Here is a 115,343-nt window from a genome sequence, read left to right as displayed (position 1 = left end):
GCATTTTTCTTGGTGATTGGATTGAGTTTATATGCAATATATTTATTAAAACAGTTAAAAATCCAAAATGAATTGATTACTAAAGCCAAGCATTCGCGCACTATACGATTAAAAGAAAGCATTGATGTTATTGCTCGAGCAATGCAATCTGGGGAATGTAATACTTCAGAAGGAGTAATCCGTCTTACAATGCTATTAAGGCCTTTTGGTAAGAATTTATCTACTTATCCTGCGATGGCTAACTTATATGAAGTTGTGCGTGATATGCCTACACATGATGCCCGTAAATTGCTTGATAAAAGAGAGAGAATTCGTCTAGATTTAGATCGAGAAAGTGCAGAAGTACAATTTGAACAAGATATTAAAAAAGAATTGTATGTATTATTAGAAGATATTAAATCTATTGAATTAATGTAAATAGTGTGACTGTAAAGAAAAATGCGCTAAGTTTATCTTAGCGCATTTTTTATGATTATTTTTGTTAACGATTTTGTTCAAAAAATAATACTGTTGCGGCAACGCGAGAATGTACATTTAATTTGCGCAATAAATTACGGATATGTACTTTCACGGTTTCTTCTGAAATAAACAGTTGTGCTGCGATTTGTTTATTTGATAGACCTGTCGCAATTTGACGAAGTACGCCCATTTCACGATCTGTTAGGCTGTCTAATGGATTTTCTTCATGAGTACGTTCTAACAGTAAATTTTTAATAGAATCGCTCAGAATGACTTCACCTTGTGCAATACGCTTTATTTGGTCTAGCAACGTATCTGGTTCCGTATCTTTTAGCAAGTAACCATCTGCACCTGCATCAATTAGAGTATAAATATCATTTTTTGCATCAGACACTGTTAAAATTAAGATTCGTGCATCGACGCCTTCTGCGCGTAATCCTTTGAGCGTATCTAACCCAGAAAGTCCTTTCATGTTGAGATCTAAAATGATCACATCAGGTGATGTTTGTAATGCCACAGAAATCCCTTCTGTGCCGCTGCCTACGTCAGCCACCACTTCAAAGTTATCGTCTAATTCTACAAGTTGTTTAATGCCACGACGCATTAACGGATGATCGTCAATCAATAAAACCTTTAGTTTTTCTTGCATAATTTCCCCTTTAGTGGCAAAAGTCCACTTTAAAAAGCACAATATTCTATAAAGAATTCAATTCTATGCCAATCTAGAATAGAAAAAAATTTGATTTATCTCACAAACTTACTGTTTGAGGTAGGCTGATTTATGGACAGAAAAAGAGCGGTAGAAAAATAGATAATTTTTTACCGCTCTTTTAGGATAAGAAAGATTAAATGGTCGACTCTAATGCCCAAAGTTCCTGTAAGGTTTCTCGACGACGGATTAAATAGGATTTATCTCCATCTACTAAAACTTCTGCAGTACGGGGTCTTGAGTTATAGTTTGATGACATGCTTGCTCCATAGGCGCCTGCTGAGCATTGAGCTATATAATCACCTTCAGCAATAGAAAGTTCTCGTTGTTTGCCTAAGAAATCTGACGTTTCACAAACTGGCCCCACAACATCATAAATGGCTTTTTCTCTTTCTAAAGTGCGGTCAATTTCTACGATATTCATATAAGCCTCATACAATGCAGGGCGGATCATATCGTTCATTCCCGTGTCGGTAATCGCGAAATTACGATTTTCATTATTTTTTAGGTATTGCACTTTTGCTACTAAAATTCCCGCATTTGCAGAAATTGCTCTACCTGGTTCAAGAATAATTTCAAGTTCGGGATAATCTTTTAGTTTTTCTAATAACGCATTTGCGTAATCGCTTGGGTGAGGTGGTATTTCATTCGTATAAGTCACGCCTAAACCACCGCCTAGATCGAGATGTTTTAATGTAATTCCATCTTCTTTTAATTGTTCCATTAGGACAATTAAGCGATCTGTTGCATCTAAAAATGGTTGTAATTCAGTGAGCTGCGAGCCTATGTGGCAATCCATCCCTGTTATTTTTATGTTTGGCAGCGTTGAGGCTAATTTATACACTTCTCGGGCTTCATCTACACTTACACCAAATTTATTTTCTTTTAATCCTGTTGAGATATAAGGGTGTGTATGCGCATCAACATCTGGATTCACACGCAAAGAAATTGGCGCTATTTTCCCCATCTCGCCTGCGATCTGGTTAATGTATTTGAGTTCAGAAACGGATTCCACATTAAAGCAACGGATTCCAACTTCTAGTGCACGAATAATTTCTTCTCGGGATTTAGCAACGCCCGAAAAGACTACTTTTGATGCATCGCCACCCGCTGCAAGTACACGCTCAAGTTCGCCTTGTGAGACAATATCAAAACCTGAACCTAGTTTTGCCATGATGTTTAATACGCCGATATTCGAGCAAGATTTTACGGCAAAGCAAATTAAGTGAGGATGCTTACCAAAGGCGGAGTCAAAAGCATGCCAATGGCGTTCAAGTGTTGCACGAGAATATACATAAAGAGGTGTACCGAATTGTTCAGCAAGTTGTTGAACTGGCATATCTTCGGCATAAAGCTTATTATTTTTATATTGGAAGAAATTCATGTTGTGTTCCTATTTTTTATTTTGGGATTGTAATTGGATAATCGCTTATTTGGTTTGTTGTGCTTGTTCTTTTTCTGGGAAATATAAAGGACCTTTTACGCCGCATCCTGTTGCCCAAATGCAGATTGCACTAAGCATTAAAATTGATAGTAGTTTTTTCATTTTTCTCTCTCTCTTACTTATCGGTAAATCCGCCTTTCACAAGCTTAAGAAAGGCTTTATAATTTGCCGCATTCTATCAGATTTAAACAGGAACATTTTATGAATATTGCAGAATTTCACCAAAATATTGAACAAGTTTGGCAAAAAATTGAAGAAGAATTAGAAGAGCAAGGTGCGGATGTAGATTGTGAAACGCAAGGTTCAGTATTTACAATCACCTTTGATAATCGCACACAAATAGTGATTAACAAGCAAGAACCATTACTTGAGCTTTGGATTGCGAGTAAATTAGGTGGTTTTCATTTTGCTTTTAAAAATGGCGACTGGGTTTCTAATGACGGAAAACGTTTTTGGGATTGTTTAGTCGAAGCTTGTACTGCACATGGCGAGAACGTGCAGTTCTAAGATGCTTGATTCTCATTTATCACCAAAAATAATAGAAAAACCGACCGCACTTTCTGTTTTGAAATCGGTTTTCGGTTATCAATCTTTCCGTAAAGGGCAGGAAGAAGTCATCAATGCCGCTTTAAACGGACAAGATGCTTTGGTGGTAATGGCAACGGGGAATGGCAAATCGCTTTGTTACCAAATTCCCGCACTTTGTTTTGAGGGTTTAACTTTAGTGATTTCTCCGCTGATTTCCTTGATGAAAGATCAAGTGGATCAGCTTCAAGCTAATGGAATTGAGGCGGATTTTCTTAATTCTAGTCAGACTTTAGAACAGCAGCAACGAGTACAAAATAAGCTTATTTCTGGGCAACTTAAACTGCTTTATGTGTCGCCAGAAAAAGTGATAACGAACAGTTTCTTTCAACTTATTTCTTATAGTAAAGTTAGCTTTATTGCGATTGATGAAGCACATTGCATTTCTCAATGGGGGCATGATTTTCGCCCTGAATATACTCAGCTTGGCGGTTTAAAAGCTAGTTTCCCTCATGCACCGATTATGGCGCTCACTGCGACAGCCGATTATACGACTCGCCAAGATATTTTGACTCACCTCAATCTGGAAAATCCACATAGATATATTGGTAGTTTTGATCGACCAAACATTCGTTATACCTTGGAAGAAAAATATAAACCAATGGAGCAACTGACACGTTTTGTGTTGGCTCAAAAGGGCAAGAGTGGGATTATTTATTGCAACAGCCGAAATAAGGTTGAGCGAATTGCGGAAAGTTTACGCAATAAAGGTGTCTCTGCTGCTGCTTATCATGCGGGAATGGAAACGGCACTGCGTGAGCGTGTGCAACAGGATTTTCAGCGTGATAATGTTCAAGTAGTCGTCGCAACCATTGCTTTTGGAATGGGTATTAATAAATCCAATGTGCGGTTTGTTGCCCATTTTGATTTACCTCGCAGCATTGAATCTTACTATCAGGAAACGGGGCGAGCAGGACGTGATGATTTGCCTGCAGAGGCTGTTTTGTTTTATGAGCCGGCGGATTACGCTTGGTTACAAAAAATTCTCTTAGAAAAGCCAGAAACGCCACAGCGTCAGATTGAGCAGCATAAATTAGAAGCTATAGGTGAATTTGCAGAAAGCCAGACTTGTCGTCGTTTAGTTCTTCTCAATTATTTTGGTGAGCATAGACAAACACCATGCAATAACTGTGATATTTGCCTTGATCCTCCTAAAAAATATGATGGATTAGTCGATGCGCAAAAAGTAATGTCCACCATTTATCGAGTGGGGCAATGTTTCGGTGCACATTATGTGATTGCGGTGCTGCGTGGAATGCACAATCAGAAAATTATTGAACGCCAACATGATAAACTTTCAGTGTATGGCATTGGAAAAGATAAAAGCAAAGAGCATTGGCAGTCTGTCATTCGTCAGCTTATTCATTTGGGGTTTGTGCAACAGGTCATCAGTGAATTAAATCCAACGTTACAACTTACTGAAAGTGCGAAAGCGATTCTGAAAGGTGAAGAACCATTAGAACTGGCAATGCCTCGTATTTCTGCAATCAGTAAGATTGTCCATAATCCACAACGCCAAAGTGTTGCAAATTACGATAAGGATTTATTTGCACGCTTGCGTTTCTTACGCAAACAAATTGCCGATAAAGAAAATATTCCGCCGTACATTGTCTTTAATGATGCGACTTTGCAAGAAATGGCACAATATATGCCAACAAGCAATATTGAAATGCTGCAAATTAATGGTGTGGGCTCAATCAAATTAGAGCGGTTTGGCCAGCCTTTTATGGCATTGATTCAGGAACATAAGGCTATTTTGGCAAAGGGATAAAATAATAGAGGTAAATTTATTTATCCGAGAAAAAGATAACAGACCAGATAACAACTTAAAATGACCACTTAAAAGCAAAAAGCGAGCAGCCCCTCTATAACTATTTTAATAGATCCTCACTCTTTTTGTAAATCCACTTACTACGTGGCTTGTCGATATATTGGAAGTATTCGTTGGTAAATGTTCCTTGAGTGCAGGTGACTTTGTCCTGACGAGTATTTATCATTTTAGGGTTAATTACTGCATTTAATGTTTCAGGGCCTGTCATTGCAAAAACGCCTCCGTCTATACGGCGGTTTTCGATATTCTCTACAATTAAATCTAGTGTAGCTTTCATAATAGGATGTCCTGTTTCGCACGCAAGGAAGAAGTTGGTGTATTTATCACGGCGTTTGATCAGCACTTCTGAATCTTGCTCACGAATAATTTGAGATAGCGGAAAAACCAAATGCCCGTCGATGTCGATGTAAATTCCACCTTCACGCCAAAGAATAAATACACGCCAGAAATCCGCTTGAGCAGCACCGTCAGTAAGTTGGCTGTAAGCGTTAAAAACGTGCGGCTCAGCGTAGGCTTTAATGTATTCCTCACGGTTTTCGGTGCTGATATAGCGGTAATCGTAGCTCAAAGACATTAAGCGATTAAACAAATAGTTGCAATATATTGGCAGGGTTACTTTGTTTGAATAATTGGTTTGCCAAATTGTACGGTTGATTTTATCTTGGCGACCTGTACTTAACTTCGCAGCACTAAATTCGGGGATAGTGAAACGTTTTTTGGGAAAAAGGGCGTGAAATGGATAACTCAGAATTTTTACAATGTTTCCTAGCAAGCGGGAAAAACCGTTGCATAGGACAATAAAATTTTCATATTTAACTGATTGATACATAATTGCCCTTGAATTAATAAAAAAGGTATTTCATAAAGAAAATAGATATAATTTGTTTACACTTTCTAAATCATATCACTTTACGAAAATCTATATAGCTTCTAATTTAACTTATTTGAGTATGAAATCATAATGGTTTTACATTATAGCTATTACACCTCAGATAAAATAGCCCAATAACTTAATTATCATGAGCTAATGATTTCAAGAGAATTACGTCACTTAAAGTTAGGATATGAAGGATTACACTTACATAGATAAACAATTCATTGATATATTTCAAATTAATGGCGTGAGCTCTATCAAATTAGAGCGGTTTGGCCAGCCTTTTATGGCATTGATTCAGGAACATAAAGAAATTTTGGCGAAAGCGCAAAATAATGAGTAAGTATCGAAAGTGCGGTTAAAAATCACCGCACTTTTTGTTATACTTGCGCCAATTTTTTCAGTTCTTAAAATCTAAGGTTAAACAATGCGTACAAGTCAATATTTATTCTCCACCCTTAAAGAAACACCAAATGATGCGCAGGTCGTGAGCCACCAATTAATGTTGCGAGCAGGTATGATTCGCCCAATGGCATCAGGTTTATATAACTGGCTACCTACTGGTATTCGCGTATTGAAAAAAGTAGAAAAGATTATTCGCGAAGAAATGAACAAAGGTGGTGCCATTGAGGTATTAATGCCTGTGGTGCAACCTGCGGAATTATGGGAAGAGTCTGGTCGTTGGGAGCAATATGGCCCTGAGCTCCTTCGTTTTGAAGACCGCGGAAACCGTAACTTTGTACTTGGACCAACTCACGAGGAAGTGATTACAGATTTAGTCCGCCGAGAAGTTTCTTCATACAAACAACTTCCACTGAACTTATACCAAATTCAAACTAAATTCCGTGATGAAGTGCGCCCTCGTTTTGGTGTAATGCGTTCGCGTGAATTTATTATGAAAGATGCGTACTCATTTCACACTACCCAAGAAAGTTTGCAAGCAACCTATAATGTGATGTATCAAGTGTACAGTAACATTTTTAACCGTTTAGGCTTAGATTTCCGTGCAGTACAAGCGGATACGGGTTCAATCGGGGGCTCAGCTTCGCACGAATTCCAAGTGTTAGCTTCAAGCGGTGAAGATGACGTTGTATTCTCAACAGAATCGGATTTTGCCGCGAATATTGAGCTTGCTGAAGCGGTAGCTATCGGTGAGCGTCAAGCACCAACCGCTGAAATGTGTTTAGTTGATACACCAAATGCGAAAACTATTGCGGAGTTGGTGGAGCAATTCAACTTGCCAATCCAGAAAACCGTAAAAACTTTGATTGTGAAAGGTGTAGACGAAAATCAACCACTTGTTGCGTTGATTATTCGTGGTGATCATGAATTAAATGAAATTAAAGCACAAAAACACCCATTAGTAGCAGATCCTCTTGAGTTTGCAGATGAAGCTGATATTAAAGCGAAAATTGGTGCGGGTGTGGGGTCATTAGGCCCTGTGAATTTAAATATTCCTGCAATTATTGACCGCACTGTGGCGTTAATGTCTGATTTTAGTTGTGGTGCGAATATCGACGGCAAACACTACTTCAACGTGAACTGGGAACGCGATGTTGCAATGCCAGAAGTATTCGACTTGCGTAACGTGGTGGAAGGCGACCCAAGCCCAGACGGTAAAGGCACGCTTCAAATTAAACGTGGTATTGAAGTGGGACATATTTTCCAACTGGGTAAAAAATACTCTGAAGCAATGAAAGCGACTGTTCAAGGCGAAGATGGTAAACCGCTTGTGATGACAATGGGTTGCTACGGTATTGGCGTAACTCGTGTGGTGGCATCAGCCATTGAGCAACACCATGATGATCGCGGTATTATTTGGCCTTCAGATGAAATTGCCCCATTCACTGTGGCGATTGTGCCAATGAATATGCACAAATCTGAAGCCGTGCAAAAATACGCTGAAGAATTTTACCGCACTTTACAATCACAAGGCGTAGATGTGATTTTTGATGATCGTAAAGAACGCCCGGGCGTGATGTTCGCCGATATGGAACTTATCGGTGTGCCGCATATGGTTGTAATCGGTGAGAAAAACCTAGAGAACGGTGAAATTGAATATAAGAACCGTCGTACTGGTGAAAAAGAAATGATTAGTAAAGATCAGTTGCTCAGCGTTTTAAACGAAAAGTTAGGTAATCGATAATCAGTATTTTATTTTGTATATTGTGACAAAAGAGCGGCTATTTTTTAGCCGCTCTTTTTGTAGATTTAAAGTTTATATTGAACCATGTTTAATCCAAACTAAATGCTCGAATATAAGGTAGTTTTCCTTTTTCTAACATCTCTTGAATACCGCTTTGATGGTCATTGGTACCTAAACCTCTTAATTCTAAGGTTACGCCAATGCTATTATCGTAAACGACCTCATTATGCTTTTGATTTTGGTGGCTTGTGACATAGCGTCTAGCACCGACACCAACCGCCCAACAACAGCTGTTATATTGGACGCCAATATATTGTTCTACTGGTTTTTGTAAGGCGAGATCTTGATAATAGCGCCCTACTACAGCCCAATTGTTCGCAATTTCCCAACCTACAACCAATCCCACTTGTTGGATATCTTGTTGATATGCGTTAGCTGATTTACCCAAGTTTTGGTCAATATATTCTTGGTTCGCATATCGATAATTTAACTGAATTAAATTATTTTTTTCAGGATTATATTCTAGAGATGTATTTGCTAATGATGTTGAATTGGTATGAGTATCAAATTGATAACTACCACGCCAATGCCATTTATCACTCATTTTCCAATTAGATTCTAATGCCCAATCTGATGATGAAGTCGGGGTTTTATTTGCAGGGTTTTCATCAATACGAGAATTACTCAAGTAATAAATTTGACCTGCAGATAAATTAAAGCGTTCTTCACCACCAATATCATAAAAACGCGTTGTGCCACCCAAGGTAACTTGATTTGCCGATGAAATTCGGTCTAAACCACTATAACGGCGATCACGGAATAGCGAATAGTAATCTTGCTGTACTAAGGCTGAATCGTAACCAAATCCTAAATACTCATTATTAAGTTTTGAACCAATATTGCTTTGATTTCGGTAAGGACGATATAAATACTGCACGTGCGGTTCGAAGGTTTGTGTATAGTCTTTTAAGAACGTTGTATCGCGTGCTAATACGCTTTGTAAATCAACTTTAAATTGTGGAATAACTCGATTTACCGTTTTTTGCACGTCCTCTGCATTTTTTCCTGAACCTTTTTTCTGATCGTAGCGAGTCGCATAAAGTTTAGTTTCAATATTCAAACTGCCGTATTTATTTGACATTAAAGAATTTAGGCTAGGCTCTGCATGGAAACGCCATGCAGTTGGCATTAATTCACTGTCATTATCAAAACGAACAGCTTGTGAATGTAATTTGAAATTTAACCATCCATTAGCCAAATCATGTTTGTAATAATTGAAATCTAATTGTGGCATTGCACGATAAGGGCCGATGTCCACTTCATCGAAAATCTGGAACTGTCGTGCAGAAAGAGAAAAATTATAATTTGGTTGATAATAAGCTATACGAGCATATTGGTTTGCGTAGCCGTCAGTGCTGCGACCATAAACGGACTCAAAATCACTGAAATAACGTTTATCGCTTACTCGGGTATAATCAATATTTAAACGCCAATTTTGTAAAAAGCTAGAATTGTGATTCCAATAGAACAAATGACGTTTTCGATTATCACTAGAATATTCAGAGTAACGATCCTTACCTAAATATTCTCCTGCCACTTTACCTTCGCCAATAGGGGTTAAATAGCGAAATTCCCCATTTGCTTGCCAACCACGGCGAGACATATATTTCGGGGTAAAAGTAAGATCATAATTAGGTGCAATATTCCAATAAATTGGTTGTGCATACCAAAGACCATCTCGGCTAGATGTTCCCGCACTTGGAATTAATAAACCGGAGCGACGATGATCTCCAATGGGTAATTGTAAGTAAGGGGTATAAAAGACGGGAACGCCATGCACTTTGAAGCGAGCATGCCACATTTCAGCATATTCTTCTTTCACGTATTGACGAATTTCTGACGCATCTACAGCCCAAGCATTGTCACCTTGCAAACATGAAGTAAAGGTGGCGTTTTTCATTACGCGATAATTATTACTTAATGTTATATCATCAGCCTTACCGCGACCTTGACGACCGACAAATTCATATTCTGAATTTGTTAAATTACCATCGTGACTATCTAAATTAAACGCCGCATCTTTACCCAACATATTGATCTGATTATCTTTATAATCAAATCCATTGCGGACATAAGCCATGCGTAAAGGCGTTGGCTGGTTTCCAGATTGTTTGACTTGCACGGATTGTGCTAACAAATGACGATTACCTTGTTTCAAATCCACATTACCTTGATAGGTTGCATCATTTGGCTGATTAATTTCTGCGTTATCCGCTTCAATATATACAGGCAGAGAATTCACATCACCCGTCACGACTTCACCACTAAATTTTGGCACGCCCATTAAACATTGTTCATGTAAATCCGCCAAACTTTGTTGGCTATAAAGTGCGGTCAAAATAGCAAGTGAAATTAAAGTGTGTTTTTTATTCATCGTCTTGTTTTAATTTGTCAGAAAATTGGTCAGATTATACTGGAAAAAGCTCAAGGCTAGTAATATTTTTCAATAAACTGTTGGTGGAATGTATCTAGGATTTTCTATAACTTTTCTTACATAAAATTAAAAAACTCAGCAAAGGCTGAGTTTTTATTTTTCTTATTTTACTACGTTAAATGTCAACGGGTCATAAACAATCTCGCCTACTTGAACTTGGATTGTATATTGGCCTCTAGGATCCTTTTCATCAAATTTCCAGCAATTTACTACCGTTTTACCTTGGTTTAATGCATTACGAGTTGTTGTGATTGTGTGGGTCTTTTTATCTTCAGAAACTTTAACTGCATTTGGATTTTCTGATACAGCAAAGGTTGTTTTTTCAGGCGATTTAAAGACTTCGGTAACAGTAATTTGTTTCGCAAAATTACCATTAGCTACCCAGCAAAGTTGGTGTGCTTTAGCTGAACGAGAAATATCTTTTTTACCTAAATCCGTTGGAGTTTTCCCAGACATATCATAGGTTGAAAGGTAAAGTGTTGGTTGCGGTTCTTGTGGAACATCGGATGCGGCAAATACAGATGATGCTGCGCATAAAGAAAGTACAGCTAATGTTAATGATTTTTTCATTACGATTTTCCTCTTTAAATAAAGTATGAATGATTAAAATTCATGGTGTTTTTAGGATAGTTAAAACTATTGTACCACCAGTACGCCAATGCATCCCATATCTTCTAGCATTAAATTCGATACCCCAAATAAGAATGGGTAGTTGCCAGAAGATGCTTGATCAAATTTCACTAAAATTTGAGTTTTGTTTTTTACCCAAACTGTATCTTTCCAAGCTAATTCTTCAGCTTGGAATTGATGTTCTCCTTGGCTTTCCACCACAAATTTGACACCTTGAATAGTAAATCCAACAGGTAAACTTGCATTTAAAATCCAGCGTTCAATTGTTCCTTTTCGGGCTATTACATCAACTTTGCGTGGGTCAAAACGTCTTTGATTAATTAAACCGTTTGTGACATCAATATTAAATTCTCGAGTTTGTGCAACGGCTTGTTGTAATATTGCTGGCGCATCCGTTTCGAAAGTCAGATTCGGTTGTTTATTAAATGCTGACATTTCTCCTTTGGCGCGCAATTCAAGGACGGTGTTATCAGTGAGTTCATCACTTGAGAACAACATATTTTTCATTTTGTCGTACAAGCCACGTTTACTTCCGCTAATGAGAGATACGTTGTCAATTTCATTCATATTAACCAGTATTTCTGCGCGTTCTCCTGGCGAGAGAACCAAAGATTTGACCGATTTAGCTTTTGGTAAGAAACCTAAATCTTGTGCGATAAGTAGCATTTCTTGATCATTATCCAAGCGTAAATCATAAGCACGAGCTAATGAGGCATTGAGCAAACGTAAACGAATCCAGCCGCGTGCGACATCTAAATATGGTGCTTCAATACCATTCACCAACAAGCGATTGCCTACAAAGTGCGGTTGATTTTGTTTGAATAATTGGAGACCATTATTATTAAATTCCATGTCTTGTAAAATCAATGGAATGTCATCAACGCCATATTTATTGGGAAGATTCGCTTTTAGGCTTTGGTCATCTTCAATTAACCACATTCCAGCTAAGCCACGATAGGTTTGATAGGCTGAGTTGGCTAATGTCGCGGAACGATACCAACAGCTTGCTGCGGGTTGTTCAATAGGCACGATGGGCGCCCAAGACTCGCCTTTTTTTAGTATTCTAGCCGCCCCACCAAACAGTTCACCCGATGCTTGTAAGCCTTGAATAGACAAGGCAATGGATTGTGGCAAATTGTTATGATAATTAAGTTTGGCAAAGCTACCTGATTTGATTTTAATGGTTGGGCCAAGATAATTACCGTTGAATCCCCATACTGTCACATTGTGTGAGCCATCTAGGGGATAATTCATTTCCTGCATTGTTAATACAATCGGGCGACCACGGCGAACTTCAATTAGTGGCGGCACAACTAATTTTTCACGGCTTGCCGCTAACAATGGTGCGGGCACGGCGGAAAGTGCGGTAGAAATCGCAGCTGTTTTTAATAATTGACGGCGGGAAAGGCGTGGCATTTTAGTTTCCTTTTGCTATCTCTTCATCAAGTTCGGCAATGCGTTTTTCCATTAGATCATGACAATAGGCCGCAAGATCTCGAATATTATCTTTGGTATAGCCTGAAACATCGATTGGATCCATTATTTCGCAAATCACTTTGCCATTATCCCAGCGATTTAAATTAATTTTGTTATGTGTGGTTGAGCAAACCACAGGAATAATCGGTACACCTGCTGAAATCGCCGCATGGAATGCACCCGTTTTAAAGGGTAATAAACCGCGACCACGACTGCGAGTGCCTTCTGGGAACATCCAAATAGATAAATTATCTTCATTAATTCGTCGTGCGAGCTGCGACATCGTACTGTGTGCTTTTGTGCGGTTTTCTCTATCTAAGAAAATATTACCCGTTACCCAATACAGAATGCCGAAGAAGGGGATCCAAATTAAACTTTTTTTACCCACGCTTACTGTACGAGGTTGCACCATATAAGAGATTGTCACCATATCATAATTGTTTTGGTGATTACCGATATAAATGGCACGGCCAATCTGCTCTTGATTTTGAGGAACGCGATGTTCCACTTTTAAGCCAAAAAGTGGATATAAACGCCCAAACCAACGCGCAACAATGCCTACGTTGCTTGGATTTTTAAAGCGGATAAAAGAATAAATCGTACCCAGTACACAAATTAAAATACAGCAGATTAATACGAGGAAAATTCGAAGTAGTTTTAACATGAGGATGCCCTATACAAAATTTCGTTAAAGTATAGCAAATTCAATATCAATATGTGCTAATCTAAACAAAAATCGTGGAATTTTTATGAAACATAGCTATTTTATTTCTGATTTGCATTTAAGCGAAACACGGCCTGAATTGACCGCACTTTTTGTCAATTTTATGCAGAATCTTGCCCCACAGGCTGAACGGCTTTACATTTTGGGTGATCTTTTTGATTTTTGGATTGGTGATGACGAACAATCTACATTGATTCAACAAGTTAAAGATTTAATTAAATCTGTAAGCGAGCAAGGTGTGCAATGTTATTTTCAGCACGGCAACCGTGATTTCTTGATTGGTGAACGTTTTGCGAAAGATACAGGTGTTCAGCTTTTACCTGATTATCAATTGATCACACTTTATGATAAAAAAATCTTACTTTGTCATGGCGATATGCTTTGCATTGATGATGAGGCTTATCAACAATTTCGCCGTAGAGTGCATCAAAAATGGTTGCAGCATTTGTTTTTGTGCTTGCCATTAAAAGTGCGGGTGAAAATTGCGGAGAGAATTCGAGCAAAGAGTAATCAAGATAAACAAGCCAAATCACAGGAAATTATGGACGTAAATCAAGCCTTTACGAAAGAAAAAGTACAAGAATTTGGTGTGAATTTATTAATTCATGGGCATACACACCGTGAGGCGATTCATCAACAAGAAGGATTTACCCGAATTGTGTTAGGGGATTGGCGAAAAAATTACGCGTCAATTTTAAAAATGGATGAAAGCGGAGAATTTGGTTTTATTAAAGATTAGAAGTGCGGTGAAAAATCACCGCACTTTTGATGTTAAGATTTAGCTCGAGCAAAAGCCGCGGCTTCTTCTATTAATTCATCACTTGGGCGTTGATGTGTATAAAGTGCAAATTGTTCTACAGCCTGAAGTACAATCACTTCTGCGCCAGAAATGGTTTGTTTTCCTTGTGCTTGAGCATAACCAATAAAGGGCGTTTCAGCAGGAATAGCCACTACATCAAACGCGACACTAGCATTATCAATGAGCGCTTTTGGAAAGGCTAAATCCATTTCTTCCTTGCCCCCTTTCATGCCGATTGGCGTAACATTGACTAAAATGTCTGCCTGTTGGTTTCCTAAAGAATCAATGTATTCATAGCCGTAAAGTGCGGCGAGATATTGACCTGTTTTTACGTTGCGTGCGTAAATTTTTAACTTCTCAAAGCCTGAATTTTTAAAGGCCGCCACAACGGCTTTTGCCATACCACCACTGCCATGAACAATGACTTTAGCATTTTTATTTAAGTGATATTTTTCAATTAATTTTATGATGGCAATGTAATCAGTGTTATATGCACGCAAAAAGCCATTATCGTTCACGATGGTGTTTACGGATTCAATTGCTTGTGCTGACGGATGAATTTCATCTAAAAATGGCATACAAGCTTCTTTGAATGGCATTGAAACTGCACAACCACGGATGCCTAATGCGCGCACGCCTTTGATGGCGTGTTCAATATCTTGCGTGGTGAAGGCTTTATAAATGAAATCCAAGCCTAGTTTGTCGTACAAATAATTGTGAAAGGTGGTACCGAAATTGCCCGGACGACCTGATAAAGACATGCAGAGTTGGGTATCTTTGTTGATCATGGTGTCTCCTTATATGTTTAAATTCATTCCATCATCAATGCCGATAAAATATTGGTTCATATCGAAAGCAGGTTTTGCCGCTTTATCTTGACTCACTATACGAGCAGGTACACCCGCAGCTGTGGCATATTCCGGCACAGGATGAAGCACAACGGAATTTGCCCCAATTTTGGCGTATTTACCCACTTCAATATTGCCGAGAATTTTTGCTCCCGCCCCAATCATGACACCCTCTCGTACTTTAGGATGACGATCGCCTGATTCTTTTCCTGTACCGCCAAGTGTTACGCCTTGCAATATTGAGACATCATTTTCAATTACAGATGTTTCCCCTACAACAATACCTGTTGCATGGTCGAACATGATTCCGTGACCAATTTTTGCTGCGGGATGAATATCGACATCGAAAGCCACGGAAATTTGATTTTGTAAATAAAGGGCAAGGGATTTACGATTTTGACCCCATAAATAATGGGTGATTCGATAGCTTTGAATCGCATGGAAACCTTTTAAATAAAGCAATGGAGTGGACCATAATTCTACAGCAGGGTCTCGGTGGCGGACAGCTTGAATATCGCAAGCTGCACAATCAATGATCGAAGGATTAGCTTGATAGGCTTCCTCAATAATTTCTCGGAGAGAAATAGCCGGCATAATAGGATTGGCTAATTTGTTCGCCAATAAATAACTTAGCGCACTGCCAAGATTTTGATGTTTTAAAATCGTAGAATGAAAAAAACTGGCAAGCATAGGTTCGTTTTCGGCAAGTTCTTTGGCTTCTTGGCGAATATGTTGCCACACATCTAATGTCATAATTTCTCCTTTTATTCGCCTTTACATTCTCGCCCTAAAAGGCTGATTGCTACATCTTGTGCGCTTTTGCCACAAAACAGCATTTGATAAATTTGTTCTGTAATCGGCATTTCCACACCTTGTCTTTGTGCAAGCAAATAGGCTTCTTTTGTATTATAAAAACCTTCCACGACTTGCCCGATATTTTCCATAGCCGTTTTGGCATCTAATCCTTCACCTAGCATTAATCCAAAACGTCGATTGCGCGATTGATTATCGGTGCAAGTTAGCACTAAATCGCCTAATCCAGACATTCCCATAAATGTATTGGAATTTGCACCGAGCGAGGTACCTAATCGGCTGATTTCCGCAATGCCACGCGTAATCAGTGCTGTGCGAGCATTTGCGCCAAATCCCATTCCATCTGAAATTCCTGCGCCAATTGCGATCACATTTTTAATTGCACCACCAAGTTGAACGCCAATCATATCCGAATTTATATAGACTCTAAAATGTTTACTACAATGAATACGCGATTGAAATTCCTGCGCGAATTGCTCGTTATTGGAAGCGAGTGTAATGGCTGTTGGCAAGCCTTGCGCTAATTCTTTTGCAAAAGTTGGACCCGAAAGTACAGCTAGTGGATATTGCGTTCCGAGTTGTTCTTCAACTACGGTTTGTAGTAAACGCCCTGTGTTACGTTCCAGACCTTTTGTTGCCCAAATTAATCGGTGATGGGCTTTTAAGTGCGGTTTGATTTTTATAAGAATTTCACCGAAAGCATGGCTTGGCACCACGATTAAAATATCTTGAGAATATTCCATTGCTTGTGCAAGATTACTTTCTAAATGAAGTTCCTCAGGAAAGATGACATCTGGTAAAAAACGATAATTTTGTCGTTCTCTCTGCATTTGGGCGATATGGGCGGGATTGTGCCCCCATAAATAAGTGGGAGAACCATTGCGAGAAAAGGTCATTGCCAGCGCAGTTCCATAAGATCCCGCTCCTAGCACAGTGATTGGTGTTTGCGAAGTTGTCATATCCACAATTTATCTAGTGAAAGAGGAAATAAGTATAGATATCTTTCGGTGACCTATCAACCACAGGAAAATATTACTTATTCACTGGGCGGAATTTAAACGGCACAATGGATACGCCATTTTTCCCATTTTTTAGTTGATAAAATTGAGGGTAGTTAAAATTACGTTGAACGATATTGTAAGGATTTTTATCGCCTTCCTGTTTGGCGTTTTGATAAAGCTGATTAATCTCCCACACTTTTTCATCTTTTTCACCATCGCAGTGGCGATAGATTTCGAGACGATTAGATTCATCTAAAATGTAAACATTGAAGCTATGATCGGAATTATCTTCAAAAAAGAATTGTAGGAATCCTTCACTTGCGAAGGCATCCATTTCTGGTGGATAGCGACGACTTTCTTGGTTTGTCTCGCCATCTTCAATTGGTGTTTGTAAAACTTCGTCAAAATCCACCGCACTTTCAGCTTCATTGCAGACAGATTCATTTCCGATTTCTTGTAAGCTGATCCCGCGATCTTCAAAAAATAATTGCCAGTTTTTACCCGCCACACGTAAGCGTGATGTTTGGCAAGGTTGTTGAATATCACCGACTTGGATGCTAACGCATCGATTTACTAATCCCATCACTAATTGACGTAAATCTTGGCGATAACGTTCACTATAACAATAGACTTGGATGGAATCTGGGCGATTAACGCCACGATAAATTTTGTTAGAAAGCACTTTTAGTGCAAGCAAAATGGCATTTTGCCCTTCAAAATGGAGCGTTCGGATTTCGTTCCACACGTTGCGATAAGTAAAATCAATACTGCCCACAAGGCTTTGTTCGAGGGATCCAAAACTAAATAAATCTCGCGATGAAATACCCGTTAATACTTCTTCTATTTTGGATGTTGGATCGGTGGTGAGATTTATGGCAATAAACAAGCTACGAATTTCGCATTGATTCAATAAATCACTGTTTTTAGGTTGTTTGGTGATTGTGCTTGGAAAAGACTGACGTAAGTTAGTGACAAAGCGTTGCAATGTGCTTAAAGTCACATTCTTGCTAAAAATAGCAAGTCCCGTTTTTTCCGTGAGCAGATGATTAAAATATGCCCAAGAGACTAATTTATTTAGGCTTTCTCCGTATTCAATGACTCGTTCTTTGGAGAACATAATATGATGCGTTGGTTGATTGATAAGGTACCAACCATCTTTAAAATGTTTATTGCCGCGAACTTCCACAAAAGTCAGGTGTGCTTCTGATAAATTGTGAGATATCTGTGTGTTGAGTAAGGATACTTTGCCTGGAAGTTCTTCAAAAGCAGTATAAAGTTTACGAGAAAGAATGTTGATATCTTGTGGTACGACGCTAGAGTGAATATGATGCTTTCGAGCAAATTCCACTAAATTACGATAACTCAACATTAAAAATTTCACTACGTTATCATGGCTTTCTTTGACTGCTTTAATTTTCCAAAATGGACGTTTATTGAGGTGTTTCACCGTTTCAGCAGACCATCCCCATTCATGAGCAAGGATTTCCATGTAATGAACACGCCAATTATTGGCTTGGTAAAGCGCAAGATCTTCAGTTGCTTTCACATAGAAACAACGGCGCACAAAATCCAAACGTTTAAATTCAGAAAGTGCGGTTAAATATCGGGTTACTTTTGCAAGAATGGCAATATAAGGATCAAAATGGTGATCAGGATTGGTATTACCTGCAAGTAAATCTCGCTTAAAAGTGCGGGCAATTAAGCAAGTGTTTGGATATTCCTTGGAATAGGCTTCCAACAACAAAATTTTGAGCACAGATTTATAAGGCGAATCAATCCCTTTATAAAGATGCCATAAGCTGGCACCGAAATATTCGTTTGCAGAAAATTGTCCTAAACCGCCGAAATCTACCCAATCATTTGGATCAATTTCCCCTTCCGTAATTAAACGCGCCACCTCTTTTTCATAGTCTTTTTCATTTTCCACCCATAAATGCAACCAAAGTAGAGGTTTACCCGCTAAACGTACGGCGGAGCGATAGAACTCATCAAGCAATAACATATATTGCGCAGAACCGCTATTTTCAATAGTCAGTGGGTCTGCATAATGTTCATTGCGGAAACGTTGTTGATCCATCAAATAAAAATTAATTTCCACATTAAATTGCATTGCCCATTCACTAATCCGTTTAGCTTTTTGAGTAAGAAGTGCATATTCATCTGGACTCAAGCCATCACGGACACAAATCCAAGTGTCAAGATCTGAAGAGGACGTTTGGCTTATTGAACCAAAACTTCCCATTACATAAACACCTAAAATTGGAGGCAAAACCTCGTGAAAACTCACCGCACTTTTTTGTGCTGAAGATTTGTGTTCAGCATAGTGAATACTGTATTCATTGGTGAGCCATTTTTTTTGATAATCAGAAGCAAGGAAATTCGCAATGCCAGAGGGGGCGTGAATAACATAGCCAGGAAGTTGCGGATGGTTTAGGTGTAAAAGTAAAGGAACAACCGCTAAAACGTGTTGGAATGCATCGCCTGAACCTTGTAATGCACGCTCAAAACGGCGTTGATCCAAGTCGCTAACCCATTGTTTTGCTTGTGCTAGATTACATTCCACGCGGTGTCCCTACCAGAACAACAAAAATTGGCGAACAATTTACCACTTAGGGAGTATAAATGCAAAAAATTGTGATGAAAATCACAGTTTGTGAAGAATCAGAGATTTTAAATTATCAGAACGTAAAATAAATGACTAAAAATCTTATTTTTAATTCAATTTCTCATATCTGAGGTGTTTCTTATATCAACAATCAAAATGACTTTTTAACCTAAGAGTGATAGGATAGCCAACAAATTTATTGCGTAAATGGCTTAATTTCGCTGATATGAGAATCTATATTTTTACCATTGGCGACTGCTCGGTATTTTTCTTATTAAAGCGAGTACATTAACTTATTCAATCTGACTTATTAAGGAATTGATATGGCAAAAGATCAAGATAACGACATCACTGAACAAGTTGGTGATACGCTAAAAGTGGTTGAAAAAACAGAAACGATACAGCCAGTTCCACAAACTATTGTGAAAAAAACGGGCACAGCATTGAGTTTATTGGCAATTCTCATTGCGCTAGGTGTCGGTGGGGCTGGTTATTATTTGGGTCAGCAACAAGTAGCTGAAATTCAGCAAAAATTAACCGCACTTGAAAGCCAAAGTAGTGTAGCTGTTTCTGCCCCTGTGTCTGATAATAGTGGACAGGTTATACAATTAGAACAAGGCTTAAAAACCGCACAAGATAAGGTCGAGCAACTTGAGCAATTAGTTGCAGGCAAAACAGGCGAAATTGTTGCACTACAAGCCCAAGTAAAACAAGTTAGTCAACTGGCTGGTGCGCAACAACCGAGTGACTGGTTATTTTCTGAAGCAGATTTCTTGTTAAATAACGCCTTGCGTAAACTTGTTTTAGATAACGATGTTGATACAGCTATTTCTTTATTAAAATTGGCTGATGAAACTCTCGTTAAGGTAAACAATTCACAAGCGAATGCGATTCGTACTGCAATCAATCAAGATTTAAAACAACTTCTTTCACTTTCAAGCGTAGACCAAAATGCAGTAATGCAAAAACTTTCGCAGCTTGCCAATACTGTGGATGAGTTACAAGCATTGAATGTAAATTTTGATGAAACGCCAGAAAAGAGCGGTAAATTATCTGATGATATTGCAGATTGGCAGCAAAATGTAGAAAAGAGTGCAACTTCTTTCCTAAATCACTTCATTCGTATTTCGCCAAAACAAAGTGCGGATAAAAAAGAATTACTTGCGCCAAACCAAGATATTTATCTTCGTGAGAACATTCGCTTACGTTTACAACTTGCTATTATGGCCGTACCACGCCAGCAAGATGAACTTTATAAACAATCTTTAGATGCGGTTGCTTCTTGGGTTCGTAGCTATTTCGATACGAGTGCAGAAGTGACGCAAAATTTCTTAAAATCAGTGGATGAGCTGGCTGATTCTTCTATTTATGTCGATGTGCCAGGGCAATTACAAAGTTTGACCTTGCTTGATAAATATCTCAATCGTGCGCCGTTAGATGTTCAAAAGGTGGAAATTGAAGCGGATAAAGCGATTGAAACTATGCCTAAAGCTGAAGGTGTGGTAACAGAAGCATCTGCACCAGAAAAACAAGAATCTCAACCGGCAAAAGCTGAGACACAAAAATAAGGATAGCCTATGTTTAGAGTGCTTTTTTTAATGCTAGCATTGCTTGCTGGGTTGATTGCAGGGCCTTATCTTTCTGGTCAGCAAGGCTATGTTCGTATTGAAACAACAAATAATATCGTTGAAATGTCGATTACGACATTAGTAATTTTCTTCGTAATTGCTTTAGCGATTATTTATGGTTTGGAATGGATCGTCACACGTTTTTTACGTTTAAGTCGCGGTTCTTATAATTGGTTTTCTAGCCGTAAACGTGTGAGAGCACAGAAACAAACCCTTGAAGGTTTGATGAAGATGAATGAAGGGGATTACGCCAAAGCAGAAAAATTGATTGGTAAGAATGCCAAACATTCTGCTGAGCCCGTGTTAAACCTCATCAAAGCAGCTGAAGCAGCACAACAACGTGGTGATGAATTTAGTGCAAATCGCTATTTGATTGAAGCCACTGAATTAGCTGGTTCAGATAATTTGCTGGTGGAAATTGCCCGCACGCGTATTTTATTGCAACAAAACAAATTGCCGGCAGCGCGCAGCTCTGTGGATAGCTTGCTAGAAATGGCTGGTCGCAATAAAGAAGTGTTAAAACTTGCAGTAGAAATTTATCTTCGTTCTAAAGCCTATCAAGCCCTCGATAAGATTCTAGATGGGGTTGAAAATAGTGGTTTATTCAGTGCTGAAGAGTTTAAAGATCTTCGTTATCAAACAGAAAATGGTTTGCTCGATGAGAAAATGAATGAAGAAGGCGTAGATGGTTTGCTCGAATGGTGGGATGCTCAGTCTCGTAGTCGTCGTAATAATATTGATCTCAAAGTGGGTTTAATTCAGCGTTTAATTGATTGTAATGATCATGAATCAGCATCAGAATTTACTGTCGAAGTATTGAAGAAAATTGGTGATAACACCAGCATTAGCAAAGAACTTTGTACTCAAATTACACGTTTACAACCAGAAGATAATAGTAAACTTCTCAAGTTAATCGAAAAACGTGCAAAACGTGCAGATGAAAAACAAAAATGCTGTATCAATCGTGCTTTGGGTTATTTATATGTTCGTAACAATGAATTTGCTAAAGCCGCAGACGTATTCAAAAACGTGATGGCTTGTCCTGAACAGTTAGAGCCAAATGATTTGATGATGGCATCTTATGTATTTGAACAAGCGGGTGATAAAGCATTAGCTGAGCAAGTTCGCCAAGAGAGTTTGAAATCAGTGATGGCAATTCAAGATGTTGTCCCAGAAAGTACGGAAGAAAAAACAGAAGAAAATTCAACCGCACTTTTAGAAAGCAAATCTGAGTAACTCAACTTAAAAGACAAAACGCACTTCAATTGAAGTGCGTTTTTTGTTGCTTTGAATATAAAACTATATATTTTTCAGTTTATTAGAATATAACACCAAACAGAGTGCGATTACCATAATCAAAATTGCGCCTGCAAATAAGATGGTATCCACCGAGCTTTCATGATTAACAATGATTAAACGCAGCATCGCAGTGATCCCAGCATAAATAAAATAGCGCAAAGGGAAGTGATAGCCGCTTTTAAAATACTGCACAATCAAACCAATAAACCCGAAATATAAGAAAAACATCACAGCTTGTTCAGCCACGTCATAAGGCACAACGGTAGAAGTATTAAGCACCATCATCGCTAAAGTATAAGTGATTTTTCCAAGAGCAATAATGAGTACAATCGCCAACGCAATCAATGCCGTGCAAAGTACGATTTTCAATACACCAGTAATAATTCGAGGCAATTTTTCTAATTCTGGAGATTCTTCCATTTCTATTCCTTACAGCAAAAATCAAAGGCTCGTATTCTAATGCAAGATTGTAAAGTTGGTCAAAGTCATTTGGAAAAATAAAGCGTGGTGGAATTAGAAAAGTCTATTGTTTTTAGGATTTAAATTTTTTTCTTTTTCATCTTTGGCTTCACTATTTTTAGTGTTTGAAGGGTTGTATAAGGTGATTTTACGCCCCCCCCCTCTTCGCCGAAATGCTTTTAGCCAATAAATGACGAGAGCGTGGGAAATTTTATGAAGTTTCATCACCTCACGGATACCATAATCCTGTTCGGTGACGAGTTTGATAATTTTCAAACGAAATTGATAAGAGTAGGACATAATCTGCACCTCAAATTAGGTGTCCAGGTTTGGGGGGCAGATCACTTTTAGCTGAGAACATCAATGTCTAAAATAGGATCAACCGTCTGCCAATAATTTTTCGCACTGCTATATTTCCAATCCTGCGGCTCAGACACAAACTCGCTCACCACCGGATTTTGATGAATGTACTCTAGCTTTTCGTTGAAAAATTTATCGGAATAAATTTCGATGGGTTGGTTGTGGTGTTGCCAGAATTGGTATTGCTTTACATAACTATACTTTTTAGCCGCTCGCTGGAACATCCATAGCAGCCATTCTTTGCGGCTTTCTTGAGGATTTTCTGCAATTTGTTTCAGTAGCGCTTTAGCGGTAAATGTTTTTAAATCTCGAATAACATCAGAAGGATTTTTCTCTTCTATCTGAAATAATAAATGTACATGACTTGGCATAATACAGTAACCATAGATCTTCATCTCCTTATTTTCACGACAATAATTCAATGCACTCATCATCATTTCAAAGTAACAATCACGAACAAAGACATCAATCCAATATACGGTTGCAAAGCTAATAAAATAAACGCCATTCTTATCATTAAATTTATACTTTCTACTCATCTTCCTACCTTCTAAAACTCTCTGATAAGCAAAATGGTAGACATGAGTAAATTCATTTTAAATTTAACTCAGATTTTTGAAGAAGATCGCAAAAAAATAAATTACTGAAGCAAAAAATCAAAAAGCTGTTGAGTTATGATGACATTATGATGGAATTACAATTGGATTACGATGGCATTACAGATGGAACTACGATGGCGCAAGCGTCCACGCTTGTGCCTGTAACTAAAATGAAAAAAAGCACAAGCGTGGACGCTTGCGCTATCATGGGGGAAATTTTATTATTACATCTTAAATTTTGATTGTAGATATGGTCAAAGTTTTGGTACTATTACGCAAAGTTAATCATATACTCAATAACTTTATCACTCCTTTTTAAAAGTTATAATAAACAGAAGCACACCTAAATCACCAAGGATATTGTTATGTTAACTTGTTTTGATGTGGCAAATTACTTTTTGTCATTAGCAAATGAAGAAAATGGCGATCTCATCTCAAATCTGAAAATACAAAAACTTGTATATTACGCGCAGGGCTTTTCTTTAGCTATTCACAACAAACCTTTATTTAAAGAAGATATCCAAGCTTGGCCACATGGTCCGGTTATTCCTAAACTCTATTATAAGTATAAAAGCTATGGTAGTGGTGCTCTACCAACAACAAATCTGAATATAGACTTCAGTAAATATTCCAGCAATACTATTGAGTTATTGGATGAAGTTTACGATATGTATGGACAATTCTCAGCATGGAAATTAAGAAACATGACTCATGAAGAAATGCCATGGTTATCAACTTTTGAAAATGGGAAAAGTAATAAAATCAGTCATAAAAAGCTAAAAGAATACTTTTTAACACAAATTGAAGATGACTAAAAAAAAGAATATAAAAAAACCTAAGGTAAATCCTCCAACAGGGAAAATAATTCAACAGGGAGATAAGGTATCTAGCCCTAATGGAGGTAGTGATAAATTACAACCTATCTTTTCGTTTTATAACATGAAAGACGGTATGTACTGTGTTAATGCTTGTAGCAAAGATCAACGGTTAGCTCTCTTAGATAGTCTTTGTAAATTCAGCAAACTTACATGGCAACAACTCAGAAACGCATCTAGACATGGCCTTGGGTGTGAAAAAATTTCCCAAGATTCAATCAAGGGGGTAAATGTAAAGAGTTTTATTACCCCAGACGTAACACTATTAGCATTTAGAGCTTCTGGAATGTCACCTGTTGTTGGCTATAGGGAAAAGCAAATATTTCATATACTCTGGATTGACTCTGATTTCACACTGTATAAGCACTAATATTAAAAAATACCCCATCATAGTTTTGATTTATGATGGGGTATTTTTACCTAAAAGTTATACGAACATTTCTAAAAATTCGCATCCAAGCACCATCTTCAGACCAATTTTCTGGGTACCATGAGTTGCTCACCGCACGGAATACACGCTCAGGGTGTGGCATCATTGCAGCAATACGACCATCGACGTTAGAAATGGCAGTAATACCTAATGCCGAGCCATTCGGGTTGGCTGGATAAGTTTCAGTCACGTTTAAATGGCTGTCGATATATTGTGCCACAATCAAGTTTTGGGATTGAAGTGCGGTCAAGTTTTCTGGTGTTTTGAATTCTACGCGGCCTTCACCATGAGAAACCGCAATCGGCATATGTGAGCCAGCCATGCCTTTAAACCACAATGAGTTGGTGTCGTTGATTTTCACCATCGCAGCACGCGCTTCAAAACGTTCTGATTTATTCCGTACGAAACGTGGCCAATTTTCTGCACCAGGGATAATTTCCGCAAGAGTGGAGATAAATTGACAGCCGTTACATACACCTAATGAAAGGGTGTTTTCATTGGCGAAGAATTGACTGAATTGATCGCGTAATTGTGGATTAAATAAAATGGATTTCGCCCAGCCGCCACCTGCGCCCAATACGTCACCGTAAGAGAAACCACCACAGGCCACCATCGCGTTGAAGTCGTTTAAGTTGTAACGACCTGTCATTAAATCGCTCATGTGAACATCAATCGCCGCAAAGCCTGCACGATCAAAAGCCGCTGCCATTTCAACGTGGCTGTTTACGCCTTGTTCACGCAATACGGCTACTTTTGGTTTCACGCCTTTGCTGATGTAAGGCGCAGCAATATCTTCATTCACATCATAGGTTAAGTGAGCAGATAAACCTTTGTTATCTGTTGCTTTTTTCGCTGCAAATTCTTGGTCAGCACATTCTGGGTTATCGCGTAAGCGTTGCATTTGGTGAGTGAGTTCAGCCCAAATACCGCGTAATTCAGAGCGTTTTTCGCTTAATAGTTTTTTGCTACCACGCGTGATTTCAAAACGATCTTCTGAGCTTACAGAACCTAATTCATAAGTTAAGCCAAGCAAGTCATGGGCTTTTAATACCTCACGCACGGCGCTTAATTCGCATTCTGACACTTGGATTACCGCGCCTAATTCTTCATTGAATAACACGGCTAAATTATTGTCGCCTAAGGCTGAAATATCCACATCGACACCACAGTTACCCGCAAATGCCATTTCTGCAAGGGTGGTAATTAAACCACCGTCTGAACGGTCGTGGTAAGCCAATAATTTACGCTCTGCTACTAATGCTTGCATTGCATCAAAGAAGTTTTTCAGTTTGGCGACATTCACCACATCAGCTGGTTTGTCACCTAATTGTTTATACACTTGCGCAAGTGCGGTCGCGCCTAAGCGATTTTTTCTTTCGCCTAAATCAATCAATAATAAGCGGCTTGCGCCTTTGTCTGTGCGTAATTGAGGTGTCACGGTTTTGCGTACATCTTCCACGCGCGCAAAAGATGAAATCACTAAAGAAAGCGGAGCTGTTACTGATTTTTTCTCGCCATTTTCTTCCCAAGTGGTTTTCATCGACATCGAGTCTTTACCCACTGGAATGGTAATGCCTAATGCTGGGCAAAGTTCTTCGCCCACCGCTTTCACCGCTTTATATAAGCCGGCATCTTCACCACCATGACCCGCAGCAGACATCCAGTTTGCAGAAAGTTTGATGCGTTTAATATCGCCAATGTTAGTGCCCGCAATGTTGGTAATGGATTCAGCCACCGCTAAACGTGCAGAAGCACCAAAGTCTAATAATGCCACGGGTGCACGTTCGCCCATTGCCATGGCTTCACCGTGATAGCTATCTAATGATGCAGTTGTGACGGCCACATCAGACACGGGAATTTGCCATGGGCCGACCATTTGATCGCGCGCCACCATACCAGTTACCGAACGGTCGCCAATGGTGATTAAGAAAGTTTTTTCTGCCACCACCGGTAAGCGTAATACGCGATGGAACGCTTCTTTTAATTGAATATTTTCTGTTGCAAGCGGTCGATTTTCGACAGTTTTTGACGAAACCTCACGCGTCATTTTCGGGGTTTTGCCCAATAACACATTCATTGGTAAATCAATTGGGTTATTGTCGAAATGACTATCGTGTAAGGTTAAATGTTTCTCTTCCGTTGCCTCACCAATGACCGCAAACGGCGCACGCTCACGTTCACAAAGTGCGGTAAATAATTCGAGTTTTTCTGGCGCAACGGCTAAAACATAACGTTCTTGCGATTCGTTACACCAAATTTCCAATGGTGACATGCCTTTTTCATCACAAAGGATAGAGCGTAAATCAAATTTACCGCCACGTTCGCCATCGTGTACCAATTCAGGCATCGCATTAGACAAACCACCTGCGCCCACATCATGGATAAAGAGAATTGGGTTTTCTTCACCTAATTGCCAGCAGCGGTCAATCACCTCTTGGCAGCGGCGTTCCATTTCTGGGTTTTCACGTTGAACAGAGGCAAAATCTAGATCTTCTTTTGATTTACCGCTATCCATCGAAGACGCTGCGCCACCGCCTAAACCGATATTCATTGCAGGGCCACCTAATACGATCAATTTCGCACCGACCGGAATTTCGCCTTTTTGAACGTGTTCGCCACGAATATTACCGATACCGCCCGCTAACATAATCGGTTTGTGATAACCACGGACTTCTTCACCATTGAAGCTGTTGACTTTCTCTTCATAGGTACGGAAATAGCCTAATAACGCAGGACGACCAAATTCATTGTTAAATGCTGCGCCACCTAATGGGCCTTCAATCATAATATCTAAGGCTGAAGCAATACGGTTTGGTTTGGAAAGTGGATTTTCCCAAGGTTGCTCAAAGTTTGGAATAACTAAGTTTGATACGGAGAACCCGGTTAAACCTGCTTTTGGTTTTGCACCACGACCGGTTGCACCCTCATCACGAATTTCACCGCCTGAACCTGTTGCGGCACCCGGGAATGGCGAAATTGCGGTTGGATGGTTGTGGGTTTCCACTTTCATTAAGATATGCGCATCTTCATTGTGATAACGATATTGCCCATCTTGATCCGCAAAGAAACGGCCGACTTTTGAGCCTTCCATTACCGCAGCATTATCTTTATAGGCTGAAAGCACGAAATCAGGGGTTTTCTCAAAGGTATTTTTAATCATTTTAAACAGGGATTTATCCTGTTTTTTGCCGTCGATAATCCAATCTGCATTAAAGATTTTATGGCGGCAGTGCTCAGAGTTAGCTTGTGCGAACATATAAAGTTCAATATCGTGCGGATTGCGCCCTAATTGGGTGAAGTTTTCCACCAAATAATCAATTTCATCTTCTGCCAGCGCTAAACCTAATTCTACGTTAGCTACCACCAAAGCTTCACGTCCACCTTTTAAAATATCCACGGTTTTAAATGGTTTCGGATCTTGATGACGGAATAAGATCTCTGCATCTTCAGGACGACGCACCACAGTTTCCATCATTCTGTCGTGTAAAAGTGCGGTCAATTTTTCTGTTGTTTTCTCATCAAGCGGTTGGCTTAACTCAAAATAATATGCCAAACCACGCTCAATACGCTCCACTTCACTTAAACCACAGTTATGCGCAATATCGGTCGCTTTAGAAGACCAAGAAGAAATCGTGCCAACGCGTGGAATCACGATAAAAGTTTCGCCTTTGGCATCGTGTTCTGCCAAAGTTGGACCGTAATGTAACAATGCTTTTAGTTTTGCTTCCTGCTCGCTAACAAGCGGTCGATTTAATTCCACAAAATGCAAATATTCCGCATAAACCGATTTCACCGGTAATTTATTTTGTTGGAATTTTTGCATTAAGCCTTGAATACGGAATTCAGAAAGGGCGGGTGAGCCACGAAAAGTTTGAAACATACGGGTACCTTTGAGTTGTGTTTGAGGTAAAAATCGCGGTCTATTATAAAGGAAAAACACCAAAACGAAAACGTTTGCGTGAGCTGAAAATAAAATCCCCATCTTTAAGAATTTGATGGGAATAAGAAGATTAAAGGGTTATAAAACCGTCATATACATGAGTCGCTTCGCCAGTCATATAAAGTGGATGACCAACGCCATTCCATTCAATGATTAATGAACCGCCTGGCAAATCGACTTGAACTCGATTATTTAATAAACCTTGCATAATACCAACTGCAACAGCTGCACAAGCTCCACTTCCACAGGCTTGCGTTTCTCCTGCACCACGTTCATAAACTCTAAGTTTAATATGCTCTTTATTGATGATTTGCATAAAACCAGCATTGACACGCTCAGGAAAACGCTCGTGACTTTCTAGCAAAGGACCGAGCTGTTCAACATTTGCTGTTTTAATATCATCTACTTGTACAACGCAATGAGGATTGCCCATTGAAACTGCACCACATAAGACGGTTTGAATGTCTGTGCGTAGGATGTAATTTTTCTCGAATTTATTTGCGGTAAATGGAATTTTTGCTGGCTCCCAAATCGGTTCACCCATATTCACACGAACTTGGTTATCGTCTTTTACCGTTAGAACCATATTGCCTTTTTGCGTGCTAACTGCGATGTCTTTTTTGTTAGTTAGCCCTTTTAATGTCACAAAACGAGCAAAACAGCGGGCACCATTTCCGCATTGCGAAACTTCACTTCCATCGGCATTGAAAATGCGATAATGAAAGTCGAGTTCAGGATCATAAGGTGGTTCAACAAGCAAAAGTTGATCAAAACCAATTCCACGGTGGCGATCAGCTAAGCGTTGAATGGTTTCTGACGTGAAAAAAACATTTTGAGTAACCCCATCAACCACAACAAAATCGTTGCCTAATCCGTGCATTTTGGAAAACTGCATTTTTCCATCCTTTATTTAAATTCAAGATTGATTGCATTATAGAGAGCGGTAAAAAGAATGGCAAATTCAGAATTTTAGGCGAAGAAAAGTGCGGTAAAACACAGGAAATTTTTACCGCACTTTATTCGCCAATTTACTCAGATTACATCCAAGCATTATTGCGAATGATCCCTACGGCAATGCCTTCAATCTCAAAGTTTTCTTGTTCTTCAAGATTTACCACGATTGGATCAAATTCTTCATTTTCTGCGTGTAGATAAATGATAGAACCTTTTTTCTCAAGGCGTTTTACCGTCACTTCATCTTCAATACGGGCAACGACAATTTGTCCATTACGTACATCCTTGGTGCTATGTACAGCTAATAAATCACCATCTAAGATACCTATGTCTTTCATGGATTGACCATAAACTTTGAGTAAGAAATCTGCTTGTGGTTTAAACATATCGGCATCTACGCGATAAGTTGCTTCGATATGTTGTTCTGCAAGAATCGGTTCTCCAGCAGCTACGCGACCCACGAGCGGTAAACCATCAAATTCTTCATTTGCGCTATTGTCTAAAATGCGGATACCGCGAGATGCGCCTGGAATAATTTCAATCGCACCTTTGCGTGAAAGCGCTTTTAAATGTTCTTCTGCAGCATTGGGTGATTTAAAGCCTAATTCTCGAGAGATTTCAGCTCGTGTTGGTGGCATACCTGTTGTTTCTAAATGACGTTTTAATAAATCCAACACTTCTTGTTGGCGTGCTGTTAATGGTCTCATATACACTCCTGTTTTTAAATACAGATAACTGGTATTGTATACAGATTGTGTGAAGTTGCAATAGTTATTTTTTAAATCTGTGTATTAGATCACATTCTGCCACTAAATTTTTTAAAGCGGTTGAGATCGGATGTGTTAAAATATTTCAAATTTACAACAAAGAGAAAATTTATCATGGCAAATTTTGTAAATATGTATCGTCAATTATTGAGCTTGCCTCTGTCAGTATTAGTGAAAAATAATCCAATTCCAGCCAATCCGATAGAAGAGCTTTCCCTCAATATTCACCAACCTGTTGTTTATGTTTTGCCTTATACCTCTCAAACCGATTTCGTTATTTTCCGTCGAAATTGTTTGGCGTTAGGTTTGCCTGATCCTGCTGAGAAAAATGAAATTGATGGTGTGAAGTTGCCTCGTTATGTGTATTTAGATGAGGGACGCCGCATTTTTAAATCGAAAGGTGCGAAAGATGAAACCACCACGATTTTCAATAAATACCTAGAATTACACCGCACTTCTGAGAGTTTAGATGTGCAACTTATTCCAGTTTCCGTTCTTTGGGGGCGTTCTCCTGGGCATGAAGATAAATCCGGTTTGCCTAACTTGCGTTTGTTAAATGGCATGCAAAAAACTTTTGCTGCTATTTGGTTTGGACGTGATACTTTTGTACGTTTTTCTCAAGCCGTTTCATTACGTTATATGGTAAATGAGCATGGCTCCGATGAAAAAATTGCGCAAAAGCTGGCTCGAGTGGCAAAAATGCATTTTGCTAAACAGCGCATTTCTGCCACAGGTCCGCGTTTACCAAATCGCCAAGCTATGTTTAATAAATTATTGCAATCAGAAGCAATTCAACGTGCGATTGAAGATGAAGCAAAATCGAAAAATATCAGTATTGAAAAAGCGCAAAAAGAAGCACATAAGATTTTGGATGAAATCGCTGCAGATGTAAGTCATTCAAGTTTACGAGCCGCTGATCGTTTTTTGCGTTGGCTTTGGAATAAACTTTATTCTGGTATTGATGTGCAAAATGCGGATCGCGTACGTAAATTAGCACTTGAAGGTCATGAGATTGTTTATGTTCCTTGTCACCGTAGTCATATCGACTATTTATTGCTTTCTTACGTGCTTTATCATCAAGGGCTTGTTCCTCCGCATATCGCAGCAGGAATTAATTTAAATTTCTGGCCTGTGGGTAGAATGTTCCGTAGTTGGGGCGCATTCTTTATTCGCCGTACTTTTAAAGGAAACAGATTATATTCCGCCATTTTCCGCGAATATTTATCAGAGTTATTCCATCGTGGTTATTCAGTAGAATATTTTATTGAGGGCGGACGTTCGCGCACTGGTCGTTTACTTGCGCCAAAAACAGGCATGATGTCGATGACACTTCAAGCGTTGCAACATAATCAAACTCGTCCAATTTCTGTTGTGCCAGTTTATGTAGGCTATGAGCACGTATTAGAGGTGGATACTTATGCAAAAGAATTACGTGGTGCGGCGAAAGAAAAAGAAAATGCAGGTTTGGTTCTTCGAGTAATAAAAAAATTACGTAATCTTGGTCAAGGTTTTGTGAATTTTGGTGAGCCAATTACACTTTCCAACTACTTGAATCAACATTTCCCTGATTGGAAAGAGCAAAACCACGAAGAAAAACCACAATGGTTTGCTCCTGCAGTTGATTCTATATCAAAACAAGTGATGGTGAACATTAATAAAGCTGCCGCGGTGAATGCAATGAATTTAGTTGGGACTGCATTACTATCTTCTCGTCAGCGTGCACTTTCTCGTGAGCAACTTTTAGAACAACTGGCAAGTTACCAACAATTACTACAAAACGTGCCTTATTCCGCAGATGTTGTATTGCCAACTGCTACGCCTGAAATGATGCTAAATCATGTATTAACGCTTGATCGTGTTGGCGTGTTAGTCGAAAAAGATAACTTTGGGGAAATTGTGCGTTTGGAACGCGCATCAGCCGTGTTGATGACTTACTATCGCAATAATATTCAACACTTATTTGTATTGCCATCTTTAGTTGCAAGCATCATTTTGCATTATGAGGCGATTCAAAAAGATTTATTAGTCGAATCTGTCGGCAAGATTTATCCGTTCTTAAAAGGCGAGTTATTCTTGCACTTTAGTGAAGAAGAGTTAAAAACTCAAATTCACCAAATTATTGATGAATTTGCGCGCCAACAGGTGATTAACTCTAATGATAATTTCTTATCTATCAATAAATCGAAAGTACGTATTTTACAACTTTGGTCTGCGGGAATGCGTGAAATCTTGCAACGTTATTACATCACAGTGACAATTTTGCAAAAACAACCAGATATTTCACGTGCAGAACTGGAAAAAGAAAGTCAACTTGTCGCACAGCGTTTATCTGTATTGCATGGTATTAACGCGCCAGAGTTCTTTGATAAAGCCGTCTTCTCTATGTTCATTGCGAATTTGAAAGAGCAAGGTTATTTTGATGAATCAGGCAATGGCAATCTTGAAAAAATAGAATATTTGGCTTCAACACTTTCTCATTTGATTTCAACGGAAATTTGTCTGACTGTCAAAGGAACGGTTGAAAAAGCGGAAGAGCACGCTTAAGTTAGATTTAAATTTTAGGAGCATCATTTGATGCTCCTTTTTTATATTAGCTATATAAAAAAGTGCGGTGAATTTAAGAGTTCCAAAGAAACTTTCTATATGTCATATATCTAAGAAATTCCTTTTTCTTGACATACTTTGAATACCGCCATTTTCAGTAATGAAATCGACAATATGCCTCCATCTGATAGAAAATGATACTATTAGCTTTGTTTATTATAAATACTAGTGGCTTCTTAATACTCATTTTTCTATTAAGAATATATTGAAGAACCTGTAATTTAAATTCGATTGTGTAATGTTTACCCATAAAAAATCTGCACCTCAATTGTTGGTCTGGTTAGTCCAACTTTTGGGGGGCAGATCAAATTTCACCGCACTTTTTCGTTTTTTAAATTGAGAAATTAATTGGTTTTTAATTTGCCCCAATATTTTTCATAAATATCGACCGCTTCACCAACATCTCCTTGCATAATCCCTTTTTCTACTTCTTCAGCTGGTGGGAATAATTTTGGATCGTTGGCTAACTCAGGACTTAATAAGTTTTTTACGCCTTCATTTGGCATGGAAAAGCCCATCCGTTCTACCACAACTTTAGCATTTTCTGGACGAAGTAAGAAGTCAATGAACTTATGTGCGCCTTCAACATTTTTTGCTGTAGTTGGAATCGCATAGTTATCCATCCAGAAAATTGCGCCTTCTTTTGGATAGACAAATTGAAGAGATGGATTTTCTTTCTGTGCTAAATAAGCAGAACCATTCCAAATCATACCAATTGCTGCTTCACCTTGTACGTAAGGTACTTCTGGCGAGTCAGAGTTAAAGGTCGCTATATTTGGTAAAAGTTTTTCTAAACGTTCATAAGCTGTTTTGATGTCTTCTTCATTGGTGGTATTAGGAGATTTACCATCAAGTAGTAATGCTACGTGGAATACTTCACGCGCATCACTGGTCATGAGAACTTTACCTTTAAATTCAGGTTTCCATAAATCCGCCCAGCTGGTGATGGTTTTAGGATCAATCTCATCCGCATTAACTTCAATACCAGTAAGTCCGTAAACGTAAGGTAATGAATATTTATTTTCTGGGTCGAATTCTTTATTTAATAAATGTTTAGGGATTTGATGAATATTGGTCAATTTACTTTGATCAATCGGTTGAAGCATCTTTTCCCTAATCATTTTATTTACGTAGTAACTTGATGGAAACACCAAATCATAGCCAGAGCCAGTATTTTGAGTAAGTTTGAGTTTCGCGTACATTTCTTCGTTGCTTTCAAAGGTAGAATAAATTACCTCGATGCCAGTTTCTTTAGAGAACTGTGCGACTAAATCAGAAGGCACGTAGTCTGTCCAGTTATAGACGTAAAGTTTGTTATTGGCAAAAGCAGAAGCCGCGAAAAGTGCGGTGGTGGAAAGGAAAAGATTTTTGAGTGAGTGAGCAAAGAATTTTTTCAATTTATTGACCTCCGAGGGTTATCGTTCATCATAAAACGCACAAATTTTGCGCGTGCTCAGTATAGCATTTTTTTCGTAAAAGGTTTGACATATTTCCCTTTCGGGGTAAGATTTTGCCAGTTTTTTCCTAAGGGATTTTTTATGCTTAATTTTGCCTATCAAGAACATGTTCGCTCTTATTATTTCGACTCTCGTAACCAAGATTTTCAATTCCCACCGCTCACTCAAATTGAACACGCTGATGTATGTGTGATCGGGGCTGGTTTTTTTGGTTTATCTGCGGCATTAGAACTGGCGGAGAAAGGAAAAAAAGTTATTGTATTAGAGGGGGCTCGAGTAGGATTTGGTGCTTCTGGTCGTAGTGGTGGGCAAGCAATTAATGGCTTTGAAGAAGGCATTGATGAATACGTTAAACAAGTTGGCGAAGATAAAGCATATAAACTTTGGAATATGTCATTAGAGGCCATTGATATTATTGATGAGCGTATTGAAAAATATGGCATTCAGTGCGACTGGAAAAAAGGCTATGCCACATTGGCATTAAATGAACGCCGAATGGATGACTTAATTGAAATTGAAAAAGAAAGTCATGAGAATTTTGGCTATCAAAATATGCAGCTTTGGGATAAGGCTAAATTAAAACAGCACTTAGGCAGTGATATTTATGTGGGCGGCTTATTTGATAGTAACTCAGGGCATTTGCATCCACTTAATTATTGCTTAGGTTTAGCGAAGGCTTGTGTCGATCTGGGTGTTCAAATTTTTGAACAATCTCCTGTAGTGGATATGGTTGAGAAAAATGGTTGCGTTGAGGTTAAAACAGCTAAAAGTGCGGTTATTTCTCAAGACGTTATTTTAGCCACCAATGCTTATATTGATGCTCTCCCGAAATCTATTCACCACGGCATTAATCGTAAAATATTACCTGTAGAAAGTTTTATTATCGCCACAGAGCCGTTAAGCCAAGCCGTTGCTGATTCTGTCATTAATAATGGCATGTCGGTGTGCGATAACAATTTATTATTAGACTATTATCGTTTAAGTGCGGACAATCGCTTGCTCTTTGGTAGTGATTCTAGCTCAGAAAAAGATATGGTCACGATTATGCGGAAAAATATGTTGCGCGTATTCCCGCAACTTGAAAATGTAAAAATCGATTATGGCTGGGCTGGCCCGATTGATATGACCTTAAATTCAACGCCACATTTTGGTCGTATTTCTCCGCATATTTATTTTGCTCACGGTTATTCTGGTCACGGTGTTGCTTTGACTGGTCTTGCGGGGCGAATTGTAGCGGAAGCGATTTTGGGTGACGATGAACGTTTATCTATTTTTGAAGGCCTGAAAGTCCCTTCTGTTTATGGTGGTCGAATAATCAAAGATCTTGCGACAAAGATTGGTGTGCAGTATTACAAGTTTTTAGATAAATATCGTTAAGATATAAAAAATGACCTAGTTTAAAAACTAGGTCATTTTTTATGAGTGGGCTTATTTATTACCACATGCTTTAATTGTTTCTGTTCAAGGACCAAAGAATGAATGTTCGCTAAAAAATAAGTTTGTTCTGCTTCAGGAATGGAAAACGGCATCAAGTTGAGTAAATCTTGATGGATGGCTAAAACTTGTGGAAAAATAACCGCACTTCGAATTTCTTCGAGCATTTCTGGATAAAGTGGAGAAACGCAACCTCCTCGTTCTATTCGACCTAAGCTACAAGCAATGTGCAGCAACATAAAATCCACTTGAGGCGTATTTACCTCAGCTTGCCAGTAATGAGCTAATCGATCTCGTAAACGAAATACCACATCAATAATAGATTGATTTATTTGCCTGCGAATTTTCCAACGTTCTAGTTGCTTAAATAACCGCATTTGTTTTAATTAGTGCAAAATTTGTTCACTAATTTACCGCACTTTACTGAAATAAAACAGTGCACAGATCACTGTTTTGTAGCAAAATGGTAAAAAATTTGTAAGGATGTAAAAATGTTAGATTATGAGATGTTCAATCCATATGAAGGATTGATTTTTGATATGGATGGAACTTTAATCGATACCATGCCCGTGCATGCGCAGGCTTGGACGATGGTGGGAGAGCGATTTGGCTATGACTTTGATTGCCAAATTATGTATAACTTTGGCGGGGCGACGGTTCGAACCATCGCGGGGGAAATGATGAAAGCGGCGAATATGCCACTAGATCGAATTGAGGATGTGCTGGCTGCAAAACGTGAGTTGTCTTATCAACTTATTCCGACTCAATCAAAGTTATTGCCAACCTTTGAGATTGTGAAATCCTTCCATCAGAAAAAGCCGATTGCTCTGGGATCTGGCTCACACCGTAAAATTATTGATATGTTGATGGATAAACTGGCTATCGCACCTTACTTTAATGCCATTGTCAGTGCAGATGATGTAAAAGAACATAAACCACACCCAGAAACTTTTTTACGTTGTGCGGAATTAATTCAAGCAAATCCAAGTCGTTGTATCGTATTTGAAGATGCTGATTTAGGTGTGCAAGCGGGATTAAATGCGGGAATGGACGTGTTTGATGTGCGTACACGAGAAATCATTTCGCCAAGATAATGGATATTTTTTCATTTTTTAGTGCTGATTTTTGGCAAACTCATGCGTTATGCCTTATGTTTGTCAGCGCATTCTTGAGTGCAACGGTATTACCAGGTAATTCAGAGGTTGTATTTGTTGCTCTTGCTGCACCTAAATTAGTGTTGGGATCTTTATTTAGTACAGATATATTGGCACTTGTTTTTTTCGCCACACTTGGCAATGGATTGGGGAGTTTAACCACTTACGGGATTGGGCGATGGATGCCAAAATTTGATCCAAAAAATCACCGCACTTTATGGGTCACGAATCAGATAAAGCGTTATGGGGCGATTACTTTACTTTTAAGCTGGCTGCCTGTCGTTGGTGATTTATTTTGTGCCATAGCAGGTTGGTTAAGATTAAATTTTGTGGTAAGTAGCGTCTTTATCTTTCTTGGAAAACTGGTTCGTTATGTTGCATTATTGTTTTTTAGTGCACCATTCTTGTTATAAAATGCGCAAGAAAAGGCCCCACAATGAAGGCGGGGCAAATAACCTAAGGAACCAATTTTATTAAAACAACTGCAAGTCGCTTGTTCTATGAGACTAGCACTTTATAAGAAAGTTCAAAATTTTCTGAAAATTTTTTAAATAAAAATTTGGGATAAAAAAAAGCCCCACAATGAAGGCGGGGCAAATAACCTAAGGAACCAATTTTATTAAAACAACTGCAAGTTGCTTGTTACATAAGACAATGAGCCTTGCCATAAAGTTCATTAGAATTTGCAAAAAAATGAACATTTATTCAAATTTATTTTTAATTTACTGATTTATAAGGAAAACTTTATGCCATTACTTGATAGTTTTAAAGTGGATCATACCAAAATGAATGCACCAGCAGTACGTGTTGCAAAAACGATGCGCACGCCAAAAGGTGATGACATTACCATTTTTGATTTACGTTTCTGTATTCCAAATAAAGAAATTCTTCCTCCAAAAGGTATTCATACGCTTGAACATTTGTTTGCGGGTTTTATGCGTGATCATTTAAATAGCGATAGCGTTGAAATTATTGATATTTCTCCGATGGGATGTCGCACGGGATTCTATATGTCCTTGATTGGTACACCAAATGAACAGCAAGTAGCACAAGCTTGGTTAGCTTCAATGAAGGATATTTTAGGTGTGCAAGATCAAACAACTATCCCCGAATTAAATATCTATCAATGCGGTACTTATACCGAACATTCTTTGGAAGAAGCACACGAAATTGCAAAAAATGTTATCGCTCGTGGTGTGGGCGTGAATAAAAATGAAGATTTGGCACTCGATGATTCGTTATTAAAATAGGAGAAATCATGACAACACTTGGCACAGCATTAACCCCTAATGCAACCAAAGTAATGATGTTGGGTTCTGGTGAACTAGGTAAAGAAGTAGTGATTGAATTGCAACGTTTAGGCGTTGAAGTTATTGCAGTTGATCGCTATGAAAATGCTCCAGCACAACAAGTAGCACATCGTGCATACACCATTTCTATGTTAGATGGTAATGCATTGAAAACGCTTGTGGAGAAAGAAAAGCCTGACTACATTGTTCCCGAAGTTGAAGCTATTTCGACAGCCACTTTGGTTGAATTAGAACAAGCAGGCTTTAATGTTGTGCCGACTGCAAAAGCAACTCAACTTACGATGAATCGTGAAGGGATTCGTCGTCTAGCTTCAGAAGAGTTAGGGTTACCAACATCGCCTTACCAATTTGTGGATAATTTTTCAGACTTTCAAAGTGCGGTCGAAAAAATTGGTATTCCTTGCGTGGTGAAACCGATAATGTCTTCTTCTGGACATGGGCAAAGTATTTTAAAGTCTAAAGATGATATTCAAAAAGCTTGGGATTACGCGCAAGAAGGTGGGCGAGCGGGAGCTGGTCGAGTAATTGTTGAAGGTTTTGTCAAATTTGATTATGAAATTACGTTACTGACAGTTCGCCATATCAATGGTACAAGTTTCCTTGCGCCAATAGGTCATCGTCAAGAAGATGGTGATTATCGGGAATCTTGGCAGCCTCAAGCTATGTCGGATATTGCATTATCAAAAGCGCAATCGATTGCTGAGAAGATTACCGGTGCATTGGGTGGATTCGGTATTTTTGGTGTAGAGATGTTTGTGTGTGGTGATGAGGTGATTTTTAATGAAGTATCACCGCGTCCTCATGATACAGGAATGGTAACGTTGATTTCTCAAGAGCTTTCCGAATTCGCTTTACATGCTCGTGCGATCTTAGGTTTACCAATCCCCGATATTACGTTGATTAGCCCATCGGCGTCTAAAGCTATTGTTGTGGAAGGCAAATCAAAAAATGTGCAATTTGGTGGAATCGAAAAAGCACTGGCGCAACCTCATACTAATATCCGATTATTTGGTAAAGGTGAAGTGAATGGTCATCGACGCTTAGGCGTTTTACTTGCGCGTGATGTATCCGTTGAAAAAGCGTTGGAAAAAGTAAAACAAGCTTATGAACAGCTAGAAATTAGTTTATAAAAATCGAAAGTGCGGTAAAAATTGATCTGACTCCAAAAAGTTAGACTGTGATTTAAAGGATTGTTTTTGATATTGTATCGGACTCAGTCCTTTTAATTTTAGTTGAATCCATCGATGACTATAGTAATCCAAATGATCTCTAACTGTATCAACTACCTCCCCCTCTAGTGTTGAATTTCTGACTATAAAAATATTCCATTTTTAATCGCCCAAAGAAACTTCCCATTGCGGTATTGTTCGAGTAATTCCCTTTTCTAGACATACTTTGAATGATGCTATTTTCTGCCAAGATTCGACGATAGGTTTAAGCTGTAAAATTATCAAACGTAAGCGGTTTTCTTCCGTTTTAGGTGGAGGATGCATTTTAGCATAGTGAGGTTTCATAAATGGTTGTCTTGATAGTTTATGAGGAATTAGCCCATTTATGCTATTGCGATGTAAACGATGCAATTCGTAACCACCCTGTTGAATTAATCGGTCAAGAATTACGTGGTTATATGACGGATATGAAACGTATCTCTGTTGCAGGTTAATTATTAAACCAGTAAAATTCAAGCCAACTTTTTCAATAAGTTGGCTTTTTTTATAATACAAAGGAATTAATATGAAAAATAATAAAGTTCTTAACCGCACTTTTAAAGTGAGTCTGGTGGCTGTGGCGTTAGGATTAGTTAATTCGGCATGGGCAACAGATCTTACTTGCTCAAACCCGACAGGATGTCAGTATTCTTGGGGATCATTACCTAATTTTTGGACTTTCAACAAAAGCCAACAAACATCAATTAGTGATGCAATTAATGTAACTATTACATCAGGAAACTACCAAAATATCGCTAAAACCGATGTTGGAACTAGCACACATGGAGGAAAACCACTAGCCTCTAGCGATTCATTATTTAGTATTTTTGACCTTACTGATAGAAATAATCATATTACTGTTAAATCTGGTGTAAATGCCACACTCAAAGAAGACTATCCATCAAGCTCACTTTTAAGTATATGGGGTGGAACTGCCACGTTAGAAACAGGCTCAAAACTCATTGTTGAGAAAAATTACGCACAAATTCACAATATAACTGATGCTTATGGTGATTCAAGTGGCAACTCAGCGATTGAATCTCGTGGTGGCAAAATTAATACACAAGCTGATATTGAAATAAATAACGATGGTTCTAGTGCAATTGAATCTCAAAAGACCTCAGTTATCAATTCATCCAATCATAGTATCAAGATGAATGGAAAGAGTGATATTGCCTACGTATTATATGGTGCAAAAGATAGAGCAAATATCAGTAATGTACAAATTACTGGAAATCAAGATATGCAATTTGCTTTTGACATCGGTACAAATGATGAGAATGCGGCTCAGACGGTTATAGCTAATGGTTTAAATGTAACTCTTAACAATAAAAGTGGTTTATTCACCACATCAGATAGCGGATCGCAAACAATAACACTAACAAATTCAGAAAGTAATACAGGTTATGGGTTGCTAGCATTCCCATTAGGCGATGAACAGTTAGTTAAAATTAATTTAGAAAATACAACATTAAATGCTACTCAAGCATTAATCTCGCTTAATGATAAAAACTTCCCTCTTGAAGCAGAAGATGATGATGCATCCAATTCTACACCAGCTGGAGTCTATCATCTAAACCTTACTGCAAGTAAAAACTCCAAACTAACTGGCGCAATTCTTGAAAACCCAGATCGGCCAGTAAAAAATGAAATCAACTTATCTATGTCTAATAGTCAATGGCGCTTCAATAAATCAAGCACATTAAATAACTTAGATGCTAACAGTTCTGAGATTACATTTACTCCAACTTCTGAATATAAAATATTAACAATTAAAGATAACCTCACAGGTTCTAGCACATTTAACCTCAATACCAATATTGCTGAAAATAAAAGCGATAAAATTGTTGTTAAAGGTACTGCTGAAGGTAATCATAAAATTGGGGTAACAAACCAAGGTGAAGATGTTGCTAACGGAAAAGTGACACTTGTAGAAACCAATGGCGGCAATGCAGCATTTAGCTTAACCAATGCCAACAATCGTGTAGATTTAGGTGCTTACCAATACTTCCTAACAAAAGAGGGAAATAATTGGGTATTAGCGAACTCTAAAAATGTAGTTACACCAAGTAATTCTGTGGTGACTCCAAGCAACCCTGTGGTGACTCCAAGCAACCCTGTGGTGACTCCAAGCAACCCTGTGGTGACGCCAAGTAATCCTGTGGTGACGCCAAGTAATCCTGTGGTGACGCCAAGTAATCCTGTGGTGACGCCAAGCAATCCTGTGGCAACTCCAAGCAATCCGGTGATGACTCCAAGCAATCCTGTAGCGACGCCAAGCAATCCTGTAGTGACACCAACTGCCCCAGTTCTACCAAGTACACCACTGCTTTCAGACTTAGCAAATGCACAAGTTTCTCTTCGCCAAGCACAATTGCTTTTAGTGGAAGATGATTTAAGTGGCATTCATCAACGTCTAGGCGAAGTGGAAAACGGTGAAAAAGGTAATGTATGGGTTCGTAATGTGAATTCTCGCCAAAAATTAGCCGCACTTTCTACTGGTGAGAGTGAAACTTCTGGCTTTAAACAAAACGTACATCGCGTACAAGTGGGTGCTGATGCTGCTGTAACTGATAACCTCCGTGTTGGTGGATTTGTTGGCCGTAGCCAAGCTAACGTCGATTTCAATGGTTATTACGGTGATGGCAAAGTAAGAAGCAACAGCGTGGGCTTATATGCAGCTTACCTTGCAGATAACGGTATTTATGTAGATAACATCGTGAAATACAGCCGTTTACACGCTAATTCAGATCACACTGAAAAACGTCATTACAATGCTTATACTATCTCAAGTGAGTTAGGCAAACGCTTTAGCCTTGTGAACGATTGGACAATCACTCCTCAAGCACAATTAGCGTGGACACGTATTTCATCACAAGAGAATGAAGATAGCTTATCTTCTATTTATTCTCGAATTGGTTTACGTGTAGCCAAAGGCTTTGCATTAAGTAATGGTTGGAATTTACAGCCTTATGCAGAAGTCAATGCGATTACTAGCAAAAACCGTAGCAGCAAAATTCATTACACAAACAGTGCACTTGATGTCGCAAGCAGCCGTGGACGTTTTGAAAGTGCGGTCGGTTTAAATGCTGGATTTGCAAATCATCGTTTTGGTTTAGAAGTAAGCCGTGAAGATGGTAAAAACTTCGATAAACCTTATGCAATTCAAGCGATTTATCATTATAGTTGGTAGTATCTTGCTAAATATACCTCTTAAAAGTGCGGTGAAAATTCACCGTACTTTTGTTTGTCCAAACTAAATATTCAAAATCTTATAAATTTCAGAATCTTTACGATCTAGGTAATGGATGGATTGGATTTTACGAATTGTGCGAGATTTTCCACGAATTAAAATTGTTTCAGTGCTGGCTAAATTGCCCTTTCTAGAGATACCTTTAAGCAAATCGCCATTGGTGATACCCGTTGCGGTAAATACTAGATTGTCATCACGCACAAGATCTTCAAGTTTTAACACTTCATTGATTTTTATGCCTAATGCTTCACAACGCTGAATTTCATCGGCAGCAATTTTTTTATTTTCTTCGGTATCACCTTTTACTTCGTTACGAGGAAGTAAACGAGCTTGCATATCGCCACCTAATGCACGAATTGCAGCTGCAGCAGCCACACCTTCTGGTGCGCCACCGATTCCGTAAAGAAGATCGACTTCAGCATCAGGCAAACAACACAATACGGAACCTGCCACATCACCATCAGGGATCGCCATCACTCTCACGCCTAAGTTATGCATTTGTTTAATTACTGCATCATGACGTGGTTTTGCCAATACCATTACGGTGAGATCAGAAAGGGATTTTCCTAGCTTAGATGCAACTCGGCGAAGATTTTGTTCTAGTGGTAAAGTTAAATCAATCATGCCTTTAACATCGGGGCCAACCACCAATTTTTCCATATACATATCTGGTGCTTTTAAAAAGGTATTTCTGCCGCCAGCAGCCAAGACAGAAATAGCATTAGACTGACCCATTGCAGTCATACGCGTGCCATCAATAGGATCAACGGCGATAGAAACCAATTCTCCCATGCCAGAACCGACTTTTTCACCAATATAAAGCATTGGTGCTTCATCAATTTCCCCTTCACCAATAACAATTTCAGCATCCATATGAATTAAGTTCAGCATATAACGCATGGCTTTCACAGCTGCATCGTCAGCTGCATTTTTATCCCCTCGACCAAGCCACATATGAGCCGCTAACGCAGCTGCCTCAGTCACTCGTGAAAATTCAATAGCCAATGCACGATTCATCATTATTCTCCTTCTGCTTACTTTTCTAGATCATGGCAAAATGGCGTTATTTTATCACTGCGTAATCGTTTGCATAATAATTTTTTCTCCAACGCTTTAAAAAGGCAAATTTACTGGGTAAAATACTCTCAAACTTACCCATATTTAAAAGGAAATCATTATGTCTTTAGAAATTTTAGACCAGCTTGAAGAAAAAATTAAACAAGCGGTAGAAACTATCCAATTACTTCAATTAGAAGTTGAAGAATTAAAAGAGAAAAACGCAGAATCTCACAGAAATATCGAAAGTTTACAAACTGAAAACGAACAACTGAAAAACGAACACCGCAACTGGCAAGAACATATTCGTTCATTGCTTGGCAAATTTGATAACGTTTAATTGTAATAAAAGGCTTAGAAAATCTAAGCCTTTTTATTTTTAATTATTTCAAAAATATTCTTTTTACTTTTCCCTGTGTTAGGGAAGAAAAATAAATACAGGATAATCAAATGCACATTTGCATTCTCTCTGGCAGCACTTTAGGTGGTGCAGAATATGTTGCCGAACATTTAAACGATATTTTAGAAACTCAAGGTTTTTCCACCGCTCTTTTTCATGGACCAAGTTTATCCGACATCGAAAATGAAAAAATTTGGCTTGTTGTGACTTCAACTCATGGTGCGGGCGAGTTGCCGGATAATTTAAAACCTCTATTTGATGAATTAGCTAAAAGTCAAAGCGATTTTTCAGATGTTCGTTTTGCCGTCGTTGGATTAGGTAATTCTGATTATGATACTTTTTGCTATGCAGCGGACAAAGTGGAGCAAACTCTCCAAGAAAAAAGTGCGGTCAAAATTTGCGAAACTTTAAAAATTGACGTTTTAAACGTAGATGATCAAGAAGGCTATGCTGAAACATGGTTACCGAGCTTTATCGAGGGATTAAAATGATTGCCTTAATCCAGCGTGTAACCCAAGCGAAAGTTGATGTAAACGGTGAAACAATAGGACAAATTGGCAAAGGTTTACTGGTTTTGCTTGGTGTAGAAAAAGAAGATAACCGAGAAAAAGCGGATAAACTTGCTGAAAAAGTGCTTAATTATCGAATTTTCAGTGATGAAAATGACAAAATGAACTTAAATGTTCAACAAGCACAAGGTGAATTACTTATTGTTTCTCAATTTACATTAGCGGCGGATACACAAAAAGGTTTGCGTCCAAGTTTTTCAAAAGGTGCGCCCCCTGCATTGGCTAATGAATTATATGAATACTTTATTCAAAAGTGCGGCGAGAAATTACCTGTTTCAACAGGGCAATTTGCAGCGGATATGCAAGTGAGTTTAACAAACGATGGCCCTGTTACGTTTTGGTTAAACGTATAAATAAGAACGGTTGATTTAGTTATAAGATTCTTAAGACTTTTAGAAAATTAAGCACGCCAAATAGCTTAACTAATGGAATATCTGCGTTGAACGTACATATTCCATTAGTCAACGTCAACTAACAACATAGTACCTAACAACAAGGTTGGTGAGCAAAAAGGCGAACTGAAGCCCTCCATTGCTCCCTCGTCCATAAATGGACGTTTCCTCTCACCAATGGCCACTTTAATAACAAAGGTGAATTATCACCCACTGCCATTATCACTGATTAGGGACAATCGGGAATGTCAGACAACAGCCCGCCAAACCCAATAGGCAAAGTGCACAGCGCAATGCCAAATGGCACAAACATCCATTCTTGCGCCTAAATCCTTTCATTTATAGTCTGTGTTATCAGCTACAAACTCACTGTACAAGAATATGGTATGCCTTTTCCTAGGTTAAAACCGTGATCTGGATCACAAAAATAAAAATGCGGTGAAATTCTTTTAAAAAATTCACCGCACTTTTAAGAATAAACAATTATTGTCGGATTAAAAGGGCAACGGCTTCACAAGCAATTCCTTCTTGTCTTCCTGTAAAGCCTAGTTTTTCAGTAGTCGTTGCTTTCACATTGACTTGCTCAATATCGCATTGTAGGTCTTCAGCTATTTTGGCACGCATAGCATCAATATGTGGACGCATTTTAGGTGTTTGTGCAATGATGGTGACATCGACATTGCCTATTTTATATCCCTTTTCTTGCACTTGACGAAATGCTTCACGCAATAGCCCACGACTATCCGCATTTTTATATTGCATATCGGTATCAGGGAAAAGCTTTCCAATATCACCTAGAGCGGCGGCTCCCAAGATTGCATCGGTTAAGGCATGTAATGCCACATCACCATCTGAGTGCGCAATAAACCCAGTATGATAAGGCACTTCTACGCCGCCAATAATTAATGGGCGATCTTCACCAAACGCATGAACATCAAAACCGTGTCCAATTCTGATCATAATTTATTCCTTGTTAAATAAAATTCTGCTAATGCTAAATCTTCTGGACGAGTCACTTTTAAATTATCACTACGCCCAGCCACCAAGTGCGGTCGAAATCCTGCCAGTTCCATTGCCGATGCTTCATCCGTTATATTTGCACCTTGTTGAATCCCTGTGGAAAGCGCATTTCTTAATATATCTACTGGGAAAAACTGTGGTGTCATCGCTTGCCAAAGTTGACGACGATCTTCTGTTTTCACGATACATTGCTGATTATCCGCTCGTTTAATCGTATCCGTCGCTGGAATTGCCAAAATAGCACCATGTTCATCTTCAATGGCCAGCAATTTATCAATGTCGGCGTGTTGTAAACAAGGACGAGCAGCATCATGAACAAGCACCCACGCATTTTTTTCCTCAATCGCGTTTAAACCATTTAATACAGATTCAGCTCGTGTTGCGCCACCTTCTACTAACTGAATTTTACTAGGGAGAGATAGCTTAGCAATATAAGGATCATCTTTGTTCACCGCCAAAAGAATTTTAGATATAGCAGGATGAGAGAGCATAACATCAAGCGTGTGTTCGAGCAGTGTTTTGCCAAGTAGCGTTAAATATTGTTTAGGTTTATCCGCTTGCATTCGCGAGCCCACACCAGCTGCTGGCAATACCGCAATAATTGAACGAGCCATTATTTATTCTCTTTCACAATGTGATAAAACACTTCGTTTTCTTTTACCATGCCATGCTGCATTCGCGCGCGTTCTTCAATGGCCTCAAAGCCTTTAGTTAGCCCTTGAATCTCCGCATTAATACGCTGGTTGCGCTGAGACAGTTTTTCATTTTCCGCTTGGTTTTCTACAATCTTTGCGGCAGTTTCACGGTAATCAAAGAAACCATTACGGCCAAACCATAAGTCATATTGGAACAAAGCTAATACGGCAAAAAGAATGAGAATAAGAAGTCGCATAAAAATGTTAGTGATGAATAAAATTACGGCTAGTTTACCGTGAAAAGGGGGGAAAGGCGATAGGATAAAAAGAAAGTGCGGTAAGTTTTACATCTAAATCTCTCGTTAAAAATGTGACGAATATCACAAATTTAATAGAATTACCAAGAAATCGCCCCAAAAAATAAAAAGGCTTGCTATACTCTCCCCGTTTTTACTAACCCTAAAGTTAAAAGGAATATAACATGAAAACAACGTTAAAAATGACCGCACTTGCTGCACTTTCTGCTCTTGTTTTATCTGGCTGTGGCGCACACAAAATGAAGTCAGAAGAACACGCAAATATGCAATTACAACAACAAGCTGTTCTTGGCTTAAACTGGATGCAAGATTCTGGCGAATATAAAGCATTAGCTTATCAAGCCTACAATGCGGCAAAAGTAGCTTTTGATCACGCCAAAGTGGCAAAAGGTAAGAAAAAAGCGGTTGTGGTTGATTTAGATGAAACTATGTTAGACAACAGTCCTTATGCTGGCTGGCAAGTTCAAAATAATAAACCATTCGATAGTAAAGACTGGACGCGTTGGGTAGACGCGCGTCAATCTCGTGCCGTTCCGGGTGCGGTAGAATTTAATAATTACGTAAACAGCCACAAAGGTAAAATGTTCTATGTAACAAACCGCAAAGATAGCTCTGAAAAAGCAGGCACTATCGATGATATGAAACGCTTAGGTTTCAATGGTGTGGAAGAATCTGCATTTTATTTGAAAAAAGACAAATCAGCTAAAGCGGCTCGTTTTGCAGAAATTGAAAAACAAGGCTATGAAATCGTGCTTTATGTAGGCGATAACTTAGATGACTTCGGTGATACCGTATATGGCAAATTAAACGCGGACCGCCGTGCATTCGTTGATCAAAACCAAGGAAAATTTGGTAAAACTTTCATCATGTTACCTAACGCAAACTACGGTGGCTGGGAAGGCGGTTTAGCTGACGGGTATTTCAAAAAAGATACACAAGGCAAAATTAAAGCTCGTTTAGATGCAGTACAAGCTTGGGATGGTAAATAATTTTCCATTAAAAAATCGATTATGAAAATTTAGTTTGGGGGCTAAGCTCAGTTTTACTGGCTTAGCCTTTTTAGTTTTTCAGGTTCACTCAAATAATCATCATTACTACCGCTTGAAGTTTTGCTATGATGTTGCAAGCCTTTCAAAATAGAAATCATAAGTTAATGAAGAAAAATTTTTCGGCAGGAAAATTGCCGTCTAAAGGAAAAAGTGCGGTTAATTTTCACCGCACTTTTAAGCCAAAATCAAAACCTAAAACGCTGTTGTTGGATGAAACCAAGGTCGTGTTATTCAATAAACCTTTTGATGTACTCACGCAATTTACCGACGAACAAGGGCGTGCCACCTTAAAAGATTTTATCTCAATTTCAAATGTTTATGCGGCAGGTCGATTAGATAGAGACAGTGAAGGATTATTGATTCTAACCAATAATGGCGAATTACAACATCGTTTGGCAGATCCCAAATTTAAAACAGAAAAAACTTATTGGGTGCAAGTGGAAGGTATCCCTGAAGAAACCGATTTAGCACAACTCAGAAAGGGTGTAGAACTCAAAGATGGTATGACTAAACAGGCTCAAGTGCGGTTAATTTCAGAGCCAGATTTATGGGAACGCAATCCGCCTATCCGAGAGAGAAAAAATATTCCCACAAGCTGGTTAGAAATTAAAATTATTGAAGGGCGCAACCGTCAAGTGCGTAGAATGACCGCGCATATTGGTTTCCCCACTTTACGATTAGTGAGAGTGAGTATGGGCTCATTATCTATTAATGGATTAGCAAATGGCTCATTTAGATTATTATCATTGGATGAAATAAAAGCGTTATTTCAGACCGTCAAATTATAAAAATAGGGCAAGTATTTCGCTTGCCCTAAATTTTTCTCCCATAAATATTGAGCAGAAAGATAATTAATAAAAAACTAAACTGCTTTCAAACTCTTTCAGAAGATTACTTTCAGCTCGCAGTTCATTCCAAATTAATGGGTTACGGTCTAAGTATCCGCTTTCAAAATTCAATGTCCAATCATTCAAAGTGCGGTGCATTTCAAGGGTGAAACTTTTTGCAGTTTCTGTTGCTTGACGGGATTTATTGAGAATAACTGCAAGACGAAGCAATCGCATTAAAGCCATCACATCTTGCTCGCTATAACGTGCAAATTTAAAAAATTCAGCAGGTTTAAGCGTGCCAATATGCCAACGCACTAACGCAGTAAGCAAACGTTGCTGTTCACGATCAAACCCGGGTAATTCCATATTTTGTAAGATATAAGCCGAATGTTTTTGTAAACCTTTGTGATTAATCACAATGCCTACTTCATGCAAGCGAGCAGCCCAAAGCAGGATTTCGCGCATTTCTTCAATAAATTCTGTCGATTGCCAATTTTGATATTGCGCACTGAGTAAATTAGCACTATCCGCAATACGGTGGGCTTGGGCTTGGTCAATATTGAATTGTTCGCTTAATCCCCAAGCTGTACGCGCTCGAATATCTGCAACTTGGAAGTTTTTCTCTAGGCTATAAATGACGCCTTCGCGCAATGCGCCGTCAGAATAGCGCATTTGTTGAATATGAAAGACTTCAAATACTGCACTTAAAATCGCTAAACCGGGAACAAAAACATCCACGCGGTCTTGGTTTAAACCGTTAATATTTAGCTCGGTAAAATGTTTAGCTTGTAGCGTTTGCTCAATTAAAGCATGTAATCGCTCGGCTGTAATGGTTCCATTTGGATCAAGATTAGTCGCAATGACTTGCGCTACAGTTTTAATCGTCCCCGATGAGCCGAGCACAGATTGCCAACCTAATTTGCGATATTCAAATCCTAAATCTTCGATTTTATTGACCGCACTTTGACGCGCGCGTTGAAAGTTTTCTGGGGAAATGACGCCATCGGTAAAAAATTGAGTCGCAAAACTCACACACCCCATGTGGCGGCTTTCAGCCATAAGCGGCGTGAAATCATCACCGATGATCATTTCCGTAGAGCCACCACCAATATCTATAACAAGCTTTCTGCCTTTTTCTGGCTGAGTATGGCATACGCCAGCGTAGATGGTTTTAGCTTCCGTTTGCCCACTAATAATATTAATGGGATAGGGGAAAACCTTGGCTGCTTGACGTAAAAATTCGTCATTATTGATGGCTCTGCGTAATGTGTAAGTGCCAACTACATTGACGTTTTCCATAGGAAAACCTTGTAAACGTTCAGCAAATAAGGCTAAGCAATTCACGCCACGTGTGATGGCCTCTTGATTAAGCACCGCATTTTCATCTAAGCCTTCCGCAAGTTTCACTTTTTGTTTTAAGCGAGAAAGCACTTGGATTGAGCCGTTTACAATGCGTGCAACAATCATATGAAAGCTGTTTGAGCCAAGATCAATCGCGGCAATTTCACGTACATTGCCACGATGCTTGGGTTCTAAAATAGCGTTATTCATAACATTCCTAAAATTCAAATTTATAAAGCAAATCAAACACTTGGTTGGTGCTAGAGACGGATTGAAAATAAAGCTGTGGCATTAGGCGATAACGTAAGGTTACTTCTGCTAAGCCATCAAATAAACCTACACCATATTTTATTTGTAAGCGATTGGTAATATTTCCACTTACTGTAACCTTAGATTTATCGCCCACGCCAGATGTACCAAGGTTTAAATCTTGAATACCAAAAGCCTCGCCAATACTTCCCACTAATTTACCGCTCTTTGAAAGCCCTAGGCCAAGCAACGCTGCTCCCACGGAACCACTAGAACCTGCCTCACCACTATTTTCTAATGAACGACCGGTTAACAAATAGGAAAGTGCTTGATCTTGTGGTTTGCTTGGTTCACTGAAAATAGTGACTTCTGGGCTATCGGCTATGCCAATCACTCTCACTCCAGCAGTAATTTTGCTATCTTCCATTGCTTCAGGATTACGAATAGCCTCAATATTCAATGTAGGTTGTGTCGCTTGACCAGAAAAGCTAATAAGCCCTTTCCGAATCAGTAAATCCTGTCCGAAAGAAGCATAGCGACCTTTAGTTAAATTAATCTGACCAAATAAACCTAAATTGCCTTTATCTTGTTTCACAGAAAGTAAACCATCAAGATTGGTTTTCAAACCATAGGCATCAAGGCTAACGTCTTTACCAATATTGATGCGTAAATCAGAGCGAATATCCATGCCTGATTTTGTTTTTGCCGCAAATTCACGTTTAATCAGTTCTTCTTTGCTCTTATGAGGGCCATTTAAAATAACTTCATCTTCGCTCACTGGCTCAGCTGTGTCTGGTAAGCTATCAATTCTAATTCGAGCCCAAGGAATATCCACCGTTCCGCTTAAATTCAATTCTTTCGGATTCGCTTTTACCGTGATATTTGGACTGAAACGTAGTTTCGCCATAGAAGGAATATCCACGTTGAAATTATTTGCCTGAGCATTTAATTCTGTTGTCCAATGTTCAATATTCGCCCAGTTTGCTCGGCCAGTTAAATTTAAACGACTATCGCTAGTTTCAATTTTTCCCTGTAAAGTGGAATTATTACCGTGGAAACGTACGGCAATATCACCATCAGTAATATTGATTGGCATAGATTTTAATTTGGTACGAATATTGCGAATATTGAAGTCACCATTTAATAATGGTTTCTCTAAATTCCCACCGAAACTCAACTTCGAGAGTACCTCACCATTCACAGATTCACCGCTAGTAAGTAGCTGATTTGCGATCGACAAGTTTAGTCGTTCTATTGCAAGGGTTCCGCCAAGTTGGCGATTTTTAGCCAGATCATTTAAATGAATATCACCTACAATCCTGCCTTGGTTATGCACATTGATATCTGTTTTTAAAACCAAATTGTTATTTTGAATGTCGGCGTTAAGGGTTAATTTTGAAATATCCAATTTAAACGTACGGTAATCCAATTTTTGAGAGAAGGCTAAATGATTGCCATCTACTTTTGCGCTAAATTGGAATGGTTTGTCCGTAAACCAAGCAACATTACCTTGCGTTTGTAAATTGCCTTTGAGGCTATCTTGTTCGATAAGTTTATTCACTAAATCCAAATTAACACGTTTAAATTGGAAAGGAATATTCCCTTGCTTGCCTACATTGAATGCTTGGGGGAAACATAATTCTACATCTGTGTTTTGCCAACAATGTGCGGCAATATTGGCTTGTGTTTGTTTGTGATCGTAAGACACCGTAATAGCTTGGTTAGATTTTACATCACCAATAGGTGTATCAAATTTTGCTTGGGAAAGTGTGCCTTTCCACTGCTCCAAAGTGCGGTCAAAATGACCGTTAATTTGTAAATTTGCAGCAACAGGCTCACCTTGGGATTTAAGTGTTAACAGATGATTTTGTTCATCGCCAGATAAGGCGAGATCAAGTAAACGGAGTTTAACACTTTCACCATAATGAAGTTGCTCTGCCTTAACATTGAATTGTCCTTTAGCTAAAGGATCGCTTTTGATATTCCCTTTCGCGCTCGCTTTAGATAATTGGAAACCTTGCAAGTGTAAATTAGACGAGACTAAATCAAGATCAAGGTTTGGATTGGTGAACTGACCAGAAATAGCAGCATGCCCTTTCACATTACCGCTTAAATCAGACCATAAACCACGCAAATTCGGTGCATCGACATCTAATACAAAATCAGAATGGTCATCTAATACACCTCTTGCGTTAAGATGATTTTCACCATATCTAACCTGTAAATCAGGTACTGTTAGAAGTACATTTTGATTAAGCGTTGCGGAGCCTTTTAAGCTGATGGGTTTTGAAGATAGTGTCCCATTTACATCGGCCACTGGCACTTCAACTTGCCAGCCTTGAGATCCAGCAAAACCACGTGAATGCAATTTGCCAGATAGTGTTGCAGGCATTACAGGCACATAAAAACCGATATTCATTTTTTCTAAATCGGCTTGTACATCCCAGTTTGCGCCCTCTTTCCAGCTTACCGCCCCCGCAAATTCACTTTTACCGTCTAACGAAGCTATCCCCAATTTATTGACGGTTACTTCATAAAGTTTGCCATCGGCATTAAGGTCCACTTGAGATGCGGGAATATAATCCATTCCATCTACGCCACCCTTAAGTTCAGCGTGATAATTCAGTAAATCCCCCGTGAGCTTAAGTGTCACATCATTAATTTTGAGTGGCGCCATTGTGTTTACAAAAGCGTATTGTCCTTTTGCCACATTTAATGTGAGGTTTAAGGGCATTTTGTCTTGCGCTAATTGCACTTCTCCATTCAGTTCAGCATCTAATACGCCTTTTGTTTTTAAAGAAAGTGCGGTGGATTTTTTCAATGATCCCGACAGCGTAAGATCGACATCACTCGCTGGCAGAATTTCTTTTCCAGAGGATTTCAACGGCTCCAAATGGGATTTTAAAGTTAAATCTAGTGGCATATCGCCATCAAGTTGTAATTTACCTTGTGAATAAAGATTACCCAACGAGCTTTCTACCGCTAATTTTTGTAATTGCAGTTGGTTATCGACAGTATCCGCCTGTGCAATCAGGCTTGGGATTTCAATAGATTGAAGTGTTTCGCCTTTTTCATTCACCGCTTGATAATGCCAGTTTTTGCCTTTAATCGCGGGGACATGTAAATCAAAAGGAAGAATTATTTCTGATACATTGCCTAAAAAAGCAGGTGTTAGAGATTGCTCAATCGCATCCCAATCTACAGGCTTATTCGGCTGTTCGGCTTGCGGCTCAGGTTTAACTTCGGGCAATTTTTTTGAAATAACTGAAATATCGTTAATTTCAGTCGGCGCAATAGTTAAGCCTTTTTCATTATTTAAACTTACCGCACTTTTAAAATGACTGAGAGTAAGATGAGTCTGATCAATATTTACAGATAAATCTTGTACTGCCAAATTTTCTGCATTGATACTAATTGGCAAGGAAATACGCTTCATCGGGCTAGACTTTGAATCATCAGGCGTAGATGGAGGCAGTAATGCTGTATTAATCGCAATCGTCGGTTTATTAAGGGTGAAATCGCGTAAACAAACCTCACGTGAAAGCAAACAACCGAAATCAAGCTGTAAACGTGCTTGTGCAACATGAGTATCAATCCCAGCGGTTTGATAACGAACATTATTTAACACCAAGCCATTTTGTAGTCCGCCTTCAATTTGCTCAACGGAAAAACTATCAAGCATTTTATCGGCAAGTTGAATTAAACCTCTTTGCCCCGCATCGAAAGAAAGTGCCCCAGCAACACCTAAAACAGGCACCAAAATGACCGCACTTCCGATACAAACAGCCTTGCGCACCCAATGTTTTTTATTAGGCTGCTCAGGTGATTTTGGTGAAGTTTCTGATGGTTGTATTTGTTCTGTCATAAATTCACCTTAAATTTCTGTACCAAGTCCGATGTAAAATTGAATATTTTTGCTGTTATCTTTATCACGAATCGGGGTGGCAATATCAAATTTAATTGCGCCCACTGGTGATGCCCAACGGACACCAATGCCTGCGCCATAACGCAATTCTTTAGTCGTGTAATCATTAGCTGCTAATCCGCTATCTGCGAAGGTCGCCGCCCACCAATTCGGATAAACTTGATATTGATATTCTAAAGAACCCGCAAGTAATCGCGAGCCACCAACCAATTTTCCGTTTTTATTTTTAGGCGCAATTTTTTTATAGCCGTAACCGCGCACACTGCGATCGCCACCAGCAAAGAAACGAAGTGCGGGCGGAATTTTTTCAATATCCTTTGTATGTAAATACCCAACTTCAGCACGAGCAACGATACGGTGATTTTCCGCATAAGTACGAATCCATGCACTAGAAGCTTGCACTTTTACGAAAGACGCTTCCGATAACCAAACTTTGTTACCCACATCAAAAGTGATTTTTTGTACGTCGCCCCAAGTTGCAAAAGAACCGCCACGTAATCGGGTGCGAGTAAATCCGACCGTTGGATAAAGGAGGAAAGTTTTATCGGTTATATCGGCTTGTGTAAAACTATCATATCGCGCACGAAGTCCGCCAAAATATTGCCAGCCATGCGCGTTGTTCCAATAACGTAACGCGGACAACGTAAGCGCTCTTGTATTGGTATCATTCTCTTTTTCACCTTCCCAACCGACAGAGTAATCATAGTAATAATTTAATGGATTTTTAAGTAGAGGCATTCGATAAGTTGCCTCTAAAGTTTGTTTTGGGGCAGAGAGATAAAGATTAGTGCGGAAACTATGTCCACGGCTATTAATCCAAGGCTTTGTCCAACCAATTTGGGTGTGCACGCCACCATCAGTTGCAAAGCCCACACCGAGTTCCATCGCATTTTTTTTACGTGGATAAAGAATAATCTCCACATCCACAGTTTTGTTTTTATGATTAACATTAGGTTGAACTAATACTGAGCTAAACCAATTTGAAGATGAAAAATCGCTGGTTAAATCCGATAAGTTATTCATTAAATACGGATCACCAGATTTGATGTTAAGAATATTATTTAAGTAATCATCCCGAATTTGTGAATGGCTAAAAGTAATATTGCCATAATGATAACGAACGCCGCTATCAAATAACATTCGCCACCATGCTTGATGGGTTTCAGGGCTGATTTCTAAACGTGAAATTTTAAATTCCCCATCAAAATATCCACGATTTAATGCTAAACGTGAGATCGCTGTTTTGTAATCATCATAAGTCTGGTGTTCAACCAAAACGCCTTCTTTCGGCAAGTTTTTACGTAACGCATCAAAATTTTCATCTTGTGCGGCTTCTCCTTCAATTTGCACATCAGTGCCTGCAATTTTTGTTGGCTCGCCTGGTGTAACGTACGCAATCAACAAATCGCGTTTGCCTTGACGCTGTTTTCGTTCAAAACGCACGGAAGATTCATAATAACCAAATACACGCAAACCACGATCCACAGCTTGAGTGACTAAATGTTGATAGCGTTCGGAGCCATCCATTTCTTCTTTATTAATCAGATGAACATTGAGATCCGTATTACGAACAGCACGGAAACCACGGATACCTTGAACTTCAATATCAACGGTTTGTTCAGCAAATGCGGGAAAGCAACTTAATGCCAAAAAAAGTGCGGTGAGTTTTAGCGATATTTTTTTCATTTTGAGGGCTAAAATTTTTTGAGTGAATTGCGCTATAGTCTACCGAGAAGTTCGTTAGGATCCAATATTTACAGCGTATTTTGTCAGGTTTTTAATAAAAAAATACCGCACTTCATTGCTAAAATGCGGTAATGTTTTTGGCTGTTTTAATTAATGACCACCGCAGCCACAGCTGCCGTGACCATGTCCGTGCCCGTGACCACCGCCGCAGCATCCGCTGTGTTCGTGCTCATGGTCGTGATGGTGGTGATGACCACCACAGCCACAACCGTGACCTTCTTCGTCATCATCGTGGTGGTGGCTATGCGCACCATGAACATGGCCGTGTGCGATTTCTTCTAACGTTGCTTCACGCGTTGCAACAACTTCAACCGTGAAATGTAATTCTTGACCAGCTAACATGTGATTTCCATCAACTACAACTTCATCGCCATCGATTTCAGTAATCACCACTGGAACTGGACCAATGTCAGTATCCGCTAAGAAACGCATGCCGACTTCAAGCTCATCAACACCTTGGAATACATCTTTTGGTACACGTTGAACCATATTTTCACTGTATGCGCCATAACCTTCTTCAGGTTGTACACGTACTTCAAATTTGTCGCCTACTTCTTTACCTTCAAGCGCTTTTTCAAGACCGATCACTAAATTATTGTGGCCCTGTAAATATTCTAGAGGTTGATTCGCTGGAGCTTCATCGACCAATACGCCATCTTGTGTGCGAACTTGGTAAGCAATGCTCACCACTACATTTTTTGCTACTTTCATTATGTTTTCCTTATAAAAATCCGTTAAAAAAGCCGTATCATTGTAACGAAAATTATTCCGCGCGCAATGCTAAAATTTAATAGCCTTTCATTATTTAACTTTAACAAATTTTAAATTAATGTGGCTTTGTTTTTAAATTTAGGCTGTGTTATCAATGCCAACACTTGCAAAGCTGGCCTGTTATACGGCAAAATCAAATAATTATATTAACAAGCAAGCAGAAAAATTATGGCCGAAATCACCAAAGAAACCTTGTTTTCATCAAACACCCAAGCTGAAAACGAACAGCTAAGCATATTAAAACGCCATTTCCCAAATTGTTTTGATAAACAAGGTGCATTTTTGCCTGAAAAAATGGCGGAAGCGTTGCAATCAAACGGCATTAAAACAGAAAAAGAAAGCTACAGCCTCAATTGGCTGGGCAAATCCTATGCCAAAATTTTAAAAGACAGGCAGCCTGAAACGCTTTTAGCGGAAGATATTGAACACAACCAAAAACCGGAAAATCAAAATAGCGAAAACATACTGATTCAAGGCGATAATTTGGAAGTATTAAAACACCTAAAACACGCCTATAAAAATCAGATCAAGATGATTTACATCGATCCGCCGTACAACACAGGTTCAGACGGTTTTGTTTATCAAGATGACCGAAAATTTACGCCGCAGCAGTTGGTTGATTTGGGGATGGATTTGGAAGAAGCCAAGCGTGTGCTGGAATTTGCTGCTAAAAAATCCAATTCACACAGTGCGTGGCTGACGTTTATGTATCCGCGTTTGTATATTGCGCGTGAATTGTTGCGTGATGACGGCGTGATTTTTATTTCTATTGATGATAATGAACAAGCACAATTAAAACTACTTTGTGATGAAGTGTTTGGGGAAGAGAATTTTGTAGCCCTTTTATCTGTTGAAAATAACCCAAAGGGACGAAAAAATTCAAAATTTATTTCAGTTTGTAATGATTATTGTCTAATTTATGCTTTAAATTATGATAAAAGTTATTTTGTTGAAAATGTTCCAAAAAATATAAATGATTTAGCTTTAGACGAATTTGGTAATTATGTTCATAACAGTGGAAAACGAGTTTTAGTTGGAGAGAATGACTTTAATAGTTTAGTAAGTGGCTTTAATTCTGAGAAACATTATAGTGTCTATTTTAACACTAGCACTAAAGATTTCATTATAAAAAAAGAATATAAACTAGATGAGATAGACTTAAATCTAACTTCAAACGGATATACCAGATATATATCATATCAAGGAAATAATTTTGCTGAAAATACTTATACTGCCGAAAAAATCAATCAATTATTTTTAGAAAACGCACTAGAGTTTAAAGAAAATAAAATATATGAAAAAAATTTTAGTACAACAATCCGATTAAAAAGCATCTTATTTAATAAAAAATATAAAGGTGTTATTCAAAATAAAAAAATGGATGTTGAGTTTGATTTTAAAACGACATCAGCAGGTACAATGTTAAAAAACATATTTAAAATAAAAAATGATATTTTTTCAGCTCCTAAAAATATAAATTTTATTCAAACATTAATGACGTTAATTGATGATAAAGATTTAACTATCCTAGACTTTTTCGCTGGTTCAGGCACAACCGCTCACTCTGTGATGCAATTAAATGCTGAAGACAAAGGCAATCGTAAATTTATTTGCGTGCAACTACCCGAACCGACAGACGAAAAATCCGAAGCCTATAAAGCGGGCTATAAAACCATTTTTGACATCACAAAAGCTAGAATTGAAAAAAGTGCGGTTAAAATTCGTCAAGATTTTAAAGAAACAACCACAGATTTAGGTTTTAAAATTTTCAAAACCGAACCGCACTTTCAGACGGCATTGAATACTGATTTTGACCCACAAATTGATTTCTTGCCGAAAAACAACTTAACCGATGAACAACTCCACCAGCTTTTAACCACTTGGCGAGTGTTTGACGGTTGCAGACTGACTGAAAAAGTTGAAACCGTTGATTTAGTAGGTTATACCGCTTATTACTGCCGTCAACATTTATATTTATTGGCAAGCGGTTTTACATCAGAAAGCGTAAAAGCCCTGATTGAACACTTGGATAACGATAAGGATTTTGTGCCTGAACGCATTGTGTTATTTGGCGAAAATATAGATAGCGCGATGCAAAAAGAATTGGCGCAAGCGGTAAAAACCTATGCCAATAAAAAAGGCTTGAACAATTTAAGCGTATTGGCGAGGTATTAAAATGGCAGGTTTTACTTACGAAAAAAATTTGCCCCATCAAGAGCGAGCGATTGAATCCGTTTTGGCAGTGTTTGACCGTGTACATTTAAATAAAAATGTGCAAACAGATGAAAATCCCTTAATTGAATTTGCAGGCGACCTGAAAACGGATAATTTGCAAAAAATCCAACAAGCCAATAACGTGGGCGATATAGCGTTATCTCATAGCAATGTGCTTGATATTTCAATGGAAACGGGGACAGGCAAAACTTATACCTACACAAAAACGATGTTTGAGCTCAATCGTGTGCTGGGTGTGTTTAAATTTATCGTGGTTGTACCCACTATTTCCATTAAAGCTGGAACGAAAAACTTTTTGCAAAGCGCGTCGCTTGCAGAACATTTTCGCAAGGATTTTGCAGGGCAATATGGCGAAACAGAAATTGAATTGTATGTAGTAGAAAGCCAAAAAAACAAAGCAAAAAAAGCCTTTATGCCCTCTGAAATTGTGCGTTTTGTGGGGGCGGAAGATAAGCAGAAAATCCACGTCTTATTGATTAATGCAGGTATGATCAACTCTGATACAATGGCGGGAAAAGATAAGGGCAATGACGGCAGCCGTTTGATTAAAGATAAGTTTTCTGTGCCCTTTGAGGCCTTGGCTTCAACTAATCCCTTTGTGATTATTGATGAACCGCATAAGTTTGATAAAAATGGCGTTACTTGGCAAAACATACAAAAATTTAATGCTCAATTTATCTTGCGATATGGGGCAACATTCCCTAGTGTTGAAGTAAATAAAAAAGATGAAAACGGCAAAAATGTTAAAAATGAACAAGGAAAAATTGTTAAATTAACCATACAAAAATATGAAAACTTACTTTATCGATTAAGTGCGATTGATGCGTTTAATGATGATTTAGTAAAAGGCATTCGTGCGTTTACTGAACAAATTGACGGCGATAATGGCGAGCGGATTAAACTGATTGATTTAGACGGCAAAGAAGCGACGTTTATTTTAGATAAACAAGAATTTAAGTTAAGTAAAGGCGAAAATTTAAACCATATTCATCAAGCCATTAGCGATTTGTTTGTGTCTGAAATGAATAAAAGCGTGCTGGTGTTGAGCAATGGTATTGAGTTGAAAAAAGGCGATACCATCAATCCGTATTCATACAGCGATACTGTGCGGGATAAAATGATGCGACAAGCGATTAGAGAGCATTTTGTCTTGGAAAAAGAATTGCTTACGAGAAATGGTGGACGGATTAAACCTCTCACATTATTTTTCATTGATGATATTGCAGGCTATCGTGATGAGAAAAATCAACTTTCAGGCGGTCTGAAAACCATTTTTGAGCAAATGGTAAAAGCGGAATTAGAACATCGTTTGCAAACAGAAAATGATGAATTTCTACGCCAATATTGGCAAACGGCATTAAACGATATTGCCAAAACTCACGGTGGCTATTTTTCGCAGGATAACAGCGATAAAGACGACAAAATTGAGCAAGAAGTAAATGAAATTTTGCACGATAAAGAAACCTTGTTATCGCTTGCTAATCCACGTCGTTTTGTGTTTTCCAAATGGACGTTGCGAGAGGGTTGGGACAATCCTAATGTGTTTCAAATTTGCAAATTGCGTTCTAGTGGCTCTGAAACGAGCAAATTGCAGGAAGTCGGTCGTGGCTTACGTTTACCTGTAAATGAATATATGGCAAGAGTAAAAGATCACGCCTTTTTCTTGAATTATTTTGTGGATAATAGCGAAACGGATTTCGTTAAAAAATTAACTGATGAAGTGAATAGTGCGGTGGTAAAACCGATTGTTTTTATGGCTTTAACTGATGAATTAATTAAGAAAATTCAGACGGCTTATCCTGATCTCAGTAAGAAACAGATTCGCAATCAATTGGCAGATTTAACCGATGACGATGATGTCTTTTTGGAAAATGGCTTTGCTGAAACGAAAAAATTATTCCCAAAAGCCTTTGAAAGTTCAGGCAGCCTGAAAGATGGAAAAATCAAACGTTCAGGCGAAAAAGTTGAAAAAGTCAAAATGCGTATCGCTAAATATGATGAATTAAAATCCTTATGGGAAGCGATTAACCAAAAAGCCTTGTTGCAATACAAAATCAAAGATGAAGATGAATTTTTGAGTTTGTTTATCCGTTATCTGAAAGAAAATGCGGATAAATTTACGGCAACCGGCATACGCACCGTACAAAATAAAATTCGTGTGGATAATGGTTTATTGTCTGCCACTGAAACAAGAAGCCTGAATGATGAAGTTTTTGAACCGATTAATACGCTGAATTATCGTGAGTTTTTATTGAAATTATCGCAAACGGCTTTGATTCAAATGCAGACTTTGCACAAGGCATTTTTTTCGCTTCGTGATGTGTTGGAGATTTCAAAATTCCTGAATGAACGCACGATTCACACGATAAAAGCAGGGTTTGACCGCTGGTTATTGCTCAATTCCTTTAATGCGTTTGAAGTAGGATTTAGCCGTGTGGGTGGCAGTGTTCACCCAACAAAATTTACGGATAATCAAGGCAAGGCGTTGGCAGAAGTGAATGCTTCGGATTTAGGCACACAGTTTGATTCGGGTAGTCCATTGGCTGAATTTTTGTTTGAAAGTGTGTTTTTTGATAGTGAATTGGAACACGCAAACATCACGAAAAATCAAGTAAAAGAAGTGATTGTGTTCACCAAAATTCCCAAAAATTCCATCAAAATCCCTGTGGCAGGCGGCGGTACATACTCGCCCGATTTTGCTTATATTATAAAAACAAGCTCGGGCGACACGTTGAATTTGATTGTAGAAAGCAAAAATGTACCAGACGATCAATCTTTACGTTCGGAAGAGCAGCAAAAAATTAAACACGCAGAAAAATTGTTTAATCTCGTTGCATCGGATACGAAAATTGTGTTCAAAACCCAATTTGAGAAAGATGAAATTGTGAATGTGATAAAAAATGCACAGCAACAATGATGAGTAGTTTGTTTTTCTCATACCTAAAAAATAACCGCACTTATTAAGTGCGGTTAAAAAGAATAATTAATGTACACGAGGTTCTTCTTCATCATCAAAAAATTCCCCATCGTCACCGTATTCATCGTCATCGGCATTTGGGTCTTCAAAATAAGTTCCCCAACCATCATAAATGCCTTTGTATTTTTCTAATAACGGAAGTATTTCTTTTTGTTGCGCATCAATAATCTCCGCTTTTAATTCTACTTCACTGATAATGTCAAAGCAGAAAATAGGTTTTCCGTCATCATCTTCAAATTCTTCCGCTTCGGACACTTCATAACCGGCTTTAAACGCATCTACAGCGATTTTTTCTAACAAATCAAAATCGTGATGAGCAATATGATGCTCAATAATGTAAAGCGCATCCGGGTCACTACCATCGTTAAGTAAATCAGCGATAATTTCACGGGTTTCTGCTTGTAACTCAGCCAATTTTGACATAATAAAATCCTTCAACAAGAACAAAAGTGCGGTTATTTTAGTGGATAAATCACGAAAAGTCGCATAGAATTTCGCACAATTATTTTCTATAAAAAAGAGCCCTTAACTATGCTCGAACAACTCCCTTATTTGGCATTAAAAACACCGCCAAAAACCACCGCACTTTTAAAGGCTGAATGTGCGGATTTTATTGTAAAAGAGCATTTGGGCTATGAAATATCAGGCGATGGAGAGTTTGTTGCGTTGTATGTACGCAAAACAGATTGTAACACCTTATTTGTTGGCGAAAAATTAGCTAAATTTGCGGGTGTTTCTGAACGCAATATGGGATATGCGGGGTTGAAAGATCGTCGAGCAGTGACAGAACAATGGTTTTGCTTGCAAATGCCAGGAATGGAAACGCCCGATTTCAGTCAATTTGAATTAGATGGCGTAGAGATTTTAACGGTTACTCGACATAATCGAAAAATTCGCACGGGTAGCCTTGAGGGAAATTATTTCGATATTTTATTACGCGGTGCAGAAGAATCTGATGAGCTTAAAGCGCGGTTAGATTTTGTAGCAAATTTTGGTTTCCCCAATTATTTTACGGAACAACGTTTTGGTCGGGATGGACATAACCTCACGCAAGCATTGCGTTGGGCGCAAGGGGAAATCAAGGTAAAAGATCGCAAAAAACGCAGTTTTTATCTTTCCGCCGCGCGCAGTGAAATTTTTAATCTAGTTGTGGCTGCGCGTATTGTAAAGGGCGCAACAAATCAAGTTTTGCCAAACGATATTGTGCAATTATCAGGTTCGCACAGTTGGTTTAAAGCAGATGAAAAAGAAGATTTAAATGCCTTGCAAGTGCGGTTAGAAAATCAAGATATTTTACTCACTGCTCCTTTAATTGGTGAAGATGCTTTGGTGGCAAGTGATATTGAAAATGAAATTGTGAGCCGACATTCAGCTTTCGATCCTTTAATGAAACAAGAAAGAATGAAGGCAGCACGTCGCCCATTATTGATGAAAGCAAAAGGGTTTTCTTGGGCATTTGAGCCAGAAGGCTTGAGTTTAAAATTTTATTTGCCAGCGGGCAGTTATGCCACGGCATTAGTTCGTGAGTTAGTAAATTATACAGAAGCATAAGGAAGTACAATGCGAATTTTAGTCAGTAATGATGACGGTTTTCATGCGGAAGGCATTCAAGTTTTAGCAACAGAATTAAGAAAAATTGCCGAAGTCATTGTTGTTGCCCCCGATCGTAATCGAAGTGCGGCATCAAGCTCGCTCACATTAGTGGAGCCACTGCGCCCACGCCATTTAGACAGTGGCGATTATTGTGTGAACGGCACACCAGCAGATTGTGTACATTTAGCGTTAAATGGATTTTTATCTGGTCAAGTTGATTTGGTTGTGTCAGGCATTAATGCGGGTTGTAATATGGGCGATGATACGATTTATTCTGGCACTTTGGCGGCAGCACTTGAAGGTCGTCATTTAGGTTTGCCCGCTATTGCGGTTTCGTTAGATGGTCGTCAGCATTATGAAACAGCGGCACGAGTGGTGTGTGATCTCATTCCAAAATTACATCATCAATTATTAAACCCTCGTGAAGTGATTAACATCAATGTACCAGACTTACCTTTTGAGGAATTAAAAGGCTACAAGGTATGTCGTTTGGGTTATCGTGCATCCTCAACAGAAGTGATTAAGCAAAAAGATCCTCGTGATGAAACCATTTATTGGATTGGCCCTTCAGCATTACCCGAAGATGAAAGCGAGGGAACAGATTTCCATGCGGTGAAAAATGGTTATGTGTCTATCACGCCAATTCAGGCAGATCTTACTGCACATCACTCACTTTTGGCTTTACAAGATTGGTTAGCGCAGGAATAATGGCTTGTGTTAGCAAATAGAGAATAAATATGAAAATTTTCGGCGCGATGTATGATAAGACGATGGAATGGTCAAAACATCGTTTTGCTACTTTTTGGCTCTCTTTTGTAAGTTTTATCGAGGCAATATTTTTTCCTATTCCGCCCGATGTGATGTTGATCCCAATGTCTATGTCAAAGCCGAAAAGTGCGGTGAAATTTGCATTTTATACAGCAATTGCTTCTGTCATCGGTGGAGTGATTGGTTACGCAATTGGTTATTATGCAACGGATTGGGTGGAAAACATTGTACAACAATGGGGATATGGTGCGCATTGGGTAAAAGCCATCAGTTGGTTTGAGCAATGGGGCGTATTAGTTGTGTTTGTGGCGGGTTTTAGCCCAATTCCTTACAAGGTATTTACTCTCTGCTCTGGCGTGATGCAAATGGCATTTTTCCCTTTTGCCATTACCGCATTTGTTTCACGTTTAGCTCGTTTCTTGCTGGTGGCAAAATTAGCCGCATGGGGCGGTGAAAAATTCTCAGCAAAATTGCGAAAATCTATTGAAATTATTGGTTGGTCAGTGGTGGCACTGGCTGTCATTGCTTACTTTATATTGAAAAACTAGGATAAAAAATGAATAAATTAGGTCTTATTTTAATGACTGGATTAGCATTAGTTGGATGTGCATCTGAACCAGTTAAAGATCCAGATGCATTACCAAATGGCATTATGCAACCTGTAGAAGGCACAGGTGCCGTTGCTGGCGGTAGTTTTATGCCAGAAATTCAAAAAAACACAATGCCAGCACAAATGAAATAATAAAGGAACAATAAGGAATTACTATGAAAAAATCGTTTCTCTTACTCCCTTTAAGTATTGTTGTATTATCAGCTTGTACCTCTAATTCTCCTGCGCCAATTACCAATGCAGATAACACGCTTTCACCTGGTATTATGCAACCTGTAAATGGTGAGAGCACGGGCGGTTCTTGGCAACCTGAAATTCAAAAAAACACGGTACCACCAATGGGTGGTATTCCAACAGGCGTGCAAACACCACAGCCAAATTTCCAACCAACCTATCAACAGCCTGCCATGCCAGCAGCGCCTGCTCAACCGGCATTCAAACCTGCACAGCCAGCGTTTCAGCCAGTTCAAAAACCAGCAGCGCCAACACAAGCTCCAGCGCCAGCTGTGCAAACAAAAACAATCACTAAAACAGTTTCTGATTGCGTAGGTTCGCAACATATTAATGTTCCACGCAATCCCAATACTAATGCACCAGATTATAGCCAAATTGAAAAAGGCTCTTACAAAGGCAATACCTATAAAGTAAACAAAGGCGATACCATGTTCTTAATCGCTTACTTGGCGGGGATTGATGTAAAAGAATTAGCAGCATTGAACAACATGACAGAGCCTTATAGCTTGAGCCTAGGTCAAACTTTAAAAATCTCTAATTGTGGCACAAAAACAGTGACAACAACGGTTCCTGTAAAACAACCTGCTGCGGCAGCAACGACAACAACTGCGGCTGCACCGACTGCGCCAGCAGAACCTGCAGTCACCTATACGCCAGGTGCAAATGGTACGCAAATGGGATCTGATGGCACAATCATTGGCCCAATTAAATCTGGAGCAGGTGTAGCGAATAGCACACCAGCAATGGTACCAGTTGCGACAACACCAGTTGCCCCTGCGACAACACCATCAGTACCAACAACACCAGTAGAGAACACCAATAGCACACCGATTAATGCCAATGTTGTTGCGCCAATCGCATCGAATGTTGCATGGCAATGGCCGACTTCAGGTAATATCATTCAGGGTTTCTCCAATACTGATGGCGGAAATAAAGGGATTGATATTAGTGGCTCTCGTGGACAAGCGGTAAAAGCGGCTGCATCAGGTCGCGTAGTGTATGCTGGCAATGCTTTACGTGGTTACGGTAATTTAATCATCATCAAACATAATGATGATTTCTTAAGTGCTTATGCGCATAACGACAAAATTCTTGTAACCGATCAACAAGAAGTCAAAGCTGGTCAAGAAATCGCAAAAATGGGTAGCTCTGGTACAAATACTGTGAAACTCCACTTTGAAATTCGCTATAAAGGTAAATCAGTGGATCCTGTACGTTACCTCCCAAGACATTAATCTTCCTCTAAAAAGAGCGGTGAAAAATCTCAACAAATTTTCACCGCTCTTTTTTTATTAAAAATATTCTGTGAGACATATCACAAAATAAAAAAATAATAGATGACAATGTTATATTTTATATTATTCTGATAATGCTTCGTAGTTAGAAGTTAGTGTTAAGTTTTATTAAGTTTCTCTTCTCTTAAAAGGAGTTTAATATGCTCAACTTGCTCTCTCCTAACCAAACTTGGGTTCTTGTTGATCCAAGATTATCTTTTTATTTTCCCATAATTCTTTAATCCTTTCTCATTAACCATCAAAGTGTTTTCATTTTAGAAAATAATTTTTTATTTAAACTAAGCAAATTAATTTTTGGGGATTTTGCTATGGAAAATTTTAAACATTTACCTGAACCTTTCCGCATTCGTGTTATTGAACCAGTAAAAAGAACTACTCGTGAGTATCGTGAACAAGCGATCTTAAAATCAGGCATGAATCCATTTTTATTGGATAGTGAAGATATTTTCATTGACTTGCTCACAGATAGCGGTACTGGTGCTGTTACACAAGATATGCAGGCTGCAATGTTACGTGGTGATGAAGCCTATAGTGGCAGTCGCAGTTATTATGCGCTAGCTAAAGCAGTGAAAGATATTTTTGGTTATGAATATACAATCCCTACTCACCAAGGCCGTGGTGCTGAACAAATTTATATTCCGGTATTGATTGCTAAACGTGAACGTGAGAAAGGTTTAGAACGCAGCAAAATAGTGGTTTTCTCTAACTATTTCTTTGATACCACACAAGGACATAGCCAAATTAATGGGGCAACGGTTCGTAATGTTTATATAAAAGAGGCATTTGATACAACAGCAAAACATCCATTTAAGGGTAATTTCGATTTAGAAAAATTAGAAAAAGGCATTCAAGAAGTGGGAGCACATAATGTACCTTACATTGTATGTACCATTACTTGTAACTCTGCGGGAGGTCAGCCAGTTTCTATTGCAAATTTAAAAGGCATGTATGAAATTGCGCGTAAATACGATATTCCAGTCATCATGGATTCAGCTCGTTTTGCAGAAAACGCCTATTTTGTTCAACAACGTGAAGAAGCTTATAAAGACTGGACTATTGAACAAATTACTTACGAAAGTTATCGATATGCTGATGGTTTAGCGATGTCCGCCAAAAAAGATGCGATGGTGCCAATGGGTGGTATTTTAGCGTTTAAAGATAAATCAATGGAGGAAGTCTATCACGAATGTAGAACGCTTTGTGTTGTGCAAGAAGGGTTCCCTACTTATGGTGGTTTAGAAGGGGGGGCAATGGAACGCTTGGCTGTTGGCTTACATGATGGTATGCGCCAAGAATGGCTGGCTTATCGTATCGCGCAAATTGAATATTTGGTTGCAGGCTTAGAAAAAATTGGTGTGCCTTGTCAACAACCAGGTGGCCACGCAGCGTTCGTAGATGCGGGTAAATTATTACCACATATTCCAGCCGACCAATTCCCAGCACAAGCACTTTCTTGCGAACTTTATAAAGTTGCAGGTATAAGAGCGGTAGAAATTGGCTCATTTTTATTAGGACGAGATCCGAAGACTGGTAAACAACTACCATGTCCAGCAGAGCTTTTACGCTTAACTGTACCACGTGCAACTTATACGCAAACTCATATGGATTTCATTATTGAGGCGTTCCAAAAAGTGAAAGAAAATGCAGAGAATATTAAGGGTTTAACCTTTACTTATGAACCAAAAGTTCTCCGCCACTTTACGGCACGTTTAAAAGAAGTTGAATAATATCACGAAAAATGCAGTTCATTTTGAACTGCATTTTTTTATCAACAGCTAACTCAATAATTTGTTATTGATAAGGATGTTCTATGAAAAAACAACCTTCCATTTTTGGTGGTGCCTGTATTATTGCTAGTGTTTGCGTCGGAGCTGGAATGCTTGGTTTACCAACATCTGGTGCTGGAGCTTGGACAATATGGTCAGCATTAGCAATTTGCTTAACGATGATAATCATGACATTATCAGGCTGGTTATTACTTGAGGCCTATTCTACTTATGATTTAAGAGCATCATTTAGTACCGTAACTAAAGATATGCTCGGTTCAACTATCAATTCTATTAATAATCTTGCTGTGTATTTTGTCGGGGGTATTTTACTTTATGCTTATACCACTGCATCTGGCGGTATACTAGAAAACCTTATTAAACCGTGGATTGATTTTGGTTCATCTACATTGGCAATTTGTTCCACTGTATTTGTATTAGTCTTTTCCTTCTTTGTTTGGCATTCCACTCGCATTGTAGACAGAATATCTGTTTTATTGATTGTATTCATGGGGTTTACTTTTATTTTTAGTACTTATGGATTAGCAACTAATATTAGTTTAGATACTTTATTAGATATTGGTGGAAAAGATACAAACTATGCAAAATATGCGGTAGGAATGTTTCCTGTTGCGTTAACATCTTTCGGTTACCATCATTCTGTTTGTACGATGCGAGCCTACTATGGGGAAGAGAAAAAAGCTAAATATGCCATTTTAGGTGGAACAGCAATTGCTCTTACGCTTTATTTACTTTGGATTTTTTCAATTTTTGGAAATTTACCTCGCGATCAATTTGCACCAGTAATAGCTAGTGATGGCAATCTAGATATATTACTCAATGCTTTAGGTGGGGTAATAGAATCTAACACGGTTAAACAAATGATTAATGCCTTTTCCATTGCCGCAATTTTGTCATCTTTTATTGGCGTAGGATTAGGGGTATTTGATTATTTGGCTGATTTCTTTAAATTTGATAATTGTAAAATTGGACGAACAAAGTCATGGGCTGTGACTTTTCTACCTCCACTAATTATGTCAATTTTATTTCCATTGGGTTTCTTAAAAGCCATTGGATATGCCGGCGCAGTAGCGACAATTTGGACTTGCATAATTCCCGCACTTCTTGCTTATAAATCTCGCAAAATAAATGCAGCAGCAACAACATTCCGAGTTTTTGGTGGAAATGGATTAATAATCTTCATTGCATTATTTGGTGTTTTTGTGGCTATTTTCCATTTTCTAGCAATGTTTGACTATTTGCCTGTCTTTAAAGGATAAATACCAACCTCAAGAGCGGTGAAAAATCTCAACAAATTTTCACCGTTCTTTTTTTATCTAGCTTTTTCCCCTTTCGGCACCTAAAATAGCTGCCACAAAACCTATCTTTATTCAGTTTCAAAGCAGGTAATTAGATGATTTCCGAAGAAAGTTTCCAACAACATACGCCAATGATGCAACAATATCTAAAACTCAAAGCAGAGAATCCAGATATTTTGTTATTTTATCGCATGGGGGATTTTTACGAGTTGTTTTATGACGATGCGAAAAAAGCAGCGGCATTGTTGGATATTTCTTTGACGAAACGAGGTCAATCTGCAGGGCAACCCATTCCAATGGCAGGAGTGCCTTATCATGCAGTGGAAGGCTATTTAGCAAAATTAGTGCAGTTAGGCGAATCTGTGGCGATTTGCGAACAGATTGGCGATCCTACCGCAAGCAAAGGACCAGTAGAACGCCAAATTGTGCGAATTGTTACACCCGGTACGGTAAGTGATGAGGCGCTTTTGCCAGAGCGCCAAGATAATCTGATTGCAGCAGTATATCAAGAGAAAGAAAAATTTGGATTAGCCACTTTAGATATGACCTCTGGCCGTTTTCAGCTTTGTGAACCTGCAGATAAAGAAACATTACGTGCGGAATTGCAACGTATTGCCCCCGTAGAATTGCTGTATTGTGAAGAATTTAATGAAATGGCTGCAATTGAACATTGCAAGGGATTACGCCGTCGCCCGATTTGGGAGTTTGAACTTAGCACTGCCATTACGTTACTAAATCGCCAATTTGGCACAAAAGATTTACGCGCCTTTGGTGTGGAAAAATCCCCTCTAGGCTTAAGTGCGGCAGGTTGTTTATTGCAATATGCAAAAGAAACCCAACGTACCGCATTGCCACATATTCAAAGCATTAGTTTGATTCAAAATCAAGACTGCATTCAGTTAGATGCCGCCACTCGCAGAAATCTTGAATTGACGCAAAACCTTGCGGGTGGCACAGAAAATACGCTAGCGTCTGTATTGGATAAATGCGTTACGCCAATGGGCAGTCGCTTATTGAAACGTTGGATTCATCAGCCTATTCGTGATGTGGAAAAATTAAAACAACGCCAACAAGCGATTGCGGAAATTCTGAATTTTGATTTGGTTGATGAACTCCAACCTTATTTGCAATTAGTCGGTGATATGGAGCGTATTTTAGCGCGTGTGGCGCTACGTTCAGCGCGTCCTCGCGATCTTACTCGCTTGCGCACGGCGTTAGAACAAATTCCAGAATTACGCACGATTGTGCAACAAAAAACACCGCCATTTTTAACCGCACTTTTCAGCCAAATTGCCGATTTCAGCGAGCAGTGCGATTTATTGCAGCGTGCATTGATTGAAACACCTCCGCTTTTAATTCGGGATGGTGGCGTGATTGCTGAAGGTTACCACGCCGAGTTGGACGAATGGCGTATGTTGTCTGATGGCGCAACTCAATATTTAGAAAATCTCGAAAAACGTGAGCGTGAAAGCACAGGAATTGATACGTTAAAAATCGGTTTTAATGCAGTGCATGGTTATTACATTCAAATTAGCCAAGGCCAAGCGCATAAAGCGCCAATTCATTATGTTCGCCGTCAAACCCTGAAAAATGCAGAGCGTTACATTATTCCTGAACTCAAAGAATATGAAGACAAAGTGCTGAAATCGAAAGGCGCAGCGTTAGCATTAGAAAAGCAGCTTTACGATGAATTATTTGATTTATTATTACCACACTTAGGCGCGTTACAACTGGCGAGCCTCGCACTTTCTGAATTGGATGTATTGGTTAATCTTGCCGAGTGCGCTGATACCCTTAATTACGTGATGCCAACATTCTGTGATGAAGTAAGTGTGAAAATTGAAAATGGTCGTCATCCTGTCGTGGAACAAGTATTAAAAGATCCTTTCATCGCCAACCCAGTGGAACTCAATCACAATCGTCATTTATTAGTTATCACAGGGCCAAATATGGGCGGTAAAAGTACTTATATGCGCCAAACCGCATTAATTACATTGCTGGCGTATATCGGCAGCTTTGTACCAGCAGACAGCGCGCGAATTGGGCCGATTGATCGTATTTTTACTCGAATTGGTGCGTCTGATGATTTAGCTTCAGGGCGTTCAACCTTTATGGTGGAAATGACTGAAATGGCAAATATTCTTCATCAAGCCACTGCGCAAAGTCTCGTGCTTATTGATGAAATTGGACGCGGCACATCCACTTATGATGGCTTATCCTTAGCTTGGGCTTGTGCAGAATGGTTAGCCAAAAAAATCCGCTCACTTACATTATTTGCCACCCATTATTTTGAATTAACTGCATTGCCGGAACAGCTAGAAGGCATCGCCAATATTCACTTAGATGCCCTTGAGCATAACAATACCATCGCCTTTATGCATGCCGTACAAGATGGCGCAGCAAGTAAAAGTTATGGTTTGGCAGTTGCGGCTTTAGCAGGCGTGCCACAATCTGTTATTAAACTGGCAAAACAGAAATTGACACAATTAGAAAAAACATCAGACCATTCAGCCGATCAGCAAATTCAGGCATTGCGTGAAGCCAATCACACTCAAGGTGAATTATTCTTTGAACAAGAAACGGATGCACTAAGAGAGGCTATTGAAAAACTGGATCCCGATGATTTAAGCCCTAAACAAGCCTTGGCATATTTGTATCAGTTAAAGAAAATGGTGGGATAACATCATATAAAAGTGCGGTGAAATTGATCTGACCCCAAAAAGTTAGACCTTTATTTAAAGGATTGTTTTCGATATTGTATCGGACTCAGTCCTTTTAATTTTAGTTGAATCCGTCGGTGATTATAGTAATCCAAGTAATCCTTACAGCTTTGGTCTGAATGTAAAATGTTTCGCTTTATTTAAGTTGTTTTGTTCTTTGCTGGCTCCTGTACTATCCATGTTGTCAAAAATAGGAAGGTTATATTAATCCGTTTTTTTATGATATCTGCACCATGGCATTATTGGACTAAAAATCTGATAGTTTTACGTTATGAACTCACTTCACGTGATAATACCAATTGGGAGTGGTTTATTAGTTAGAATAGTGAGTGGATAGATTACAGGAATGCTTTTCGGCTTCACTGATTTCATCACCTAATTGTTTAATTAAATCTTTCAATTTTTCAAAATCTACAGAGTCAGCTTAGTTCAATGAGTGATTTTTTTCTGCTTTTTATTAGCATGACTCAATTAAATTTTTTAACATAATTAGTCCTTTATTTAGATTTAATTAAGATTGATTATAAAAAGATATCGAATAATATATAAAGTGTGAAAATTATTTAAAATTCAAATTTTAATATTTTTTGATACATTTAGTAGATATTTGGGGCTGATGTAGATTAGCAAGTGTACCAGTCTATAAAATGAAGATAACTTATTCTAAATTAAAGAAATATATACAAAATAAGCTCCTTTAATTTTTTGTATTAGAAATTACAGCCCGAGCAGAGGCTGATTTACTCGGTATCAAAGCCAATTCAGCAATTTTGTTTTTCCGAAAAATTCCTAAAGTCATTAGCTATCATTTAGCCCTTGAAGCCGATGAGGTTTTTGATGATCAAATTGAGCTTGATGAAAGCTATTTTAGCGGTCATCGTAAAGGAAAACGAGGTCGAGGCGCAGCAGGAAAAGTTGCCGTATTCGGTTTGTTAAAGCGACAAGGAAAAGTATTTACAGTCGTGGTAGAAAATACCAAAACAGAGACATTAATGCCTGTTATTGTGAGGAAAATCAAGCCTGACAGCTGGGTTTATACCGATACTTATCGAGGCTACGATGCCCTTGATGTGAGCAAATTTCACCACGAACGAATCAATCATTCCGAACTTGCGGAGAAACAAAACCATATAAATGGAATAGAAAATTTCTGGAGTCAGGCGAAGAGAATCCTCCGAAAATATAATGGAATCGACCGAAAAAACTTTCCTTTATTCTTGAAGGAATGTGAATTTCGGTTTAACTTTGGAGTACCAAAAGAACAGCTTAAAATATTGAGAAAATGGTGTGGTATTTAGGGCTAATCTACGTCAGCCCCCTAAATCATTTCTACCAAATATTTTTTCCTTATGCAAATACCCACATAAGATAATTTCTTAATGAAAGAATATGTAGCTCCTTTTAAGTGGGAATCAAGGGCGGGGATTGTCAGTTTTCACAAGCCCCAAGAGAGGCTTGTGAAGTATAGTCCCTTATAGGGGGATAAAAACCTCTTGTTTTACGTACGAATTGTCATTTAGTAAAGTACCCGAGCACGAATTGTGCCATCGATTTCCTTCAATTTCGTCAGTAATGGCGATGCATCATTCGTTTCTACATCAACGACAACATAACCAATTTTCGGGTCAGTTTGTAAATATTGCGCGGCAATATTGAGGTTGGCTTCGACGAAAATTTGGTTCAGTTTATTCAATACACCGGGACGATTTTCGTGAATATGTAATAAGCGTTTTGTTCCCTCATGTTCTGGTAAAGATACTTCTGGGAAGTTTACCGAAGAAAGCGTTGAGCCATTGTCTGAATATTTAACAAATTTGCCAGCCACTTCAAAACCGATATTTTCCTGTGCTTCTGCTGTTGAGCCACCGATATGTGGAGTTAAAATCACATTATCAAATTCGCGTAACGGTGAGACAAATTCTTCATTAATTGACGCAGGTTCAATTGGGAATACATCAATTGCGGCACCGTGAATTTTCCCGTCTTTTAAGGCTTGAGCGAGAGCATCAATATCTACCACTGTGCCACGCGCAGCATTGATCAAAATTGCCCCTTGTTTTAATTGTGCGATACGTGCTGCGTTCATTAAGTTTTTGGTAGATGGCAGCTCTGGAACATGTAATGAAACCACATCGCAAGAACTGAGTAATTCTTCAAGGCTACGAACCTGTTTGGCATTGCCAAGCGGAAGTTTATTTTCAATATCGTAGAAATATACATCCATGCCTAATGATTCAGCAATAATACTTAACTGTGAGCCTATGTGGCCGTAGCCAATAATTCCTAGTTTTTTACCCCGCACTTCATGAGCTCCCGCCGCTGATTTATTCCAGACGCCACGATGTACTTCGGCATTAGCCTGCGGCACATTGCGCATAAGTAATAAAATCTCGCCTAATACAAGTTCTGCGACGGAACGAGTGTTTGAAAATGGGGCATTAAATACAGGAATTCCACGCGCTTTTGCCGCATTTAGATCCACTTGGTTGGTGCCAATACAGAAACATCCCACTGCGATTAATTTGGGTGCGGCTTCAATCATTTCTGCGGTTAAATGGGTGCGAGAACGCAAGCCGATAAAGTGCGCATCTTTAATGGCTTCTTTTAATTCATTACCATCTAGTGCTTTTTTATAGTAATCAATATTGGTATAGCCTGCCGCATGGAGTGTATCAAGTGCGCTTTGATGCACACCTTCAAATAATACAAATTTGATTTTTGATTTGTCTAGAGAGACTTTGTTTGCCATGTTTTCTTCCTTATGATTTTTATTATGAATTAGTCAATAATTTTGGCGCCTTCAGGCGTACCGACAATCACAACGTCTGCGCTACGTAACGCGAATATTCCGTTAGTGACGACACCCGCAACGTTGTTTAATTCTTTTTCCATTTCGACTGGATTTAAAATAGTGAAGTTGTGCACATCTAAAATCACATTGCCGTTGTCAGTTACCACTCCTTCACGATATTCAGGCGCGCCACCAAGTGCGGCTAATTTTCTGCCTACTTGTGAACGAGCCATTGGAATAACTTCAACTGGTAATGGGAAAGTCGAACCTAACACATCTATTTGTTTACTAGAATCCACAATACAAATAAATTTTTTCGCTAATGCAGCGACGATTTTTTCACGAGTGAGTGCTGCGCCGCCGCCTTTAATCATCATTTTTTGTGGATTGATTTCATCTGCTCCATCCACATAAATATCTAAGCTAGAGACATCATTTGCATTAAATACTTCGATACCTTGTTTACGTAATAATTCTTCTGATGCTTTTGAAGCCGCAACTGCGCCTTGAATTTTATCTTTGATTGTACCTAAAGCCTCAATAAAGCAGTTCACCGTGGAGCCGCTTCCCACGCCAACAATTGTGTCAGCTTTTACATATTGTAATGCGGCTTGTGCGGCGAGTTTTTTCATTTCTAATTGATTCATTTCTTTTCCTTATTTTAATAAGTAAACGATTGCGTTACTTTATTACGAGAGTATTTAATAAACAAGTGTAATTTTTCAGCAATGAGAGGTTTAACAGATGAGCTACGATTCCGTTAAAAATAATTCCAATAGTTCATTGAGAAATAATTTGCCATGCTCAGTGATTTGCCAAGAATCAGCGTTTTCCACAATATAGTTTTGTTGAATGGCAAAATCAATTTGATTTTTCACCGCACTTTGCGATAAACCTGTGTAATCTTCAAATTCTTGTTTGGGCACCGCTTCTAACAAACGAAAGCGATTCATGAAAAATTCAAAAGAGCGGTCAATTTCTGGCACGTTTTTTTCTTCGTAAAGATATTCGCCACGCAAATAACCTTTCGGGTGTTTTGTTTTAGAAAAGCGGGTAATTTCTCCATTTGGGAAGGTCAGTTTTCCATGTGCGCCACAGCCAATGGCTAAATAATCCCCAAACCGCCAATAATTCAAATTATGTTTACATTGAAAACCCGCTTTTGCGTAAGCCGAGGTTTCATATTGCTGATAGCCTGCTGCGGTTAAAAGTTGGTGACCTTGCTCAAAAATATCCCAAAGTTCATCGTCATCTGGCAATTTAGGTGGGCGGTAAGCAAACATCGTATTTGGCTCAATAGTGAGCTGATACCAAGAAAGGTGAGGAGGAGATAGCTCAATAGCTTGGTGAAGATCATCTAAGGCCTCTTCCAAAGTTTGGTTTGGCAAACCGTGCATTAAATCCAAATTGAAACTTTTTAGCCCAGAAACTTTCGCTAAATTGACCGCACTTTTTGCCTCCGCTGCATTATGAATTCGCCCAAGACGCCGTAATTTGTCATCATTAAAACTTTGTATCCCCATAGAAATTCGCGTAACGCCTGCAGATACATAACCTTTAAAACGTTCAGCTTCTACCGTGCCAGGATTCGCTTCTAATGTGATTTCAATATTATCTTCAAAATCAATCTGCGTTTTTATTTCTTTTAAGAGATACGCAATGCTTTCTGACGAGAACAAACTTGGCGTACCACCACCAATAAAAATTGAATGGAGTTTTCGCTGTTGAATAGAATCTTTAAAGCACTGTAAATCAGTTTGTAGATCTTCTAGAAGGTGATGAATATAGTCTTGTTCTGGTATATCGCCTTTTTGTGCGTGCGAATTAAAATCACAATAAGGGCATTTTTGAACGCACCATGGAATGTGAACATAAAGGGAAAGTGGAGGAAGTTTGAGCATGCTGTTATTAACAAGTTTTAAATGTGAGAACAGTTAGAAAAAGTACAAATTAACGTTGTGTAAATATGAAATTTTAGCTGACACTGTGAATGTTGATAAAAAGGGCCTGTTTTCACAAGCCCTAAAACATTCAATTAATTGACCGCTCTTGTTGTCTTACTGGTAGCTTTACGGCGTGGTGATTTCGCCACTTTAGCTTCAACTTTGACAAATTCAATGCCTTCAGGCGGATTTTCCAACGCAAGACCAAGAACTTCATCAATGGTTTCTACTGCATGAATCGCAAGATTTTGTTTTACGTTTTCTGGAATTTCTTCGAGATCTTTAATGTTCTCTTTTGGAATTAATACGGTTTTAATTCCGCCACGATGTGCGGCAAGAAGTTTTTCTTTTAATCCACCGATTGGTAATACTTTACCGCGTAAACTGATTTCACCTGTCATAGCTACATCCGCACGTACAGGATTACCTGTTAAACAAGAAACTAATGCAGTACACATTGCAATACCTGCACTCGGGCCATCTTTTGGTGTTGCACCATCTGGCACGTGAATGTGAATGTCACGTTTTTCGTGGAACTCAGCATTAATACCCAATCTATCCGCACGAGAGCGTACAACAGTCATTGCCGCTTGGATAGATTCTTTCATCACATCGCCTAATGAGCCAGTGAATGTGAGTTTTCCTTTACCGACAACGGAGGCGGTTTCAATGGTGAGTAAGTCTCCACCTACTTCAGTCCATGCAAGACCGGTCACTTCACCAATGCGGTTTTGTGTATCTGCTTTGCCAAATTCAAAGCGTTTTACACCAAGATAATTGTGCAGATTATCTGAATTTACCGTGATAGATTTAAGTTTTGGATTTACCAATAAATTTTTTACTGCTTTACGGCAGATTTTTGAAATTTCACGTTCTAATCCACGCACACCCGCTTCACGCGTGTAATAGCGGATAATATCTAAAATTGCGCTTTCTTCGACGGTAAGTTCGCCTTTCTTCAAACCATTACGTTCAATTTGTTTCGCTAACAAATGACGCATCGCAATATTAAGTTTTTCATCTTCTGTATAACCAGAAAGACGAATAACTTCCATACGATCCAATAATGGGCCTGGAATATTCATGGAGTTTGATGTCGCCACAAACATCACATCAGACAGATCATAATCCACTTCTAAATAGTGATCGTTAAACGTGGTGTTTTGCTCAGGGTCTAATACTTCAAGCAATGCTGATGCTGGGTCACCTCGCATATCGGATGCCATTTTGTCGATTTCATCAAGCAAGAATAATGGATTTTTCACCCCCACTTTTGCCATTTTTTGAATCAATTTGCCTGGCAATGCACCAATATAGGTTTTACGGTGACCACGGATTTCTGCCTCATCGCGAACACCGCCTAATGCCATGCGTACATATTTACGACCAGTGGCATTGGCAATAGACTGACCAAGAGAGGTTTTACCTACGCCTGGAGGGCCAACTAAGCAAAGAATGGGTCCTTTCACTTTGTTTAAGCGAGCTTGTACTGCAAGATATTCAAGAATACGTTCTTTCACTCGTTCTAAACCATAGTGATCGGAATCTAATACTTGTTGTGCTTTCGAAATGTCTTTTTTCACTTTAGAACGTTGATGCCAAGGCACTTGGATCATCCACTCAATGTAGCTACGAACAACGGTTGCTTCAGAAGACATGGCTGACATCATTTTGAGTTTTTGTAACTCATTTTCCACTTTGTCGCGTACTTCTGCGGGCATGCCTGCTGCTTCTACTTTTTGACGAAGTTGTTCAACTTCATCAATTGTGTCTTCATTTTCGCCACTATCCATTTCTTTACGAATAGCTTTAATTTGCTCGCTTAGATAATAGTTACGCTGGCTTTTCTCCATTTGTTTTTTTACACGACCGCGAATGCGTTTTTCAACTTGAAGAATGTCTGCTTCTGATTCCATCATACCAAGCAGATATTCTAGTCGGTCTTGTACGTTAGCAAGTTCCAAGATACTTTGTTTATGGCGAACACTTACTGGTAAATGAGCAGCCATTGTGTCAGATAAGCGATCTGCATCACCAAGACGATGAAGTGCATTTAATACATCTGCAGGGATTTTTTTATTTAAGGTGAGATAATTTTCGAATTCAGAAAGTACCGCTTTTTTCGCAACATCTAACTCTTTCTCATCACCATAAGTGGTTTCGATAGGGGTAATTTTTGCGGAAAAGCATTTTTCGCCATCTTCAAGGCTGTTAATTTTCGCGCGATTTTGACCTTCAACTAGCACTTTCACTGTGCCATCAGGTAATTTTAGTAACTGAATAATGTTAGCAATGGTACCCACATCAAATAAATCTTCAGGGGTAGGTTCTTCCAAATCTGCTTCTCTTTGAGATACCAAAAGAAGTTGTTTATCATCGTTCATCGCTTCTTCAAGGGCATTAATTGATTTTGCACGCCCTACAAAAAGTGGCATCACCATATAAGGGAAAACGACGACGTCGCGTAATGGCAATACGGGCATCGTACGTTGGGTATTCTTCGCCATAATTTATCTCTCTTAATTCTTTCCGATAATTTGGGTAAATATTGGGGTAGGGAAAAAGGAATTCAAGGAAAAGATTATAACAAAATCTGAGTTATAAAGTTGGTTTTAAACAAAAAAGAATTTTGGCAAATGCAGTGATAATCGCTAAAATGGCTGACAATTTTATTAAATTTCACAAAATATTGAGTTATGTCCACGAAAAATAATTTTATTTTCCCCACTTACGTTCAAATGTATCCTTATTCCAAGGATCGCCCTTTTCTCAAACAAGTGCGGGAAAAATTACGTTATTATGGCTATAAATGGTTGTATCAAAAGCAATGTAGCCAATTAGTGGATTATCTTAATACAGAAATTCAATGGCAGCCTTTATTTACACAAGATTATTATCGTGTAAACACCGTGTTGACAACTTTTTGCGATAAACGCTTTTCTGCGTCAGAACGTTTAACGGTGATTACGGAGAATTTACGTTTGGCAGAAGAAAAAATGGGACGTTCGCTTTGCCAACAATTATTGGATCAGCAAAATATCGTGTTAACACAATTAACAGATGATTTGCGTTTATCTTTGAGTATCAATCATATCGATCCCTTTGAAGGGTATTTTTCTATTAATATTCGTAATCAACATGATGAGCGAGTATATGATGCATCTTTCACTTTTTTAAGCCCGAATAAATTGCTTATCGCCTCGATTCAAGGCCCCTCAAGTGACAATGCTCAAGAGCTTATAAAACAAGCGACAAAAGCATTGCACGGTATGCGTCCAATGTTTCTGTTAGTCAATGCGTTCAAAATGCTTGCTGAAAAATGGCAATGTGAGTTAGTGGGCATTCCACACAAAGCGCAAGGAAAATATCGTCTTTCTGCGCGCAGTAAGATTTTGTTTAATTACGATGAATTTTGGCAAGAAAACCAAGGAGAATATCGCCATAATTATTGGCAATTACCTTTGCATATTGAACGCAAACAGTTAGAAGATATCGCAAGTAAAAAACGTTCTATGTATCGTAAACGTTATGAAATGTTAGACCAAATGGCATTGGATATTCAGCAACTTTAACGAAGAAAGTGCGGTAAAAATGAGAGAAATTTTTACCGCACTTCTCAATTAATTTTCTTGTTTTTTCACTTCATCCCACAACAAATCTAACTCAATAAGTGGCACATCATTAACTTGCTTACCTTGTTGTTGAACCGCTTGTTCTACTGCTCGAAAACGACGTTCAAATTTTAAATTCGCTTTCCGTAATGCATCTTCAGGATCACATTTTAAGTGGCGAGCAAGATTGACGGTTGAGAACAATAAATCACCCATTTCCTCTTCCACTTTATTTTGTTCAATCGAAGTGCGGTTAGTTTCAGCTTGAACTTCTTCTAATTCTTCCCGCACTTTGTCAAATACGGGTGAAATTTCTTCCCAATCAAATCCTACTTTTGAACAACGTTTTTGTAATTTTACTGCTCGCGTAAGAGAAGGTAAAGCACGGGGCACATTATCTAAAATAGAGGTTTCTTCACTTTTACCTTGTTTTTCTTTGGCTTTCATTTCGTTCCAACGGGAAAGGGCTTCTGTTTCGTCCCCCGCTTTTGCATCACCAAAAACGTGGGGATGACGGCGCACAATTTTTTCAGCAACATCTTGCAATACATCATCAAAAGTAAAGTATTTATCTTCCGTAGCAAGCTGGCTGAAGAAAACGACTTGTAACAATAAATCTCCTAATTCTTCGCGTAAATTTGGTATATCTTTTTTCTCAATCGCTTCAATTACTTCGTAAGTTTCTTCCGTTAAGCAGGGAATCATGGATTCATAATTTTGTTTTAAATCCCAAGGGCATCCGCCATTTGGATTACGAAGTTGGGCAATGAGTTGGATGAAATCTTGAATGGAGTAGCGCATAATTTTATTTCCTTTGATGGAATGTTTTGGATAGTATAACGAAGGATAAAAATGGTGCAAATACCATCGCTTTTTAGGCGTATTTTCTTTATACTTTGCGCATTAAAACATTATTGATAAAGCTGGGAAAAATGGAAAAAATTATTATCGACCATGATCGTTTTCTTCGCACGATTTCGCGTATTTCTCACGAAATTATTGAAAAGCATCAATCTTTGGATGATCTTGTTATTGTTGGGATTAAACGCCGTGGTGCGGAAATTGCCGAATTATTACAACGTCGAGTTGAAGAGTTAAGTGGTATAAATTTACCTTCAATGGAACTGGATATCACCTTTTATCGCGATGATTTAACTTTAGTTGATCAGGAAGATAAAATGCCAGTTTATAGTGGTTCATCACAATATTTGAATATTCAAGATAAAACCGTCATTTTGGTTGATGATGTGCTGTTTACTGGTCGAACCATTCGAGCGGCAATGGATGCACTTACTGATTTTGGTCGTGCTGCAAAAATTGAATTAGTGATTTTTGTTGATCGTGGCCATCGTGAATTACCCATTCGCGCTGATTACGTAGGTAAAAATGTGCCAACAAGCCGTGATGAACTTGTACAAGTTCGTACTGAAAAACAAGATGGCTGTTACGAAGTTGCTATCTTAGGGAAATAAATTTTGCCTATTGTGAACCTTCAGTAGAATTGTTACTCTAACCAACGTTATTGACTCTTTTTGGATGAGATGAAAATGAAAAAATTTGTTTTAAGATCTTTTTTATTGGTTGCTTTGGGATGTGTCGCTTTTTCTTCTATGGCACAAGCTGAGGAACGTGTCGTAGCGACAGTGGATGGTATTCCTGTATTAGAAAGTCAAGTACGTGCCAATATGGGCAAAAAAGGCAATCGCCAAAGCGCACTTGATAAAATTATTGATGATATTTTAGTGCAGAAAGCAATTCAAGAATCAGGTGTAAAAATTGATCCGCGTGAAATTGATCATATTGTGGAAGACACTGCAGCTAGAAATGGCTTAACTTATGGTCAATTTTTAGATGCACTGGATTATCAAGGCATCTCATTAAATACATTCCGTCAGCAAATTGCCAATCAAATGGTGATGGGGGCTGTACGTAACAAAGCTATTCAAGAAAGTATTGATGTGACGCGTGAAGAAGTGGTTGCACTTGGTCAAAAAATGTTGGATGAGGCAAAATCACAAGGCACCGCACAAAAAGTTACAGGTAAAGAATACGAAGTGCGTCACATTTTGTTAAAACTTAATCCATTGTTAAATGATGCTCAAGCAAAAAAACAATTAGCTAAAATTCGTTCTGATATTATTGCAGGTAAAACAACTTTCGCTGATGCCGCATTAAAGTACTCTAAAGATTATTTATCAGGTGCAAATGGTGGGAGTTTAGGTTATGCGTTCCCAGAAACTTATGCACCACAGTTTGCGCAAACCGTTGTGAAAAGTAAACAAGGTGTGATTTCTGAACCATTTAAAACCGAGTTCGGTTGGCATATTTTGGAAGTAACTGGCACACGTGATGGCGATCTTACTACAGAAGCCTACACACAAAAAGCATATGAACGTTTAGTGAACACTCAATTACAAGATGCGACAAAGGATTGGGTAAAGGCATTGCGTAAAAGAGCGAATATTCAGTATTTTAATAAATAACAAAGTATCAAAAAGAAAGGGGCTTTAATTGCCCCTTTTGTTGTTTTTTATTTTCTCTTTCTTATAGCTTATGAAGAAATTTTTAATTGCGATTTTACTTTTAATTTTGATTTTAGCGGGCGTGGCAAGTTTTGCTTATTACAAAATTACTGAATTTGTCAAAACACCAGTAAATGTGCAGGCAGATCAGCTTTTAACTATTGAACGTGGCACAACAGGTTCAAAATTAGCCGCACTTTTTGAGCAAGAAAAGTTAATTGATGATGGGAAATTATTACCTTATTTACTGAAGTTGAAACCTGAGCTAAATAAAATAAAAGCAGGAACTTATTCTCTTGAGGGTGTGAAAACGTTGCAAGATTTATTGGATATCATTAATTCCGGCAAGGAAGCGCAATTTAGTGTGAAGTTTATTGAAGGTAAAACGTTCAAGGAATGGCGTAAAAACCTTGAAAACGCACCGCACTTAAAACAAACCTTGCAAGGTAAAAGTGATAAAGAAATTATGGCGTTATTGGATATTCCAGCCATTGCAAAAGCCGTTTACGAATGGAATAACATGGATGGGTGGTTGTATCCAGATACCTATAATTACACGCCAAACTCAACAGATCTTGAATTATTAAAACGTTCAACGACTCGTCTACAAAAAGCCTTAGATAAAGCGTGGAATGAACGTGATGAAAACCTCCCATTAGCGGATCCGTATCAGATGCTGATTTTGGCTTCTATTGTGGAGAAAGAAACGGGGATTGCGGCGGAGCGCCCACAAGTGGCTTCCGTATTTATTAATCGCTTAAGAGCCAATATGAAACTACAAACTGACCCAACCGTGATTTATGGAATGGGTGAGAGTTATACCGGTAATATTCGTAAGAAAGATTTGGAAACGATAACCCCTTACAATACCTATATGATTGAGGGGCTACCACCAACACCAATTGCGATGGTGAGTGAGAGTGCTTTACAAGCTGTTGCGCATCCAGCAAAAACAGACTTTTATTATTTTGTTGCCGATGGAAATGGCGGCCATAAATTTACCCGAAATTTGAATGAACATAATAAAGCGGTACAAGAATATTTACGTTGGTATCGCAGTCAGAAAAATGCCAAATAAAAGTGCGGAAGAAAATATGAAAGGAAAGTTTATTGTCATTGAAGGTTTGGAAGGTGCGGGGAAAAGTTCCGCTCATCAGTCTGTTGTGCGAGTCTTGCATGAACTCGGTATTAAAGATGTGGTGTTTACTCGCGAACCGGGCGGAACACCATTGGCAGAGAAATTACGTCATCTCATCAAACATGAAACCGAAGAACCTGTGACAGCGAAAGCAGAGTTATTAATGCTTTATGCAGCGCGTATTCAGTTGGTGGAAAATGTGATTAAACCTGCCTTAATGCAAGGGAAATGGGTAGTGGGCGATCGTCACGATATGTCATCTCAGGCATATCAAGGGGGGGGACGTCAATTAGCCCCGCATTTTATGCTCACCTTGAAAGAAACCGTATTAGGTGATTTTGAGCCAGATCTCATAATTTATTTGGATATAGATCCGATTGTCGGTTTAGCGCGAGCTCGTGGACGTGGCGAGTTAGACCGTATTGAGCAAATGGATTTAGATTTTTTCCATCGCACTCGAGCACGCTATTTAGAATTAGTAAAAGATAATCCAAAAGCAGTGATGATTAATGCTGAGCAGAGAATTGAACTTGTGCAAGCTGATATCGAAAGCGCGGTAAAAAATTGGTGGAAATCAAACGAAAAATGACCGCACTTTTAAAATAAAAAATCGGCAGAAATTTTCCTGCCGATTTTTTTTGTTACTACTAAACTTAAAACGTCCACTTTAAATTCAACGCATCTTGTTTAGCGTGATGATGCTTGCTTGTTTGGCGATTGAATGTTGCTTGTAAGGTTAAGCCCGTAGGGTAGGCGTAAGCCCACGAAAAAAAGAATATTATTAATAATACGCGTGGGCTTACGCCCACCCTACATTGGCTACATTAGCTGGAATTGAAAGAGCGGTTAAAAATTGGTGGAAATCAAACGAAAAATGACCACACTTTTAAAATAAAAAATCGGCAGAAATTTTCCTGCCGATTTTATTTTTTACTATTTAACTTAAAACATCCACTGTAAATTCAGCGCACCTTGTTTAGCGTGATGATGCTTGCTTGTTTGATGATTGAATGTAGCGTGTAAGGTTAAGCCCGTAGGGTGGGCGTAAGCCCACGAAAAAAAGAATATTATTAATAATACGCGTGGGCTTACGCCCACCCTACATTGGCTGGAATTGAAAATTCGGTAAAAAATTGGTGGAAATTACACGAAAAATAACCGCTCTTTTAAAATAAAAAAATCGGCAGTGAATTTCCCTGCCGATTTTATTTTGTTACTACTAAACTTAAAACGTCCACTGTAAATTCAACGCACCTTGTTTAGCTTGATGATGCTTGCTTGTTTGGCGATTGAATGTTGCTTGTAAAGTTAAGTGAGATTTAATTTTTACCGCAACGCCTAATTGACTTTCAAGCGTATTTTTATTGTCTATCACTCGACGTTCACCGTCTATTTCCACGCCGAAAGGTTTTTGTTGGTAAATTGAATTGACAGCAACAAATGGTTGGAAAATGACACCATTAGTGAAAGTAAATTGCGCTTTAGCTTGTGCGCCAACTCGAGTTTGTAATTGGCGAGAGCCAAGTAAATTCATTTTACTATTGCCACTATCGGTTAAGCCGCCATTTACACCCAAATAAGTCAGTTGTGCCTGTGGTTGTAGGTAAAAACGAATTTGAGTCCCTTTCCCTGTTAAGTGTTCTGCTAATAAAGCATTGTAACCTGCTTCAATTGAGGCAGTGATACCTTTTGAAGTAAAGCGTTCTACCCCCTCTTCACTATTGATGTTATGGCGGAAACGTTGATATTGCATCCAGCTATCAACATACGCACCTGTCTGTTTGTCCTGAAGTTGATGCCAAGTGGCATAAATGCCCGCACCAAGGCCTTTCATATTTCCTGTTGTAAGATTGTCTGTATCTGGATTACGAAAAGTACTACGTTGTTCTGCTTGTCCACCCATTAAACCAAAGGAAAGTTGGTAGTCTTGATTCTGTAAGGAGAAAACATCGCCACCAAGTTGTATGCCTTTACGATTTCCTTCTACTGGTGCGGTCTTGCCTTGAACATCTTGACTTAAGTGACCGCTAATTAAACGCACCCACAAGCCTTTGCGTGGTAAAGTGCGGTCAAAAATATCGCTATTTTTGTCGTTCAAACGTAGGTTGAATAAAGTATTGGCGGCTTGAGCCTGTTGTGCATAAATCGCAATATCATCGCGTTCTTGTACTTTGGTAAAAAAGCCATCTTGGCGTTGTTGTAAAGAGAGCGTATAAATTCCCTTTTGATGTTTGCCAGAAAGACGGAATGCGTGTTTATCTGCTGTGCCGTTTACTTTGATAATTTGATGTCCATCTAGGCTTTTTAAATCGTCTATTGGCTTTTCAAAAACAATGTTAGACGTTCCTGTCACATTTTTATCAAAAGTTAAAACAGGTTTAGTTGCTTCTTTGGGATCAAATTTAATAAAAAAGTGAGAGCCGTCTCCCTGGTAATTCTCATGCACGGTTAATCTTGTGTTTGTGCTATTAAAGCGAATATTGGCATTTTGTGTCTCTAAGTTATATACATCGGAATCAAAACGCGGTTCCCAAAGAGAATCTTGTAAAACCATTTTTAATAACTGAAGGGTGGCACCGCGTACTTCACTTTGGTTTTTCACAGTGAGAGTCAATCCTCTTGTTTCACCTGGAAACTTAAATCGATAGTTGTCAATAGCAAGTACATTAAAATCATATACCCTGTTATTGATTAACGCATTTAATGGTCGGCTTGTTTTTCCTGCTTCATCGTTATCATATAGATAAGATTGATACAAAACGGGTAAATTATACCGCTTTTCACTTTCACTATAAAAAGGAATATCTTCTCGGAAGGGGTGAAGAAAATGTTTCGCATATGGTGCATTAAAATCATACCACTCCCCTTCTTGTTCTGCTCCATATTTATTCTCCACTAAATCTGTAAAGTACCCTTTTCTTTCGTAAGTATTACTGCTGAATAGTTCACAACCATCTTTAGGATTATCAGGTAAAGAGGAGAAATAACAGGCCTCAGAATTTTTTATATAATCAATAATTTGTTTAGGAATAGGACGCCAAGCTACAGAACCTCGATCGAGCATATCTTTTAATGAATAGAATACGGAAGCACCACTTCCCTCTCCAAGATACTGAATTCCCCGCTCATTCCAATATTTTCCAAGAAATTCAGGATATGCAAAGCTAAAACGAGGGATAAATAAACTAAATGTAATCAAGAAAAAAATTAAACCTTTGCTTGCTTTGAGTTCCATAATAAGCTTTCTTTTGTCAAGTAAAAATAAATAGGGCGCGGATTTTAGCATAAAACTGAACAAAAAATGCCATTTGGTTCAAATTTTCTCTATTTATTTCTTATTTATTAAAAGTAAACGTTTGCTTTTTGCTATTTTGTCAAGCCAGTTTGAAAATGTGTATAATTGCTCTCGTTATTCTCAAAAATTTTTGGAAAAATGACCGCTCTTTACCCTTGGCTAATGCCAATTTATCATCAAATTGCTCAAACCTTTGACGAAGGTTTGGGGCATCATGCTGTGCTGATTAAAGCTGATTCTGGTTTAGGTGTAGAAAGTTTATTTAATGCACTTGCACAGAAAATAATGTGTGTGGCTCAAGGCGATAAACCTTGTGGTCAATGCCATTCTTGTCATTTAATGCAAGCCCATAGCCATCCAGATTATCACGAACTAAGCCCGATTGACGGTAAAGATATTGGCGTCGATCAAGTACGCGACATTAATGAAATGGTTGCGCAGCACGCACAACAAAACGGCAATAAAGTGGTGTATGTGCAAGGAGCGGAACGTTTAACGGAAGCGGCTGCCAATGCGTTATTGAAAACATTGGAAGAGCCTCGTCCAAATACTTATTTTTTGCTTCAAACGGATAGTTCAGCAAGTTTATTAGCAACTATTTACAGTCGATGCCAAGTGTGGAATTTGTCCGTGCCTAATGAACAAATGGCTGTTGATTGGTTGAAATTAGAAAGTGCGGCTGAAAATCAGGAAATTTTGACCGCACTTGCGATGAATCTTGGGCGTCCGCTTTTTGCCTTAGAAACGTTACAACAAGGGCTGATTGAACAGCGTAAAAACTTCTTACGTCAATTTTGGGTGTTCTATCGCCGACGTTCGCCATTGGAATTGCTTCCGTTGTTTGACAAAGAACGCTATGTTCAGCAAGTGGATTGGATTTTGGCTTTTCTTTCCGATTGTTTAAAACATAGACTTGAAATTGACAGTCATCGACAAGTTGCCGATCTTGGCCGTGGCATCGAACAATTCAGCGATGAGCAAACCGCTCTTGGTTTATTACAAGCAATCAAAATTATGCAAAAAGTGCGGTCAGATTTGCTTACAATTAATGGTGTGAATGTTGAATTGATGCTATTAGATGGTTTGACGCGATTAGTCACAGAAGTATTTGAAACGCAATAAATTAAAGATATATCGCCTATGGCGTTCAAGCCTTAGGCATAAGGAAAAATAATTATGTTCATTGTTGATTCCCACTGTCATTTAGATGCGTTGGATTATGAAAATTTACATAAAAATATCGCAGATGTGGTGGAAAAAGCGCGCGCGCGCGATGTGAAACATTTGCTCGCGATTGGTGTAACCTTAAGCCGTTTTGAACAGGCTTATGAATCTTTACGCGAATTTAATAATGTCTCGCTTGCTTGCGGTGTTCACCCACTGGATTTTGAAGAGGAACCTTATGACGCAGAACGCTTATTGCGTTTGGCGCAAGATCCGAAAGTGATTGCGATTGGCGAAATTGGATTAGATTATTATTACAGCGCGGACAATAAATCGGATCAACAAGCGGTGTTTGGTAGCCAAATCGATATTGCAAACCAGTTAGATAAGCCTGTAATTATTCATACACGTTCTGCAGGTGATGATACTATTTCAATGTTACGCCAACACCATGCTGAAAAGTGCGGTGGCGTTATTCATTGTTTTACGGAAACTATGGAATTTGCGAAAAAAGCGTTGGATTTAGGCTTTTACATTTCTTGTTCTGGCATTGTCACCTTTAAAAATGCCGAAGCGATTCGTGAGGTTATTCGTTATGTACCAATGGATCGCTTATTGGTGGAAACGGACTCGCCTTATCTTGCACCAGTGCCTTATCGAGGAAAAGAAAACCAACCGGCTTATACGAGAGAAGTATGTGAATATGTGGCAACCTTAAAGGGCGTTTCTGCCGAGGCATTTGCTCGAATCACTACGCAAAATTTCGAGCGTTTATTTAAAATTCGTGTAGAATAAATGCACAGTTCTGACAAGGAAAAAGTATGCGAAAGTTTTTTAAATATTTCTTATTTATTGTTGTTTTTTTATTCCACGGTTTTATGTTTTCCGTAGTGAATTATGTATTTCCTCATTACGATGTGACGCGTGTTACTGGCGTAGAAGTTAAACGTGTTGATAAAGATGGTCCCATCACAAAATCGAATCCAGCTGATGGCCCAACACGTGATGTGTATTACATCAATACGCAAAATGACGATGGCAAAATTATGGTGTATCGCAATGAAGATACACGTTGGGGGTTCCCATTCTACTTCAAATTTGGATCAGCCAATTTACAGGCTGAAGCGCAGGCTTTGGGTAATGACAACAAACTTGTACAAATTAAATACTATGGTTGGCGTATTACGATGATGGATGAATATCGCAATGCAACCTCAATTAAAGAAATGACTGCTGATGACACGTCAAGTCATCCAATCGTTTCTTGGATTTTCTATGCATTCCTGTTAGCTACTTTATTCTTGTCTATTCAATTTGTTCGCGGCTGGTTTGACAGCGAAGAGTAATATCCTGAACGGCCGCAAAGTGCGGTCGTTTTCTTTCATATTTTTGAGTAATGATTATGGAATTATTTCATACTATTTTGGCGATTATTGCCTTAATTCTAATTAGTGCAGTTGTTTCTTCTGCAGAAATTTCACTGGCGGGTTCGCGTAAATTGAAACTACAAACTCTAGCTAATGAAGGAGATGTGCGCGCGCTTCAAGTGCTTAAATTACAAGAGCATCCTGGTCGTTTTATTACCGTGGTTCAAATTGGTTTGAATATGGTGGCGATTCTTGGCGGGGGAATTGGTGAAAGTGCACTAAGCCCTTATATCGCGGAAATTTTAAGCCGCTCTTTTGTGGGCGATTGGATTGAACCAACCGCTTCTACAATCGCGTTTGTATTGGTTACTTGTTTCTTTATCTTATTTGCTGATCTTATTCCAAAACGTATTGCCATTACTTATCCTGAAATGGTGGCGTTGCGCGTTGTCGGCATTATGAATTTCAGTATGTTTGTCTTTAAGCCACTTGTGTGGTTTTTTGATACGCTTGCTAATGTATTTTTCCGCTTACTTCGTATTTCCACTGTGCGTGAAGATGGCATGACATCTGAAGATATTTTCGCCGTAGTAGAAGCGGGCGCAGAGGCTGGTGTATTGAAAACTCAAGAGCATTATCTCATCGAAAATATTTTTGATATGCAATCCCGTACAGTGACTTCCACCATGACTACGCGTGAAAATATCGTGTATTTAGACCGCACTTTTTCTCGCCAAGAAGTCATGGATACGCTTTCTCGTGATTCTCATTCTAAAATCGTGATTTGTGACAATAGCCTCGACAAAATCTTAGGTTATGTCGAATCCCATACGTTACTAACCATGTATTTGCAGAATGAAAATGTGGTTCTCACTGATCCCAAACTACTCCGTAAAGCATTATTTGTGCCTGATACACTTTCTCTTTACGAGGTGTTGGAATTGTTTAAATCTACTGGTGAAGATTTTGCGATTATTGTAAATGAATACGCTCTTGTAGTTGGTATTGTTACGCTAAATGATGTGATGAGTATTGTTATGGGGGAATTGGTTTCTAACGAAGAAGAATATATTGTTAGTCGTGATGAAAATTCATGGCTTATTGATGGCGCAACGCCATTAGAGGATGTGACACGAGTGTTAGATATTGAATCTTTCCCTGATGAAGAAAATTACGAAACCATCAGTGGCTTTATGATGTATATGCTACGTAAAATCCCGAAAAAAACCGATTCTGTGATTTACGGAAAATACAAGTTTGAAGTGATTGATACGGAAAACTTTAAAATCGACCAGATTTTGGTGTCTTTAGTAAAAGAGGCGGAATAATTACCGCCCTTTCTTTAATCCCCTTCAGCCAGTATAATGGCAGCGTTTTATTAACTTTAATCAGGTATGACTATGTTTAAAAAAATCTCTGTTTTATTTTTTACGTTAATGTTGGCAGGTTGTTCTTCTTGGTCATCGGTTACCAACTATATTCCATTTATGGGGAACGATAAAAAAGTGATTGATTTAGATAAAGATAAAATCGATCAGAAATCCTATGCAGCAGCTTATGAAGCGACAGTGGCGACATATAAAGGTCGCGTGAATGAAAATTTCTTTGTAGATAATTTTGCAAGTGGTGCCAATGATTGGTATTTAGGTCGTATTTTAGTTCCTGTGAAACAAATTCAGGATAAACTTTATACTGGCGGCCATGATTCTGATGTATATGCTTATTATAGCGGCGTGTTACATGCGGAAGCATTGCAAGCGAACCTTAAACGTTTGAGTGCAAATTGTTGGGAAAAAGTGGATTCGCAAAGCATGACTCAAGGTATTTATGATGCGATGCGTGACTTACAAAAAGGCAAAGAGCGCGGTGAAAATGATGAATATATTGCGCAAGGTAGTGAAGCACTGCTGAAAGCCTGCACATCTAAATAATTGTTTTTCAACAAGCTGCTGGTCGATTTATTTCATCAGCAGCTTTATTTTTAAATTATTAAGGAGCAAGAATGTTAGAACTTTCGGAAAGCAACATTCATTTAAATGCTAACGCAGCTGATAAACAACAAGCGATTGAAATGGCAGCGTCCGCATTAGTTCAAGCAGACAATGTGGAAAATGGTTACTTACAAGGAATGCTAGCGCGTGAACAGCAAACCTCAACTTTTTTAGGCAATGGCATCGCTATTCCTCATGGCACCTTGGATACTCGTTCGATGGTAAAGAAAACGGGTGTGCAAGTGTTTCAATTTCCTCAAGGCATAGAATGGGGTGAGGGAAATATTGCTTATGTCGTAATTGGTATTGCGGCGCGATCTGATGAGCACTTGTCTTTATTGCGCCAACTTACTCACGTTTTGAGTGATGAAGATACCGCAGCGAGATTAGCAAAAATCACTGATATTGCTGAATTTCGTGCGATTTTAATGGGTGAAACTATCGAACCATTTGAAATTCCTGATGCTAATATCAGTTTAGATGTAGATACCCAAAGTTTATTAACTTTAGTCGCGATTAATGCGGGGCAATTGCAGGTGCAAAGTGCGGTGGAAAATCGCTTTATTTCTGAAGTGATAAATAATGTGGCATTACCGCTTGGCAAAGGGTTATGGGTAACGGATTCTGTCGTAGGAAATGTGAAAAATGCCTTAGCATTTAGTCGTGCCAAAACGATTTTTAGCCACAATGGCAAAGCGGTAAAAGGCGTGATAACTGTTGCAGCCGTCAGTGATCAAATTAATCCAACTTTGGTGCGTTTATTAGATGATGACGTTCAAACAACCTTGCTCAATGGTAATTCAACAGACATTTTGACCGCACTTTTGGGGGTATCGAGTGATGTTGAAATTCAATCTGTAGAGGGTGCCGTTGTAGGAACCTTTACAATTCGTAATGAACATGGTTTACATGCCCGTCCAAGTGCAAATTTGGTTAATGAAGTGAAAAAATTCACGTCGAAAATTACCGTGCAAAATCTTACTCGTGAAAGTGAAGTCGTCAGCGCAAAAAGCTTGATGAAGATTGTTGCGCTTGGTGTAACACAAGGTCATCGTTTACGTTTTGTGGCAGAAGGGGAAGATGCAAAACAAGCTATTGAAGCATTGGGCAAAGTGATTGCCGATGGCTTGGGCGAGAATGTTTCTGCAGTGCCACCATCTGAACCTGACACCATTGAGATTATGGGAGAACAAATTCACGCACCAGCGGTAAGCGAAGATAATAACTTGCCGGCAAATGCCATTGAGGCAGTGTTTGTGATTAAGAACGAACACGGTTTGCATGCTCGCCCAAGTGCAGTGTTGGTAAACGAAGTGAAAAAATATAATGCCTCTGTGGCGGTTCAAAATCTTGATCGTAATTCTCAATTAGTGAGCGCTAAAAGCTTAATGAAAATTGTGGCATTAGGCGTAGTGAAAGGGACTCGTTTACGTTTTGTTGCGACGGGCGATGAAGCGCAACAAGCTATTGACGGAATAGGTGCTGTGATTGAATCGGGTTTAGGGGAATAGTATGGCAAGCGTCGTAACAATTACTTTAAATGCCGCCTATGATTTAGTCGGGCGTTTAAATCGTATCCAACTTGGTGAAGTAAATACCGTAGAAACTCTAGGTTTATTTCCTGCTGGGAAAGGCATTAATGTCGCAAAAGTGCTAAAAGATTTAGGCGTTGCTGTTGCAGTAGGCGGTTTCTTGGGCAAGGATAATTCAGCTGATTTCGAGCAAATGTTTAATAAGCACGGTTTGGAAGATAAATTCCACCGTGTTGATGGCAAAACGCGTATCAATGTAAAAATTACCGAGACTGAAGCGGATGTGACAGATTTAAATTTCTTGGGATATCAAATAAGCCCACAAGTTTGGCAACAATTTGTGACGGATTCTTTGGCTTATTGTTTAAATTATGACATTGTCGCAGTGTGTGGCAGTTTACCTCGAGGTGTGTCTCCTGAATTATTTGCTGATTGGTTAAATCAGCTTCACCAAGCTGGCGTAAAAGTTGTGCTTGATAGTAGCAATGCTGCGCTCACCGCGGGATTAAAAGCGAAACCTTGGCTAGTAAAACCCAATCATCGAGAACTTGAGGCTTGGATTGGTCATCCATTAAATCGTTTTGAAGACATTATTTCCGTTGCACAGCAACTCAAAGCGGAAGGCATTGAAAACGTGATTATTTCAATGGGCGCAAAAGGTTCTTTATGGATTAATAATGAAGGTGTGCTCAAAGCCGAACCACCAAAATGTGAAAATGTAGTGAGTACCGTTGGGGCAGGGGATTCAATGGTAGCAGGCTTAATTTATGGTTTTGAAAAAGGTTTATCTAAAGCAGAAACCCTAGCTTTTGCTACGGCTGTGTCCGCTTTTGCGGTGTCTCAAAGTAATGTCGGTGTGAGTGATTTGAGTTTACTTGACTCCATTTTAGAAAAAGTACAAATAACGATGATTGAAGGATAGTATGAAGTTATTTTTAACCCAATCAGCTAATGTAGGCGATGCGAAAGCCTATTTATTACATGAAGTTTTTCGAGCAGCTGCGCAAAAAGCGAATGTTTCTATTGTAGAAACACCAGCCGAAGCAGATCTTGTTCTCGTATTTGGTTCTGTCTTACCAAATAACCCCGCTTTAGTCGGTAAAAAAGTCTTTATTATCGGCGAAGCTATCGCCATGATTTCACCTGAAGTCACGCTGGCAAATGCCTTAGCCAATGGGGCAGATTATGTTGCACCGAAAAGTGCGGTGAGTTTTACAGGTGTTTCTGGTGTAAAAAATATTGTTGCGGTAACTGCTTGTCCAACTGGCGTTGCACATACGTTTATGTCAGCCGAAGCGATTGAAGCCTATGCGAAAAAACAAGGTTGGAATATAAAAGTTGAAACCCGAGGTCAAGTTGGGGCTGGTAATGAAATTACTGCAGAAGAAGTCGCGGCGGCTGATTTGGTATTTGTTGCAGCAGATATTGATGTGCCTTTAGATAAATTTAAAGGTAAACCAATGTACCGCACTTCAACAGGATTAGCCTTAAAGAAAACCGAGCAAGAATTTGATAAAGCATTTAAAGAAGCCAAAATTTTTGATGGTGGAAATAATGCGGAATCGAAAGAAGAAAGCCGTGAGAAAAAAGGTGTGTACAAACACTTAATGACTGGTGTTTCTCATATGTTACCGTTAGTGGTTGCGGGTGGATTGTTGATTGCGATTTCCTTTATGTTCAGTTTCAATGTAATTGAAAATACTGGGATTTTGCAAGATCTTCCAAATATGTTGATGAATATCGGTAGTGGTGTGGCGTTCAAGTTAATGATTGCCGTGTTTGCCGGTTACGTTGCATTTTCTATCGCGGATCGTCCAGGACTTGCAGTTGGTTTGATTGCTGGGATGCTGGCAAGTGAAGCGGGCGCAGGGATTCTTGGCGGTATTATTGCAGGTTTCTTAGCGGGCTATGTGGTGAAAGGGCTAAATGTGATTATTCGATTGCCAGCAAGCCTGACTTCATTAAAACCGATTTTAATTTTACCGCTCTTAGGTTCAATGATCGTTGGTTTGACGATGATTTACCTCATCAATCCACCAGTTGCTGAAATTATGAAAGAGCTAAGTAATTGGCTTACTTCAATGGGCGAAGTGAATGCGATTGTGTTAGGCGCAATTATCGGTGCAATGATGTGTATCGATATGGGCGGGCCGGTAAATAAAGCAGCATACACCTTTTCTGTTGGATTGATTGCATCCCAAGTTTATACGCCAATGGCTGCGGCAATGGCCGCTGGTATGGTTCCACCAATTGGTATGACAGTGGCGACTTGGATTGCTCGCAATAAATTCACCGTTAGCCAACGCGATGCGGGGAAAGCATCATTCGTTCTTGGTTTATGTTTTATTTCCGAAGGTGCATTACCATTTGTGGCAGCAGATCCAATTCGAGTCATTATTAGTTCTGTGATTGGTGGTGCGGTGGCTGGTGCGATTTCAATGGGATTAAATATTACATTACAAGCTCCACACGGCGGGTTATTTGTAATTCCATTTGTATCTGAGCCGTTGAAATATCTTGGTGCAATTGCGATTGGTGCTTTATCAACAGGTGTGGTTTACGCCATTATTAAATCGAAAAACAATGCGGAATAATACCGCACTTTGAATGTAAAAAAGCCGATTCATTTGAATCGGCTTTTGTTTTGGACTAGATTTATTTTTCACGATCGTCGATCGTTTGTAGCAAATAATTTCCTTCAGCGTCAGCAAGACTACGGAAACCTACATTCGTGATTTTGTAGGGATACTTTGTTCGATAAGTAAAGTTTTCGTGATGATGTCCGTGGAATACTTGCTTAACCCCCATCTTCATTGCCAAATCATTAATTACTTGGAAACCCATCGGATGTGGTTTAGGGGCTTCGTGACAAATCAACACATCCGCTTGTTGGTTTTCTAAGATTTCAATGTCTGATGGAAAAATTGATGTGCGGTGACGTAAAGGCACACCGCCTCGCCAGATTTTTTCCTGTGGGCTATATTGGCAATAATGAATAGGATCAAAAAACATGGGGCGATTGGGCGGCATCCAGATTTGCCCGCGGAATACACCGCCTAATCCCGCAATGCGAGTACCTTGAATATCAACTACGCGATTGTGTAAATTCCGTGATTGCCATTCAGAGCCCCAAATCGCATCAAAAGCACTAATTGTTTTACTATCATGATTTCCATGAATAAACCAAATATCACAATGTTGCGCAAGTTTATCCAATTCATCTGTTGTCGTGAGCTGCAAATCGCCTAAAATTATGAGTGCGACATTTTCCTGTTCTCTCACAAAAGGGTAAATATGATCGTAGCTTCCGTGTGGATCACCGGCAAATAAGATCATTGATGTTTTCCTTTTATAACAAATGGACTATTTTGCAATTCACTGATTTCTTCTTCATTTAACACTTTCTCAATGACTGCTTTCACTTGGTTATAGCGATCAAGATAACTTGGCGATTCAATCTCTATATAAGGGACTTTATATTTATCTAACAGTTTTTTGAGTAGTTGTTGAAATTGTTGGCGTTGTTTTTGTGAGCCTAAGCTACGCAAGCCATCATCCACCCATTCAGTATTGTTTTTCAGCAAAATGGTGACATCGAAGGGATATTCTTTAATCATTGAGTCTAAAAATGGATGGGCTTTCCCTTCATACTGAATGCAGAACGCTTGCGTGGTGATGAAATCCGTATCAATAAATGCAATTTTATGAGCATGGCGCACGGCATAATCAATGTATCGTTGATGACCAAGAGCCATTTGTGGATAGTCAGAATATTGCATCGCTTGCTCGTTGCCACCTAGTTTTTCAAATACAAATTCACGCCCGTATTCCCACGCGGAAGTGGTATTAAATACGGCGGCTAACTTATTCACCAGCACGCTTTTACCACTGCTTTCTCCCCCTAAAATTGCCACCGTTTTGGCAAAGAAAGGACGAACTTCTTTCGGAATAAATTTCCAATATTGGAATGGTGTGGTGCGAATTTTGGTTGCGGACACATTAAAGAAAGTGCGGTCAGGATCGACTAACGAAACTTCTAAACCTAGGTATTTCTCGTAAGGTGCTTTATCTTGAGGTTCGCTACTAAATACGATTGAAGGTTCAAAATGTTTTTCATGAAATAGGGTTTTAACTGCTTCACTCCACGATTGCCAGCCATTTGGATAACTTGGAATACCGTCTTCAACCAAATGATGAATAAAAATCTGATTTTTTTGATATTTGAAAATTTGCTGCATCCAACGCAAACGATCTTGCACGGTTGGCATACGTTTCATTTTACTATCGTAAAATAATTTCAAATCGCGCTCCGTATCACTACACACGATAACGTGCAGTTCATCTACTTTACTGAACGCTTCATAAATCATATTTATATGGCCTGTGTGTACAGGATAAAATTTCCCGAAAATCACACCGACTTTTTTCTCTTTTGCTTTTGACATAATCCGCTCTTGATAGCGTAAGAATTGAGTGCGTTTATTGTAGGCTAAATGAAAATATTTTTCACGTTCTGATTTAGTGCCTAGGTATTTTGCGCTATACTTAGCGCGCATTCTCAGGGCAGGGTGAAATTCCCTACCGGTGGTAAAGCCCACGAGCGTTTAAAAGTGCGGTCAATTTTTGGCAAATTTTTCCTGCTAAATTGCCCTAACTTTCACTTTTAAAGTCAGCAGATTTGGTGAGATTCCAAAGCCGACAGTAAAGTCTGGATGAAAGAGAATAAAACGAGTTGGGTTCCCAAATCGTTCATTTTATTTGCATTTCTCAGCCCTGATTCTGGTATTTAATTGAAGTCTCAAATTAAGGAAATTACTATGAATCAGTCAATTTTATCTCCATTCGGCAATACCGCTGAAGAACGCGTACTTAATGCAATTAATGCCTTCAAAAATGGAAATGGTGTATTAGTTTTAGATGATGAAGATCGTGAAAATGAAGGCGATTTAATTTTCCCGGCAGAAACAATCACGTCAGAACAAATGGCAAAATTAATTCGTTATGGCAGTGGTATCGTTTGTTTATGCATTACCGATGAACGTTGCCAACAACTCGATTTACCGCCAATGGTAGAACACAATAATAGTGTAAATAAAACGGCTTTTACGGTGACAATTGAAGCCGCGAAAGGTGTTTCTACAGGCGTATCTGCCGCAGACCGAGTCACAACCATTCAAACGGCGATTGCTGATAATGCAGTTCCAACAGATTTACATCGTCCTGGCCATGTATTTCCACTTCGTGCAGCAAATGGTGGTGTACTTACTCGCCGCGGACATACTGAAGCTTCCGTTGATTTAGCACGTCTGGCAGGATTTAAACATGCAGGCGTGATTTGTGAAATCACGAATGATGACGGCACAATGGCTCGCGCCCCTGAGATTGTAGAATTTGCAAAGAAATTTGGTTATTTTGTGCTTACTATTGAAGATTTGGTTGAATATCGTTTAGCACATAATATTTAATTTTAGAGAGAAAAGTGCGGTTAAAATTTCTATGATTTTTCACCGCACTTTTTATATTATACTGTTCCACTTTTTTATTTATTTGGGTTACTTTTATGCACAGCACAGCACAGCACAGCACAGCACAGCACAGCACAGCACAGCACAGCACAGCACAATTATGTTATTAGTTTAACGACTGAACAAAAACGCCGAAAACATATTACAGAGGAATTCGGTAAGCAGAATATTCCGTTCGTATTTTTTGATGCTATCACGCCCAATCTTATTGAAGAAACCGCTAAAAAATTTAATATAACCTTTGATCGTTCATCAAAAGCTACTTTGTGTGATGCTGAGATAGCCTGTGCATTAAGCCATATCATTTTATGGAATTTCGTTTTAGAAAATAATTTAGATTATATTAATATTTTTGAAGATGATATTTATTTGGGCGAGAATGCAAAGGAATTGTTGAGTGTTGATTATATTGATAGTGATACAGATATTTTGAAATTAGAAACGTTATATGGAAAAATAATGCTCGGCAAAATGTATCAAATAAAATGTGAGCGCAATATTTTCCATTTAAAATTTAAACACACAGGAATGGGTGGGTATTCAATAACAGCTAAAGGCGCTAAATATTTACTCAATAAGATAAAAAATACTCGACTAGATCTCGCAATTGATACGCTAATATTTGATGACTTATTAAGTCAGAATGACTATAAAGTAATGCAACTTTTCCCAGCTGTATGTATTCAAGATTGTATTCTTCATGGTAAAAGCCATTTCGAGAGTAGTTTAGATGAGGGAAGATTAAGTGTTCATAAAAACCAAATTCCCGCTAAACCTTTAGCTAAAATAAAAAATGAATTTATTAGAATAAAAAGACGGATATTTGGAAAACAAGTTCCATTTAAATAACAAAAGTGCGGTTAAAAATCTTATTAAATTTTAACCGCACTTTTTTATTTATTTTACTTCTGGTAAATTTACCGCACCTTTATAGCCTAATTGTCGCCACGCTTCATAAATCGTTACTGCGACAGAATTAGACAAGTTCATACTGCGGCTATTGGCTGTCATTGGAATACGGATTTTTTGTTCCATCGGCATTTCATTTAAAATTGACATTGGAATGCCGCGAGTTTCGGGGCCAAACATTAAATAATCCCCTAGTTCAAATTTCACTTGGCTATGTGCTGAACTGCCTTTTGTTGTAAGTGCAAAGAGACGTTTGGGTTTTTCGCTTTCTAAAAAGGCTTCAAAAGTCTTGTGGCGTTTGATTTCCGCAAATTCATGATAATCCAAACCTGAGCGGCGTAAGCGTTTATCATCCCAAGTAAAACCTAGGGGTTCAATTAAGTGCAAGCGAAATCCTGTATTGGCACAAAGGCGGATAATGTTACCGGTATTTTGTGGGATCTCTGGTTCATATAAAACGATATCTAACATAATTTTTCTCTAATTCTGATATAAACGATAACTCACCATTCCTGTCGTTTTTTCTTTCAATAACGTCCAGTTTTCAGGAGTGATGAGCGGTTTGTCTTTCTCTGTTTCTACGTAAATTAACGCATTGGGTTTTAGCCAATTATTTTCACAAAGCAAGTTAATTGCTTGTTCTGCCAAATTAAAATGAAAGGGGGGATCTAAAAACACCACATCAAAGTGCGGTTGATTTTGTGGCTGTTTTAGAAAATCCAAACTACTTTGATTAATCACTTCAGCCTGTTCAGATGAGCATTTGAGCGTTTGTAAATTCTTTTTTAATTGATTGGCGACGGTTTTATCTAGTTCTAAAAAAGTCACTTTTTTCGCTTGGCGAGAAAGTGCTTCAAAACCTAATGAACCACTCCCCGCAAAGCCATCTAAACATTCAGATTGGTGGATATAAGGCATTAACCAATTAAAAAGCGTTTCTTTCACTCTATCGCCAGTTGGGCGTAAGCCTTCTGAATTTAATACGGGAAGTTTTCGCCCTCGCCATAGTCCAGCAATAATGCGAACCTCGCCCTTTGCATTTGGCGTTTGTATTTTTTTCATAAAGATTCGATTTTTATTGAAAATTGTGCTTAGTTTAGACGATTTTTTGCTAGAATGAACGACATTTTTATCGGATTACAGTTAAGAGAGCATTTTATGGCTGAAGAAAATAAAAAAGGCGGATTTTGGGCATCGTTATTTGGGCGTAATAAAAAGCAAGATGAACCTAAAATTGAGCCGATAATTGAAGAAGAAAAGATAAAAGATATCGAGTCGTCTATTGAAAAACTTGAAACTCATGATTTAGTCGAAGAAGAAAAAATACAGGAAATTTCAACCGCACTTGAGCCAGTCGAAGAAATCATCGAAGCGAAAAAGTTAGAAGATGATCTTCAGCCTGTTGTTGAAATTGAAACTCGCGAAAAGCCAAGTGAAGGTGGCTTTTTTAGTCGTTTAGTTAAGGGATTACTGAAAACTAAACAAAATATTGGCGCGGGGTTTCGTAGCTTTTTCTTAGGAAAGAAAATTGATGATGAGTTGTTTGAAGAATTAGAAGAGCAACTTTTGATTGCGGATATTGGTGTGCCGACAACAAGTAAAATCATCAAAAATTTGACTGAACATGCAAGCCGTAAAGAATTACAAGATGCCGAGCTTTTATATCAACAATTAAAAGTAGAAATGGCGGATATTCTTGAGCCAGTAGCACAACCGTTAGAGATTGATAGCACGAAAAAACCTTATGTGATTTTAATGGTGGGCGTAAATGGCGTGGGTAAAACAACGACAATTGGTAAGCTCGCACGTAAATTTCAGGCTGAAGGAAAATCAGTGATGCTTGCGGCGGGCGATACTTTCCGTGCAGCGGCTGTTGAGCAGCTTCAAGTTTGGGGAGAACGTAATCATATTCCAGTTGTTTCGCAAAGCACTGGCTCTGATTCTGCATCGGTAATTTTTGATGCGATGCAATCAGCGGCTGCACGCAATATTGATATTCTTATTGCGGATACGGCGGGTCGTCTTCAGAATAAAAATAACTTAATGGACGAACTGAAAAAAATTGTTCGTGTTATGAAAAAATATGACGAAACTGCACCACATGAAATTATGCTTACGCTGGATGCTGGAACGGGACAAAATGCTATTAGCCAAGCGAAGTTATTTAATGAGGCTGTCGGTTTAACAGGGATCTCTCTAACAAAATTAGATGGCACGGCAAAAGGCGGCGTGATTTTTGCCATAGCCGATCAGTTTAAGTTGCCTATTCGTTATATTGGCGTGGGCGAGAAAATTGAAGATTTACGTGAGTTTAATGCCAAAGAATTTATTGAGGCATTATTCGTTCATGAAGAAGAATAAAAAGAATAAGGAAAAATTGTGATTAAGTTCTCAAATGTTTCTAAAGCCTATCATGGTGCAACGCAGCCAGCGTTACAAGGCTTGAATTTTCATCTTCCAGTGGGAAGTATGACTTACTTAGTTGGGCATTCAGGCGCAGGGAAAAGTACATTACTCAAGCTTATTATGGGAATGGAAAAAGCCAATGCTGGTCAAATTTGGTTTAACGGACACGATATTACTCGCTTGTCGAAATATGAAATTCCATTTCTGCGTCGCCAAATTGGTATGGTTCATCAAGATTATCGTTTATTAACAGATCGTACTGTGGTGGAAAATGTGGCATTGCCGTTGATTATTGCAGGTATGCATCCAAAAGATGCGAATACTCGAGCAATGGCATCTTTAGATCGTGTAGGATTACGTAATAAAGCGCACTATTTGCCACCACAAATTTCTGGCGGGGAGCAGCAACGTGTTGATATTGCACGTGCGATTGTGCATAAACCTCAACTCTTATTGGCAGATGAACCAACGGGTAATTTAGACGATGAACTTTCTTTAGGCATTTTTAATTTGTTTGAAGAATTTAATCGCCTTGGAATGACCGTGTTAATTGCTACTCACGACATTAATTTAATTCAACAAAAACCAAAACCTTGTCTTGTGCTTGAACAAGGTTATTTACGTTATTAAGGAATAATCATGAGCCGACCGGATGCATCTGTTTTTGTTCAAACAGCCTATACTTTGCGTGCAGTATGGGCGGATTTATGGCAACGTAAATTTGGCACGCTGCTCACGATTTTGGTTATCGCTGTTTCTCTGACGATCCCAACCGTGAGCTATTTAATGTGGAAAAATTTACATTTAGCGACCACGCAATTTTATCCGGAAAGTGAATTGACGATTTATCTTCACAAAAATTTAAGTGAAGAAGACGCGAATTTAGTGGTAGAGAAAATCCGTCAACAAGAGGGGGTGGAATCACTGAATTATGTCTCTCGTCAAGAAAGTTTAAAAGAATTCAAAAGTTGGTCTGGCTTTGGTGAAGAATTAGAAATTTTAGATGATAATCCATTACCTGCGGTCGTTATGGTAAAACCAACGAGCGAATTTAATGTTTCAGAAAAACGTGATGAGTTACGTACCAATTTAAATAAAATCAAAGGGGTACAAGAAGTTCGCTTGGATAACGATTGGATGGAAAAATTAACCGCACTTTCTTGGTTAATTGCCCATGTGGCAATTTTCTGCACTGTATTAATGACGATAGCGGTATTTTTAGTTATTGGTAACAGTATTCGCTCTGATGTGTATAGTAGCCGATCAAGTATTGATGTGATGAAATTGCTTGGTGCAACAGATCAATTTATCCTTCGTCCTTATCTTTATACAGGGATGATTTATGCCGTGTTAGGTGGATTAGTTGCTGCAATTTTTAGTAGCTTTATTATCAGCTATTTTACTTCTGCCGTGAAATATGTAACGGATATTTTTGCCGTCCAATTCAGTTTGAATGGATTAGGTGTTGGGGAATTTGTATTCTTATTAGTGTGCTGTTTAATTATGGGATATGTTGGTGCGTGGATTGTAGCAAAACGACATATCACGCTATTAGATAACCATCAGTAATTTTAATATGTGAAGTGCGGTGATTTTTCTAGGTATTTTTCGATTAGAAAATATGGCGATAAATGACCGCACTTTTTATTTGCTTTGAATAAATCCCTTGCAATTTGTTTAACTTTTGTGTAGTATTTGCAGACTTTCAATATGAAAGTCGTTTAATGTAATCATTTATTAAACGAGCATGACGATATGTCACGCTAAACAATGTTTCCGATTTGGAGACTATATAACAGGTAACTTGCACCTCCTTTTCTATTTTGAAGTTAGAATTGTGATTGGTGTTGGTTTTTTTATTAGCTAAATTTTATTGGAGCTCTGGTCTAATGCAGAACCAAAGAATCCGTATCCGCTTAAAAGCTTTCGATCACCGTTTGATCGATCAATCTACTGCGGAGATCGTAGAAACAGCTAAACGTACTGGTGCACAAGTTCGTGGTCCAATTCCTTTACCAACTCGTAAAGAGCGTTTCACCGTGTTGATTTCTCCACACGTAAATAAAGACGCACGTGACCAATACGAAATTCGTACTCACAAACGTTTAGTAGATATCGTAGAGCCAACAGAAAAAACTGTTGATGCATTAATGCGTTTAGATTTGGCTGCCGGCGTGGACGTGCAGATCAGCCTAGGTTAATTAAGAGGTTATTACAATGATTGGTTTAGTCGGTCGTAAAGTTGGTATGACCCGTATCTTCAATGAAGACGGTGTTTCTGTACCAGTTACCGTTATCGAAATCGAAGCCAACCGCGTAACTCAAGTTAAAACTCTTGAAAACGATGGCTATACTGCAGTTCAAGTTACTACTGGTTCTAAAAAAGCGAATCGTGTAACTAAACCTGAAGCAGGTCATTTCGTGAAAGCAGGTGTTGAGGCTGGTCGCGGTTTATGGGAATTTCGTACTGAAGGTGAAGAATTCACTTTAGGTCAAGAAATCAATGTTGACATCTTTGCAGATGTTAAAAAAGTAGATGTTACTGGTACTTCTAAAGGTAAAGGTTTCCAAGGTGGTGTTAAACGTTGGAACTTCCGTACTCAAGATGCGACTCATGGTAACTCTTTATCACATCGTGTACTTGGTTCTATTGGTCAAAACCAAACTCCAGGTCGTGTGTTTAAAGGTAAAAAAATGGCAGGACATTTAGGTGCTGAACGTGTAACTGTTCAATCACTTGAAGTTGTTCGTGTAGATGCTGAGCGTAAATTGCTATTAGTAAAAGGTTCTGTACCTGGTGCTATCAATGGCGATGTTATCGTTAAGCCAGCAGTTAAAGCATAAGTCTAGGAGATAGAGATGGAATTACAAGTTGTAGGTGCAAACGCACTAACTGTTTCTGAAACTACCTTCGGACGTGAGTTTAACGAAGCGTTGATCCACCAAGTTGTTGTTGCTTATGCAGCAGGTGCGCGTCAAGGTACTCGTGCTCAAAAAACTCGTGCTGAAGTGTCTGGTTCAGGTAAAAAACCTTGGCGTCAAAAAGGTACAGGTCGTGCTCGTGCTGGTGATATTAAATCACCAATCTGGCGTTCTGGTGGTATAACCTTCGCGGCTAAACCACAAGATCACAGCCAAAAAGTGAACAAGAAAATGTACCGTGGTGCTATCAAAAGCATTCTTTCTGAATTAGTTCGTCAAGACCGTTTGGTTGTTGTTGAAAAATTCGAATTAGATGCACCAAAAACTAAAGTTTTAGTACAAAAATTAAAAGATTTAGCAGTTGAAGATGCATTAATTATCACAGCAAGTTTAGATGAAAATCTATTCTTAGCAGCACGTAACTTATATAAAGTTGATGTACGTGATGTTCAAGGTATCGATCCAGTTAGCTTAATCGCTTTCGATAAAGTGATTGTTACTGTTGACGCTGTGAAACAAATTGAGGAGATCCTAGCATGAGTCAAGAACGTTTGCTAAGCGTGCTACGTGCACCGCACATCTCTGAAAAAGCAACTAACAATGCTGAAAAATCTAACACTGTTGTACTTAAAGTTGCTTTAGATGCGAACAAAGCTGAAATTGCTGCTGCTGTTGCTCAATTATTTGAAGTAAAAGTTGACTCTGTTCGTACCGTGGTTGTTAAAGGTAAAACTAAACGCCGTGGTAGCAAAATGGGTCGTCGCAGCGACTGGAAAAAAGCTTATGTAACTTTAGCCGAAGGCCAAAACTTGGACTTCGTGGACAGTGCAGAGTAATCGGAGGAAATTAGAGAATGGCTATCGTTAAATGTAAGCCGACCTCCGCTGGTCGTCGTCACGTTGTTAAAATCGTGAACCCTGAATTACACAAGGGTAAACCTTACGCACCTCTTCTAGATACTAAATCTAAAACTGGTGGTCGTAACAACTATGGTCGTATTACTACTCGTCACATTGGTGGCGGTCACAAACAACACTACCGTTTAATCGATTTCAAACGTAACAAGTTAGACATCCCAGCGGTTGTTGAGCGTTTAGAATATGATCCAAACCGTTCTGCTAACATTGCTTTAGTGCTTTATAAAGATGGTGAACGCCGTTATATCTTAGCACCTAAAGGTTTGTCAGTAGGCGATCAAATCCAAGCTGGCGTAAACTCACCAATTAAAGTGGGTAACTCATTACCAATGCGTAATATCCCAGTTGGTTCAACAGTACATAACGTTGAATTAAAACCAGGTAAAGGCGGTCAAATCGCTCGTTCTGCTGGTGCTTATGTACAAATCATCGCACGTGAAGGCAACTACGTAACTTTACGTTTACGTTCAGGCGAAATGCGTAAAGTATTAGCTGAATGTGTTGCTACAATCGGTGAAGTTGGTAACTCAGAACATATGCTTCGCGTATTGGGTAAAGCTGGCGCTAACCGCTGGAGAGGTATTCGCCCTACAGTTCGTGGTACAGCAATGAACCCAGTAGATCACCCACACGGTGGTGGTGAAGGTCGTAACTTTGGTAAACACCCAGTAACTCCTTGGGGCGTTCAAACCAAAGGTAAGAAAACTCGTCACAACAAACGTACTGATAAATATATCGTACGTCGTCGTGGCAAATAATAGATTAAATTAAAGAGGATTAGCCATGCCACGTTCTCTCAAGAAGGGTCCTTTCCTTGACCTACACTTGTTGAAGAAGGTAGAGAAGGCGGTGGAAAGCGGGGATAAAAAACCAATCAAAACTTGGTCCCGTCGTTCAATGATCATTCCATCAATGATCGGATTGACCATCGCAGTCCATAATGGTCGTCAGCACGTTCCTGTTTATGTATCTGATGAAATGATCGGTCATAAGCTTGGTGAATTTGCACCGACTCGTACATACCGCGGTCACGCGGCAGATAAGAAAGCTAAGAAATAAGAGGTAAAGAGATGGAAACTATCGCAAAACATCGTTACGCTCGCACTTCTGCCCAAAAAGCTCGCTTAGTTGCCGATTTAATTCGTGGTAAAAAAGTTGCGCAAGCATTAGAAATCTTAACTTTCACTAACAAAAAAGCAGCAGCTTTAGTGAAGAAAGTTTTAGAATCAGCTATTGCAAACGCAGAGCACAATGACGGTGCAGATATCGATGATCTTAAAGTTGCTAAAATCTTCGTTGATGAAGGTCCTAGCATGAAACGTGTTATGCCACGTGCTAAAGGTCGTGCAGATCGTATTTTAAAACGTACTAGCCACATTACTGTGGTTGTGTCAGATCGTTAATAAGTAGAGGAATAGCAATGGGTCAAAAAGTACATCCACATGGTATTCGCCTAGGTATTGTTAAACCTTGGAGCTCTACTTGGTTCGCGAATACACAAGACTTCGCTGACAATCTTGAAGGCGATTTCAAAGTACGCAAATTCTTAAATAAAGAATTAGCAAATGCTTCAGTTTCACGTATTACTATTGAGCGTCCAGCTAAAAGTATTCGTGTAACTATTCACACAGCTCGTCCTGGTATCGTAATCGGTAAAAAAGGCGAAGATGTTGAAAAATTACGTAACGCAGTGTCTAAAATCGCTGGCGTTCCTGCTCAAATCAACATTGCTGAAGTGAAAAAACCTGAATTAGATGCGAAATTAGTTGCAGATAGCATCGCTTCTCAATTAGAACGTCGTGTAATGTTCCGTCGTGCAATGAAACGTGCGGTACAAAGTGCTATGCGTTTAGGTGCTAAAGGTATCAAAGTTGAGGTTAGCGGTCGTTTAGGTGGTGCAGAAATCGCACGTTCAGAATGGTATCGTGAAGGTCGCGTACCTCTACATACTCTTCGTGCGGACATCGATTATAACACTGCAGAAGCTCACACAACTTACGGCGTAATCGGCGTTAAAGTGTGGATCTTCAAAGGTGAAATTCTTGGTGGAATGGCTGCCGTTGCGCAATCAGAACAACAACCTGCCGACAAGCCTAAAAAGGCTCCACGCGGTAAAGGTCGTAAGTAAGGAGAAACGCTAAATGTTGCAACCAAAACGTACAAAATTCCGTAAAGTTCACAAAGGCCGTAACCGTGGTATCGCGGGCGGTACTGAAGTTAGTTTCGGTAGTTACGGTTTAAAAGCAGTTGGTCGTTGTCGTTTAACCGCTCGTCAAATCGAAGCGGCACGTCGTGCAATGTCACGTGCAGTAAAACGTCAAGGTAAAATCTGGATTCGTGTATTCCCAGATAAACCAATTACTGAAAAACCATTAGAAGTCCGTATGGGTAAAGGTAAAGGTAACGTTGAGTACTGGGTAGCCTTAATCCAACCGGGTAAAGTGCTTTATGAAATGGATGGTGTGTCTGAAGAAGTAGCAAGAAATGCATTTGCATTAGCAGCTGCTAAATTGCCAGTTAAGACCACTTTCGTAACTAAGACGGTGATGTAATGAAAGCTCAAGATTTACGTACAAAAAGTGTTGAAGAGCTGAATGCTGAATTAGTAAACCTTTTAGGTGAACAATTCAAGTTGCGTATGCAGACAGCCACCGGTCAGCTTCAACAAACCCATCAGGCTAAACAAGTGCGTCGTGATATTGCACGTGTAAAAACTGTATTAACCGAAAAGGCGGGTGAGTAATGACTGATAAAATTCGTAGCGTACAAGGTAAAGTTGTTAGCGACAAAATGGAAAAATCTTTCGTTGTTGCTATTGAACGTAAGGTAAAACACCCTTTATATGGTAAATTTATCCGTCGTACAACTAAATTACACGTACACGATGAGAACAATGAAGCCAAAGTTGGTGATACCGTAGAGATTCGCGAATGTCGCCCTCTATCAAAAACCAAATCTTGGACTTTAGTTCGTGTTGTTGAGAAAGCAGTTATTGCTTAATTAATAACAAAGAGTAATAAAATAAAAGCCAATAGTGTGAGTCTATTGGCTTTTTTGTTTTTAAAGTGCGGTTAAAATTCAATGAATTTTAACCGCACTTTTTCTTTTAGTAAGTCAATTTCGCAAAGAAGTATACTTCTTTTAGGTGTTATTGACATAACACCTAAACAAACACTGATAAAAATATTTTTAATAATGGTACTGGAGAAGATTATGCCAAAAATTTCATTATCGAGTAAATGGTCTTGCGATGGACGTGAGCTAAAACCTAAATCGGGTGGTAGTTCTAGTGATGTTTGGGTTTTAAGTGGTAAAGAAATTAAACCTAAATATATTGGTACTTCTAAAGATGTCTGGGTATGGGATGGGCGAGAATTAAAGCCAAAATATGTTGTTCGCCCTGGTGATATCTGGGTTGTAGATGGAGATAAAATTAAGCCTAAAGTTAGCGCATCATCTAATAATACCTATGAACTAAATGGTAACCCTATCCTAGTTGCCTTTGGTCAAGTTGTTTTAAAACTTTGGTAATCTGGGGCTAGTTATGTCTAAACAAATTAGAAGTTGTGCAATTTATAAAGATTTAATTATTGAATCTGCTGAAGATTATACCGTTACTATCAGATGTCGTGACAGAAAAACACGAAGCATGTTAAGAGAAATTTCTGAAGATCTTGGTTTTGAATATTCTGATGAGTGGAATACTCGTTATTTTGGTCATAGATTAATTAATTTCATCAACGGAATTGATACCCGTAAAGAAACGACAAAATTAGCAGAGGATAAATTCCCAGAAGAACTTATCAATGATACAGATACTACTGGGAATATTTCTAATGAAGATTGGGAGTGGTGGTGCAGTTTATCTTATGTAATGAAGTGTGTTCTATTATGGAATCTTAAAGATAAATTCCTTGAAGCTGATCGTAATTTAATTCCTGAATTGGATACTGAAAATAGAGATATTTCTATTTCAGTTGATCTTAACGATAGAAATACAACCATTAGCTACTATGTAGGTAAATATTTAACTGGTCAGTATGATTCAGAACGAAAATATAACCAAGGAACGCTTACTTCTCTTATTATTCCGCAGGTTTATGATGTAGAAGATGATTTCGACAAGTTATCACATATTAAGCAATTGTCATCATTATCACTTAGAGATAAAGATATAATTGTTCAAGGATATGTAATATCAATGATTGCTAGTATTCCTCAATTAGAAGAATTAGATCTTTCAGGTAATGATCTATTTTTATATTCATTAGACTCACTTAAGGATATTAAAAATCTTAAAAAAATCTATTTAGAGAAAGTAAAAATCCCATTTACAGAGGATTACTTGGGGGATAAAGAATTAAATGTAGTTAAAGAATTGCTGCCAAATTGCGAGATTATTGCATAGTAAAGTATTATTACGTGCATATGAATTTTATGAAACTATATAAAATAGTAAGTTAAATATTTATTCTGCATCTTGGTATAATTAATTATAGCCTATATAAACTTTAAATATTAATTATATATAGGCTATTTTTATTGTCTAATAAATTGGAGTTGGTTTATGATATAAAAATATTAGAAATTTTGCAGTTTATAATGAGTTACGTATAGAATTAGGCGACAAAGATGTTAAAGTAATATATCGTGATACAGTTAAAATATTACGTGAAATTCTTAATAGATTGGGTATTGTCTATGGGAAAATGGAAAGTCCTCAATGTTTGAGTTACCGACTTATTTCCCATATAAATGGAAACTCTAATTTTTCAAAGGACGCTGATGGCTATGCTGAGTATGATGAGTTTTTAATTGAAAAAGTCAGTGGACATGTAACGGTGATGCATCGCAATCTCAACTCTATATTAGACGAAATAGCAAAATCAGTTGGTTTTGAATTCGAAAATGAGAAAAACAGCAATGACTTTAACAAAGCTCTAATAAACTTTATTAATGGTCAAAAAATTGGAAAGATAAGCCAAATGTCAGAAGATGAGATTGCTGACAATGAGTTTATTTCTGATGCAGATTGGGATTGGTGGTGCCATTTATCTGATACAATGAAGTATATATTAATACATGATCTTCCTAATCAAGAAGAGGAGATTGGCATCATAGAGTTTTACGATGAAAATGATTTTGATACAGAAGCAGATATATATGATCGAGATACTTTTGGAATCTTATTAGGAGAATATGTAACAGGATTATATTTGTTAGATGATACTTTTATAGAGCCAGTGCTTGATAATATAAATATCCCTAACAATGTTTATGAGATTGATAATTTGGAGCCTTTACTCTACTTAAATAATTATATTTTATCTATTTCATTTAGAGATTGGAGTGGCCTAATTAGCGAGGTTATGTTTAATTCGATTGTTAGATTTAATAAGTTAGAAAGTTTAGATCTTTCCTATAATAGAATAAATATTGATGAATTGTATAAACTTAGTAAATTAAATCATTTAAAAGAACTTTATATAAGACGAGTAATGAACTTTGATGATGAACTTGTTGAATTTAATGAAACGGAATTCTCTAAATTAAAAGCTGCGTTGCCTCATTCTGAAATCATGATGTAATGACTTGATGGTATATAAAATCTATGGTTACGATTAGATTGAGTTAGACATTAGTTTTATAAAGTGGAGAAAATGTGGAAGAATATTTACCCCCTAAACCCAGTGTTTCAGAAGTTAATAAACATCTTAAAGGATGGAAAAAACTTGAAAAATATATTTCACAAGAAAAAGCGTTAAATAAACTATTTCTAAAGTTATTACCTGAGAATCTTGAGATTAGTGATATTTTATTGAAAACATCATGCTTAAATGATTTTTATAGTACAAATATATTTGCTATTCATCATCTTGCAAAGCATATTTTGGGTATTAAAGATCTAGATAAACGTTTAAAATCTGGTGATATTGAATTAGTTCGTGAATTAGGAGAAGTAACAATTGGTGGTAAGGAGAAGTATTTTTACTCTTTTGCAACTAAATATTGTAGTCATCATAATCCAATTGCTTTCCCAATTTATGATAGCTATGTGGAGCAAGTTCTCCTCTATTTTAATAAAGTAGATAAATTTTCAGCGTTTAAAAGGAAAGATTTAAAAAATTACAGAAAATTTAAAGAGGTTTTGATAGATTTTCAAAGATTTTATAAATTAGAAAGATTTAATTTAAAAGAACTCGATCGGTATCTTTGGCTTTTAGGCAAGGAGATTTTCCCAAAATCTAAAAACTGATGAATTTATCTAAGGTAAGAGAAGAGAGCATTTTATTTTTTCTGCAGTTTATTTTTCATTAGATGAGCTTTTGAGAATAATATAGGGGTATTTTACAATTCTAAAAGTGCGGTAAATTTTAACTGGATTATTTAGTAAATAGGTTAAGAAGAGAAAGGTAAATTATCATTGCCTTTCTCTTTTTCTTTTGATAGAATCCGCCACCTATCCGCCATTCTATCTGAGTAGTGCGGATGGGTTCGTCCCGAAAGGGTGTTTTTTTAATCTTAACGGAGCACTAATATGATCCAAGAACAGACTATGCTGGATGTTGCTGATAATTCAGGCGCTCGCAGCGTAATGTGTATCAAGGTTCTAGGTGGATCGCACCGTCGTTATGCTGCGATTGGTGACATCATCAAAATTACTGTAAAAGAAGCAATTCCACGCGGTAAAGTAAAAAAAGGTGATGTACTAAAAGCAGTTGTTGTGCGCACCAAGAAGGGTGTTCGTCGCCCAGATGGCTCAGTTATTCGTTTCGATGGTAACGCTTGTGTAATTTTAAATAATAACACTGAGCAACCAATCGGTACTCGTATTTTTGGACCAGTGACTCGTGAACTTCGTTCTGAGAAATTCATGAAGATCATTTCTTTAGCTCCAGAAGTACTGTAAGGGGAATGTAATGGCTGCTAAAATCCGTCAAAATGATGAAGTAATTGTTCTTACTGGTAAAGATAAGGGCAAACGTGGCAAGGTAACTAAAGTGTTACCAAACGGTAAAGTGTTTGTTGAAGGTATCAACATCATTACTAAACATGAAAAACCAGTTCCTGCATTAGGAAAAGCTGGTGGTTTAGTGAAGAAAGAAGCTGCAATCGACGCTTCAAATGTTGCGATTTTCAATCCTAAAACAAATAAAGCTGACCGTGTAGGTTTTAGATTCGAAGACGGCAAAAAAGTACGTTTCTTCAAATCTAACAATGAAATTATTTAACAAACTGGAGTAATGCGATGGCGAAACTGCATGATTACTACAGAGATCAAGTAGTAAGCGAATTAAAAAATAAATTCGGCTACAAATCTGTCATGCAAGTCCCACGAATCGAAAAGATTACCCTGAATATGGGTGTGGGTGAAGCATTGACCGACAAAAAATTGCTAGACAACGCAGTAGCGGACTTAGCAGCAATCAGCGGTCAAAAACCTTTAGTAACTAAAGCTCGTAAATCTGTTGCTGGCTTTAAAATCCGTCAGGGATATCCAATCGGTTGTAAAGTAACACTACGCGGTGAGCGTATGTGGGAGTTCTTTGAACGTTTAATTACAATTGCTGTTCCACGTATTCGTGACTTCCGCGGTTTAAGCGCTAAATCATTCGATGGTCGTGGTAACTATAGCATGGGTGTGCGTGAACAAATCATCTTCCCTGAAATCGATTACGATAAAGTAGATCGTGTACGTGGTTTAGATATCACTATCACAACTACTGCTAAGAATGATGAAGAAGGTCAAGCACTACTTGCTGCCTTTAATTTCCCATTCCGTAAATAAGGCAGGTTATAATGGCTAAACAATCAATGAAAGCACGCGATGTAAAACGCGTTAAATTGGCTGAAAAATTCTACGCAAAACGTGTTGAATTAAAGAAAATTATTTCTGATGTCAATGCCTCTGATGAAGATCGTTGGGATGCAGTGTTAAAGTTACAAACTTTACCACGTGATTCTAGCCCATCTCGTCAACGTAACCGTTGCCGCCAAACTGGACGTCCTCATGGCGTTTTACGTAAGTTTGGTTTAAGCCGAATTAAGGTTCGTGAAGCTGCAATGCGCGGTGAAATCCCAGGCCTTAAAAAAGCGAGCTGGTAATATACCACTTTATTTTGGAATCGGAGAAAAAGTACAATGAGTATGCAAGATCCAATCGCAGATATGCTGACCCGTATTCGTAACGGTCAAGCTGCGAACAAAGTTGCAATCAATATGCCTTCTTCCAAGCTAAAAGTGGCAATTGCCAACGTATTAGCTGCTGAAGGTTATATCGAAAGCGTAAAAGTTTTAGAAGGTGCTAAACCTGAATTGGAAAT

General features: G+C 38.6%; 111 protein-coding genes, 4 pseudogenes and 1 riboswitch (2 of these 116 running past the window's edge). Of the genes and pseudogenes, 74 read left to right on the top strand and 41 right to left on the bottom strand.

What is annotated here, in order from left to right:
* Positions 1-417 carry the 3' portion of a DUF2489 domain-containing protein gene (locus DV428_RS01160; protein WP_114908398.1) on the top strand. 24 nt of this gene lie to the left of the window's left edge, so the window shows 417 of its 441 coding nt (coding positions 25-441); its start codon lies beyond the left edge, outside the window; the stop codon is at positions 415-417.
* 64 nt (positions 418-481) lie between these two features.
* Here DV428_RS01160 and DV428_RS01155 read toward each other — a convergent pair whose 3' ends face one another.
* The 3 genes from DV428_RS01155 to lptM all read right to left on the bottom strand — a co-directional run bounded on the left by DV428_RS01155 (position 482) and on the right by lptM (position 2,714).
* Positions 482-1,108, bottom strand: a complete 627-nt coding sequence (locus DV428_RS01155) for a response regulator (protein ID WP_005635583.1) — start codon at positions 1,106-1,108, stop codon at positions 482-484.
* Between the two features lie 196 nt (positions 1,109-1,304).
* Complete coding sequence (gene lysA / locus DV428_RS01150) at positions 1,305-2,552, bottom strand: diaminopimelate decarboxylase (protein WP_114908397.1); 1,248 nt, start codon at positions 2,550-2,552, stop codon at positions 1,305-1,307.
* 45 nt (positions 2,553-2,597) lie between these two features.
* Positions 2,598-2,714 carry an LPS translocon maturation chaperone LptM gene (gene lptM / locus DV428_RS09690; RefSeq protein ID WP_239992763.1) on the bottom strand — a complete coding sequence of 39 codons (117 nt, stop codon included), beginning with the start codon at positions 2,712-2,714 and terminating at the stop codon, positions 2,598-2,600.
* A 99-nt stretch (positions 2,715-2,813) separates the two neighbouring features.
* Between lptM and cyaY the strand changes: the two genes are divergently transcribed.
* Complete coding sequence (gene cyaY / locus DV428_RS01145; protein WP_114908396.1) at positions 2,814-3,119, top strand: iron donor protein CyaY; 306 nt, start codon at positions 2,814-2,816, stop codon at positions 3,117-3,119.
* A 1-nt stretch (position 3,120) separates the two neighbouring features.
* Positions 3,121-4,968 carry a DNA helicase RecQ gene (gene recQ / locus DV428_RS01140; protein ID WP_114908395.1) on the top strand — a complete coding sequence of 616 codons (1,848 nt, stop codon included), beginning with the start codon at positions 3,121-3,123 and terminating at the stop codon, positions 4,966-4,968.
* Between the two features lie 100 nt (positions 4,969-5,068).
* On the opposite strand, the gene DV428_RS01135 is transcribed toward recQ, so the two are convergent.
* Positions 5,069-5,857 carry a glycosyltransferase family 32 protein gene (locus DV428_RS01135; RefSeq protein WP_114908394.1) on the bottom strand — a complete coding sequence of 263 codons (789 nt, stop codon included), beginning with the start codon at positions 5,855-5,857 and terminating at the stop codon, positions 5,069-5,071.
* A 235-nt stretch (positions 5,858-6,092) separates the two neighbouring features.
* Here DV428_RS01135 and DV428_RS09605 point away from each other — a divergent pair, with 235 nt between their 5' ends.
* Positions 6,093-6,245, top strand: a complete 153-nt coding sequence (locus tag DV428_RS09605; RefSeq protein ID WP_162790749.1) for a hypothetical protein — start codon at positions 6,093-6,095, stop codon at positions 6,243-6,245.
* 84 nt (positions 6,246-6,329) lie between these two features.
* The gene (proS, locus tag DV428_RS01130) at positions 6,330-8,048 is read left to right on the top strand and encodes a proline--tRNA ligase (RefSeq protein ID WP_114908393.1); all 1,719 of its coding nucleotides are present in this window, start codon (positions 6,330-6,332) and stop codon (positions 8,046-8,048) included.
* An 88-nt stretch (positions 8,049-8,136) separates the two neighbouring features.
* Here the strand turns inward: proS and lptD are convergent, their stop codons facing one another.
* The 4 genes from lptD to DV428_RS01110 all read right to left on the bottom strand — a co-directional run bounded on the left by lptD (position 8,137) and on the right by DV428_RS01110 (position 13,312).
* Positions 8,137-10,482: an LPS assembly protein LptD gene (gene lptD, locus DV428_RS01125; protein WP_114908392.1), complete on the bottom strand. Its 2,346-nt coding sequence runs from the start codon at positions 10,480-10,482 to the stop codon at positions 8,137-8,139.
* Between the two features lie 162 nt (positions 10,483-10,644).
* The gene (locus tag DV428_RS01120) at positions 10,645-11,112 is read right to left on the bottom strand and encodes a hypothetical protein (RefSeq protein ID WP_114908391.1); all 468 of its coding nucleotides are present in this window, start codon (positions 11,110-11,112) and stop codon (positions 10,645-10,647) included.
* Between the two features lie 66 nt (positions 11,113-11,178).
* Positions 11,179-12,588 carry a multicopper oxidase domain-containing protein gene (locus DV428_RS01115; protein WP_114908390.1) on the bottom strand — a complete coding sequence of 470 codons (1,410 nt, stop codon included), beginning with the start codon at positions 12,586-12,588 and terminating at the stop codon, positions 11,179-11,181.
* Position 12,589: 1 nt separating this feature from the next.
* The gene (locus DV428_RS01110; protein ID WP_065246457.1) at positions 12,590-13,312 is read right to left on the bottom strand and encodes a 1-acylglycerol-3-phosphate O-acyltransferase; all 723 of its coding nucleotides are present in this window, start codon (positions 13,310-13,312) and stop codon (positions 12,590-12,592) included.
* Between the two features lie 85 nt (positions 13,313-13,397).
* Between DV428_RS01110 and lpxH the strand changes: the two genes are divergently transcribed.
* The gene (gene lpxH / locus DV428_RS01105; RefSeq protein ID WP_114908389.1) at positions 13,398-14,111 is read left to right on the top strand and encodes a UDP-2,3-diacylglucosamine diphosphatase; all 714 of its coding nucleotides are present in this window, start codon (positions 13,398-13,400) and stop codon (positions 14,109-14,111) included.
* Between the two features lie 32 nt (positions 14,112-14,143).
* On the opposite strand, the gene DV428_RS01100 is transcribed toward lpxH, so the two are convergent.
* The 4 genes from DV428_RS01100 to DV428_RS01085 form a co-directional block, all read right to left on the bottom strand.
* Positions 14,144-14,959 carry a shikimate 5-dehydrogenase gene (locus DV428_RS01100; protein ID WP_114908388.1) on the bottom strand — a complete coding sequence of 272 codons (816 nt, stop codon included), beginning with the start codon at positions 14,957-14,959 and terminating at the stop codon, positions 14,144-14,146.
* A 9-nt stretch (positions 14,960-14,968) separates the two neighbouring features.
* Positions 14,969-15,772: a serine O-acetyltransferase gene (gene cysE, locus DV428_RS01095; RefSeq protein ID WP_114908387.1), complete on the bottom strand. Its 804-nt coding sequence runs from the start codon at positions 15,770-15,772 to the stop codon at positions 14,969-14,971.
* A gap of 11 nt (positions 15,773-15,783) precedes the next feature.
* On the bottom strand, positions 15,784-16,791 hold the full coding sequence (gene gpsA, locus DV428_RS01090; RefSeq protein WP_114909564.1) for an NAD(P)H-dependent glycerol-3-phosphate dehydrogenase: 1,008 nt from the start codon (positions 16,789-16,791) through the stop codon (positions 15,784-15,786).
* 73 nt (positions 16,792-16,864) lie between these two features.
* On the bottom strand, positions 16,865-19,396 hold the full coding sequence (locus DV428_RS01085; RefSeq protein ID WP_114908386.1) for a class I adenylate cyclase: 2,532 nt from the start codon (positions 19,394-19,396) through the stop codon (positions 16,865-16,867).
* A 365-nt stretch (positions 19,397-19,761) separates the two neighbouring features.
* Here DV428_RS01085 and DV428_RS01080 point away from each other — a divergent pair, with 365 nt between their 5' ends.
* Both DV428_RS01080 and DV428_RS01075 read left to right on the top strand, forming a co-directional pair.
* Positions 19,762-21,006 carry a uroporphyrinogen-III C-methyltransferase gene (locus tag DV428_RS01080; protein WP_114908385.1) on the top strand — a complete coding sequence of 415 codons (1,245 nt, stop codon included), beginning with the start codon at positions 19,762-19,764 and terminating at the stop codon, positions 21,004-21,006.
* Between the two features lie 9 nt (positions 21,007-21,015).
* Positions 21,016-22,302 carry a heme biosynthesis protein HemY gene (locus tag DV428_RS01075; protein WP_114908384.1) on the top strand — a complete coding sequence of 429 codons (1,287 nt, stop codon included), beginning with the start codon at positions 21,016-21,018 and terminating at the stop codon, positions 22,300-22,302.
* A 63-nt stretch (positions 22,303-22,365) separates the two neighbouring features.
* Here DV428_RS01075 and psiE read toward each other — a convergent pair whose 3' ends face one another.
* From psiE to DV428_RS01060, 3 genes are all read right to left on the bottom strand, one after another.
* On the bottom strand, positions 22,366-22,785 hold the full coding sequence (psiE, locus tag DV428_RS01070; RefSeq protein ID WP_005625591.1) for a phosphate-starvation-inducible protein PsiE: 420 nt from the start codon (positions 22,783-22,785) through the stop codon (positions 22,366-22,368).
* Between the two features lie 93 nt (positions 22,786-22,878).
* The gene (locus DV428_RS01065; protein WP_244188317.1) at positions 22,879-23,100 is read right to left on the bottom strand and encodes a transposase; all 222 of its coding nucleotides are present in this window, start codon (positions 23,098-23,100) and stop codon (positions 22,879-22,881) included.
* A gap of 71 nt (positions 23,101-23,171) precedes the next feature.
* Entirely contained in the window at positions 23,172-23,723 is a 552-nt protein-coding gene (locus DV428_RS01060) for an REP-associated tyrosine transposase (RefSeq protein ID WP_114908382.1), read from the bottom strand.
* 146 nt (positions 23,724-23,869) lie between these two features.
* Between DV428_RS01060 and DV428_RS09600 the strand changes: the two genes are divergently transcribed.
* The 3 genes from DV428_RS09600 (at position 23,870) to DV428_RS01050 (ending at position 25,028) form a co-directional block, all read left to right on the top strand.
* Complete coding sequence (locus DV428_RS09600; protein ID WP_162790759.1) at positions 23,870-24,025, top strand: hypothetical protein; 156 nt, start codon at positions 23,870-23,872, stop codon at positions 24,023-24,025.
* A 123-nt stretch (positions 24,026-24,148) separates the two neighbouring features.
* Complete coding sequence (locus DV428_RS01055) at positions 24,149-24,598, top strand: Panacea domain-containing protein (RefSeq protein ID WP_114908381.1); 450 nt, start codon at positions 24,149-24,151, stop codon at positions 24,596-24,598.
* Positions 24,591-25,028: a hypothetical protein gene (locus DV428_RS01050; protein ID WP_114908380.1), complete on the top strand. Its 438-nt coding sequence runs from the start codon at positions 24,591-24,593 to the stop codon at positions 25,026-25,028. Before DV428_RS01055 ends, DV428_RS01050 begins: the two co-directional genes overlap by 8 nt.
* A gap of 46 nt (positions 25,029-25,074) precedes the next feature.
* On the opposite strand, the gene purL is transcribed toward DV428_RS01050, so the two are convergent.
* The 3 genes from purL to lexA form a co-directional block, all read right to left on the bottom strand.
* Entirely contained in the window at positions 25,075-28,968 is a 3,894-nt protein-coding gene (gene purL, locus DV428_RS01045; protein ID WP_114908379.1) for a phosphoribosylformylglycinamidine synthase, read from the bottom strand.
* 130 nt (positions 28,969-29,098) lie between these two features.
* Positions 29,099-29,923, bottom strand: a complete 825-nt coding sequence (dapF, locus tag DV428_RS01040; RefSeq protein ID WP_114908378.1) for a diaminopimelate epimerase — start codon at positions 29,921-29,923, stop codon at positions 29,099-29,101.
* 142 nt (positions 29,924-30,065) lie between these two features.
* On the bottom strand, positions 30,066-30,689 hold the full coding sequence (lexA, locus tag DV428_RS01035; RefSeq protein WP_005632942.1) for a transcriptional repressor LexA: 624 nt from the start codon (positions 30,687-30,689) through the stop codon (positions 30,066-30,068).
* A 174-nt stretch (positions 30,690-30,863) separates the two neighbouring features.
* On the opposite strand from lexA, the gene plsB reads away from it, so the two are divergent.
* Positions 30,864-33,293, top strand: coding sequence for a glycerol-3-phosphate 1-O-acyltransferase PlsB (plsB, locus tag DV428_RS01030; protein WP_114908377.1), 2,430 nt, complete (start codon positions 30,864-30,866; stop codon positions 33,291-33,293).
* Positions 33,294-33,697: 404 nt separating this feature from the next.
* Here the strand turns inward: plsB and DV428_RS01025 are convergent, their stop codons facing one another.
* The gene (locus tag DV428_RS01025; RefSeq protein ID WP_114908376.1) at positions 33,698-34,750 is read right to left on the bottom strand and encodes an extracellular solute-binding protein; all 1,053 of its coding nucleotides are present in this window, start codon (positions 34,748-34,750) and stop codon (positions 33,698-33,700) included.
* Positions 34,751-34,891: 141 nt separating this feature from the next.
* Here DV428_RS01025 and DV428_RS01020 point away from each other — a divergent pair, with 141 nt between their 5' ends.
* Entirely contained in the window at positions 34,892-36,187 is a 1,296-nt protein-coding gene (locus tag DV428_RS01020; protein WP_114908375.1) for an NAD(P)/FAD-dependent oxidoreductase, read from the top strand.
* A 32-nt stretch (positions 36,188-36,219) separates the two neighbouring features.
* Here the strand turns inward: DV428_RS01020 and DV428_RS01015 are convergent, their stop codons facing one another.
* Positions 36,220-36,621, bottom strand: a complete 402-nt coding sequence (locus DV428_RS01015) for a PRD domain-containing protein (protein WP_005636150.1) — start codon at positions 36,619-36,621, stop codon at positions 36,220-36,222.
* Between the two features lie 114 nt (positions 36,622-36,735).
* Between DV428_RS01015 and DV428_RS01010 the strand changes: the two genes are divergently transcribed.
* From DV428_RS01010 to purT, 4 genes are all read left to right on the top strand, one after another.
* Positions 36,736-37,338, top strand: coding sequence for a beta-phosphoglucomutase family hydrolase (locus DV428_RS01010; RefSeq protein WP_114908374.1), 603 nt, complete (start codon positions 36,736-36,738; stop codon positions 37,336-37,338).
* Positions 37,338-37,811 (top strand): YqaA family protein, encoded by a 474-nt coding sequence (locus DV428_RS01005; protein ID WP_114908373.1) that lies wholly within the window; start codon positions 37,338-37,340, stop codon positions 37,809-37,811. Before DV428_RS01010 ends, DV428_RS01005 begins: the two co-directional genes overlap by 1 nt.
* 333 nt (positions 37,812-38,144) lie before the next feature.
* Positions 38,145-38,648 (top strand): S-ribosylhomocysteine lyase, encoded by a 504-nt coding sequence (gene luxS, locus DV428_RS01000; protein WP_114908372.1) that lies wholly within the window; start codon positions 38,145-38,147, stop codon positions 38,646-38,648.
* Between the two features lie 8 nt (positions 38,649-38,656).
* Positions 38,657-39,838: a formate-dependent phosphoribosylglycinamide formyltransferase gene (purT, locus tag DV428_RS00995; RefSeq protein WP_114908371.1), complete on the top strand. Its 1,182-nt coding sequence runs from the start codon at positions 38,657-38,659 to the stop codon at positions 39,836-39,838.
* A gap of 201 nt (positions 39,839-40,039) precedes the next feature.
* Here the strand turns inward: purT and DV428_RS00990 are convergent, their stop codons facing one another.
* Entirely contained in the window at positions 40,040-40,222 is a 183-nt protein-coding gene (locus tag DV428_RS00990) for a hypothetical protein (protein ID WP_065246474.1), read from the bottom strand.
* A 50-nt stretch (positions 40,223-40,272) separates the two neighbouring features.
* On the opposite strand from DV428_RS00990, the pseudogene DV428_RS00985 reads away from it, so the two are divergent.
* A pseudogene (locus DV428_RS00985) lies at positions 40,273-40,371 on the top strand (NADP-dependent ketol-acid reductoisomerase); the annotation flags it as partial.
* 71 nt (positions 40,372-40,442) lie between these two features.
* Complete coding sequence (locus tag DV428_RS00980) at positions 40,443-43,109, top strand: autotransporter outer membrane beta-barrel domain-containing protein (protein ID WP_114908370.1); 2,667 nt, start codon at positions 40,443-40,445, stop codon at positions 43,107-43,109.
* 63 nt (positions 43,110-43,172) lie between these two features.
* Here the strand turns inward: DV428_RS00980 and glpX are convergent, their stop codons facing one another.
* Positions 43,173-44,186: a class II fructose-bisphosphatase gene (gene glpX, locus DV428_RS00975; protein ID WP_114908369.1), complete on the bottom strand. Its 1,014-nt coding sequence runs from the start codon at positions 44,184-44,186 to the stop codon at positions 43,173-43,175.
* A gap of 160 nt (positions 44,187-44,346) precedes the next feature.
* On the opposite strand from glpX, the gene DV428_RS00970 reads away from it, so the two are divergent.
* The 3 genes from DV428_RS00970 (at position 44,347) to dtd (ending at position 45,547) form a co-directional block, all read left to right on the top strand.
* The gene (locus tag DV428_RS00970; protein WP_005627167.1) at positions 44,347-44,565 is read left to right on the top strand and encodes a cell division protein ZapB; all 219 of its coding nucleotides are present in this window, start codon (positions 44,347-44,349) and stop codon (positions 44,563-44,565) included.
* A gap of 110 nt (positions 44,566-44,675) precedes the next feature.
* Positions 44,676-45,116 (top strand): FMN-binding protein MioC, encoded by a 441-nt coding sequence (gene mioC / locus DV428_RS00965; protein ID WP_114908368.1) that lies wholly within the window; start codon positions 44,676-44,678, stop codon positions 45,114-45,116.
* Positions 45,113-45,547, top strand: coding sequence for a D-aminoacyl-tRNA deacylase (gene dtd, locus DV428_RS00960; RefSeq protein ID WP_114908367.1), 435 nt, complete (start codon positions 45,113-45,115; stop codon positions 45,545-45,547). Before mioC ends, dtd begins: the two co-directional genes overlap by 4 nt.
* Before the next feature lie 522 nt (positions 45,548-46,069).
* Here the strand turns inward: dtd and ispF are convergent.
* The 3 genes from ispF to ftsB are packed head-to-tail and all read right to left on the bottom strand — an operon-like array spanning position 46,070 to position 47,498.
* Entirely contained in the window at positions 46,070-46,546 is a 477-nt protein-coding gene (gene ispF, locus DV428_RS00955; protein ID WP_114908366.1) for a 2-C-methyl-D-erythritol 2,4-cyclodiphosphate synthase, read from the bottom strand.
* Positions 46,543-47,220 carry a 2-C-methyl-D-erythritol 4-phosphate cytidylyltransferase gene (gene ispD, locus DV428_RS00950; RefSeq protein WP_114908365.1) on the bottom strand — a complete coding sequence of 226 codons (678 nt, stop codon included), beginning with the start codon at positions 47,218-47,220 and terminating at the stop codon, positions 46,543-46,545. Before ispD ends, ispF begins: the two co-directional genes overlap by 4 nt.
* The gene (gene ftsB / locus DV428_RS00945; RefSeq protein ID WP_005629914.1) at positions 47,220-47,498 is read right to left on the bottom strand and encodes a cell division protein FtsB; all 279 of its coding nucleotides are present in this window, start codon (positions 47,496-47,498) and stop codon (positions 47,220-47,222) included. The genes ispD and ftsB overlap by 1 nt, the downstream gene beginning before the upstream one ends.
* A gap of 224 nt (positions 47,499-47,722) precedes the next feature.
* Between ftsB and hel the strand changes: the two genes are divergently transcribed.
* Together hel and DV428_RS00935 are read left to right on the top strand one after the other, a co-directional pair.
* Positions 47,723-48,547, top strand: a complete 825-nt coding sequence (hel, locus tag DV428_RS00940; protein WP_114908364.1) for a lipoprotein e(P4) — start codon at positions 47,723-47,725, stop codon at positions 48,545-48,547.
* 164 nt (positions 48,548-48,711) lie between these two features.
* On the top strand, positions 48,712-49,395 hold the full coding sequence (locus DV428_RS00935) for an rRNA large subunit pseudouridine synthase E (RefSeq protein WP_162790758.1): 684 nt from the start codon (positions 48,712-48,714) through the stop codon (positions 49,393-49,395).
* 63 nt (positions 49,396-49,458) lie between these two features.
* Here DV428_RS00935 and ppx read toward each other — a convergent pair whose 3' ends face one another.
* The 4 genes from ppx to slyD all read right to left on the bottom strand — a co-directional run bounded on the left by ppx (position 49,459) and on the right by slyD (position 57,409).
* The gene (gene ppx / locus DV428_RS00930) at positions 49,459-50,988 is read right to left on the bottom strand and encodes an exopolyphosphatase (RefSeq protein WP_114908362.1); all 1,530 of its coding nucleotides are present in this window, start codon (positions 50,986-50,988) and stop codon (positions 49,459-49,461) included.
* 7 nt (positions 50,989-50,995) lie between these two features.
* Complete coding sequence (tamB, locus tag DV428_RS00925) at positions 50,996-54,892, bottom strand: autotransporter assembly complex protein TamB (RefSeq protein WP_114908361.1); 3,897 nt, start codon at positions 54,890-54,892, stop codon at positions 50,996-50,998.
* A 9-nt stretch (positions 54,893-54,901) separates the two neighbouring features.
* Entirely contained in the window at positions 54,902-56,638 is a 1,737-nt protein-coding gene (gene tamA / locus DV428_RS00920) for an autotransporter assembly complex protein TamA (RefSeq protein WP_114908360.1), read from the bottom strand.
* A 150-nt stretch (positions 56,639-56,788) separates the two neighbouring features.
* The gene (gene slyD, locus DV428_RS00915) at positions 56,789-57,409 is read right to left on the bottom strand and encodes a peptidylprolyl isomerase (RefSeq protein ID WP_114908359.1); all 621 of its coding nucleotides are present in this window, start codon (positions 57,407-57,409) and stop codon (positions 56,789-56,791) included.
* A 228-nt stretch (positions 57,410-57,637) separates the two neighbouring features.
* Between slyD and DV428_RS00910 the strand changes: the two genes are divergently transcribed.
* Positions 57,638-59,644: a site-specific DNA-methyltransferase gene (locus DV428_RS00910; RefSeq protein WP_114908358.1), complete on the top strand. Its 2,007-nt coding sequence runs from the start codon at positions 57,638-57,640 to the stop codon at positions 59,642-59,644.
* Between the two features lies 1 nt (position 59,645).
* Positions 59,646-62,621 carry a type III restriction-modification system endonuclease gene (locus tag DV428_RS00905; protein WP_114908357.1) on the top strand — a complete coding sequence of 992 codons (2,976 nt, stop codon included), beginning with the start codon at positions 59,646-59,648 and terminating at the stop codon, positions 62,619-62,621.
* Between the two features lie 66 nt (positions 62,622-62,687).
* Here DV428_RS00905 and rraB read toward each other — a convergent pair whose 3' ends face one another.
* Positions 62,688-63,104: a ribonuclease E inhibitor RraB gene (gene rraB, locus DV428_RS00900; RefSeq protein WP_114908356.1), complete on the bottom strand. Its 417-nt coding sequence runs from the start codon at positions 63,102-63,104 to the stop codon at positions 62,688-62,690.
* A gap of 108 nt (positions 63,105-63,212) precedes the next feature.
* Here rraB and truD point away from each other — a divergent pair, with 108 nt between their 5' ends.
* From truD to mutS, 9 genes are all read left to right on the top strand, one after another.
* Positions 63,213-64,232 (top strand): tRNA pseudouridine(13) synthase TruD, encoded by a 1,020-nt coding sequence (gene truD, locus DV428_RS00895; RefSeq protein ID WP_114908355.1) that lies wholly within the window; start codon positions 63,213-63,215, stop codon positions 64,230-64,232.
* Positions 64,233-64,241: 9 nt separating this feature from the next.
* The gene (gene surE, locus DV428_RS00890; protein WP_114908354.1) at positions 64,242-64,982 is read left to right on the top strand and encodes a 5'/3'-nucleotidase SurE; all 741 of its coding nucleotides are present in this window, start codon (positions 64,242-64,244) and stop codon (positions 64,980-64,982) included.
* 29 nt (positions 64,983-65,011) lie between these two features.
* Complete coding sequence (locus tag DV428_RS00885; RefSeq protein WP_114908353.1) at positions 65,012-65,590, top strand: YqaA family protein; 579 nt, start codon at positions 65,012-65,014, stop codon at positions 65,588-65,590.
* Positions 65,591-65,598: 8 nt separating this feature from the next.
* Entirely contained in the window at positions 65,599-65,784 is a 186-nt protein-coding gene (locus tag DV428_RS00880) for a hypothetical protein (protein ID WP_114908352.1), read from the top strand.
* Positions 65,785-65,807: 23 nt separating this feature from the next.
* Positions 65,808-67,121: a murein hydrolase activator NlpD gene (gene nlpD / locus DV428_RS00875; RefSeq protein ID WP_114908351.1), complete on the top strand. Its 1,314-nt coding sequence runs from the start codon at positions 65,808-65,810 to the stop codon at positions 67,119-67,121.
* Between the two features lie 200 nt (positions 67,122-67,321).
* Complete coding sequence (gene tnaC, locus DV428_RS09815; RefSeq protein WP_080565571.1) at positions 67,322-67,402, top strand: tryptophanase leader peptide; 81 nt, start codon at positions 67,322-67,324, stop codon at positions 67,400-67,402.
* An 87-nt stretch (positions 67,403-67,489) separates the two neighbouring features.
* On the top strand, positions 67,490-68,908 hold the full coding sequence (gene tnaA, locus DV428_RS00865) for a tryptophanase (protein ID WP_114908350.1): 1,419 nt from the start codon (positions 67,490-67,492) through the stop codon (positions 68,906-68,908).
* An 83-nt stretch (positions 68,909-68,991) separates the two neighbouring features.
* Complete coding sequence (locus DV428_RS00860) at positions 68,992-70,227, top strand: aromatic amino acid transporter (RefSeq protein WP_114908349.1); 1,236 nt, start codon at positions 68,992-68,994, stop codon at positions 70,225-70,227.
* A 134-nt stretch (positions 70,228-70,361) separates the two neighbouring features.
* Positions 70,362-72,947 carry a DNA mismatch repair protein MutS gene (gene mutS / locus DV428_RS00855; RefSeq protein ID WP_114908348.1) on the top strand — a complete coding sequence of 862 codons (2,586 nt, stop codon included), beginning with the start codon at positions 70,362-70,364 and terminating at the stop codon, positions 72,945-72,947.
* 50 nt (positions 72,948-72,997) lie between these two features.
* Here mutS and DV428_RS09810 read toward each other — a convergent pair.
* Positions 72,998-73,102, bottom strand: a pseudogene (locus DV428_RS09810) (IS3 family transposase); the annotation flags it as partial.
* Positions 73,103-73,633: 531 nt separating this feature from the next.
* On the opposite strand from DV428_RS09810, the pseudogene DV428_RS00845 reads away from it, so the two are divergent.
* Positions 73,634-74,284 (top strand): annotated as a pseudogene (locus DV428_RS00845) (IS1595 family transposase).
* A 218-nt stretch (positions 74,285-74,502) separates the two neighbouring features.
* Here the strand turns inward: DV428_RS00845 and serA are convergent.
* The 4 genes from serA to lon all read right to left on the bottom strand — a co-directional run bounded on the left by serA (position 74,503) and on the right by lon (position 80,227).
* On the bottom strand, positions 74,503-75,735 hold the full coding sequence (gene serA / locus DV428_RS00840; protein WP_114908346.1) for a phosphoglycerate dehydrogenase: 1,233 nt from the start codon (positions 75,733-75,735) through the stop codon (positions 74,503-74,505).
* 29 nt (positions 75,736-75,764) lie between these two features.
* Complete coding sequence (gene rpiA / locus DV428_RS00835) at positions 75,765-76,424, bottom strand: ribose-5-phosphate isomerase RpiA (RefSeq protein WP_114908345.1); 660 nt, start codon at positions 76,422-76,424, stop codon at positions 75,765-75,767.
* Positions 76,425-76,526: 102 nt separating this feature from the next.
* Positions 76,527-77,678, bottom strand: coding sequence for a radical SAM family heme chaperone HemW (gene hemW / locus DV428_RS00830; RefSeq protein ID WP_114908344.1), 1,152 nt, complete (start codon positions 77,676-77,678; stop codon positions 76,527-76,529).
* Between the two features lie 134 nt (positions 77,679-77,812).
* Complete coding sequence (gene lon / locus DV428_RS00825) at positions 77,813-80,227, bottom strand: endopeptidase La (RefSeq protein WP_114908343.1); 2,415 nt, start codon at positions 80,225-80,227, stop codon at positions 77,813-77,815.
* A gap of 189 nt (positions 80,228-80,416) precedes the next feature.
* On the opposite strand from lon, the gene DV428_RS00820 reads away from it, so the two are divergent.
* The gene (locus DV428_RS00820; protein ID WP_114908342.1) at positions 80,417-81,292 is read left to right on the top strand and encodes a VirK/YbjX family protein; all 876 of its coding nucleotides are present in this window, start codon (positions 80,417-80,419) and stop codon (positions 81,290-81,292) included.
* A 48-nt stretch (positions 81,293-81,340) separates the two neighbouring features.
* Here the strand turns inward: DV428_RS00820 and mazG are convergent, their stop codons facing one another.
* Positions 81,341-82,132, bottom strand: a complete 792-nt coding sequence (gene mazG, locus DV428_RS00815; RefSeq protein ID WP_114908341.1) for a nucleoside triphosphate pyrophosphohydrolase — start codon at positions 82,130-82,132, stop codon at positions 81,341-81,343.
* 131 nt (positions 82,133-82,263) lie between these two features.
* Here mazG and pyrR point away from each other — a divergent pair, with 131 nt between their 5' ends.
* The 4 genes from pyrR to tmk all read left to right on the top strand — a co-directional run bounded on the left by pyrR (position 82,264) and on the right by tmk (position 85,580).
* Positions 82,264-82,803 carry a bifunctional pyr operon transcriptional regulator/uracil phosphoribosyltransferase PyrR gene (gene pyrR / locus DV428_RS00810; protein ID WP_046950471.1) on the top strand — a complete coding sequence of 180 codons (540 nt, stop codon included), beginning with the start codon at positions 82,264-82,266 and terminating at the stop codon, positions 82,801-82,803.
* A gap of 75 nt (positions 82,804-82,878) precedes the next feature.
* A complete protein-coding gene (locus DV428_RS00805; RefSeq protein WP_162790757.1) occupies positions 82,879-83,814 on the top strand; it encodes a peptidylprolyl isomerase in 936 nt (311 codons plus the stop codon).
* A gap of 70 nt (positions 83,815-83,884) precedes the next feature.
* A complete protein-coding gene (gene mltG / locus DV428_RS00800; protein ID WP_114908339.1) occupies positions 83,885-84,931 on the top strand; it encodes an endolytic transglycosylase MltG in 1,047 nt (348 codons plus the stop codon).
* Positions 84,932-84,947: 16 nt separating this feature from the next.
* Positions 84,948-85,580, top strand: coding sequence for a dTMP kinase (gene tmk, locus DV428_RS00795; protein WP_162790756.1), 633 nt, complete (start codon positions 84,948-84,950; stop codon positions 85,578-85,580).
* 636 nt (positions 85,581-86,216) lie between these two features.
* On the opposite strand, the gene las is transcribed toward tmk, so the two are convergent.
* Entirely contained in the window at positions 86,217-88,226 is a 2,010-nt protein-coding gene (las, locus tag DV428_RS00790; RefSeq protein ID WP_114908337.1) for a phase-variable autotransporter Las, read from the bottom strand.
* 198 nt (positions 88,227-88,424) lie between these two features.
* On the opposite strand from las, the gene DV428_RS00785 reads away from it, so the two are divergent.
* The 8 genes from DV428_RS00785 (at position 88,425) to DV428_RS00750 (ending at position 96,934) form a co-directional block, all read left to right on the top strand.
* A complete protein-coding gene (locus tag DV428_RS00785; protein ID WP_114908336.1) occupies positions 88,425-89,408 on the top strand; it encodes a DNA polymerase III subunit delta' in 984 nt (327 codons plus the stop codon).
* Between the two features lie 54 nt (positions 89,409-89,462).
* Entirely contained in the window at positions 89,463-90,245 is a 783-nt protein-coding gene (locus tag DV428_RS00780; RefSeq protein ID WP_114908335.1) for a YchF/TatD family DNA exonuclease, read from the top strand.
* 26 nt (positions 90,246-90,271) lie between these two features.
* Positions 90,272-90,796: a DUF1523 family protein gene (locus DV428_RS00775; RefSeq protein ID WP_114908334.1), complete on the top strand. Its 525-nt coding sequence runs from the start codon at positions 90,272-90,274 to the stop codon at positions 90,794-90,796.
* 50 nt (positions 90,797-90,846) lie between these two features.
* Entirely contained in the window at positions 90,847-92,145 is a 1,299-nt protein-coding gene (paeA, locus tag DV428_RS00770) for a polyamine export protein PaeA (protein ID WP_114908333.1), read from the top strand.
* Between the two features lie 72 nt (positions 92,146-92,217).
* Entirely contained in the window at positions 92,218-92,748 is a 531-nt protein-coding gene (locus tag DV428_RS00765; RefSeq protein ID WP_162790755.1) for a hypothetical protein, read from the top strand.
* Between the two features lie 71 nt (positions 92,749-92,819).
* Positions 92,820-94,319, top strand: coding sequence for a fused PTS fructose transporter subunit IIA/HPr protein (gene fruB / locus DV428_RS00760; RefSeq protein ID WP_114908332.1), 1,500 nt, complete (start codon positions 92,820-92,822; stop codon positions 94,317-94,319).
* A 1-nt stretch (position 94,320) separates the two neighbouring features.
* Positions 94,321-95,262 (top strand): 1-phosphofructokinase, encoded by a 942-nt coding sequence (gene fruK / locus DV428_RS00755; RefSeq protein WP_114908331.1) that lies wholly within the window; start codon positions 94,321-94,323, stop codon positions 95,260-95,262.
* A gap of 1 nt (position 95,263) precedes the next feature.
* Positions 95,264-96,934 carry a fructose-specific PTS transporter subunit EIIC gene (locus DV428_RS00750; protein ID WP_114908330.1) on the top strand — a complete coding sequence of 557 codons (1,671 nt, stop codon included), beginning with the start codon at positions 95,264-95,266 and terminating at the stop codon, positions 96,932-96,934.
* Positions 96,935-96,995: 61 nt separating this feature from the next.
* Here DV428_RS00750 and DV428_RS00745 read toward each other — a convergent pair whose 3' ends face one another.
* Together DV428_RS00745 and nadR are read right to left on the bottom strand one after the other, a co-directional pair.
* Entirely contained in the window at positions 96,996-97,676 is a 681-nt protein-coding gene (locus DV428_RS00745) for a metallophosphoesterase family protein (RefSeq protein ID WP_046950480.1), read from the bottom strand.
* Positions 97,673-98,896: a multifunctional transcriptional regulator/nicotinamide-nucleotide adenylyltransferase/ribosylnicotinamide kinase NadR gene (gene nadR, locus DV428_RS00740; RefSeq protein WP_114908329.1), complete on the bottom strand. Its 1,224-nt coding sequence runs from the start codon at positions 98,894-98,896 to the stop codon at positions 97,673-97,675. The genes DV428_RS00745 and nadR overlap by 4 nt, the downstream gene beginning before the upstream one ends.
* A riboswitch (FMN riboswitch) is annotated at positions 98,891-99,068 on the top strand. It overlaps the preceding gene by 6 nt.
* Before the next feature lie 89 nt (positions 99,069-99,157).
* Here nadR and ribB point away from each other — a divergent pair.
* The gene (gene ribB, locus DV428_RS00735; RefSeq protein ID WP_114908328.1) at positions 99,158-99,805 is read left to right on the top strand and encodes a 3,4-dihydroxy-2-butanone-4-phosphate synthase; all 648 of its coding nucleotides are present in this window, start codon (positions 99,158-99,160) and stop codon (positions 99,803-99,805) included.
* A 165-nt stretch (positions 99,806-99,970) separates the two neighbouring features.
* Entirely contained in the window at positions 99,971-100,714 is a 744-nt protein-coding gene (locus tag DV428_RS00730; RefSeq protein ID WP_114908327.1) for a glycosyltransferase family 25 protein, read from the top strand.
* A 48-nt stretch (positions 100,715-100,762) separates the two neighbouring features.
* On the opposite strand, the gene trmL is transcribed toward DV428_RS00730, so the two are convergent.
* Positions 100,763-101,245, bottom strand: coding sequence for a tRNA (uridine(34)/cytosine(34)/5-carboxymethylaminomethyluridine(34)-2'-O)-methyltransferase TrmL (gene trmL, locus DV428_RS00725; RefSeq protein ID WP_114908326.1), 483 nt, complete (start codon positions 101,243-101,245; stop codon positions 100,763-100,765).
* A gap of 9 nt (positions 101,246-101,254) precedes the next feature.
* On the bottom strand, positions 101,255-101,836 hold the full coding sequence (gene rsmD / locus DV428_RS00720; protein ID WP_005644366.1) for a 16S rRNA (guanine(966)-N(2))-methyltransferase RsmD: 582 nt from the start codon (positions 101,834-101,836) through the stop codon (positions 101,255-101,257).
* A 96-nt stretch (positions 101,837-101,932) separates the two neighbouring features.
* On the opposite strand from rsmD, the gene ftsY reads away from it, so the two are divergent.
* The 23 genes and pseudogenes from ftsY to rpsH form a co-directional block, all read left to right on the top strand.
* Positions 101,933-103,135: a signal recognition particle-docking protein FtsY gene (gene ftsY, locus DV428_RS00715; protein WP_162790754.1), complete on the top strand. Its 1,203-nt coding sequence runs from the start codon at positions 101,933-101,935 to the stop codon at positions 103,133-103,135.
* A gap of 18 nt (positions 103,136-103,153) precedes the next feature.
* Complete coding sequence (ftsE, locus tag DV428_RS00710) at positions 103,154-103,810, top strand: cell division ATP-binding protein FtsE (RefSeq protein WP_005632750.1); 657 nt, start codon at positions 103,154-103,156, stop codon at positions 103,808-103,810.
* A 9-nt stretch (positions 103,811-103,819) separates the two neighbouring features.
* The gene (gene ftsX / locus DV428_RS00705; protein WP_114908324.1) at positions 103,820-104,749 is read left to right on the top strand and encodes a permease-like cell division protein FtsX; all 930 of its coding nucleotides are present in this window, start codon (positions 103,820-103,822) and stop codon (positions 104,747-104,749) included.
* 320 nt (positions 104,750-105,069) lie between these two features.
* Positions 105,070-105,381 carry a 30S ribosomal protein S10 gene (rpsJ, locus tag DV428_RS00700; protein ID WP_001181005.1) on the top strand — a complete coding sequence of 104 codons (312 nt, stop codon included), beginning with the start codon at positions 105,070-105,072 and terminating at the stop codon, positions 105,379-105,381.
* A 16-nt stretch (positions 105,382-105,397) separates the two neighbouring features.
* Positions 105,398-106,024 (top strand): 50S ribosomal protein L3, encoded by a 627-nt coding sequence (rplC, locus tag DV428_RS00695; protein WP_005632753.1) that lies wholly within the window; start codon positions 105,398-105,400, stop codon positions 106,022-106,024.
* A 15-nt stretch (positions 106,025-106,039) separates the two neighbouring features.
* On the top strand, positions 106,040-106,642 hold the full coding sequence (rplD, locus tag DV428_RS00690; protein ID WP_005625901.1) for a 50S ribosomal protein L4: 603 nt from the start codon (positions 106,040-106,042) through the stop codon (positions 106,640-106,642).
* Complete coding sequence (gene rplW, locus DV428_RS00685) at positions 106,639-106,938, top strand: 50S ribosomal protein L23 (RefSeq protein ID WP_005625900.1); 300 nt, start codon at positions 106,639-106,641, stop codon at positions 106,936-106,938. Before rplD ends, rplW begins: the two co-directional genes overlap by 4 nt.
* A gap of 17 nt (positions 106,939-106,955) precedes the next feature.
* Positions 106,956-107,777: a 50S ribosomal protein L2 gene (gene rplB, locus DV428_RS00680; protein ID WP_005625898.1), complete on the top strand. Its 822-nt coding sequence runs from the start codon at positions 106,956-106,958 to the stop codon at positions 107,775-107,777.
* Between the two features lie 25 nt (positions 107,778-107,802).
* Positions 107,803-108,078 (top strand): 30S ribosomal protein S19, encoded by a 276-nt coding sequence (gene rpsS / locus DV428_RS00675; protein ID WP_005539416.1) that lies wholly within the window; start codon positions 107,803-107,805, stop codon positions 108,076-108,078.
* Positions 108,079-108,089: 11 nt separating this feature from the next.
* Positions 108,090-108,422, top strand: coding sequence for a 50S ribosomal protein L22 (rplV, locus tag DV428_RS00670; protein ID WP_005625897.1), 333 nt, complete (start codon positions 108,090-108,092; stop codon positions 108,420-108,422).
* A gap of 17 nt (positions 108,423-108,439) precedes the next feature.
* On the top strand, positions 108,440-109,147 hold the full coding sequence (gene rpsC, locus DV428_RS00665; RefSeq protein WP_005625894.1) for a 30S ribosomal protein S3: 708 nt from the start codon (positions 108,440-108,442) through the stop codon (positions 109,145-109,147).
* 13 nt (positions 109,148-109,160) lie between these two features.
* Positions 109,161-109,571, top strand: coding sequence for a 50S ribosomal protein L16 (rplP, locus tag DV428_RS00660; RefSeq protein WP_114908323.1), 411 nt, complete (start codon positions 109,161-109,163; stop codon positions 109,569-109,571).
* The gene (rpmC, locus tag DV428_RS00655; protein WP_005625888.1) at positions 109,571-109,762 is read left to right on the top strand and encodes a 50S ribosomal protein L29; all 192 of its coding nucleotides are present in this window, start codon (positions 109,571-109,573) and stop codon (positions 109,760-109,762) included. Before rplP ends, rpmC begins: the two co-directional genes overlap by 1 nt.
* Entirely contained in the window at positions 109,762-110,019 is a 258-nt protein-coding gene (rpsQ, locus tag DV428_RS00650; protein WP_005625886.1) for a 30S ribosomal protein S17, read from the top strand. The genes rpmC and rpsQ overlap by 1 nt, the downstream gene beginning before the upstream one ends.
* Before the next feature lie 81 nt (positions 110,020-110,100).
* Entirely contained in the window at positions 110,101-110,550 is a 450-nt protein-coding gene (locus DV428_RS00645; protein ID WP_239993708.1) for a hypothetical protein, read from the top strand.
* A 13-nt stretch (positions 110,551-110,563) separates the two neighbouring features.
* A complete protein-coding gene (locus tag DV428_RS00640; protein ID WP_114908321.1) occupies positions 110,564-111,427 on the top strand; it encodes a hypothetical protein in 864 nt (287 codons plus the stop codon).
* A 655-nt stretch (positions 111,428-112,082) separates the two neighbouring features.
* Positions 112,083-112,364: pseudogene (locus DV428_RS09790) on the top strand (hypothetical protein); the annotation flags it as partial.
* Positions 112,365-112,681: 317 nt separating this feature from the next.
* Complete coding sequence (locus tag DV428_RS00630; RefSeq protein ID WP_114908319.1) at positions 112,682-113,275, top strand: hypothetical protein; 594 nt, start codon at positions 112,682-112,684, stop codon at positions 113,273-113,275.
* A 282-nt stretch (positions 113,276-113,557) separates the two neighbouring features.
* A complete protein-coding gene (gene rplN / locus DV428_RS00625) occupies positions 113,558-113,929 on the top strand; it encodes a 50S ribosomal protein L14 (protein ID WP_005548786.1) in 372 nt (123 codons plus the stop codon).
* Positions 113,930-113,939: 10 nt separating this feature from the next.
* Positions 113,940-114,251: a 50S ribosomal protein L24 gene (gene rplX, locus DV428_RS00620; protein WP_005635734.1), complete on the top strand. Its 312-nt coding sequence runs from the start codon at positions 113,940-113,942 to the stop codon at positions 114,249-114,251.
* Between the two features lie 17 nt (positions 114,252-114,268).
* On the top strand, positions 114,269-114,808 hold the full coding sequence (gene rplE / locus DV428_RS00615; protein WP_005625881.1) for a 50S ribosomal protein L5: 540 nt from the start codon (positions 114,269-114,271) through the stop codon (positions 114,806-114,808).
* An 11-nt stretch (positions 114,809-114,819) separates the two neighbouring features.
* On the top strand, positions 114,820-115,125 hold the full coding sequence (rpsN, locus tag DV428_RS00610; protein ID WP_005625879.1) for a 30S ribosomal protein S14: 306 nt from the start codon (positions 114,820-114,822) through the stop codon (positions 115,123-115,125).
* A gap of 36 nt (positions 115,126-115,161) precedes the next feature.
* A protein-coding gene (gene rpsH, locus DV428_RS00605; protein WP_005625877.1) for a 30S ribosomal protein S8 crosses the window boundary here: on the top strand, positions 115,162-115,343 show its 5' portion. The gene runs 211 nt beyond the window's last position; only the first 182 of its 393 coding nucleotides appear in the window; the start codon lies at positions 115,162-115,164; its stop codon lies off the right edge, out of view.

It is taken from the genome of Haemophilus haemolyticus, from assembly GCF_003352385.1.
In the GTDB taxonomy this organism is placed as follows: domain Bacteria; phylum Pseudomonadota; class Gammaproteobacteria; order Enterobacterales; family Pasteurellaceae; genus Haemophilus; species Haemophilus haemolyticus_I.
Note: the sequence above shows the minus strand (reverse complement) of the source record. Positions and strands in the feature narration are given on the sequence as shown.

Coding starts and splice junctions, on each gene's coding strand:
- rplN (WP_005548786.1), top strand. CDS start 113,558: ATGATCCAAGAACAGACTATGCTGGATGTTGCTGATAATTCAGGCGCT.
- DV428_RS00750 (WP_114908330.1), top strand. CDS start 95,264: ATGAAGTTATTTTTAACCCAATCAGCTAATGTAGGCGATGCGAAAGCC.
- rpsN (WP_005625879.1), top strand. CDS start 114,820: ATGGCTAAACAATCAATGAAAGCACGCGATGTAAAACGCGTTAAATTG.
- glpX (WP_114908369.1), bottom strand. CDS start 44,186: ATGAATCGTGCATTGGCTATTGAATTTTCACGAGTGACTGAGGCAGCT.
- nadR (WP_114908329.1), bottom strand. CDS start 98,896: ATGCGCGCTAAGTATAGCGCAAAATACCTAGGCACTAAATCAGAACGT.
- ftsX (WP_114908324.1), top strand. CDS start 103,820: ATGAGCCGACCGGATGCATCTGTTTTTGTTCAAACAGCCTATACTTTG.
- truD (WP_114908355.1), top strand. CDS start 63,213: ATGCTCGAACAACTCCCTTATTTGGCATTAAAAACACCGCCAAAAACC.
- DV428_RS00805 (WP_162790757.1), top strand. CDS start 82,879: ATGAAAAAATTTGTTTTAAGATCTTTTTTATTGGTTGCTTTGGGATGT.
- rpsS (WP_005539416.1), top strand. CDS start 107,803: ATGCCACGTTCTCTCAAGAAGGGTCCTTTCCTTGACCTACACTTGTTG.
- DV428_RS00970 (WP_005627167.1), top strand. CDS start 44,347: ATGTCTTTAGAAATTTTAGACCAGCTTGAAGAAAAAATTAAACAAGCG.
- ftsY (WP_162790754.1), top strand. CDS start 101,933: ATGGCTGAAGAAAATAAAAAAGGCGGATTTTGGGCATCGTTATTTGGG.
- rplE (WP_005625881.1), top strand. CDS start 114,269: ATGGCGAAACTGCATGATTACTACAGAGATCAAGTAGTAAGCGAATTA.
- DV428_RS01115 (WP_114908390.1), bottom strand. CDS start 12,588: ATGCCACGCCTTTCCCGCCGTCAATTATTAAAAACAGCTGCGATTTCT.
- DV428_RS01080 (WP_114908385.1), top strand. CDS start 19,762: ATGGCAAAAGATCAAGATAACGACATCACTGAACAAGTTGGTGATACG.
- dtd (WP_114908367.1), top strand. CDS start 45,113: ATGATTGCCTTAATCCAGCGTGTAACCCAAGCGAAAGTTGATGTAAAC.
- DV428_RS09605 (WP_162790749.1), top strand. CDS start 6,093: ATGAAGGATTACACTTACATAGATAAACAATTCATTGATATATTTCAA.
- ftsB (WP_005629914.1), bottom strand. CDS start 47,498: ATGCGACTTCTTATTCTCATTCTTTTTGCCGTATTAGCTTTGTTCCAA.
- lysA (WP_114908397.1), bottom strand. CDS start 2,552: ATGAATTTCTTCCAATATAAAAATAATAAGCTTTATGCCGAAGATATG.
- DV428_RS01015 (WP_005636150.1), bottom strand. CDS start 36,621: ATGCGGTTATTTAAGCAACTAGAACGTTGGAAAATTCGCAGGCAAATA.
- DV428_RS01060 (WP_114908382.1), bottom strand. CDS start 23,723: ATGAGTAGAAAGTATAAATTTAATGATAAGAATGGCGTTTATTTTATT.
- fruK (WP_114908331.1), top strand. CDS start 94,321: ATGGCAAGCGTCGTAACAATTACTTTAAATGCCGCCTATGATTTAGTC.
- mutS (WP_114908348.1), top strand. CDS start 70,362: ATGATTTCCGAAGAAAGTTTCCAACAACATACGCCAATGATGCAACAA.
- DV428_RS00990 (WP_065246474.1), bottom strand. CDS start 40,222: ATGAAACCTCACTATGCTAAAATGCATCCTCCACCTAAAACGGAAGAA.
- DV428_RS00765 (WP_162790755.1), top strand. CDS start 92,218: ATGTTTAAAAAAATCTCTGTTTTATTTTTTACGTTAATGTTGGCAGGT.
- DV428_RS00640 (WP_114908321.1), top strand. CDS start 110,564: ATGTCTAAACAAATTAGAAGTTGTGCAATTTATAAAGATTTAATTATT.
- DV428_RS01155 (WP_005635583.1), bottom strand. CDS start 1,108: ATGCAAGAAAAACTAAAGGTTTTATTGATTGACGATCATCCGTTAATG.
- surE (WP_114908354.1), top strand. CDS start 64,242: ATGCGAATTTTAGTCAGTAATGATGACGGTTTTCATGCGGAAGGCATT.
- rpmC (WP_005625888.1), top strand. CDS start 109,571: ATGAAAGCTCAAGATTTACGTACAAAAAGTGTTGAAGAGCTGAATGCT.
- DV428_RS00860 (WP_114908349.1), top strand. CDS start 68,992: ATGAAAAAACAACCTTCCATTTTTGGTGGTGCCTGTATTATTGCTAGT.
- rpsQ (WP_005625886.1), top strand. CDS start 109,762: ATGACTGATAAAATTCGTAGCGTACAAGGTAAAGTTGTTAGCGACAAA.
- rpsJ (WP_001181005.1), top strand. CDS start 105,070: ATGCAGAACCAAAGAATCCGTATCCGCTTAAAAGCTTTCGATCACCGT.
- lon (WP_114908343.1), bottom strand. CDS start 80,227: ATGGCGAAGAATACCCAACGTACGATGCCCGTATTGCCATTACGCGAC.
- DV428_RS01135 (WP_114908394.1), bottom strand. CDS start 5,857: ATGTATCAATCAGTTAAATATGAAAATTTTATTGTCCTATGCAACGGT.
- mazG (WP_114908341.1), bottom strand. CDS start 82,132: ATGCGCTACTCCATTCAAGATTTCATCCAACTCATTGCCCAACTTCGT.
- psiE (WP_005625591.1), bottom strand. CDS start 22,785: ATGGAAGAATCTCCAGAATTAGAAAAATTGCCTCGAATTATTACTGGT.
- DV428_RS00935 (WP_162790758.1), top strand. CDS start 48,712: ATGAAGAAAAATTTTTCGGCAGGAAAATTGCCGTCTAAAGGAAAAAGT.
- DV428_RS01100 (WP_114908388.1), bottom strand. CDS start 14,959: ATGATCAACAAAGATACCCAACTCTGCATGTCTTTATCAGGTCGTCCG.
- lexA (WP_005632942.1), bottom strand. CDS start 30,689: ATGAGACCATTAACAGCACGCCAACAAGAAGTGTTGGATTTATTAAAA.
- paeA (WP_114908333.1), top strand. CDS start 90,847: ATGATTATGGAATTATTTCATACTATTTTGGCGATTATTGCCTTAATT.
- luxS (WP_114908372.1), top strand. CDS start 38,145: ATGCCATTACTTGATAGTTTTAAAGTGGATCATACCAAAATGAATGCA.
- DV428_RS01075 (WP_114908384.1), top strand. CDS start 21,016: ATGTTTAGAGTGCTTTTTTTAATGCTAGCATTGCTTGCTGGGTTGATT.
- purL (WP_114908379.1), bottom strand. CDS start 28,968: ATGTTTCAAACTTTTCGTGGCTCACCCGCCCTTTCTGAATTCCGTATT.
- cyaY (WP_114908396.1), top strand. CDS start 2,814: ATGAATATTGCAGAATTTCACCAAAATATTGAACAAGTTTGGCAAAAA.
- proS (WP_114908393.1), top strand. CDS start 6,330: ATGCGTACAAGTCAATATTTATTCTCCACCCTTAAAGAAACACCAAAT.
- DV428_RS01005 (WP_114908373.1), top strand. CDS start 37,338: ATGGATATTTTTTCATTTTTTAGTGCTGATTTTTGGCAAACTCATGCG.
- rpiA (WP_114908345.1), bottom strand. CDS start 76,424: ATGAATCAATTAGAAATGAAAAAACTCGCCGCACAAGCCGCATTACAA.
- hel (WP_114908364.1), top strand. CDS start 47,723: ATGAAAACAACGTTAAAAATGACCGCACTTGCTGCACTTTCTGCTCTT.
- DV428_RS00885 (WP_114908353.1), top strand. CDS start 65,012: ATGAAAATTTTCGGCGCGATGTATGATAAGACGATGGAATGGTCAAAA.
- tamB (WP_114908361.1), bottom strand. CDS start 54,892: ATGACAGAACAAATACAACCATCAGAAACTTCACCAAAATCACCTGAG.
- DV428_RS01020 (WP_114908375.1), top strand. CDS start 34,892: ATGCTTAATTTTGCCTATCAAGAACATGTTCGCTCTTATTATTTCGAC.
- cysE (WP_114908387.1), bottom strand. CDS start 15,772: ATGACATTAGATGTGTGGCAACATATTCGCCAAGAAGCCAAAGAACTT.
- dapF (WP_114908378.1), bottom strand. CDS start 29,923: ATGCAGTTTTCCAAAATGCACGGATTAGGCAACGATTTTGTTGTGGTT.
- plsB (WP_114908377.1), top strand. CDS start 30,864: ATGGCAAATTTTGTAAATATGTATCGTCAATTATTGAGCTTGCCTCTG.
- DV428_RS00745 (WP_046950480.1), bottom strand. CDS start 97,676: ATGATCTTATTTGCCGGTGATCCACACGGAAGCTACGATCATATTTAC.
- purT (WP_114908371.1), top strand. CDS start 38,657: ATGACAACACTTGGCACAGCATTAACCCCTAATGCAACCAAAGTAATG.
- serA (WP_114908346.1), bottom strand. CDS start 75,735: ATGGCAAACAAAGTCTCTCTAGACAAATCAAAAATCAAATTTGTATTA.
- rraB (WP_114908356.1), bottom strand. CDS start 63,104: ATGTCAAAATTGGCTGAGTTACAAGCAGAAACCCGTGAAATTATCGCT.
- lptM (WP_239992763.1), bottom strand. CDS start 2,714: ATGAAAAAACTACTATCAATTTTAATGCTTAGTGCAATCTGCATTTGG.
- tmk (WP_162790756.1), top strand. CDS start 84,948: ATGAAAGGAAAGTTTATTGTCATTGAAGGTTTGGAAGGTGCGGGGAAA.
- DV428_RS00880 (WP_114908352.1), top strand. CDS start 65,599: ATGAATAAATTAGGTCTTATTTTAATGACTGGATTAGCATTAGTTGGA.
- gpsA (WP_114909564.1), bottom strand. CDS start 16,791: ATGACAACTTCGCAAACACCAATCACTGTGCTAGGAGCGGGATCTTAT.
- DV428_RS00645 (WP_239993708.1), top strand. CDS start 110,101: ATGAATTTTAACCGCACTTTTTCTTTTAGTAAGTCAATTTCGCAAAGA.
- tnaC (WP_080565571.1), top strand. CDS start 67,322: ATGCTCAACTTGCTCTCTCCTAACCAAACTTGGGTTCTTGTTGATCCA.
- recQ (WP_114908395.1), top strand. CDS start 3,121: ATGCTTGATTCTCATTTATCACCAAAAATAATAGAAAAACCGACCGCA.
- rplC (WP_005632753.1), top strand. CDS start 105,398: ATGATTGGTTTAGTCGGTCGTAAAGTTGGTATGACCCGTATCTTCAAT.
- DV428_RS00775 (WP_114908334.1), top strand. CDS start 90,272: ATGCGAAAGTTTTTTAAATATTTCTTATTTATTGTTGTTTTTTTATTC.
- lptD (WP_114908392.1), bottom strand. CDS start 10,482: ATGAATAAAAAACACACTTTAATTTCACTTGCTATTTTGACCGCACTT.
- DV428_RS01010 (WP_114908374.1), top strand. CDS start 36,736: ATGTTAGATTATGAGATGTTCAATCCATATGAAGGATTGATTTTTGAT.
- ispD (WP_114908365.1), bottom strand. CDS start 47,220: ATGGCTCGTTCAATTATTGCGGTATTGCCAGCAGCTGGTGTGGGCTCG.
- slyD (WP_114908359.1), bottom strand. CDS start 57,409: ATGAAAGTAGCAAAAAATGTAGTGGTGAGCATTGCTTACCAAGTTCGC.
- rsmD (WP_005644366.1), bottom strand. CDS start 101,836: ATGAAAAAAATACAAACGCCAAATGCAAAGGGCGAGGTTCGCATTATT.
- rpsC (WP_005625894.1), top strand. CDS start 108,440: ATGGGTCAAAAAGTACATCCACATGGTATTCGCCTAGGTATTGTTAAA.
- DV428_RS01110 (WP_065246457.1), bottom strand. CDS start 13,312: ATGTTAAAACTACTTCGAATTTTCCTCGTATTAATCTGCTGTATTTTA.
- nlpD (WP_114908351.1), top strand. CDS start 65,808: ATGAAAAAATCGTTTCTCTTACTCCCTTTAAGTATTGTTGTATTATCA.
- tnaA (WP_114908350.1), top strand. CDS start 67,490: ATGGAAAATTTTAAACATTTACCTGAACCTTTCCGCATTCGTGTTATT.
- pyrR (WP_046950471.1), top strand. CDS start 82,264: ATGGAAAAAATTATTATCGACCATGATCGTTTTCTTCGCACGATTTCG.
- DV428_RS00780 (WP_114908335.1), top strand. CDS start 89,463: ATGTTCATTGTTGATTCCCACTGTCATTTAGATGCGTTGGATTATGAA.
- rplV (WP_005625897.1), top strand. CDS start 108,090: ATGGAAACTATCGCAAAACATCGTTACGCTCGCACTTCTGCCCAAAAA.
- las (WP_114908337.1), bottom strand. CDS start 88,226: ATGGAACTCAAAGCAAGCAAAGGTTTAATTTTTTTCTTGATTACATTT.
- DV428_RS00910 (WP_114908358.1), top strand. CDS start 57,638: ATGGCCGAAATCACCAAAGAAACCTTGTTTTCATCAAACACCCAAGCT.
- DV428_RS09600 (WP_162790759.1), top strand. CDS start 23,870: ATGATGGAATTACAATTGGATTACGATGGCATTACAGATGGAACTACG.
- rplB (WP_005625898.1), top strand. CDS start 106,956: ATGGCTATCGTTAAATGTAAGCCGACCTCCGCTGGTCGTCGTCACGTT.
- ispF (WP_114908366.1), bottom strand. CDS start 46,546: ATGATCAGAATTGGACACGGTTTTGATGTTCATGCGTTTGGTGAAGAT.
- hemW (WP_114908344.1), bottom strand. CDS start 77,678: ATGCTCAAACTTCCTCCACTTTCCCTTTATGTTCACATTCCATGGTGC.
- mltG (WP_114908339.1), top strand. CDS start 83,885: ATGAAGAAATTTTTAATTGCGATTTTACTTTTAATTTTGATTTTAGCG.
- DV428_RS01055 (WP_114908381.1), top strand. CDS start 24,149: ATGTTAACTTGTTTTGATGTGGCAAATTACTTTTTGTCATTAGCAAAT.
- trmL (WP_114908326.1), bottom strand. CDS start 101,245: ATGTTAGATATCGTTTTATATGAACCAGAGATCCCACAAAATACCGGT.
- DV428_RS01050 (WP_114908380.1), top strand. CDS start 24,591: ATGACTAAAAAAAAGAATATAAAAAAACCTAAGGTAAATCCTCCAACA.
- fruB (WP_114908332.1), top strand. CDS start 92,820: ATGTTAGAACTTTCGGAAAGCAACATTCATTTAAATGCTAACGCAGCT.
- DV428_RS00980 (WP_114908370.1), top strand. CDS start 40,443: ATGAAAAATAATAAAGTTCTTAACCGCACTTTTAAAGTGAGTCTGGTG.
- rplW (WP_005625900.1), top strand. CDS start 106,639: ATGAGTCAAGAACGTTTGCTAAGCGTGCTACGTGCACCGCACATCTCT.
- rplD (WP_005625901.1), top strand. CDS start 106,040: ATGGAATTACAAGTTGTAGGTGCAAACGCACTAACTGTTTCTGAAACT.
- tamA (WP_114908360.1), bottom strand. CDS start 56,638: ATGAAAAAAATATCGCTAAAACTCACCGCACTTTTTTTGGCATTAAGT.
- mioC (WP_114908368.1), top strand. CDS start 44,676: ATGCACATTTGCATTCTCTCTGGCAGCACTTTAGGTGGTGCAGAATAT.
- DV428_RS00820 (WP_114908342.1), top strand. CDS start 80,417: ATGTCCACGAAAAATAATTTTATTTTCCCCACTTACGTTCAAATGTAT.
- ppx (WP_114908362.1), bottom strand. CDS start 50,988: ATGAATAACGCTATTTTAGAACCCAAGCATCGTGGCAATGTACGTGAA.
- ribB (WP_114908328.1), top strand. CDS start 99,158: ATGAATCAGTCAATTTTATCTCCATTCGGCAATACCGCTGAAGAACGC.
- DV428_RS00785 (WP_114908336.1), top strand. CDS start 88,425: ATGACCGCTCTTTACCCTTGGCTAATGCCAATTTATCATCAAATTGCT.
- rplX (WP_005635734.1), top strand. CDS start 113,940: ATGGCTGCTAAAATCCGTCAAAATGATGAAGTAATTGTTCTTACTGGT.
- lpxH (WP_114908389.1), top strand. CDS start 13,398: ATGAAACATAGCTATTTTATTTCTGATTTGCATTTAAGCGAAACACGG.
- DV428_RS00905 (WP_114908357.1), top strand. CDS start 59,646: ATGGCAGGTTTTACTTACGAAAAAAATTTGCCCCATCAAGAGCGAGCG.
- rplP (WP_114908323.1), top strand. CDS start 109,161: ATGTTGCAACCAAAACGTACAAAATTCCGTAAAGTTCACAAAGGCCGT.
- DV428_RS01120 (WP_114908391.1), bottom strand. CDS start 11,112: ATGAAAAAATCATTAACATTAGCTGTACTTTCTTTATGCGCAGCATCA.